Here is a 115,343-nt window from a genome sequence, read left to right as displayed (position 1 = left end):
GATGCCGAGGATTTCGAGCAGCGGGTCACCGTCCTTGCGTACCAGCTGGAGTGTGGCGTCCATCACCACGTCCACACCGAGGAGCACGAGGCTGAGCGGCATCACTTTTGTTTTCTCTCCCCTGAGCAGCGTGTCAAGTTCTCCCGACATCTCCAGCTCGTCCTTCAGGATGCCGATGCCTGCCAACTCGTCCCAGTTCACGTCCTCCGCCTTGAAAGGCGTGTTGTTTTCCTTGTTCATTTCCATGTTCTGATTCTTTAGGATTTCACATTCGTTTTACTTTTACTTTGACCGTCAGGCTATGCTCGCGCCCCTGGATTGGCGGTTTTYCTCTCCCTGTCTTTGTGCGGCGGACACCACGTTGCGCTGCGCGGCGTCGCGTCTGCGGTCGGGGTTCTCGTTGTAGAAGTCCAGCCGTCCCTGGTTGAAGTTCGCCTTGACGTACTGCGAGATGGTCTTGCCGTCATACCCCTTGATGCCCTCGACCAGTACCGCCTTGCCGCTTTGGAGGTCGGCACGCTGCTTGCGGGTAAGCTCCACGTCCCATACCTTGGCCGGTATCTTGAACTCCTCGCGCTGGTCGAAACCGTCCGGTGTGCGCGAATAGCTCAGACGGCCCGTTTCGAGGTCCGCCTTGATGAATGAGGAGAATTCCTCGCCCCTGCGGTTCACCATGCCGTTAAGGAAGATGGGCCGCCCTTCACGCAGCTCTTTCTGCTCCTCGGGAGTGACCTTCACGCCGCCTATTTCATTCGGGATGTAGATTTCCCGTGCGCCTTCAGGGGAGTCGGGATTGTAGCGGGTGTAGGACGGGCGGCCTGTCGCTTCGTCGAGCTTCACGTAGGAGGAGAACAGTTCCCCGTCCTTGCGTTTCATGCCCTCCACGAAAATGGCCTTACCCCCGTTCAAATCATCGATCTGTTTCTTGGTCAGTTCCACGCCTCCCAGATACTGCCGGTTGAAGAGCTTGTCGTTCTCGAAGATGAACTCCACGCCCCTGCGCTCGGCATTGACCTGGATGTGGGCATCGAACGGATTGCCCGATCTGGCCGTCATTCCTTCGATGAATATTTTCTTTCCTTCACGCAGGTCGTTCTGTTCCTGTTCGGTCAGTTTCACCCCGCTGATTTCACGTGGTATGAAGACATTCTCGGCTTTCATCGCCACCACCTCGTTGGTCAGCTTGTCGATGCTGACGAAAGAGGGGACATACTCGCCGTTGCGGTTTTTCAGTTCCACGACACGCCCCATGTTGCCCGTCTCAAGCAGGTTCTTCTTGTCCTCGTCAGAGAAGATGTGTCCGAAGTAGGGACGGTCGAGGTCGGGTTTCTGCCGGATACCGTGGATGCCCAGTACGATGTCCCCAGCCCGGGACTGCTGGAACGAGAGCCTCGCGTCGGTACGTAATACGGCGGAGCCGAAGTTCATGCTGATGGGCACTACCTGGTTGGTCTTGTAGCCTCTGAGCATCTGGTCGAGCAGCCCCCGTTCCTGAAGTTCCTCACGGGAGAGCCCGAAGTTCTTTAGCTGTTCCCAGTTGATCATGGACTCGTTGTAGCGGTACTGGGGCTGTTGCTGCGTGCCTCCGCCTTGGTCGGCCTGCTGCTGTGTTTCATTTTCTTTTGCCATTTCTTCTTGATTTTGATGGTTGATACTTTGGTTTTCCTTGTCGCGGGGGACAATCTCGTACTGTTTGAGGAATTCTTCCACCGCGTCTGTCTTTTTTCCGGCGGCGAGGTCTTCGATGGCCTGCCTCACTTTCGGGTCGTCCAGTGCTTTCTCCTTGACGGAGAGGATGCCGAAGCGTGTCGGGTCCTTGAGCTGGCTCCAGAAATTCTTCAGGAAATTCTCGAACATACTGGCGTAGCGGTCGATTTTCAGAAAGGAGTTTGTATGCTCCTTGTCTGCCGGAACCGTCTTGTACCTGCCGTCCTTGTCAATTTGGGACACTGCCTGTAAAATCAGTTCCATCTTGTCGAGGATAAGGATGATGTCGCTCATCTGTTCGTTCTCGGCGACTTGCGGTTTAGGGGGATCGTCCCTTCCATTTTTCTTTGCCATAACTTTGTTTTTTTAGGGTTGATAACTATGATTGTCAGTGCAAATATATAGGATGATTTCTGATATATGATTGATTTACAATACGTTGTGCTATATGTTTCATCGTTTGTCATCCTGTTTCACCGCGGGAGGAAAAGCGGGAGGCGGAAAAACGGGAAAGTCAGAGGAAAAAGCAAGGAAAAGCACCGGATTAAAAAGGCGGAAAAGGGCGGGCACACACGAATGGCAAGCCCCAGGGCAAGAAAAAACGGCAGGAACGCCACGAAACCGACAAGGAGAAAACCGTATTATGCAGAGTTGCGAGCGAGCTGTCTTTAGTCCCCGCTTCCTTGTGCCGCTCTATAAGACAGGAAGAAGATTTTGTATGGGAGATGTGTTGACGGCGTAATCCATTGGGACATCAAGCACGGCAAAATACCGCCGTCAGATTGTTTTTTATCTTGTCCTATGCGTCGTAGGTCGCTTCGCTTGCTAAGTCCCGGCCGTCTCCACAACTCGGACGGCGATACCGGAACGTTTTTTCGGGTGAAAAATTACCGCAGGGAATTTTTTGCCCGAAAACCGGAGGCCTGAACGTGGAAGGTATCGTCCTCCGGGTTACCTTCTTGAAGGGACTTGACAAGCGAAGCGTGCTTATGATGGATTTTCATGGAGGAATATGGAAAAATGCACATTTAGTCTAAGAAAATTGCAATCATTTTGCGTAAGTAATCAGAAAATGATTACTCTTGCAGAACGATAATACATAAAAAATGTTTTTTGTTCGCTCATTTATGGTTGTTCATTTTTAATGAATGCGGGCAAATAATGAACAAGGATTCGCTTACACCCGCCCTCTATTGGAGAAAATTGGTATTTTTCCCATTTTTCTCCAATAGAATGGCTGCAATATTGATAATTTTCACTACTTTTGCAACATGATTATACCAAGGGATAAATATTTACAGGAGCTGAAAAGTGTGATGCACAACGGGATGATTAAGATCATTACCGGTGTACGCCGTTGTGGAAAATCGTATCTTCTATTTGAATTGTTCAAACAATCATTACTTGAAAACGGTGTGAATGAAGAGCACATTATTCAGGTTGATTTGGAAGACCGACGTAGTAAACACCTCAGAGAGCCGGACATATTATTGGATTACATCGATGGGCATATCACAGATAACGATATGTATTACATCCTATTGGATGAAATACAACTTGTTCCTGAGTTTGAAGATGTACTCAACAGCTATCTGAAAATTAAAAATGCGGACGTATACGTGACAGGAAGCAATAGCCGGATGTTGTCCAGTGATGTAAAAACTGAATTTCGTGGCCGAGGGTATGAAATCAGAGTCCATCCGCTGAGTTTTTCGGAATTTCTCAAGGCAGGACAGTACACAAATGAACTTTCTGCCCTACAGGATTATATGATTTATGGAGGAATGCCACAGGTCGTATCTTTTTCAAATAAAAAAGAAAAAGAAAATTATCTCAAATCCTTGTTCCAAGGAACTTATATACGCGATATAAAAGAGCGTTACAACATTAGGAACGATGATGATTTGAGTGAGCTTATAGATATTATCGCTTCCAATATAGGCTGCCTGACCAATCCGACAAACCTTGAAAATACATTCAAGTCCGTAAAAGGCCATAGTATTTCAGATACAACCATACAGAGTTATCTTGGAATGTTACAGGATGCTTTTATGTTGGAAAAAGCCATTCGATATGACATTAAAGGAAAGCATTACATCAACACGCCTTCAAAATACTATTTTGAAGATGTAGGACTACGTAATGCCCGTCTGAACTACCGTCAGATTGATGGTGGACATCTGATGGAAAATATCATATATAACGAGCTGCGCATCAGAGGGTATTCAGTTGATATAGGGCAAGTTGAGGTAAGAATAACAAATGATGATGGAAGGAAAATGCGAAAACTGCTGGAAGTGGATTTCATTTGCAACAGTGGGGACAAACGTGTGTACATACAGTCTGCACTTGATATGCCCACTCAAGAAAAAATCGACCAGGAAACCAATTCCCTTCGTCATATCAAAGATGGATTTCCTAAAATAGTCATTGTGGGAGGTTTGACCCCTTCTCATGTGAATGCGGATGGCATATCAATCATTAATGTAATAGATTTCCTTAAAGATACTGAAGGAAATCTATTATAAATCTAACATAATATATGGTATAATAATGCGTGAAAATGGTGCAAAAGTAATCGGATGTTGATTACCTCTGCACTTTTTTCGCGCAATCACGGATTAACTTGTGGAGTGGAATTTTTTACGTATGTATGCTCCATCCGTGGAACGGACCTCCAATCATCACGGCAAAGGACTCATCCGGTCTGCCGTGGTAGAGCAATCCACCTACGATACCGTTCCGCCCGTCCGGCGTCCTTTCCGCGAATCCGAATGAATACGGCGCAAAATCCCAATAGAACTCAATCTCATACCTGCCGTTGGAGTTTTTCTCCCATTGCTTGAGGCGTCCGATGCAATTCTGAAAGGTCGTGTCGCCAATGCTCTTGGCATATTCTGCCACCTTGTCGTAGTGTTCCTGACATCTGATTTTCATATCCGATCATTTTAAGTTGTTTGCAACAGTTCTTCGTATATCCCGAAACCGAGGCATCCGGCAACGGTAAAATCCTCCCCGCCTTTGTCCGCCAACGATTTCAAATCGTCCAAACTGTCGCAGTAAAAGAATATTTCGTCATCCTTCTCCGTATCGGAATCCATGGCCAAAGCAATCCTTGCCTCTTCCGTTTCCAGCGTGTCACGCCATCGGATGACGCAATCCGCGTAATGAGGATCGCGCCCTTGCCCGCTGTAGAATTTCAAATAATGGCATCCTATTTCCTGCCTGACCTCATCCGTTTTTTTCCATGAGCTGTCATCCACGATTTCAAACCCCATTCCTTCAACCAGCAGGCACGTGCCGTTGTCATATGCCATCATGGTACGTTTGCCGATATGTTTTTCGCGTAAATCCGCCCAATCCGGCAAGTCCCAACGTTCGACAGTCCAAATCCCGCGATAGTCTTCCGGGATGGCGTTGTATTCGCTCAACGTTATCTTTCTCATATTATTATTCTTTGGGTATTACAAAAGTGACCTTGTAGGTCTTACATGCTTTCCCGAAAGCGGGATTGGTGTCAAATTCCTTGTATGACTCCCAATCCACCGACATGGTGTAGCCGTTCGGAAAGTTTTCAGCGATGAACTTGGTTATCATTTTCTTGTCCTCATCAGACAGGAACAGTTCCTCCCGGGTGCCGTACTCCAATGCAAAAATCGCCCATTCGGGAATGTTGTCCCAAACGAGCGTCTTGCTGTTATTGCCATTCATAATCCTGCTGTTTATTGCTGTGATACCATAAGCTCTTTGATAATGTTGTCGAGCTCTGTTTCCCACTTGTCCGTTCCGTCAATCAGCGAGGGATAGGTAAGCTGTTTCCACTGCCGGTAATCGAAGAGTTTCATACGCAGCGGATAGTAGTCGAAAAGTTTCCGGCCTTCGGAAAATACTCTCAGGTGGTTTGTCCCGACTTCCATCAGCCTCAGACCATAACGTCCAATGATTTCGTGGAACCTTTTCATCGGGGTGAAGTTGCTTCTGCTCATACCTTTTTATTTTTGAGTTAAACATTTCACGGCTCGTGAGCCGGTATTTTATTTCTTGCCTGCCTCGCTGTCCCGTGCCGGATTGTGCAAGGCTTTCCGGAAAAATACCGCAAGCGGAGCGCGGAAGATTTTTGCGGAAACCCATAAGGGCTCGGCCTTGCTCAATCCTGACAGGCACGGGGCGACCTTTGCAGGCTGAAATAAAACAGCGGTATCCTATTCCTCCTTCCTGTCGCTGTCTTCTTTGGGTATCAGGTGCTGTAAATCAGGATCGGTCTTGATGCGTTGCATTTCATCTTCAATTATTTGCAGCACGTCCGCCTTGATACGTGAATAGTTACGCTCTATCTGCTGCTGCATGATGTCGTTGCCGTCCGCATCCTTGAACTCGTTGATGACGGGTATCTTCTTGTAGGCTTTCGTTTCCGCCGCTACTTTCTCGTTGTCAACTATGATACGGGCATGGAAAATCTTCTGGTCTATCTCTTCCCCGAAGTTGTCCGCCACACTGCCCACGAATGTGCCCTGCGAGAGGTTGGCTATCTTGGATGCCGGTATCAGCGAGTCCAGCTGCGTGTTGATGGAGGTGGATGTGTCCTGCCTGTTGATGGAGATGGACTGCCGTTGCTGGAGAATCTTGCCGAAACGTTCCGAAAGGCTTTTGGCCGTTTCCCCGACCACCTGCCCGGAGAAGATATTCCCGACTGTATTTTGGATCACTTTCGCCTCTTTTTCACCGTAGTCACGGGTCAGCTGGGAGAAGTCCTGGAAACCGAGACAGACAGCCACCTTGTTGCTTCGGGCGGTGGCTATCAGGTTATCGATACCACGGAAATAGATGGTCGGAAGCTCGTCTATGATGATGGAACTCTTGAGTTGCCCTTTCTTGTTTACCAGCTTTACAATGCGGCTGTTGTACAGTCCCAATGCCGCCGAATAGATGTTCTGTCTGTCCGGATTATTTCCCACGCAAAGGATTTTCGGGTGTTCGGGATTGTTCAGGTCCAATGTAAAATCATCGCCGGTCATTACCCAGTATAGCTGCGGTGAAATCATCCTTGAAAGCGGGATTTTTGCGCTCGCTATCTGGCCCTGTAACTGGTCCTGTGCGCCTCCTTGCCAGGCATCCATAAAGGGAGAGAGGTAGTTTTCGAGGGACGGGTATGAGGTCAGGATTGTAAATATATCTGCGTACGGTTTATTCAGAAACTCTATTGCGTGAGGGAAGGTACAGTATTTGCCATCCTTGTAAATCCGCAAATACCAGATAATGGCTGCGAGCAGGATAATCGGAGATTCCACAAAGAAGTCACCCTGTTTCTGAATCCAGGTCTTGTTCAGATTCAAGAGTATGGTGTAGGCCGATTCGTAAGCGTCGGATATGTCCGCCATGAATTTCGGGTTGATGGGATTACAGCGGTGGCTGCGTCTCGGGTCATCAAAATTTATCACGTAGAATTCCGGTCTGACCCTGTACTTGTCAATGTTTTTAAGCAGTTCGTTATAGGCAATGACCGAGAGGTCATCAAATTTGTAATCGTACAAATATAAAGCGAATCCCTTGGAAATCATCTGTTTGATGTAGTTGTTCACCACCGCGTAGGACTTCCCGCTGCCAGGCGTTCCAAGCACGATGGACGCACGAAAAACGTTTACAACGTTGATCCATCCGTCCCATTCCTTGCCCTGATACACGAACTTGGTCGGCAAATTTACAGAATACTCGTTTTCCATCAAGTGTGTCTCCTGCATGAAACTCTCGTTGGCGGTATTGAACACGTCCTCCATCAGGTTGTGTTTCAGCATACGGCTTATCCATACGCCCGACATCAAAAGAAGGATGTACCCGGCGGTCAGCGTTACCGTGTAAATGGCGGCGTCAACTGTCGGACTGAACGGCAGATCGAACATCCACCAGTTCATGAAGAACAATACAAGCCCCGAAAGGAAGGCGGTATATATTTTCCGCCAGGTCATCTTCTGGTTTTTCACGCCCTTCGTGCCCAAACATGACAGCGCAAGGAATATGACGGCGAACACTTTTGTCACCAGCAGGTTGCTGAAAAGCCCCGCCGTCCTCTGGAAATTCAGTAGTATCTTATCGACCACTCCGATATTGATACCCGCATCCACGAATGCCCGGTAACAGAACCAATAGACGTGGATGACAACAAACACGATGGATATGGCACGCATGAATTCCATGACCTTTGCCAGTCCTCTCAAATCATCTTCCTGTTGCATAACGATATAATTTTAATGGTGAATGAATATTGTTTTTAGGAGATGCCCCGTGAGCGGCGTTTCTTTTTCTTCTTGTGATACAGCCTGCGTGCAAGAGCCTCTTCCTGCGGGTCGGGACCGTTTGCTTCAAAGTCGAAGATCCCGAAAGCCTGTTCTATGGCACTTTCCATGTCGGAGGAGAATCCGCTTTGCAGACCGGTGTCCGGCATGGGCGCATCCAGATTCGGGATATTGCCCGGATTATTAAAGAGGCGCTCAAAGGCATTTGCCGAGAACTCCTTTCCGAGCCGCGAGCCGTTATAGACCTCCCTGTTCCTGTGGTCGATGAAGGTCGCGCCGTAAATGCGTCCTTCCCCGTTCTCCCGGAACACCACGTCTATTCCCCGGCCGTTCAAGAGGCGGATGAAATCCTCCCGGTTGCCACGGCATCCATGCATGGCGAGTGCAATATCGTTCCGTATTTTGGGCTGCCGTTTTTTGTTCTTGTATTCACGGGTATTGTAACCAATACGCTTTTCCAGTCCTTCATAACCGAAGCGTTTTCCGATAAGGGAGGACTTGATGGGCGTACATACCGGTTTGCCTGTATTGTCTGTCATGGTATAGACAATGCCGTTGTAAGGTGTCCCTTCAAATTCGCCCCTAACCTGTTTCGCCTCGATGTTGAAGCAGGACAGCAACGCGCTGTACTCTCCGAATGACTGGAAACGGTAAGTGGAGAACACGCTTTTAAGGATGTTGGAAACCTGTTGCTTTACATCGCCATTCTGATAGTCCGCTTTCTTCAGATATGGTTCCAGCAGTTCCCTGCGTTTGTCCTCCACCTGTTTCAGACCGAATTTTCTTTCCAGTTCCCGACAGGCCTTCATCGAGCGGTTCCATTCGTAGGCATCGTCAATCTTTTCCCCTTTCTCGTTCACGCAGGTGGAAACGATATGGATATGCCTGCGGCCGATGTCCTCGTGAATATATACAATGTAAGGCTGGTCGCCGTAGCCCATGCGTTGCATATACTCCCTTGCCAAATCCGCAAATTGGGAATCGGTGAGACGGTCATCCACCGAAGGATTGAGCGATATGTGTAGCACCGGCTTCTCCGTGTTCCTGTTGGCAAGCAGGTAATTTTCGAATGCCCAGAGCGTGTTCCTCATGACCTGTTCCGGATTGCCCGTGACATCGGCAATCATGCGGTTTCCCGAAATGATGCGTGCCGTTGACTCGTTCACTTTCTGCTGGTTGTAGATGACAGCCCCGTAGAGCGACGCGCCCCTGTTGATTTTTGCCACCATGTCATTCCTCCTCCCTCTGTTTTTTGATAAGGTAGGTTTCTTCAAACTCACGGGTTAGCATGATGATCCGCTTGCTCAGCACCACCAGATCTATGGTCACCTTTTCCAGATTGCGAAGCAGGGCGTATGCCCGTTTCTCCCCGAAATTGGTCTTGATTGCCTTTACCGCCTGGTTGTAGTTGTTGCCTACGGCCTGGAACTGATGGTAGAAATTGGTAAGACGGACGTAGTAGTCCATTGCTGCCTTGTCGATTCTGACCACCTTGATTTCCTTGTTCAGAAGTACCGATTTAATAAACCTCGCACGGTAAGCCATACCCGATTTCTGGAATGAGAGTTCAAATTGCGCGTTCTCCCGTGAATTGAATTTGATACCGTAGCGGTACACGGCAGGGTCGGATTTTGATTTCCGCCCTACACCTTTTCTTGCTTTTCTGTTCTTGTTTTCTTCCATACGCATTGAGTTTTTTCAGTTTCTGATCTTCCGTCATGGATTTCCGACTTTGGAGGAAATCCCTCCCGAGCCGTCAGGCGAGCGGCAAGTTGTTTTGGGTTGCCCGAAATATTTCGGGCTGCCGAAAACACAACTTGCTATTACCGCTTGGTAATGAATTTTCCTTCGTCAAATTGTGTTTTGACCTTCAGCCTCATTCTTCGGCTTCGGAAAGCCCTCGCAGCCGTATCCGTTCCGTTGTCGGTGCAAAGTTATGGCAGTTTATTCTGTTGTAAAATAGCAAGTTATATGTAACATGATGACATATGGTGACACAGGTCGTCACCTCCCTTGAAACATGGTGGAAGTATGGGAAAATACCATTTTATTTGCAGCGTGAACGGTAAAACAAACCAATAGTCAAGTAACTGTCCGTTGTATTGCCGGTTAGCGAAAGCACTTGTTGTAACAGGCGGGTAATGATTGGATGCTTGCTTTGTTAAGGCAGAGAACTATCGGTTGGTCGGTTTGCCGGTTGGTGAGCACAAAGCAACCGTATCACTAACAAACCATGTCACAAAGCAAACAACAGACAAGTAAAACAATAGTATAATAAACCATTAAAAAAGTTCAGTTATGAAGAAGAATCCGTTATTCGTTGCGGTCAGCAATCAAAAGGGTGGGGTCGGCAAAAGTACCATGTTGATAACGCTTGCCAGTCTCCTGAATTATTCGATGGGCAAGAATGTGGCCATCGTTGATTGTGACTCCACCCAGCGTAGCCTGTTCAATCTGAGGGAACGGGACATGGAGATGGTGGAGATAAACAAGAAGTACATGGTGTTGCTGGAGGAACAGAGACTCAGGGGATGTAGGATTTATCCTATCAGGCAGGCAAAACCGGAGAATGCACGCCAGGTGGCCGGAGAGTTGGCGGCAAAAGCAGATTTTGATATCGTTTTCATAGATCTGCCGGGATCTATGGACATATCCGGCGTTTTGCAGACCATTTTCAATGTGGATTATGTATTGACCCCCATTGCCGCTGACAATTTTGTCATGGACAGCAGTTTTGTCTTTGCCAAAAGCGTCATGAAGTGTGCGGAAAACCGGAATAACATTCCCTTAAAAGACGTGTTCCTGTTCTGGACCAAGGTCAAGAAAAGAAGCAACACCGAGGTGCTTGACAACTATATGGCACTGATGAAGAAACAGGGGTTGAAAATTCTGGATTCAATGATTCCCGATCTCTGCCGCTATGACAAGGAACTGTCATCCCGGACACGCACCTATTTCCGCTGTTCGCTCCTTCCACCGCCGGCAGGACAGCTTAAAGGCAGCGGATTGCAGGAACTGGCAAACGAACTGATTGTAAAATTTAACCTGTAATTGAGATATGGCAAAGAAAATTGTAAAAGTGAATGAAGAAAAAATCAGGGGGTATATGGTCGGTGACATTCCTGATGCCATCGAGAACGAGGATATCATAGTGGTTGAGGTTCCGGAAGAGGGAAACAATGAAAGGCAGGATACGGAAAAAGAAACTGCCCGGAAAAATTCCAAATCTTGCAATATGCCTAAAAGTGACAGTAACTTTCGTCAAAAGTATCTGGTGAATACCCCCATGCCCGGACGTATCCAGGTGTACCTGAACCGCAAGCTGTACGACGAGATAAAGAATTATCTCAATGTGATAGCTCCCGAAGTAAGTATTGCGAGCTATATCAGTAACATCATAGCCGAGCATATAGAACTCAACATCGAGGAAATCACCCGAATGTATAAAGACCGTTTTTCACCCCCTAAAATTCAATAGTCATGGAAACAACATTAATTTATTTTTCAGTAAAAGCCGTGTCGGCAACTTATATATTATATAAGGTATGGATGTTTATATTCAGTCCGAAAGTTTATAAATTCTGGAACAATCAGCTTCGTTATATGCGCATTGCACGTATCCGGTTATGGAAATCACGCAAAAAACGGATGGCGGAAAAAGCAAGGAAAGCCCGGTATAGGGCAAGACTGGACAAGGCTGAAGCATGGATCGCACAAGCGGAGAACGATATCCTTAAAGTCGGGCATGAAAAGAATACCGAAACGCAGCCGAATCCCCTGAACGAGTACAATGAAGTAATCGGCAAGACGAAGATAGTCTATCTTGAAGACCCGGAAGTGGCGAGAAAAACTCCCACACGTTCTGAGCCTATGAAAAAGGAACCCATAGAGGAGGATGAGGATATAAATCCGGATGACGTGATTGATGACTTTACTCCCCAAAAAGGACTGACAGAATCGGAAAAACGGGAACTTATGTCAAATGACGGGTGCGTTCCTGACCCGGATTTTTCAAGGGCATTGACTTTTGAGGAACTGGACAATGTCGCTGATGTGCTTATTTCGGGGACGGATGACAGAAAGAAAATCCGAAATGCTGCCGAAACCTTGTACCAACTTCAGGATACAGACCTGTTCAGGTTCTTTTCAACCGAATTGAGTACTCAAAGCCAATTGGAAAAACTGCTTAGGGAAAATATGCCAAATGGAAAAGAGACATCAAAACAGTCTTTGGAACAGATTGGAATTGATTGGAATAAATACATGTAAATATGGAATCGAATGAGAAAAACAAAAAAACAACAAGCAATGCCGAAGTCAGAAGCAGAATCTTTTGGCATAAAAAGAAATCCTGCAATTCGTGCCCCACGCATCTATCTATCTGAAGAAGAAGTCATCAGAATTATGCGGAAAGAAGCCGCTATCAAAAAGAAGATAGGAAATCTTATTGATAGTATGCTTTGTGATGATTCACAAATTTCAGCAATGGATAATATAAAAAATAAGACAGAGGCATTCGATATAGATGAATTCGTTTAATTGTTTCTTTTTGCTGTCATAGTTTCAGAAGGCATGTCGATGTGATATCGGTGTGCTTTCTCTATGTCAGATTCCTTTTCCGGTTCTGAGGTGTAGACAATGTATAAAACGTGTAAAATGAACAGAAGCGAAGTGTGAAAGCCGGCTTTCACACTTCGCTTTTCCATTCCAATACAGACAGCCGCTATTTCATCCTTTCATAAAGATTGAGACCGGTTTGCCGCTTTCAAACGCCTTGCTCACCGTGTAGTATGTTCCCCCTTTCGGCTAAAGATTCCCAATAGGCTATGACTGTATCCGCTTTACGCACCATGTATTCATTCCTGCGAAAGTAGCCGCGGAAACGGGGCTGCCTTTGCCGGAAGGAATGAAATTCCACTTTCTTCTTATCCCTGTTTTTCTGTTTAACATTGATGGAAAAGCCCTTTTTGAACAGCTCAAAATCTTTTTCCGATGTAACGTGATGTCATACGGTGTCACATATCGTATAGTCTGTAAATCAATAAATTAAGCATTATATATTCGCAGTCGAAATCATTTTTTGTTTCACCAATTAAAAGTTTCGACACATGAAAAAAAGATTCTTTTTGGCAGCCATGACGCTGCTGGTTTCAATGGGGGCATCCGCCCAGGGCAACGGTATCGGTGGAATTACGGAAGCTACCAATATGGTCACTTCGTATTTCGATCCCGGCACCAAGCTGATTTACGCCATCGGTGCCGTTATCGGCCTTATCGGAGGCGTGAAAGTCTATTCCAAGTTCTCGTCAGGCGACCCGGACACCTCAAAGACTGCCGCCAGCTGGTTCGGTGCGTGTATCTTCCTGATTGTCGCTGCCACCATCTTACGCTCATTCTTCCTGTAATATGGCGGAATTCAATGTCAACAAGGGGATTGGGCGCAGCCCGGAGTTCAAGGGACTCAAGAGCCAGTACCTGTTCATCTTTGCGGGAGGATTGCTCGCGTTGTTCGTAATCTTCGTCGTCATGTACATGGCAGGTATCGACCAGTGGGTCTGCATCGGTTTCGGGGTCGTTTCCGCATCGGTGCTGGTCTGGGGCACTTTCAGGATGAATTCGAAATACGGTGAATGGGGCCTTATGAAACTCCATGCGCTGCGCAGCCATCCCCGCTACATCATCAGCCGGAGAAAGTTCCTCCGGTTGTTTTCTCCAACCATTAAAAACAGAAAAGCATGAAAAACGTAATGAAAACAGCCACGCTGGAAAGCAAGTTTCCGCTGTTGGCCGTGGAGAACGGCTGCATCATCAGCAAGGATGCGGACATCACCGTGGCATACCGGGTGGAACTGCCGGAACTGTTCACGCTGACACGTGCCGAGTACGAGTCCATGCACTCCACCTGGGCAAAAGCGGTAAAGGTCTTGCCGAACTACAGCATCGTACACAAGCAGGACTTCTTCATCGAAGAGGGATATAAGCCGGATATCTGCAAGGAAGACCTGAGCTTTCTGAGCCGCAGTTTCGAACGCCATTTCAACGAGCGGCCGTATTTGCAGCATACCTGTTACCTGTTCCTTACGAAAACCACGAAGGAACACAGCCGGACAACCAGCAGTTTCAATGCACTTACAAGGGGATTCATTATCCCCAAGGAAATGCAGGACAAGGAAACCGTCACCCGGTTCATGGAGTGCTGCGGACAATTCGAACGCATCGTAAACGACAGCGGCCTGCTACGTATCATCCGCCTGACGGATGAGGAGATCATCGGGAGCAACAATTCCGCCGGCATCATCGAGAAGTATTTTTCCATGTCGCAGGAAGATGCTACCTGCTTGCAGGATCTGTCACTCGGTGCCGGAGAAATGAAGGTGGGCGACAACTACCTGTGCCTTCATACGCTTTCCGATCCGGAAGACCTGCCGTCGAACGTGTCAACCGATTGCCGGTATGAAAGGCTCTCGACAGACCGGAGCGACTGCCGGCTGTCCTTTGCCGCACCGATAGGCATCCTGCTTACCTGCAACCATGTGGTGAACCAGTATCTCTTCATTGATGATTCGGCTGAAATTCTCAGGAAATTCGAGCAGACCGCACGGAACATGCACTCGCTTTCCCGTTACAGCCGTTCCAACCAGATCAACCGCGAATGGATTGAGGAGTACCTGAACGAGGCACACAGCAAAGGGCTGGTTTCCATCCGTGCGCACTGCAATGTCATGGCATGGAGCGATGACCGGGAAAAGTTGAAGCGCATCAAGAACGATGTGGGCAGCCAGCTGGCGTTGATGGAAGCCAAACCGCGCCACAACACGGTGGATGTGCCGACCCTCTTCTGGGCGGCAATACCCGGCAATGCCGGAGATTTCCCGTCCGAGGAGAGTTTCCACACCTTTATCGAGCAGGCCCTGTGCCTGTTCATCGGGGAAACCTCCTACAAGGACTCGCTCTCCCCGTTTGGCATCCGTATGGTGGACCGCCTGACCGGAAAACCCGTCCATCTGGATATTTCCGACCTGCCGATGAAGAACGGCACAATCACGAACCGGAACAAATTCATCCTCGGACCTTCGGGCAGCGGGAAATCTTTTTTCACCAACCACATGGTACGCCAGTATTACGAGCAGGGTGCGCATGTGCTGTTGGTGGATACCGGAAACTCCTATCAGGGACTGTGCAGCCTTATCCATGCCAGGACACACGGCGAGGACGGGATTTATTTTACTTATGAAGAAAAAGATCCGATAGCTTTCAATCCTTTTTACGTGGAAGACGGGATTTTCGATATCGAGAAGAAAGAATCCGTCAAGACGCTTATCCTTACCCTGTGGAAGCGTGACGACGAGCCGCCGACACGTGCCGAGGAGGTGGCGCTATCCAATGCGGTCAATCTCTTTCTGGAGAAAATCCGCAGGGACAGCAGCATAAAACCCTCCTTCAATACCTTCTATGAGTTTATCCGTGACGAGTATCAGGATATCCTAAAAGAGAAGCGAACCCGTGAGAAGGATTTTGACGTATGGGGATTCCTCAATGTATTGGAGCCTTACTACAAAGGTGGCGAGTATGACTACCTGCTTAACTCTGACAAACAGCTTGATTTACAGAGTAAACGCTTCATAGTTTTTGAATTGGACAATATCAAGGACAATAAAGTACTCTTCCCGATAGTCACCATTATCATCATGGAAACCTTCATCAACAAAATGAGAAAGTTGAAAGGAATCCGCAAGATGATATTATTGGAAGAAGCCTGGAAAGCCATTAGCAAGGAGGGTATGGCGGAATATCTTCGGTACCTCTTCAAGACCGTCAGAAAGTTTTTCGGTGAGGCCGTGGTCGTGACCCAGGAAGTGGAGGACATCATTTCTTCCCCGATTGTCAAGGGTACCATCATTAATAATAGTGACTGTAAGATTCTCCTTGACCAGCGCAAGTATATGAACAAGTTCGATGAGATCCAAGCGTTGCTCGGTCTGACCGACAAGGAGCGGGCGCAGATACTTTCCATCAACATGGCAAACAATCCTTCCCGAAAGTACAAGGAAGTGTGGATTGGTCTTGGAGGCTCACAGTCAGCAGTCTATGCCACCGAGGTGTCGCTTGAAGAATATATGTGCTACACCACTGAAGAAACGGAAAAACTGGAACTCATGCGCCTTACGGACAAACTCGGCGGCAACATAGAGCTTGCAATAAGGCAGCTCGCAGAGAGCAAACGTAACAGTAAGTAACATTCAAAAATCAAGAAAGACATGAAATTTACCGAATGGATAAGACATCGGATTGTCGGTCGCTTCCGGGAACCGGACCACCGGGAATTGCAGGAGATTGCTCAAAAAGCCAAACGTCTTGCCGGTGTGTACAATCACGGGGAACTTGCAAAGCTTATCCGGGAGTACAGTCATTCGGAAAAAGCTATTGAACAGATCGCCCTGCTGATAGCGAAATCCGAACCCTTCGATTCTCCCATATCAACGATGAACAAGGAATCCGTAGATATGATGGATGTATTGACGGATACTCCATTTATGGCGAAACACGGCTCTCAACTGACGGATATCCCACCATGGGAAGCCACATCAGTGCATGGTTTGTTCGCAATGTACACCATTATGCGTGATTGGGGATGTACGAAATATCCGATGAATAGAATTGAACGCCCGCCACATAGTGAAGTAATATCCGCAATAAGAATATTGGACTTCCAGAGAAAGAGCCGGGATGTATCTGAACTATGCGAACTCGCCTCATACAGCATGGTGCCATCGACCTACGTCAAGCTGCGCTATGGCATTGAGGACAAATGCAGTACCTATGAATGGCTCGAAAGCTATCTGATGGACAGGGATGACTGCTGCATTGAGCCTGATGTCAGGATGAACATTCCCCGTATAGAAGCCGAGATGTGCGCGGCGGCTGAAAAGGCGGTCGAGAATATCCCCGGAGTCCGTCTGCCGGACTTCTATCTTGAGGGACTTGACCGGGAGCTTGACAAATTGGGGCGTATCGCCGTGTCACCGGATGCTTCAAACGACCTTATCAATGTGCAACCGGATTTTCTGGTCAAATACGGTATTGACAAGACCGCAGCCCCGGAAGAACAATCCCGTCAGGCACAGAAAGCCTACAAAGAACTGGATAACAGATTAGTCCGGGTTACCAGCCGCAGACCTTATGCTGACGAATTCTTCGCATCCCTCAGACACGGGAAAGAAAAAGTGGCAGAGGTAGACCGTCCGAGACCGGTGCACAAGCCTATCCTCCGTAATCCGCCGTCCAAAGGGCGAAAAATGGGACTTTGACTTTCAACAGATTTTTATTCACCATTAAAACAGAAACATCATGAAAAAGAAAATTCTCATGCTGTGCATGGGCTGCTTCCTTGCCAGCCTCACAGCAAAAGCACAATGGGTCGTGAGCGACCCGGGCAATCTAGCACAGGGCATCATCAATGCCGCCAAGAACATTGTTCACACGTCCTCCACAGCCACTAATATGGCGAATAATTTTCAGGAGACTGTAAAAATCTACAAGCAGGGCAAGGAGTATTACGACGGATTGCGCAAGGTCAAGAACCTTGTCCGGGATGCCCGCAAAGTCCAGCAGACCGTCCTGATGGTGGGAGATATCACGGACATCTATGTCACCAACTTCGAGCGTATGCTCAGCGATCCGTATTTTACACCGGAAGAACTGAGTGCCATTGCCCTTGGGTACACCAAACTGCTGGAAGAAAGTGCCCACCTGCTGAACGACCTGAAGACGGTGGTCAACGAGAACGGCCTTTCGATGAACGACAAGGAACGTATGGACATTATCGACCGCTGCTACAACGACATGCTGCAAAACCGTAGCCTGGTGCAGTATTACACCAACAAGAACATCGGGGTGTCCTACCTGCGCGCCAAGAAACGGAACGACCTGGACCGCGTGATGGCACTCTACGGCTCACCGAACGAACGTTATTGGTAATTATTCCTAATCCGCTTTCATTATGTTATTGTTGGCTATAGATTTTGACAACCTGCATCAGATTTTACAGAATCTGTATGTGGAAATGATGCCGCTCTGCTCAAAGATGACCGGTGTGGCAAGAGGCCTTGCCGGTTTGGGAGCGCTTTTCTATGTGGCGTATCGTGTATGGCAGGCTCTGGCCCGTGCCGAGCCTGTGGATGTCTTTCCACTTTTGCGTCCGTTCGCCTTGGGGCTTTGTATCATGTTCTTTCCGACACTCGTTCTGGGTACGCTGAACAGCATCCTCTCGCCCGTCGTGAAAGGGACCCATACCATATTGGAGTCGCAGACCTTTGACATGAACGAGTACAGGGCGCAGAAGGACAAGCTGGAGACTGAGGCGATGAAACGGAATCCCGAGACAGCCTATCTGGTCGACAAGGAGACTTTTGACAACAGGCTGGACGAGCTGGGCGCGTTTGACGCTATAGAAGCTTGCGGAATGTATGTGGACCGTGCCATGTACAACATGAAAAGAGCCGTGCAGAATTTCTTCCGCGAACTGCTGGAACTCCTGTTCAATGCGGCGGCGCTGGTCATCGACACGCTGAGGACATTCTTCCTGATCGTGCTTTCGATACTCGGTCCCGTTTCCTTTGCCATCTCCTGCTGGGACGGTTTCCAGGCTTCTCTCAGCCAGTGGTTCGTCCGCTACATCAGTATCTACCTGTGGCTTCCCGTAAGCGACCTGTTCAGCAGCGTGCTGGCGAGAATCCAGGTATTGATGCTGCAGAGGGACATCGAACAGCTTTCCGACCCGGATTTCATCCCCGACAGCTCAAACGGGGTTTACATCACTTTCCTCATTATCGGCATCATCGGGTATTTCACCATCCCGACCGTATCGAACTGGATTGTGCAGGCCGGAGGCGGTGCGGGCAATTATGGAAAGAACGTGAACCAGGCGGCATCCAAGACAGGCTCCGTGGTGGCCGGGACTGCCGGAGCGGCGGTGGGAAACATTGCCGGCAGGCTTATCAAGTAATAACAGTATAAAACATTTACAGAATGGAATTCAAATCATTGAAAAATATCGAGACCAGCTTCCGACACCTGCGTCTGTTCGGAATCGTCTATCTGTGTGTATGCACCCTGCTTGTGGGATTTTCCGTATGGAAGGCTTACAGCTTCGCGGAAGCGCAACGGGAGAAGATCTATGTGCTGGATGAAGGCAAGTCACTGATGCTGGCCCTTTCACAAGACCTGGAGCAGAACCGCCCGGTAGAGGCAAGGGAGCATGTCAGACGGTTCCACGAACTGTTCTTTACGCTCTCGCCTGACAAGAATGCGATTGAAGGCAATATCCGGAGGGCCATGTTCCTCAGTGACCGTTCCGCCTATGCCCATTATGTGGATCTGGCAGAGCAGGGATATTACAACCGGATAATTTCCGGTAACGTGAACCAGCGTGTAGGGATTGACAGCGTCAAGTGCGATTTCCATACCTATCCGTATGAGGTCGTGACCTACGCGAAGCTTTCCATTATCAGGGAGAAGAGCGTGACCGAGCGCAGCCTCGTCACGCGGGGCAGGCTGCTGAACTCCACCCGTAGCGACAATAATCCGCACGGCTTCATCCTCGAAGCCTTCCGTGTGGTGGAGAACAGGGATATAAGAGTGTATGACCGTTAAAATTCAGAATGTATGAAAAAGATGTTTGTAAAAATCAAGGAATCCGTGGAAGAAAAGCTGCGGAAGCTGTGTTCCGGGCTTAGCCCGGAAAAGAGAGTGCCGGCAATTGTCGTGCTGGCTGCCCTGTTTGCCATCGGAAATTTCTATATGATTTTCCGTGCCATCCATGACATCGGACGGGAGGATGTACGGCCGGAAATCATAGAGATACCCCCGATGGAAATTCCGGATATCGTTCCTGCCGATACACTCCCGGATAAAAGGGTGCAGGAAATGGAAGAGTTTTTTAACCGATTCAATCAGAAAGAAAATGGGTAATGATGTCAATAAATTGAAACAGAGGCTGGAAATCAGGAAATACCTGGTTTTTGCCGGGATGTTCCTCCTGTTCCTCGGGGCGATGTGGCTCATTTTCGCACCGTCCGAAGAGGAAAAAAGGAAAGAGGAAAAAAATGCGGGATTCAACACCGAGCTTCCCGATCCGAGGGGAGCGGGCATAGAAGGGGACAAGATTGCCGCCTATGAGCAGGCTGACATGAAACGCAAACAGACGGAAAAACTGCGTACGCTGGAGGATTTCTCCGAGATGGCAGATGGGAACTCCGGGACTGTCGTGGAATTGTCACCGGATGCGGATGCCAAGGATGGCAGTTCACGTGAAGGTGACAGAAGGAATGAAGCCTGTTCTTCATCCGTCTCCGCCTACAATGACATCAACAGGACGCTCGGCAACTTTTACGAGTCGCCTCAGGAAGATCCGGAGAAGGAGGCTTTGAAAGCCGAGGTGGAACAACTCAAGCAGGCGGTCGCCACACAGAACGCGCAGCCGGGTTACGAGGAGCAGGTGGCTCTCTTGGAAAAATCCTATGAGCTTGCGGCCAGGTATATGCCGGGCAATGGCGGTGTGAATACGGACAGCCGTTCCGATAATGAAAGTCCCGGGCGGAACGGAAAGGCGAAAGCCGTTCCCGTGGGACTGGTTTCCACACCGGTGGTATCATCGTTGCCGCAACCGGTCAGTGATTCTATACAGCTTACGGGAATGGCACAACCGGAAAGATTCCACACGCCAATCGGTAATAAAGAAGAGAGAAACGTGAGGAATACCATCCGGGCCTGCATCCACGGGGACCAGACCGTCATCAGCGGTCAGGGAGTGAGGATGAGACTGCTGGAGCCGATGCGTGTAGGGAAGCATATCCTGCCCAAAAACTCCCTGCTTACCGGAGAAGGGCGCATACAGGGTGAAAGGCTTCACGTCAATATCCTTCAGGTGGAATATGGCGGTATCATCATCCCCGTGGAACTTGCCGTGTATGACAATGACGGGCAGGGCGGCATATTCATTCCGGGGTCAATGGAGGCTAACGCTGTCAGGGAGGTTGCCGCCAATCTGGGGCAGAATCTCGGCACGAGCATCTCCATCACCAACCAGTCGGCAGGCGACCAGCTGCTTTCCGAACTCGGAAAGGGTGCCATACAAGGTGTCTCGCAGTATATATCCCGGAAGATGCGTGAGGAGAAGGTGCATCTCAAGTCAGGCTATACCCTGATGCTTTATCAAGACAACGATCAATAACAATCCATTAAAATTCAATCGACATGAAAAAGTTTTTTGTAATGCTTGCCCTTGCATGGGGCACTGTGGGTGCTTTCGCCCAAAATGAAGCCGACAGCGTAGCGGCGGTAAACAATGCCATCACACTGGCCAAGGATGTGTATCCTCAAAAAGAGGAGGACGGAGACCTCTATCACGGTCTGACCCGTAAACTCACCTTTGACAGGATGATACCTCCATACGGGCTGGAAGTGACCTATGGAAAGACCACGCACATCATTTTCCCGTCATCGGTGCGTTATGTGGACCTCGGTTCTCCGAACCTCATTGCAGGCAAGGCGGACGGTGCGGAGAATGTCATCCGTGTAAAGGCCACCGTGAAGGACTTCCGTGAGGAGACCAACATGTCCGTGATTACCGAAAGCGGAAGTTTTTACACCTTCAATGTGAAGTATGCGGAAGAGCCGCTGCTGCTGAATATCGAGATGAAGGATTTCATTCATGACGGAAGTGAGGTGAACCGCCCCAACAACGCCCTTGACATCTACCTGAAGGAATTGGGCTGCGAATCGCCTAAATTGGTACACCTTATCTCGAAGTCCATCCACAAGGACAACAGACGGCACATCAAGCATATCGGGTGCAAGGCGTTCGGCATCCAGTACCTGCTCCGCGGACTCTATACGCACAACGGCCTGCTTTATTTTCATACACAGATAAAGAACCGCTCCAACGTGCCTTATGAGGTGGATTTCGTGACTTTTAAAATTGTGGACAAGAAGCTGATGAAACGTACCGCCATCCAGGAACAGGTGATATTCCCACTGCGTGCTTACGACTATGTAACGTCCGTCGCGGGAAAAAAGGACGGGCGCACCGTTTTTGTCTTCGACAAATTCACCATCCCCTCGGACAAGGTACTGGTGGTGGAGATGCACGAGAAAGGCGGTGGCAGACACCAGACCTTCACCGTGGAAAGTGAGGACATCGTGAGAGCCGGGGTTATCAACGAACTTAAAGTGAAGTAGCCATGAAGAAGTATCTGTTCCTTTTTGTTACAGTCGTGTCGCTTGCCCTGTTTTCAGGGCGGGCGCACGCCCAGCGGTACCTGCCCGGGATGAAGGGCGTGGAACTGCGCGGAGGATTTGCGAACGGCTCAAAGTCCCCCTTGAATTATTATACCGGATTTGCCGTTTCCGGATACACCCCAAAAGCCAACCGCTGGGTCATAGGCGCCGAGTATCTGATGAAGAACTACGGGTATCGGAATGCGAGCGTACCCCGTGCGCAGTTCACGGCAGAAGGCGGCTATTACCTGAAATTCCTGTCTGATCCGACAAAGACGGTCTTCCTCTCGGTCGGCGGTTCCGCACTGGCCGGCTATGAAACCGTGAATTGGGGAGACAGGATGCTGTTTGACGGTTCAACGCTGCTCGCCAAGGATGCGTTTGTCTATGGCGGCGCGATAACCCTGGAGCTTGAGGCATACCTGACAGACCGCATCGTCCTTCTTGCCGGTATCCGGGAACGTGTATTGTGGGGAAGCTCGCTGGACCTGTTCACGACACAGTTCGGTCTGGGCGTAAAATTCATAATCCATTAAAACCGTACCGCTTATGACTATAGAAGAGATAAGAGACATTCCTATCGCCGTTTTTCTGGCACGGATGGGATATGAACCGGCAAGAAGACGGGGGGATGAATATTGGTATCTGGCCCCGTATCGGGAGGAGCGCACCGCCTCGTTCCAGCTGAATGTCCGTAAAGATATATGGCATGACTTCGGTACCGGACAGGGAGGCGACATATTCACCCTTGCCGGGGAGTTTATCGGCAGCGGGGATTTCAAGGCGCAGGCCAGGTTCATAACAGAGATATGGGGCGGTCTTGCTCCCGAACACAAGACCGTTTTCCGCTCCGGGGAAAATGACAGGGAGGATTCCCATAGGCAGGAAAGTTTCACGAAGGTACAGTCCGGACCGCTGCACAACAGAGTCCTGCTCCGTTATCTGGCGGAACGTGGCATTAGCGGTGATGTGGCTATGCCGAACTGCAAGGAGATCAGGTATACCTTGCACGGGAAGCGGTATTTCGCCATCGGTTTCAGGAATGTCAGCGGTGGATACGAGGTGCGCAACCGCTTTTTTAAGGCCAGTCTCTCCCCGAAAGACATTTCGCTGATGGACAACGGTTCGGATACTTGCAATCTCTTCGAGGGGTTTATCGACTGCCTCTCGTGGATGCAACTCGAATTGGGATGTGGCGACGACTATCTCGTACTGAACTCGGTGGCATTGCTGGAACGCTCGTTCCCCGTTCTTGACAGGTATGAGAGAGTCAACTGTTACCTGGACCGGGACGAAGCCGGACGGCGCACGCTGGAGGCTCTCCGCAAACGCTACGCGGATAAAATAGTGGACTGTTCCTCTTTGTACAAAGGATACAAGGATCTGAACGAATACCTGCAAAACAAGTTTCTGTAAAAATAGAATTAAGTATAACGTTTTAAAATCTGATTGAATATGAATGCATTGAATAAAAAAAGAGGATTGGTCGGAATGACGGCAATCCTGTTCCTGGGTCTGGTGGCTTGTCTGTTGTCCGCCTGCAATGATGAAGTGGATGTACAGCAGTCCTATCCGTTCAAGGTGGAGACCCTGCCTGTCCCCACACGTATTGTGAAAGGCGAGACGGTGGAAATACGGTGTGAACTCAAACGTGAGGGACGGTTTTCCGATGCCCGCTACACCATCCGATATTTCCAGCCGGACGGCAAGGGTACGCTCCGTATGGATGACGGGATGGTGCTGCTGCCCAATGACCGCTATCCCCTTGACAGGGAGGTGTTCAGGCTATACTACACTTCTGAAAGCGAGGACCAGCAGACGATAGACATCTATTTCGAGGACAATAGCGAACCGGCACAGCTTTGCCAATTGACTTTTGACTTCAACAACGAGACGGAGGACGAGGATTCCGTCGTGACTGCGGATAGTAAGGAATTGCCGGTCACAACAGTCAGACACTAAGCCGGTCCTGCCTATGATGAAGTTAAAAGCAATATGGTTTGCGGTGCTTTCCGCTGCGGTCTTTTTTTCAGGTATGCCTTCAAGGGCGGAGAATCCGGTAAAGGCAAGTCCGGACAAGTTCAGTCTTGCGGTCGAGTGTGTCAAGCGATTCGAGGGTTGGCATGGAGAGAAAAAGCATTGGCCTTATGTCGGGTGGGGTCACAAAGTTCTTCCCGGGGAGAGGTTTACCAACGGTATTACAAAAGCACAGGGCGATTCCATTCTGAGAGCAGACCTCCGTAAGTTGTGCCGCATGTTCAGTTATCTGGGACGTGATTCTTTGTTGGCAGCAGTCCTTTCATATAATGTGGGACCCTACAGATTAAAAGGATATGGGAAAAGACCGAAGAGCCGGCTGTTGAAGAAACTGGAGTCGGGCGACCGTAATATTTACAAGGAATATGTCTCTTTCAGGTGCTATAAAGGGAAAGTGGTTCCGAGCATCGAACGGAGAAGGAAGGTGGAATTCATGCTGCTTTTTGAAGAGTAATTGAAAAAGGGAGAACCTTTCAGTTGTTATCACTGTCAGGTTCTCCCTTATTTCTTTGGTTTGAGAAGCTTGCATGTCAGTTTACCTGAACGGCATCCTGTACTTCCAGCTCTTCCGGCAGACGGGAAAGCAGGAGTTCCGCCATGGCTCCGTTCTGTGGAATAAGGGCCGGGAAGTCTGTCTTTCCGGGCTTGTATATCTCTGTGGCTATATTGTATAATTCCCAAGCGGTAATCTGTCCTTTGCTCATGGCCAGTTTAAGCACCTCTTCCGCGAAGATGGAAATCTGTCCCTGGTTCAGTGGATAGGTTTCCACGGAGGATGAGAGGTCCCTGTCCGAACTGTCGTGGGAGACACGCAACGCGGTCAGCAGACCTATGTACATATAGATTTCCTCCATAGATATAATCCGGCGTTTCAACCGTTGTATGCGTTCGATGTCCTCGTTCATGTTCACCTCGAAATTGGCCAGCCAACCATCCACGGTTTCGAACACCTCTTCCGTCGAGACTTTCTTCTTGCCGTAATTGCAGACGCTTCGCTCGGATGAAAGGATACACTGGTTATGACAGATTAGCACGCAGGGGCCTATGGCTGCCTGTATGCCGTCCTGGTGGTAGGCGATGACCAATGTCGTGGTCAGTTCGTCCGTCTCCCAATCCTTGATCCGGATGGTAGCGAAAATACGGCGCAGGATATGGGCTTCCACGGCTTTTTCGCCATGTGTCTGTTCAACCTGCGGGAGGATGCTCACTCCCGGCTGTGTCTTGTTCCTGTTCTGGGCAGCGAAGATTTCTTCCACCTCATAGTCGAGATTGTATTTCTCGCAGATGTCCATCATGCGCCGGATGACCTGGTAATGGTAGATGCCCTGCACCGGATTGTTGTAGATGTCATTCTCTTTATAGGTGCGTTGAAGTGTCTCGAAGTTCATCACTTCAATTCCGTTTTTCTGGAAGTCAAACTGCTGTTGTCTTTCCATTACTGCCAATGTCGTTTCCATATTGAATTGAATTTTATAAAGTTAATATTGTCGTTTGCCTCTCATCAGGTGTGTATCTGCCATCCATGGAACGGCTGTAGTGTCACGGCGAAAGAACGGTCCGGTATTCCGTGATAGAGCAGACCGCCCACGATGCCTGTCCTTCCGTCGGGATAGCGTTGGGTGAAGCCGAACGAGTACGGGGCATGGTCATAGTAGAGTGAGATTTCGCTGGGACAGTCAGGATTTTCTTCCCAGCTCTTCAACCGTTCCAGGCATTTCTGGAGTGAGATGTCACCGATGGATTCGGCATAACGCTTTACATTCTCGAAATGTTCTTCATTCAGGATTTTCATGATTCATTGTATTTTATCTGTTAAACACGTCCGGCTCCGGGAGCCGGTATTTTTATTTCTCGCCTGCTTGACTGTCCCGTGGCAGTACCCGCAAGGTTTGGCGAAAGAAAATACCGCAGCCGTCAGGCGAGGATGATTTTCTTTCAGCCAACCCCGCAAGGGGCCTGACCTTGACAGGGTACACCGGACACGGGACTACCTTTGCAGGGTGGGAAATAAAATACACGGTAGTGTGCTTTGCATGGTCTGTGGCGATTCTCTTCCTGATTTGTTCGCCATTGCCGGACAAATGGTGTATTTTTGTAATTTCTAATTTCAGGCTTATGGAAAACTATATAAAGAAAGCGGCGGATGCTTTCCTTGTGGAGCGTCCGTACGGTATGCGTGTGGATTACAGGAAGAAAGGATTCGTGCTGTTTAACCGTAACCTCAATGTGTTGGGAAATGCGGAACAGACCCGTCTGGAAGAACTGCCTCTGGAGCGGTTCAATGTGGAGGAGATTCCGTTGGAGGGTGAAGTCGTGGAGGAACACGCAGGATTTACCGATGTATTCTTCTATACCGATCTGACCAATCCCTATGCCGGATATGTACTGAATTTGCAAAAGCTTAAAGCCTATAACCGGTTTATGTTTCCGCTGGCAATGGCGCTGAACCGTGAGTTGTGAGGCCGGAAGATGGCAGCGGTAACAGTTGCATGAAGCAGGCCGTTACCGCCAGCATTTATTGTTTGCCCTCTTTTTCTGTTATGAACGCAAGATAGGCGGACACGGCCTTATGGCATCCGGTAAAGTCCGGAGTCCGGTGACCTTTGATTTTCCGGTAACTGATGCTTCCTTCCTTATTTATGCCCATAACATGCCTGTTGAATGTCCCTTTGGTTCTGATATGGATGTCAAAACCGTCCCTTCCGGTGATTTCAAGGAACATTCCTCCCGTGATCCGTTCCCCGTCCAGGAATTTCTGTTTCTGTTCATCGAGCAGCCGCTGATGTTGCTCTTCCCGCGCTCTGCGCTCTTCCGCCTCTTTCTCCTCCCACTCCCTGCGTTTCTGTTCCTGCTTCCTTTTGTACGCCTCACGGGCTTGCACCAAGGGGGTGGCGTCAAGTCCGAGAGCCTCGAACACGCGGACGGAGATCAACCTGACGAAGGTTCCTCTTTCCGCATCCTGAAGCGTATCCGCGATCCAGTTCCTGCAATAGGTGGCGGCTTCCTCTCTGCAACCTTCTCCCTTGAGAAACCGGCGTGAATACTGCCCGCTGGAAAAATAAACGTTTTCAATCCGGCAGACCACATGGAAACAGTCATCGTCTTCATTCCCGTCTTCGTTCTTTCTCGACAGGGAGAGATATACATTCTCCGCATACGGCTCCAGTTCCATATAAGGAGCCACGACGGTATTCCCGTCAGACTTGTACTTGAACACTTTTGCTTTCATATTATCGTTCAGTTTGTCGGTTGTTGAATATTTCATCTATAATCTCTTTCCCGCTTCTTTCACCCTTCAGGAAGGCAAGGAAGCGCCTCAAAAAGAGCCGGGCACAGTCAGTGCCCAGTTGGGAGCTTTCACCGTCTTTGGTTGCGCATACCGCAAAACGCCCCAGTCCGAAACTGTCCTGTTGCGGTATGATGTGGTAAGACAAGTCCTCGCTTGCGTTGATGTGCAACCCACGACGGAAAACATAGAAAGTTTTCGGGATTCTTCTGTCGGTATCGATTTCCATACGCTTGTAACCGTGGTGTTCCAATAACCGGACCAGTTCCCTGTTTGTCGGAATTGTATGTCCGATCCAGTCCGGCCAGCTTATATTTTCTATTATGTGTCCGTAATTGTCATATAATATGTTGAACTGTTCCTGGTATTCATCGTAAAATTCCCCGTTCCCGTTGCACATTTCCTCCAACGCGATGCCGTTTTTACGGACAAGGGCAAGGTCGCCCAGTCCACACGCGATTTCATTGAGCAGCGTGCGTTCCTCATCCCTGTCTTTTGCCGTTCCGTAAATTCTAAGCAGGGAATACCGGTGTAGCGCCGAACGGGATGGCATATCCAGTTTTTCCCATATCCCATCGTCTCCTATAGCCTGTCTGGTGTTTTCCGGAAGTCCGTACCACCACTTGTCCAAATTGTTTGTATCCATAATTCCTGAATCAGATTGTTTTCAAATTCTGTTTTGAGTACCATGCCTGATACGCGGCGGCATACTCCTGACGTTCCCGTTCCAGGGAATCTCTCATCTCAGGGGTGTACCCGAGCAGGCGGATGTATCCTCCGTTATAGCCGGTGAGTTCGCACCTTATTCCGGCTTCCTCCAGTTTGTCGATGCGTTTTTGGGCCATTTTTGCGCTTGAATATTCCTTCGGCCAAAAATAGAGTTCGCCCCGTGAGCCGAAACAGTCTTCCCCCAGAATTATTTCCCCGGCATACTTCCGGCTTTCGATGAAGCCGAAACGCGCTTTGCCCAATGCCCGGCGCATTGCCTTGTGTGCCGGACCTTCCGGATGCTTGAATACCTCCGGCTTGTCTTTGCTGCCGAGTCTGGGCGGTTCCACCTTGTACGGCTGTTTGTAACTTCCGATTCCGAGCGTCAGGTAAAAGTTGGTATGGAAATAGTCCGTCATGGGGTCGCTGTCATCGAAATTGTACGACATGATGAAATCGCAGATATTCATCATTACTTCTTTTGCCCTGTCCGTCAAGGATTTGTCTGAATGGATATGATGGTGGTTGACATCGCCTTGAACTTTTCCAGACTCTTTGGTGAACGCCTCGAAATCCGCTTTCATCAACCGGATATGGATGGAGTGGCAATTCTCCCGTCTGACGGAGAACTTGTATCCCGGATAGGTCTCCTTGAGCCATGCCCGTACCAGTTCCACGATTTCCGGCGCGTGCTGTCCCTTGTAATTGCGGCCTTTCCAGCGGTATTCGTTATACACGTACTCGGTGTATTCCTTTGCCGTGGCTCCCGGATAGTCATGTTCATATCCGGTTGAAGCCGCTGAAACATCCGGTTTGTCTTTCCATATCCCGTACAGTTTTTCAAACTCGGTGTTCACCCGTTGCATGATTGCAGTGTCACCACCCTTGTCCGGATGGTGCTGCAATGCCAGGCAGCGGTATTCCTTCTTCAGATCCGCCATGCTGTGTATGTTCTGAAAATAAGCCATAGCCATAAGTCTTTATGCCCCTGCGAGGCGGTTGATAAAATATTCCTGATAATCAAGGTCAAGCCCGAGGTTGCTGCACGCCATCCCGATGTCGTCTCCCCTCAAGTCATCCGCTTCCTGCAATTCACGCAGGTATCTGATTTCGGAATCCAGGTATTCCTGCGCTTCCGTCTGACTGCAACCGCATGAGTTACTTATCAGTTCAATGATGTTTGTCTGCATATCATTCGTTGTTTGAGGTATGTTTATTATAGATTTCCCGTTTATATTCGTAGTCCCGGCTGTTCCACCACCGGCCTGCCGCATCGACAAATGTCTGCGGACTTTCGGCAGGCGGACAGTCACAGACTTTCAACCCTGTGATTTGTTCTTTTGACTCAAGACCACATGACTCCCACCAGGACTGCATCTTTTGTGTGAATTCCGCTTTGGTACAGAAAAAGGTCTGGTCAACGCATTCTTCACACCATTTGCCGTCACACCAGTGCCCGTCATTGTCATCATACACATAGCTGATACGTTCATCCGTGTTGGCGTTTATCCATACTTGAATTTCCAACTGCCGTGAGCCGCATTCTTTGCATACAAGGATGTCGGAATCGTCCGGTTCTTTTCGGAAAGCCCTGCCGTCATAAAGCGTAACGGCACGTTCAACAAGTAACTTCTGATAGTTCTCCGACAATCCGGCAAAGAACCGTTCCGCGGCACCGAAAATGGCATTGTCTGCCGACACGGACCATTTATCCCAAAAGTGCCGGTACATATCTCCAAATACTACCTTGCATTCTTCCTTGCTCCAGGCGTTCCACATGTAGTAGAAGAAACTGGAGACTGCATTTTCCGCCTGATATTTCATGGTTCTTCCGTTTTGGGTTCAACATCTTTTGTCTCTTCCAATTGCCGCCATGCAGCATCGTACATTTCATGGAGCCAGTCTATATTCCTTGCGCCGAGTTCAAACGGGCCGTAGCATTCCACCTCATCACCGCTTTCTTTCTCTTCGGCAATGACGGTCAGGCTGCCCTCCATTATCCGGACACCCGTTACCCGGCATTCATACGGGTCTCCGTTTTTCCCGAACCAGATTATCCATACCGGGTCATCTTCCCGGTTCGTAAAGGCAAGTTCCGCCAGTGAGTGCGCCTGAAGCAACTGCCGTATCGCTTCAATGATGCCATTACGTAGTTCCTCAATCCGGTCGCTGAAATTCATCGCGATGTATTTTGCCCGGGCTTTCCTGCCCGTTTCCTTGATCGAGAGTATCTGCGATTCGGGATGGATGCCGAAGTTCCAGTCCGTTACCTCGTCATCATCGCGTGTCGTGTGGATATTGCCGCCCAGTACCAGACCGCAGTCTTCCTCTACCATTCTTTTTGCTTCTTCGCGGTTCCCTGCCGCTACCATGTAAGTGCCCTCGAAGGCGTATCTTACCCTTACTTCATATTTTGCCATACTCCTATAATTGGGTTGTTGATTGTTGATGTTACATGATTGATTGTTGTCCTGATTCCTCGAAGTATGCCGGTGATATCCGGTACAGTTCGGGAAGGTTCAGTTTTACCATCGGGTATTCCACCCATCCGCTCCTGCGCCTGTAACCCGTATCTTCGGCAAGATTGTATCTTATGAGAAAGTCCATCGCTTCCGGATTGTTGTTGATGTCAACAAATGCCTTGTCGGGAATCCCGAAGGCCGGAAAGTCCTCCAGATTGACGGTCAGTACCGTATAAGCTTCCCCGGTCTTCGGTACTTCCAGGCTCAAGGCAAGCCAGCCATTCGGATAAAACCTAGGGACAAGTTTCAATTTTCTTTTATGGTATGGATATGTCTTGCCATGCCGGTTCTGACCGGAATCCATGATTTCGAAATCTTCTTCGCCTTCAGTAAATGACCGCATCGGGCAGGATACATCATAATAGCAGCCGTCTTCGTGACAGCACAGGTATTCCTTTCCTTCGGAGAGGATGATGACATATTTCTTTTCCATGACTTTATGATTTTAATGGTGGATACTTGATTTTATGAGGCGACAAGGCTTATCCTCTCACCGAAAAAGGAGTCATCCACCCCGTACACATGCCGGATGGAGCATTCATATTTGGAACGTTCGTCATCCAGCCGGAAACGGAAACCGTGATAGTCTTTCACTTCCAATTTCAGCCTTACGTCTTTCTTCAGTTCCATTTCAAGCAGGCTTCCGCCGCCATATGTTGAACTGAAAAGTCCGCAACAGTTGCCTTTGGGGATAACGACCTCTTCCAATGAAAAGCCGGCTTCATACAGTTCTTTCAGGTTCACCCTGCCTATATAGGTCAGCAGGTTTGCCCCGCAGCAGGAATTGATAAGTTCCTCATAGAACTGTTCGTATGAGACCTGCTCCCTGCCGTTCCGGTTTTTACGGTTCGGGAAACGCCCGTAGGCCTTGTAGCCGTGCTTTGTCAGGATTTTCTTTACTCTCGCCGGATTGAGGTTCAGGCTGTCCACCATGTCCCCGAAATAGGACTCCTCGTACCTGTAACCGCCCTGCGATTCAAACCAGTGGGAGTTGATGCAGTCATAGTTGGAAAGCATCTCCACCCGGATGGGGATGTCGTCCGTATGCATTATCAGCTCCTTTATCACATCCGAATCATTTCGGCTGTAAATCTCGTCACGGATTTCATCTTCGTGCTCATCGAAGAAGTCATCCACATCCTCTTCGTCAAAGTCATTAAAGACGGTACATTCCTCTTTCAGTTTCGCGATGATTCCACGGACAGCCTCCCATTCGGCATCGCTGTACCACACGTCTGCCTCTTCCCACAAATGCTCACGGCTCTTGCTGTCAAGGCATTTTTGAATCAGGCCGCGGTGGTTGTCAAGATTGTCATCATAGTCCGTCCATACCAGCGTATAGGCCGGTTCCATCAGGGATTTGATGAAATCCAATGTCAATGTTTTCTGTTCATCCATTTCTGTTACCTGTGTACGGCAGGGTTCCTTTTCCCGTACATACCGTTATAAATGACAGAAGCGGCCTTCAAGCCGCCTCCGTGTGTTTCCTAACCATATAGTTCCTTCACGATCTTGTCGTATATTTCCTTTGCCATTTCCGTATTCCGGTTGAAGTGGAAATAAGCCGTGTATCTGTATCCTGTTCTTGGCACTCCTCCGCACTGCTGTATCGCCCTGTCTATCTCCCAGTCGATATCACCTATGCCGAGGGATATACTTGTGCCATGCAGCATACATCGGGCAAGTTTCAGCGCGGAATCCTTCCTGTCGTCCTTGCGGAGCCTGTCGAAAGCCATCAGCGCGATTTCCCTGTTGCTTATCGTTATGGTGTCCATATCCTGTTCAGTTTAGTGTCAGACTGTCTTTATTCCGTTCCCTGTTGCGGCTTGCCAGTATCCCGAAATGGATGCTGAATATGCGCCGGCTGAAGCAGACAGGGGAATTGTATTCCATACGTTGCCACAGCGTGAAGTGGTTGCCGGAGAACGACCACCTGAAATATCCTGACAGCGAGCCGAATTGCGGATTGGTATTCCTGTTTATCAGGAACCTGTTCACATCCACGATGTGCCTTGCCGTCAGGAGAATGTTCAGGATCTCCACGAACGCCATTTGCGAGTAGGGGTCAACCGGCATTACCGGTCCTTTGAAGTTGATTTCCATCCTGTATATGTTTTAATCGTAATTGTCATCGAATACCTCGAAGTGGGGAATGCCCGTGTCGAAGTAATTGCTTGATATGCCCGGGTAGTACGGCAGGCTGTCATCCCCGCTGTCCGGGCATGGCTCATCACCGGTATAGGCCGTGTTCCCGAAAAGTTCGATGTAATGCGCCACCAGCAGGTGTGCATCTTCCGTGCTTATGTCATGCCCGTAGCGGTCACACCAGTCGAAGAAACAATCCTTGTCGGGTTCTTCCAGCTGTTCCATCGCTTCCCGTATCTCAAAAAAGTTGGGGCACAGCCATTCCATGTTGATGAGTGAGTCCGGAATGTCCTCCCATTTCATGTACCTGTATTCCGGTGTCTCCTCTTCGGCGAACAGTTCGGAACAGGTGCACAGGAATTCCCCCATGTCGCCGAAGTCAGACATCTGCAACCAGTTGTCCTTCTCCTGCCTTGTGTCTATGAGATGCTGCGTGGTCACTGCCACTTCCGCTTGATTCAAGTCCATAATTCTTCATTTATCAGTTAATGATTGGAACCGGGGATTTCATTCCACAGGCTCCAAAAGGTCCGCACCCCGGCAGCGCAGGGTTTTTCGGGGAAATACCGGAGCCCCCGGCGAGGATGATTTCCCCGAAAACCGCCTGCGGCCTGACCTTGCCCTGCCGGTAAGGGGGTGGGCTACCTTTGCCTGTGGAATGGAATCTGCGGTTTCCCATTAGTTTTCCCTTTTTTCAATTCATTATGCGCTGGCTTCCCCAGCTGATGTGTATCCTGCCTTCGCTGTCGCACTCCCTTACCAGCAGGCTCTCGATGACGGACATGGTGACGTCGAACTCCTCGAAGATCTCGGACTGTTCCTTGACCTCACCCGTCTTGATGAACTCGTTCAGCCGTTCCTTCGTAAGTACCAGCGCCATTAGGTTCTGCTCCACGGAATCCTTATAGGTGACATAATGCACGTCCTTCTGCTCTTTGGAGTCAAGACGGATAAATCGGAAATAGAACTGTTCCATCTTCGGGATGTTCCATTGCAGGGATTCCAGTATCACGTCGTTGCAGGTGGGTATGTTCACCGAACTGCTCAGGCTCTGCTGCGTGCAGACCAGTATGCCGTTGACGGTGGAATCGAACTCCGTCACAACGCTTTGTCGTTTCTTGAACGCCACGTCTCCCTTGACCACGAATACAGGACGCTCCGGGAAACATTCGCGGAGACGCTTCTCGTAAAGGTCGAATGCGGCTATGGACGTGCAACCGACAGCCACCTTGCCGGGTATCTTCCGCACCAGCCTTTCGATATACTTTGTCTTGTTCGGAATTCCGTCGCCGGAATAGCCCTCTATCAGGTGGGGGACGGAACAGGCCTTGATGAGCAGCTTGATCTGGCGCATAAGCCGGAGACCGGCATCCTTCTTCGTGTCACCCGTGCTGTTGTAATACAGCTCGCAGATGCGGCAGAACTCCTCGATGATGACACGGTAAACCTCACGCTCGCCGTCGGACGGGCTGACGGTATGTGTCCGTATCCTGTATTTCTCGCCCGCGAAATCCCTGAACTTGCGGGTGATGACGGTCTTGCCGATAAGCTCTGCCAGTTCCTCCTTGTTATAGACATCCTGGTTCTGTTTCTCAATGCCGAAGACGGTGGATTTTCCCGGACAATGGCAGGCACGGAAAAGCACATGCCCCCTGAAAGCCGAGAACGGTTCGCCGTAATGGGGATTTGTGTCTTCCTCTATCTCCTTGTCCTTGTTATCGTGGTACACCCGGCCGCTCCAACAAATCATATTGACGGAGTTGTTATAGAGCAGTTCGAACTGGCTGTACAGTTCCGCGATATTGTTGCGGGTGGTCGTGCCGGTGTCGAGTATCTTGTACCTGAGACGGCGGAAGAGGCAGAGGATATGCCTTGTCCGCTGTGACGACGGGTTGGTTATCTCGTCCGACTCGTCGAAAACGAGGCACAGTTTTCTTGAGGTGCGCTTGACAAACCTTGCCAGCCCCCGTTTCAGCTTGCTGAGCATGGAGGTGGAGAGGATGAGGAACACGCCTTCCGGCACCGTTTCCAGGTCGGCATTGCACCTTGCCACACGGAACTGTTCCCTGTTCATTGAGAGGAAGGGTATCCATGTCATGTTGGTGGCGATGGCGGGAGCCAGTATGACGGCATTCCGTACCTTGCGGTATTTGAGCAGGTACTTAGCGCGGTGGTACACGGCGGCCGTCTTGCCCGAGCCTTGCTGCCAGTTCAGCAGCGCATAGCGTTTCTGCAGGACAAGGTTAAGGTCGTGTTTCTGGAGCGTGGTGAACTCACATACGTCACCGTCCTTGTTGATGAAGGTCGTGCGGTCAAGGTATTCTTTCAGCCTGTCATCTTCCTCCATCTCCGGGAACTGCCGGTCCTGCATTTCATACTCTCTCCGCTTGCGCCGTATCAGTTTCTCCGCCGCACGGATTTGGCGCATGTTCTTTTCTGTCGGCACTTCCGGCATGGGCAGTTCGGCACGCTCCAGCACGAGGTCGTTGATACTTGCCGCCTTGTGCGGAACTTTGTCCAACAGACGCGGCGCATATTGTTTCAGTTTGAATCCGTATGAGGTCTTCACCAACGCCACTTCCTTGCGAGGTACAGTATTTTGCGAGGTGATGTACCTGCGGATGACAGCAAGCACTTTCTTCGGGGTCAGCTTGTTCTTCTCCCATTGGTTCACCTGTTCCCGTGTGGCGTTCCCGGGCGGTTTCTGGTTGCGGAATTTCGTGACCAAAGCCTCCGTCTTGCCGATATACCTGTTCAACTTGGCGTGTACCTTCAACTCGTACATGTACTTGGCAAGTCTGTACTCGAACAGTTCAAGCTCTTCCTTGTCGATCCTGTTGGTCTCGCGCATCAGGTCGAAACGCAACCGGTGTTTCATAGCCCTTGCCCCGCCGATGCGTTTTTTCAATTCTTCCACCGTTATGAATTCCTCCGCGCTGTAAGCCCGCATCCCGATGTGGACCGATTTACGGAGAAATACCATAATCTTCGTATTGAAATCATGGACTCCGGTTGCAGCAAAGGCTGACGGGGCCAGCTTCGTCTGACCGACAAAGGAGAAATTACTGTTTATGCCGGCTATCCGTGTCTTTTCCCAGAATCCGCTCTGCATGAAAGAGCCAGGCACGATTATCATCAGGATTCCTGCCGGATTAAGCACATCATAAGCCTTGTCCATATAGTATTCCTGCGACAGTTTGTAGTCGAACTTCTGGTTGAAAGGAGGATTGCCGATGACAATATCGAAGCGTTGTTCCGGATAGTATTGCCGGAGGTCGCATTTCTCGATATGCGCGTCAGGATAGAGGTATCGTGCCACGGAAACGGCCTTGCCGTCTATGTCGAAGCCGTAGGCGTTATGCAGGTTGGGCAGGTGGTTGAAGAAATTGCCCATGCCGCAGCACATGTCAAGTATCATTTCCGAGGAGGTGGGAGAAAGCATATCCGCCATGTCCCGGCATACTTCATGCGGGGTGAAGAACTGTCCCATCTCGGATTCCTTCTTCGCTTCGGCGTACTCGTGGTAATTGGCAAAATCGGACTGCTTGAGGTTGTGCAGTCCTCCGATGCCGGTGTAGCAGTTGTAGATGCTCTCCGCCGGAATGAGGTCCTTGCCGGAGTCTATGGCGAAAAGTATCTTTTCGTTGACCTCGGCACGCATACCTTGCGGGATCTGTTGGGGGATGATGGCATACATGGCTTTATCTGTTTATCGTTGAAAATGAAAACACCCCGCAAGGATCGGCTTACGGGGTGTTGTGGGATTCTTCTCATGGTCAGTTCTCTCTTTGAGTGATTTCATCCAGCCGGAGACGTTTGAAGCAGTTCCCAGCTGCCGCGCTGTCCTTGAACCGGACATCGATGCGTCCGTTCTTGTAGAACCGGATCTGCTCGGCATTGGTGGTCGTGAGGTCGTACCAGTCAGTGACGGAAACATCGTTGTCATCGAAACGGATGATCATCTTTGAATTCCCGTTCAGTATGTCGTCCGCACCGTAGGCGATGCCGGCGCACAGGKTTTCCAAATCCCCGCCATAGTTGTAACTGATTTTGCACCTGTTGTTGTATTGTATGTAATAATCGTCGAAACGGATGATTTCGGGAAATACAATCCTGTCCTTCTTCAGCTCCGTCTTGACTTTACTCCAGCAGGAAGGTTTGACGACTCTGGCAACCCTGGCAAGAAGTTCCTCCACCGCCGTTTCCCGGAAACTCTTGCCACCCAGGTGTTCGATAACCACATCTACATATGTCCCATAGACAGGACGGGAGCCCATCTGAAGGGTCTTTTCGTCTATTTTATATTCAGGGACCGACACGTTGTAAGTCCTGTTGAAATAAGAAATGATGCGGCCCGCAAAGTTCGCGTTGGCGTTGCGGTTCTTATCCACCAGGTCATTGATCAGGTCGAACGGCTTGAACTCGTTGTGAGAATAGTCGTCCCTGTTGTTATGGTAAGTATAGAAATCCCGCATGGACACCTTGCCGTTCTCCTCGTAATGGAACTTGCGCTCGGCTTGATACTGTTCTGCCTCCTCCTTGAAGACGGCGTACCAACGGTCAATCTGGTCGAGTGTCTTGTAAAGCAGTTCTTGCTGCATCTGGCAATAGAGCCGGTCTTGTTCCGTAATCTTGTCCTCGTTTCTCACTTGTACGCTCAGGATACCGGAAAGCAGGTCGGGAGCGTTACCGGCCTTGGTCACTGTCGTTTGCATATCTGTTGGATTTTAAGTGTTAGAAATTATCTGGTTTGATTCGGTAGAAGTACGTGATGTGCTTTTCCATGTCCTTGACTATCTTGACCTGTTCGGGGTGGAAGTTGAGCCTCCGTTCTTCGGCAGGGGCATCAACCGTTTTCCACTCGGCGGAAGGTAGAAACACATATTCCCGACGGAAACACCATAACACGATTTGATTTTCCCAATTTCCCTTGAACACCGTTCCTTCGTAGTCCTTCAGGAACTGCCAGAACTCGGCTTCATCCCGGAAAGCGATGTCAAAGCCTTGATAGAGGTTGCCGCTTTCCGATTCATCCCTTTTGTTCAGGTAAAACTTCCGGTAGGTCTCTGTCGTGAAATCTCCATACCTGGAATTGGGTTCGGCATAGAACCATAAAGGCACTTTGGCAATGAACGTCACTGAACCGTTGGCGCATGCACCGCAGTGTCCCCAGTCCTTGAACGCTCCTTCCGTCCATTTCAGGAATTTCATGTCCTTCGGATTTACGGAGTGGAACGCTCCGCCGCTGACACTCAGACGGATGCTCCCGCCTTCTTCCCACACGAAAGGAACATAGGGCTGTTCGCATATGGATAGGTATCCTTCCTTTGTACTTTTGCCATCAATAAGAGCGTTCCCGTAATAATCCCCATGTTCGGTTACATATACCAGCCTGTCGCCGATTTGCGGTGTGACTTCAGAGCGTGTCCGCTCGATAAGCTGCACATGATTGTTGGCCATATCCACATCTTTCTGTGTCAGTCCATGTTCATGGTCGTATGAAACATTCCGTTCTTTGAGTGTCTCGATACCGTACTTTTCCTTTGTTGCCTGTTGTAGCATGACAATTATATTTTTTTGTTAGTCCGGCTTTTCGGGGCCGGAGTTCCCGTAACTACAGGCTATGAAAGGCCGTGTCCCGTACATGCAAGGTTGGCGGGAAAAATACCGCAAGCCCTCCGGGCGAGGATGATTTTTCCACGACACCCGGAGGGCTTGACCTTGCTTGTACGAGCAGGACACGGGGTACCTTTGCCTGTGAGTTAGGGGAACTCGGCTTCGGTATGACTGTCATGTCCGATACAGGTTATTTCATTGGTTCATCATGAATTTGTACCCGGAAAACTCCGGTATTCTCAGAAAAAATGCTATCTTTGCATCGAAACAAAGAGTTATTTGAAAGCATGAGGAATATAGTGATTCTGAACAGTCCGGCATTTTCTTATCCGTTGCCCGTTCTCATGCGAGTTGAATGTAATTCGTTGATAGTCAAATAAAATACTTCATACTATCACAAATATAGCGAAAGGTGAGAGTAATGGCAAAATAAAAAAGCGTCGTTTTTTTTATTTTTCCATTGCCGAGCCGCCTCCTGTCTTATGAAAAGATAGTGAAAGGTGAGTGCAATATCAAAATAAAAAACAGTGTTGTCATATATAATGAGCCCCTGCAAACAAAGCAGGAGCTCATTGGTTTTGTTATTATTTTATATACGTTTCACAGCCTTGCCATCAGAGATGTAAATGTTTATTCCGCGTGTGGGACCGTTGAGTTTTCTGCCATGGATGTCATAGTATTGTCCTGAACCTTTTGCAGAGGAGGCGTTTACAGTATTTATGCCGGTTTCGATTTTGTCTTTGAGACGCACTAACTGCCAGTTGCGCGTGTCTGCACCCACACTGTTGCCATACTCCTCAAGACCTACCACTGTACCGGCTGTGAGTCCGGACCTTTCGAGATCGAAGGCATTGCCAGAAGCATTGATTATCTTGTAGAAGAAATCCTCTACCGGTTCTATGGCAAACGTCTGTCCTTCGACAGCATTGCCGACGGTCTGTAAGGCATAGCTGCCGCTGTCCGTTATGGTCTGACCCTCTGCGTTTGTCAATGTGTATTCGTCGCCGTGCTTCTTTAATGTCCATTGCTGGAACGGGTCTTCCATGTCGGCAGGCTCTATGGTCACATTGCCGTCGTGTGCCGAGAGAGCCATGTTGCAGTTGCTTTGTGGAACTATCAGATAAGTGCCATTGTCCTCAGCGTCCTGGCTCTGAGTCTCCATAGTGTAGGGAATTATAAGTGTTATTATGCTCTGTGCAGGCAGACTGACTTTTACCAGCCCATCCTCGTTGGGAGAAGAGTTGTTGCTTATTTCATGCATGTATGAGTTTTCCATTGTGCGGTATGCCTTGATTTCTCCGTTCACATGAACATCGGGGAGCTTTATCTGATGGCGTACCCTGTCGTCGGTATTGTTGAGTGTCACAATGATAAGGGTGTCTTTTTCCGGATTTACAGCAGCCAATGCCTTGTTGGAAAGCGCAGTAACCATTGTGTAGCCCTGACGTATGAACTTCGTTACATGTTGGCGCACGTAGTAATTGGACACGCGTTTTGCGCTGTTCTCGTTGCTGAAGCTTGCCTGCACCGTGCACCACTGGTCGTTGTCTTCCTCTATATACTGCCAGTCGAGCCATGCCGAGGGCAGAATATAGTGCATGTCGTCGAAGAACTTCTGGCATAGTTTAAGGTTGCCTGCCAATCCGGAACTTCCGTCACCTACTTCGCTCATCCATACCGGCTTGCCTGCGGCACGGGCAAGTGAGCCTGTCTGACTGCGCGTGTGGTCGTTGGCTTGATAGGTGTGTGTATTCCATTGTCCTACCATATCCATGGCATTATTATTAATGTAGTATTTGAGTGTCGTTACGCTTTGGGACGTCCACGACTCGTCTGCACTTGATATGACGGTGTTGAGTCCGCTCTCTTTCAAAATGGGGGAAAGCACTTTCAGGAAGTTTACCTGTGATGCGGTGCTGAAGTAGCACCCCTCCTGCTCGCCATTCGCCCTCCATGTGTTCAAAGCCGGTTCGTTGAATGGTTCCAATGTCTTGAACTCTATACCTACCAGCAGAGGCTTACTACCCATCCTTCAATCTTCTGACGTGTGGCTAGGGGGTGGATGGAGTACGAGAAGGTGTTTTCATCTGCCGAAGCGTGTGTACACGCTATCATACCGATAGTTAATAGTAAATGAAGTGGTTTCATAGATGTTATGTTTTTAAAGCGTTGAAGTGTTATTTTAATGTTGGTTTAACGAATTATAAATGTCTGTAAATTTGGCGGTTAGCGAGAATGTTTTTACCTTTATGGAAAATTATTACAAACAATAATCGTTATGCTTACTGAAAGCAAATTTATATAATTATTTCGTGTTGCAGACGATTTTGCTTCACTTATTACCAATTTTTAAGCGTTCCGGTTTTGGTGCTGTGATGGAGAAATATACTCTGAAATATGATAAAAAACGTTATTGTCTGCGCGGTTCGACAATGCCAGAGACAATCAATACTTGTATGAAATCGGCGTAATGATTAATTTTGTGCTCAGACATTTAATAAAAAACGATATATGAAGAAATATAAAATAGGAATACTGGGAGCGGGATCCATTGCCCGCGCGATGGCGTGGACGGCAGGGCAGATGGAGAATACAGTGGCGTATGCCGTGGCGTCGAGGTCTTTGGAGAAGGCGCGCGCGTTTGCCGAAAATCATAATGTGGAGCGGGCATACGGTTCGTACGAGGAAATGCTGGACGACCCGGAGGTGGATCTGGTGTATATCGCCACGCCTCATTCCCACCACTATGAGCATGCACGCATGTGCATAGAGCGCGGCAAGCCTGTGCTGTGTGAGAAAGCCTTCACAGCCAACCTGCGACAGGCAGAGGCTTTGCTGAGGCTGGCACACGAGCGTAAGGTATTCATCACCGAAGCCATATGGACCCGTTACATGCCATTCACAAAAACGATTAACGCTATGGTGAACGACGGCACGATAGGCACACCGATGACGCTGACCGCACATCTGAGTTATCCCATTACACATAAGGAGCGCATACGCAGACCGGAACTGGCTGGCGGGGCGCTGCTTGACATAGGTCTGTATAACATAAACTTCGCCCTCATGGCGTTCGGCACGGACATAAGTGAGATTTCCTCAGCGGTGATAAAGTCGGATGAGGGCATGGACTTTCAGGACAGCATAACGTTCAAGTATGCCGACGGCAAGATGGCGGCACTTCAGTGCAACGTGTTCTGCGCGGGCGACCGGCAGGGCATTGTGTGCGGAGACAAGGGCTATTTCATTGTCGACAACATAAACAATCCACAGCGCGCCGACATCTATTCTGCCGACCACAAGCTGGTGCGCACCGTAAGCTGTCCGCCTCAGATAACCGGTTATGAATATGAAGTACAGGCATGCATCGACGCGCTTGAGCACGGCAGACTTGAGTGTGAGGACATGCCACACTCCGAGACTCTTCGCGTGATGGGGCTGCTTGACTCGCTGCGCATGGAGTGGGGCGTGCGCTATCCTATGGATGACGCGGAAGTGTGATGTCATCGTAAATATTGCAGAAAGACGACAACGGACGGACGCCATTACGGGTGTCCGTCCGTTGATGTTTATAAACAGACATATTCTATACGTAGAAAATTAGGACAAGAATCCGGCTTTATTGTTATTATTTGTGTATGAGTGATAAATAAACGGAAAAATAAGTCTGTGTCTTAGTGACGTGTTGCGTCGGAAAAACATTTATCGTATATTTGTCATACCTTAACTAAGCTGATGTATCACTTTAAACCTTTCGATTCTTATGGATAAACGCAATCTTATGCTGCCGGTGGTAATTGCATGCGGCATGCCGGGTTTTTCGCAGGAAAAGCCCAATATCATAATTGTGAATGTAGACGATATGGGTTATTCAGATCCGTCGTGTTATGGAGGCGACTATGTTGAGACGCCTAACATCGACCGAATGGCGGCGGAAGGCATAAGGTTCACGCAGTTTTATACGTCGTGTCCTATAAGTTCGCCGTCGCGCACGGGCTTGACCACGGGAATGTATCCCACACGTTGGGGCATCACCACATTCCTTCAGGACAGGGCAGGAAATGCGGCAAACGAACAGAACGATTTTCTTGACCCTTCAGCCCCTTCTATGGCAAGGGCGCTGAAAGCCGGAGGTTATGCCACCGGACATTTCGGCAAATGGCACATGGGAGGAGGCAGGGATGTGAAAAACGCTCCGTCAATAACCCGTTATGGCTTCGACGAATACTCATCCACATGGGAAAGTCCAGACCCAGACCCTAAGCTGACTTCGTCCAACTGGATATGGGCTCCTACTGACGAGGTGAAACGATGGAACCGCACGGCATACTTTGTTGACAAGACACTCGATTTCCTGTCGCGGAACAAGGGAAAACCATGCTTTGTCAACCTTTGGCCGGACGATGTGCACACGCCTTGGGTTTATGAAAACGATGAGGCAAGCCAGAGGGAATCAGCCGAGTCGTTCTCCATTGTGCTTAAAGAGCTTGACAATCAGATAGGACGTCTGATGCAGGGACTTAAAGATTTGGGCATCGACGACAACACCATCGTTATATTCACAAGTGACAACGGACCGGCACCAGCGTTTGACGGACACCGCACAAACTCACTCCGCGGACAGAAGGGCACGCTCTATGAGGGTGGAATAAGGATGCCTTTCATCATCCGGTGGCCGGGAGTCATAGAGCCGGGACAGGTGAACGGGCAATCGGTATTGTGCGCGGTGGATCTCTTCCCGTCGCTGTGCGCAATCGTCGGAGCAGATTTGCCGTCGGAATATAGGCTTGACGGAGTTGACATGAGCACTACGCTGCTCGGCAAGGAGCAGGCGGTGCGTGAGTCACCTTTGTTCTGGGAGTTCGGAAAAACGAAGAAGGACAGAGTCAGCCCGCACATCGCTGTAAGAGAAGGCGACTGGAAACTGCTCGTGAATGCAGACGGAAGCAGCGTGGAACTCTACGACATGAAGAATGACTTCAACGAAACTGTAAATCTCGCAACATCAAACCCGGAGACCGCCGGGAGACTCAAGCAAAAAGCCATAGAATGGTTTGGCGAGGCTTACCGCCAGTATGCCGACCATATCATACGTGTTTCCGCCGACGGTGACCCGACCTGTGCCGGAGACGCATGGGAGAATGCCACCACATTGCAGCATGCCGTGGAGACAGCTTCTCAGTTTCCGTCGGCACAGATATGGATGAAGCAAGGGACATATGATGTGGAGGCTTCTGTCAATATAGACGATGTAGCAATATACGGAGGGTTCGACGGAACTGAAAGACTGTTGTCAGAACGCGACTGGAAGGCTAACCCTACGGTAATAGACGGTGGAGGAACAGTGTCACCGTTGCGCAACTTCGGACTGGACAGGACAGTGCGCACAGTGCTCGACGGCATCATTGTGCAGAACGGCATAAGCGGTTCAGCCGATAACGGCAGCGGCAACGGAGGAGGAGCGATACTTGCCAATGGGGCGAAAGTGAGAAACTGCATATTCAGAAACAACCGTACGGCAGACGGGAAAAACGGTGCTGCTCTGCACTGCCACATGGGAACAGTGACGATAGAAAACAGTCTTTTTGTGAACAACTCGTCTACCGGCAACGGCGGAGCTGTGCAGGTGGGCGGCGGTGTGACGGCAAAGATAATAAACTGTACGTTGGTCAACAATACGTCGTCCGGTCCGGGAGGTGCGTTCGGCACGGGCAATGACGCTTCCAACATCAATATATACAACACCCTTGCATGGCACAACACCGGTGGGGACGGCAGTCCAAGCAGTTACGGACAGAACACAAACAAGGACGGAGGAGGAAAAATCGTGTCGATGAATTCTGCGATAGAGAGCGACAGCAGAAAGTTCGCGGACGGAGATGACGTCAACCATATCATGCTGTCAGACAACAATACACCGGACTTGCAGAATCCTTCTCCGGTAACCGGATACGCCGGTGCGGACATGACATACGGAGAATGGGGCGCATACTCTTATGCTCTTTCGGAGCAATCCTTATGTGTTGACGCAGGAAACGCGGCTCTCACGTCAGGTCTGGAATACGATCTGGACATGTGGAGACGTCTGTCCGGAAGGCAGATAGACATCGGATGTTATGAGTATGACAACGGAGAGCCTTCTGTGACATCGCCTGTGATACGCGTCGCTGTTGACGGTGACAATGCCTGTGACGGGGCGTCATGGGATAGAGCCACTACCATTGAGCGTGCGGGAGAGCTTGCCGGGATGTATGCTACAGCTGTCGATGTGTGGATGAAAGAAGGGACATATGTCCTTGACCAAACCCTAAATGTGGACAAGCTGCGCATATACGGAGGTTTTGACGGAACGGAAACGGCATTGGAAGAGCGCGACTGGAATGAGCACCAGACCGTGATTGACGGTGGAAGAAAGATATCGCCGTTGAGGAACTCAGCCCTTGAGTCTGAGGTGAATACCGTTCTTGACGGACTTATAATACAGAATGGTGTCAATCATGATAATGCCAACGGCAACGGCAACGGTGGCGGCGCGATACTCACCAACGGTGCGAGAGTGAGCAAATGTATATTCAGAAACAACCGTACAAAGAACGGAAAGAACGGCGGGGCTTTGCATTGCCACGTTGGAAAGATACACGTGGACAACTCCCTTTTTATAAACAACACCTCATCCGGTAACGGGGGAGCTGTACAGACAGGAGGCGGAGCGACGGCAGAGCTTGTCAACTGCACGTTCTCAAACAATAAGGCGGCTTCTTACGGCGGTGCGTTGGGGACAGGCAACAGCACATCTGCCGTCAACTTGTATAACTGTATTGCATGGAACAACATGGGACATGGCACATATGAAAGTTACGGGCAAAATGCTGATATTGACGGAGGCGGAAGCGTGAAGTCGGTCAATTCGGCGGTGGAAAGCGACAGCCGTAAGTTCGGCGACGGTGACGACAGTGGTCATGTTGTGCTCAACCGTGACGTGACACCTGCCTTTGAGGCATGTTCTTCAATGTCGGGCTGTTCATATGATGAGGCTTTATGGAGTGACATAACCGGCTCGTCATACATGTTGACGGAAGGTTCCATATGTGTGGACAACGGCAATGACTCTTTCGTTGAGGAAAGGTATGATCTTCGCGGAAACCTGCGCATAAGCGGAGAGTGTGTAGATATGGGAGCTTATGAGTTTTTCCCGTCTACGGCTGTGGATAAGCCGGAATACAGAAAGGCCAGTGTCGTGTATAAGAACGGTAGGCTTGTCTTTACCGGAACTGATGTTGGAGACAGCTTCGCTATATATTCGCCTGACGGCATCGAACTGCGAAGGGGAAAGATAACGTCAGACCATTTTCATATGAAATATGATGGAAGAGGTCTTATTCTTGTGAATCTGAACGGAAATGTGTCCAAACTGTATGTATATTAGCAGGAATGATAAACCCAGACACGGTCATCGGACGTCACACCTGAGTGAAGTTTGTGTTATAGAAGAAGTTCGGTATGTGTCCTGATGACCGGTCTGGAATTTATAGGTATGTGAGAAAACCGCACGGTTAAATAACGAGTTTCATTGTCTCTACCGCAGATCCGTGCATCACTTTCACTATGTATATGCCACCAGACTTGAGCGGCAGCCTTATCTCATTCGCATTGCCGTTTTGCGAGACGACTTTTGTGCCGTCTGTCCTGTAAACCTCTATTCTGTCTATCCTGTCTGTTGTGGTCAGGTGCAGAATGCCGTCGGCATAGCTGTATGAAGGCTTTTCCGCGTCGGCATGACTTATGGATGACATTTGCAGGATGTGTTTCAGTCCGGCAAGAGCGTCAATCTTTCCTTGTCCGAAGATGCCGTCGGGCACGTCGCCGGTGAATCTGTCATGCATGGACGTTTCCTTTATGGTATTCATCACGTCCTCATAGGTGAGCGAAGGGTCTGCCTCCAGCCATAAGGCTATGATGCCCGTCAGCACAGGTGTCGCCATTGACGTGCCGCTTGCCGTGCCCCATGTGTAGGTACGGTTGTAGAGCGGGTCTTTCACGGTCGCCACCTTGTCGGCGTCTTTCACATAGTAGCCGCTTGCGTATGAGTTGAACGACGACACGACGGCGGCTCCCGGTGCTGTGACGTCGGGCTTTATGCGTCCGTCGAAGGTCGGACCTTTGCCCGACAGAGGATATATGTCACCCTGTGTCCATGGTTTCTCGTGGGTGTTTCCTGATAAGTCGTTATATGACGTTTTGGACACATATGCCCCTACTGCCACGGAGTTGAACCCGGTGGCTGTGGCGGCTATGGTGCATGCGTTTGTGCCTTCGGTATATCCTTCACGCCCGGATGAGCCGAATTCGCCGTGGTCGCTGTTTATCATGTATCTTCCGTTCTCAGACTTGAGGACAATCTCCCATGTCTCGTTCTCCGGCATGCCATATACCATGTTCACGCTGAAATATGGATTGCCGTTGGCTGGATTCGCCGACACATATACGCTCATGCTCCCGTTGTCGGTGCTCTGCGTGCCGAAGTCGTCAATGCGGTAGGATTGCCGTTTGCCGCTTTCGAATGTCTTGGTGAAATAAGTCTCGTCCGTGTTCTTGTCTTTCAGCGACAGCGTGAGAGTATATTCCGAACCTGCCACACCCTCTACGAACAGGTTGTCACGGTTGTATGAGGGCAGAATCCAGAAGCTTTTCATCACCTGGTTGTCCTTGTCCAGTGTCCCTTTAAGGGTGGAACGCCTGTGTCCTTCGTTGCCGGCGGCGATGGAGAGAATCTTTCCTTTCTGTCCCTTCATGAGGTTGTCTGTCAGAACAGTGAACGCATCCGTGCCGTCCTTGAAGCCAAGCACGGTGCCTATGCTCAGATTGATGGAGATTGGCTTCTGCGCCTTCTCCGCATATTTCAGCAGCCAGTCCAGTCCGTCAATTATTCCCTGCTCGGTCTTGTTGGTGGACACGAGCACGATGTCTGCCTCAGGCGCCACTCCGAGATAGGGTCCGTCGTAGCTGCCTGTGGCTATTCCTGCCACATGGGTTCCGTGAGTGTCGCCGGTGAGTTCCATGTCTCTCGACACAGAAGCCAGTTCTTCGCCAGTGAGATATTCCTTGCCGTAGCCGTAGCTGCTGTTGGTCTGCATGAAGTTATTCTGGTCCCATACAGCCCGTATGCGGCTTTTTCCGTTGCTGTCTCTGAAGTTTGGATGTCTGAAGTCAAACCCCGCGTCGATTATTCCGACCAGAACACCGTTGCCTTTATACGCTGTGTCAATGCCTGTGGCGGAGTGCACGGCGTCCACATTGGTTAGTGTCCGCACATTGTCCATCATGGTGCGCACCTCCTGTCCGGCGTCAATCTCCTCGACGTCGTTGTCGTCAGCCAGAGCCACTATTCTACTGACAGGAACTACAGCCGTGTAGACATCTCCGCAGCCCACGTTGAACCTCACACCGTAGACCCTGCTCAGGCGTTCCTTGTCGGCGTTCTCGCGTAGCCTTATGAAGAGGTTTGCCACAGCATCCGCCGCGACACCGTCCTGCGTGCCGCGTTTCTCTGTAAGCCTCAGTGTGGAGGCTGACAGCTTCGGACTATATGTCCTGACTCTTGTCTGCGCGCCTGCGCCCAGCAGACACAGTGACAGTGCCAGTGTTAACAGTGTTTTCCTCATATCTGTGTTAATAAAGTCCACGATGCGCGCTGTCACAGCGTCACCGTGGACTGAAGTTGAAACCTAATCTATATTACTTAACTATGATTTTATGGCTCTGCCTTGAATTGCCTGAATAAACGGTAACAATGTAGAGTCCTTCTGCCGGAACATACACGCTGCCTCCGTTCACAACGCTGTCGGCAACGGTCTTTCCGTCAATTGTGCTTACTGTGATGCGGCACGGCTTGTCATACTTTGCCGAAACGTAATGTCCGTTCACAGCTATGCCGTTTTCGCCTGCGGCTGTTACGCCTGATATGGAAGTAGCCTCGCTGTTCTGCCATTTCAGAACCGGATAGCCGCCGTTGATGTTCTTTGTGTCGGCAGTCCATATGTCCTGACCGTTGTCAAGCTGGGCGATAAATTCCGCGCTCTTCATCTCGTCGGCTGTCTTGGCTGTTACGCCCGGAGTCTCATCAAACGCCGCGTCTGCCATTTTGAGATAGAAGCAGTCAGAAACCTGCACACCGTCGTCATATGACCCTATCACCGCGCCTGAGTAGTAAGCGTCTGCGGACACCTTTCCAACATTGTAGCAACCGGTCACTGTTCCTTGAGGCAGATAGCCCACAATGCCTCCGGCGAACATTCCCTTGCAAGCAATGGAGCCTGTGTTGTAACAGTTTGTCACTTTGCCGTCCAGATCTACATATCCTGCTATGCCGCCGATATTCATCTGTGCGTCTATTGTGCCATGATTGACGCACTGTGATACTTCTCCTCCAAATACGTTTCCTACTATTCCTGCCTGTCCCATTCCGCCTGATATGTCCATAGAAGCATAGCTGACGCAGTTTGTCAACTTGCCTCCTTTCATCGCTCCCACAAATGTGCCGGTGACATCGAGACCTTCAACTTTGGATTTTGCGCCCACGGTGAGGTTCTTCACTTCAGCGTTTCCTGATATGCATGCAAAGAGTCCTGTGCCTCCTACAGAATTGTTCGGATTCGGATCGACGTAATATATGTGGATGTTGTCAATAGTCTTGCCGTTGCCGTCGAACACACCGAGGAAATACTTCGATGCGTCTACCAGCTGATTGCCGTTCTCTTGGTCAACATACTCGTCGAAGAATCCTATAGGGTCGAATTTAAGCCCCTTGTCGGCTCCCATGTCGAGGTTGTCGGTCAGTTTGAAGTACTTGCCTTCATATGTCTCCCCGGCTTTCACCTGTTTAGACAAGTGTGCGAGCTGTGAGGCGTTCTCTATAAGGTATGGGTCGTTCTGCGTTCCGCTGCCCGCTGTCCACGGGCTGTCCGTGCCGTCCCATACCTGTGCGCCTGCTGTGGCTGCAAGTATTATTCCTAACAAGAGTAAAAATGTTTTCTTCATAATAGTAAGTGTTTAATGTGTTGTGTATATAATAATGTGAATGTATGATGGTCTTGTCTTTCTGCGGACTTCGCGCTAGTCGTTTGAGGGTGTTGCGCCGCATTGTGAGACATGCGAATGCCGTAATGCCATGTGCGTGCGTTCTTCTGTCATGTGGCTTTAGCTGTTCCGGCTTATGCGTGTTCCGGCAGGCTGTGCCACGCTGTGTGTCCTGTCGTTTTGCCGTAAGTTCCGCCGTTTGTGCGCCACAAGCGTGATATCTCATTCACACATCCTTTCCGCCGGAGGCGGCTGGCATAAATGCCATTGTGCCGGTTGCCGGTTGCCGACATGTTTTCCCAATGATGTGATGTCTCTGCTTTTCTGTGTGGAAAATATACTGTTGGCGCGATGTCTGTGTTTGTCTTGTTTTATGAGAATGATGTTTATGAAAATATGTCTGAATCATCACCGGAGGTGATTTCCACAATAGTGTGATACATGTGTGGAATTCGCAAATTTATGTATAATTATTTCTGTATCAAAATTTTTACAGAATTTTACCAATAATAGCGTATTTCAGTTGAATAAAAATCGCGTAACAAGCCTGACAGTCTGCATTTACGAGATTTTACGAATCATGAGAACGATGCACGATGTCGTGGGTCATACACACCACCTCCGCATCCGGAGAGGTCGTTCCGGTGCGGAGGTCGGGAGGTTGATGGCACGTCAGCCGTCATGCTTCCGGTGCCATTGTGTTTGTGACTTTCCGTGGTTTGCGTCCGGATGCGTCGTCATCCGTTTTCAGCCACTCTGCGTTCTGTCTCCAATGCTCTCGGGAATATGATGTTGTTCTCGATGTGTATGTGCTCATGAAGTGCGTCGCGGAATGCGCGCAGGCGGCTCATGAGGAGTCTGTAGCTGTCGCATGCGTCGTCGGGAGCGGTGAAGTCTGAGGTCAGTCCGGCTATTGTCACGAACCGTTCGCCTTCCGCGCTGTGCTCGCTTTCCATCACCCCGATGGGGTAAAGGATTGTCCCGCAGTGGAACGACTCCGCCTCACGGTGTTCCGCCTCCGCCTGACACAGCTCATAGATGTATGGAAACAGCACCTGCTCTTCCTTGCCCAGATGGTTCTCGAGGTCGGCAAGCGACTGGCGGAAGAGATGTCTTATCTCTGCCAGTTCGGGATGGTGGGCTCCATGGACAGATGTCACCTTGTCGAGAAGCTTCTCTATCTGAGGACCTACGGTCCTGATGTTGCGGTGATGTATCTTCAGGACATAGTCCACGAGCAGGTCCAATGGCCATGAGGCAAAATCCTTCACGGCGGCGGGAGCGTCGTCAGCCGCGTTGTCAAGCTCATGCGCCACAGCCTCGGGGTCGAGTCCGCGGGCGCGGCATGCCTCAGTGAACGGTGTGCTGCCGTGGCAGCAGAAGTCTATGCCATGACGCTGGAAGACAGATGCCGCCGCGAAGTTGGCAGCCACGATGCCGCCTGTTGTCTGGTTGTCATAGTTCTTATTTGTCATGATGAAAGTGATTTTCAGTTTGAAAGTCCGAATTTGTCAAGGTCTTCCTCCACAGTGCCGATTCCGGCTATGCCGAAGTTCTCGACAAGCACTTTGGCTACGTTGGGCGAGAGGAATGCCGGAAGTGTCGGACCAAGGTGTATGTTCTTCACTCCGAGACTCAGCAGCGCGAGCAGCACGATGACGGCTTTCTGCTCATACCATGCTATGTTGTAGACGATGGGCAGGCTGTTGACGTCGTCGAGCCCGAACACTTCCTTCAGCTTCAGTGCTATGACCGCCAGTGAGTAACTGTCGTTGCACTGTCCTGCGTCGAGCACGCGCGGTATGCCCTGGATGTCGCCCAGCGGCAGTTTGTTGTATCTGTATTTGGCGCATCCTGCGGTGAGTATGACCGTGTCTTTGGGAAGACGCTCCGCGAAGTCGGTGTAATAGTTGCGGCTGTTCATGCGTCCGTCGCATCCAGCCATGACCACAAACTTGCGTATTGCTCCGCTCTTGACAGCCTCTACAATCTTGTCGGCGAGCTGGATGACCTGATTGTGAGCGAATCCGCCGGTTATCTGTCCGTGCTCTATTTCCTTCGGCGCCGCGCATTTCTTTGCCAGTTCTATTATCTCGGAGAAATCCTTATGTCCGTTTTCGTCTGTTTCGATGTGGCGGCAACCGGGGAATCCTGTCGAGTTTGTGGTGAACATGCGGTTCTTGTAGTCGGCGTTGGGCAGCGGCGGAACGATGCAGTTGGTTGTGAAAAGTATCGGACCGTTGAACGATGCGAACTCCTCGCGCTGCTTCCACCATGCATTGCCGTAGTTGCCTGCGAAGTGTGCGTATTTCTTGAATGCCGGATAATAGTGTGCCGGGAGCATCTCTCCGTGTGTGTAGACGTCGACGCCGGTGCCTTCAGTCTGCTCGAGCAGCATCTCAAGGTCTTTGAGGTCGTGTCCGCTGATGAGTATTCCGGGACGATTGCGCACGCCTATGTCTACAGTCGTAGCCTCGGGATGCCCGTAGGACGATGTGTTGGCGGTGTCGAGCAGAGCCATTGCGTGCACTCCCACCTCGCCTGTCTTGAGTGCAAGCTCCGTGAGCTCGGCTACGGACATGCGGTTGTATGCGGTCTCGGCAAGCGCGCTTTGCATGAAGTGATGTATTGCCGTGTCGTTGTGACCCAGACGCATGGCATGCTCCACATATGCCGCCATGCCTTTCAGTCCGTAGACAATGAGTTCCTTGAGCGAGCGTTTGTCCTCGTCGGTCTCGTGCAGCACGCCCACCTCGCGGGCTTTAGCGTCGTAGTCGTCGCGTGTGCCGCTCCACGTCACCTCGTCTACATGAGGCAGTTCTATACCGTGTGCCGCAGCCGTGTCTTTCAGAGAGTCGCGCAGAGAAAGGGCTTTGTCCACGCGGCGGCGTATGCTCTCGATGTCGAAGTTGGCATTTGTGATGGTGCTGAAGAGAGCGTCGACGACAAACCTGTCGACCTTTGCGTCGACGTCAATCTCGTTCTTCCTGAGTGTCTCGGCTACCGCAGAGATGCCTCTTGTCACGAACAGCAGCAGGTCCATGCTGCATGCCGTGGCGGCGTCCTTGCCGCACACGCCTTTCATTATACACCCTGTGCCTCTGGCTGTTTCCTGACATTGGAAACAAAACATCTTATTTTCCATATCTGTCACTGTTTGTTTGGTTTTGTTATTGTATGTTTTCTTTTGTATGAATGTTTTTTATTATTTTTGTATAAGCTAAGCTTCGGCTCGGCAGTGTCAAGTCTGGTAAAACAGTGTTTTCCCGTCTTGCCGTTGCACTCGCCTTGCATTATCTTTGTCCGGCAGCATGCTACGGTCCGGCAGTGAGGCTCTGTTCCCACCTGCCTCTTACGCAGCGGATTTTTTGTAAAGATGATGCAAATGAGCGGAATGAGAGCTTGCTCTCAAAATCCCAGATGCAGCTTTTCTTATGCAAAGGTAAACCTGCGAAAACGCTCAAACTGTATCAAATGTTACAGTGGATGTAAAAAATAATTAAAACTGACGATATTATGGAACTGACACCCCTTCTTAAGATTATGCCGTTTCGCGGAATGAGTGAGACGGAGCTTGCCTCGCTGCTCTTTGGCGGGCATGGTAGTGTGCGACGGTTTGCCTCAGGAGACTTCATCGCGTTTCAAGGCAGCCTGTGCCGCGGACTATATGTGCTTGTGAGCGGCAGGGTGAGGGCTGCTATGGTGAACGCGGACGGCAAGGAGGTGACCATCGAGGAGATTGAGGCACCGGCTCTGCTTGCCTCCGCTTTTGTCTTTGCCACGGAGAACAGGTTCCCCGTGCAGATATCGGCAATAAAGCCTTGCGAGGTGTGTGTCGTAGGTAAGGACCGCCTGACGGAGGCTATGAGCCGTATTCCGTCGCTCATGTCGGGATTCCTGACGGACATCAGCGACCGCAGCGCATTCCTCGGCAGGAAATTGAATGAGTTCGCACTGCTCGACCTGAAGAAACGTATTCTTGAATATCTGAAGACAAATCCGGTGATACGCAACCAGCGCGAGGTGGCTCAGCGTCTGGGTGTGACAAGACCGTCACTGGCGAGAGCCTTGTCTGAACTGGCGAAAGAGGGGAGACTGCCTGCGAGTAAGGGAGCGTCGGAATGACATGACGGCGAGTCTGCCACCGTATGCTTCCCGGTTTGCGCGGTCATGCGGGATAAGCTTATGCCTCATTTTCACGGTCTGCCGCTTATGCTCTCTTGTGCATGCTCCAGCCACCGTATGCCGTGCCATCGTAAAAGCGACGGAGTGAGACAGTAGATTCACACGCGGTGTGAAATTACCTGGTAAGAGCGAAATATGGTATAACAAAAGCGATGATGAGGATAACGTCAAGTCAACGAGAATCGTGCGGAAGCGAGCAGACTGATGTCTGACGGTGTGTGCGCGAATTTTAAAGGTGTGGATATAATGTGTTGTAAATAAGCGTGTTGCGTGTTTTGTTCTTGAAAACAAATCATGTGGCACGGTGAAAAAGCCTTTTCCATCATACAGAAAAGCCTTTATGGGCAGGCGAAAGAGGCTATATCGGAACGTGACACAGCCTCTCCGGGAACGGTACATTGAACGGTGAGCCGACGGAAAGAATGCGTGCGGTTCGTAAAAAGGACAGATTCTGCGTTTTTCAGATGAAAAAAATGACGCATTATATGGCTTCCGTCGAAATCAAGGAAATAAAAAACCGGTGGAAGAGAGTGTCTGAGCAGATACTCAATATCTGTTTGGCGAAAAATATTTGTCAATATTTTTTACTTCACACAGTGCCTCGTTCCACCGGTGTCTGACGCACAAAGAATGCGGCAGCGTGTACGCCATAGCGTAACGTTGCCGCATTGCAGGTATTATCGTAAGTTATTCATACTTCTAAATGTTGTCCAGGCTCCATATCTCTTTTGCCGCGCGGACAATTTTGTTGAAACGTTTTTCTATGCACGACTTGTCCCAGACAGGATGCTCTCTGTCCACGACAAACTCCATTATCTCTTTTTGCTGGTTGAGCAGATTGTCCCGACCATACACCCGGAGCTTGTCTGCAAACGGACGGTTGCCCAAAGAACTGTTCTGCCTTCCAGCCATAAGCATGAGGTTTCCGACACTGTTCATCCATTCTCCGGAAACGATGCCCTCCTTCGGATTTTCCTTGTCCGCATAAACACCGTATCCGTTTTCCAAAGGAGAGTCTTGCGTCTGAGGAGCTATGTGCTCAATGCTTTTGTCGGAGATGACATCCTCATACGTAATCTTAGGTATAGGATAGTTGTCGTTACACAGATATTGTTCGTATCTCCACAGCAGGTAGTTGTCCACAGGATTGCGGTAAAACCATCCGCTCTTGATGTGGCTTATCATCTCGGCATCGCTCCAATATCCCCACCACATGTCGTTGTTGAGCTTCTGTTTCACATCGTCTATTTGCCTGTCAAAGCTTTCCGTGTCGTAAGCATTCTGAATGACGTTATGCAGTCTGCCCTTTATGTCAGCCCTTCCGCCTCTGACCAGTATGCGGAACGTCAGATTCTCCATCAGCCTGATAAGCCGCATGTACACTTCGTCGCTGACATCAGACAGTCTGGCTTTTATGAGCATGGGATATGAGTAAGCCATGTTGTTCATGCATTTCAGGTTGGCGGTATAGAAAGAATTGTCCTGCTCTATTTGCCTGACAATTGAAAAAGCTCTGGAGAGTCCGTTCACAAAACGTTTTATTTGTATTGTCAGCTTGTCTTGGGGAATGGATTTAAGCCAATCTTTAACCTCACTCACGACTTTATCACTATAATATCCGTTAGGTCCGGTAGCCTTCCAGTAATAATTGAGCACATTGTCCTCATCCAAGGTAATGAGAACAATGTTGCGGTATATCTCCTCAAAAGCATTTTCTATATAGGCTGTTCCGTCACTGTCGTTCCCCTGTCTGAAAAGCTGTAACATGAAATATGCCTTGAGGACTTCCAGATTGGTGAGTTTCTTTCCTCTGTCGTTCTGGTAGGCGAAAATCTGTGCCGCCTGAAGCTTGTCCTTGACAATGAATGTGGTGAGGGATGCGTTCTCAAGCGTGTCTGCCCATGGCAGCATCTGCGGTACGGACACTTTGCTCATTTCATCCTCAAAGTAGGCGCGCGCATTGCGCATTGCAATCCTTGACTTGGAAGTGAGTTCCTCTTCATGGACAGACTCTTTATATTCTATGATGGCATCGATAAAGAAATTGTTGTCATAAGAAACGGTCGTGAATTTAAGTCTGTTGGATGTGTTGTCTTTCAGATAGCGGTCTGTTATGTTATTCAACAAGCCGGTTATGTCATACGCGTTTCCTGCATTGATCCATTCATCTTGCCTGTGCCTTATGGCATTAATAAGTACACTGAAGAAGATGACGCATGTGGTAAGACGCTGTTGCCCGTCGATTATATATAATGTATTCTCGCTTTTTTCAAACAGGAAATGTCCCAGAAAATAATTCTTTCCACATTCCATCAGATCCTCAACAAACTGTGATAACTGCCGTTCTCCCCACGTGTAGGCACGCTGGTATTCAGGTATGACGAACCGTATGTCGGGTTTCGCGAATAAATCTTTTAGTGTTGTAGACTTCATAACGCTGTAAGTTTAAATAAATGTCTTGATGGCTGAAGGCGAGAAGGCTCCGGCGTCTGCCAACGCAAGACGTGATATTACGAGCCATATCAATTGCAACGGGCGGAAGTGTTCAGTTGGCGGTCCGGGCGTCTGCCGGCGTAAATCATAGCCAAAGCCCTGCATGTGCGGTGTCATCTGTCATTCAACCGTTCATCTTCTCTATCCAGAATCTTACTCTCTCAGAAACCGTACCGGCGTCAGTGGACGGCACTTTCTCCAAGACCACATATCCGTCATCGTTGATATCCCTGTCCTGACATCCCATTCTCTTCAGTGCGTTCTTCAGCATATCCAAGTCTCCGTTTCTGTTGGCGAAATGTATGAGGACATTTCCGCTGTTCCCGTCTTCAAAGATATCCATGTAGAGAGTCCTTTCTCCGTCCGAATACATCTGGCAAGCCAGCATGTCCCAATACCATATGAATGTTTCCCAATGCTCATGTGAGCCTACGGCTTTCTTCCATGAGGCGGTACGGTGATGGCGTTTTATTATGTCCTTCAGCTGATTCACATTGTCTATGATATATTGCTGCATATCCCTGTCAGACTTGAACGCCTCTGAAAAATGACCTTCAGCTATACTGCAATAAGGCTCTGCCAGATACTGCCACCATTGACCATGGCTTCTGCGTCCTCCCTTTTCCCATTTCAATGGCTTTGAAAAATCGGGGTCGCTCTCATACGTTGCTTGAATATAATATTTCCCTTGCCAGAATCCTACGCCAATGACTCCGGGGTTACCGTTATTGTCCGTCATCCTGAAACCGTCATATTGGTCGGTCATTCCTTCGACGCGCCATCTTTCTTCTTCCCATTCAGACAATGCGTTATCCCATAAGGCGGTGTCTTCAGGGAGAGAGGCTGTGTCTTGCCTCATGCCGTCTTCCGCATCAGGCTTTGTTTCCGGGATGGTGTTTATGCACGCATCTGCAATTGAGTTGGAAAGCACGTTCAAATCGACAGTTATGCGCTGTCGCTCTTGTTTCGTTTCGCTGTCATCGCTTTTTGCATGTCGATAGGCGTCGGAAAAGTTTTCGAGCGTGCTTTGCTTGTGAGTGTCGTCAAACTTAACGTCATCTCCATACAGATCTTTGCGGAACGCATTCACAATGGAAAAAAGACAGTCTAACAACTGGTCGGGTGAGTTGCTCCTGTTCTTACGGATGACATTCTGTTTTTCATCATCAGGACAACAATGCTCGATGAGTTCTTTAACCGAGCTGCTTACAACGGCTATGTATTTCGAGTCGCAGTGCATCGCAACATAGGATGTCTGGAATTCAAGGCGTATCTTTTCCTCATCCGAAAGCTTGTGGTCCTTTATCACGTCATACAATGTATGAAGATAGTCTTTATAAATTCTGAGTTTCTCTTCAAAGACCTTGGCGGCTCTCTCACGTTCAACGTCATTGTCGCTCTGACCACGGAGCAGAATCATTGTTATGATAGCGGTTATCACCACTCCGAGAACAGCTGCAAACATCTCATACCATAGCTCTTTCTCTGTAAACAGACGCAGGTATATGGCAAAGAAACATGCCAGAGCAATAAGTATGGCTGTTATTGTTATGATTTTATATTGAGTGAATTTGTTCATGTAAAGTATATTATAAGTTTTATGTACAGAAACTTGCATATAGCAGCCATATCGGGACATTTTGATGACATGTCCCGATATGGCTGATGGGTGTCAGCGTGCGGGGCGGCTGTTTATCTTCTTTCCAAACATGTCATAGGTATCAAGCCATGACCCTTTTCTCACTACGAATGTGTCGCCCGTTATGCTCACAAACATGCCGACAGACTCCGGAATGCTTTTGATTTTCCTGCCGAACTCATTGTACAGATCATACCATGAGCCTTTGTGTACAATGAAGAACTGTGAACCCCATCCCAGCATCATTCCGATGCTCTCAGGAACGGTCTTCTGTTTTTTCCCACGGTCGTCGTAAATTTCGTACCAGCTGCCGTGACGCTCAATAATAGAAATGGCCATAATTGTTATCAGGTGGTCGTACAGTCCCTTTTGACCTTTAAATAAAACACTGAAGCGTGGAACTGCAATGCTACCACGTCTTAAGTCGGAGGTCGTAGGAAAACCTTTATTCAGGATATGGTAATAGCAGCCCACGCTATAGCGCGAGAACCACTATGCTCTCTCTCTGAATAAGTCTTGAATTTCCTACGTTCCCGACTTTGAGATAAGCATAACGCTTCTTTCTGATATGTCTTGGGTAGAGTATTCTCTATCCGGTTACAAATATATGGATTTTTTTGTAAAGTTGGTCTATATAGCGATGTTTTAATTTGCATATTATTTATTAAATCCGGTTTTACTTTAGAACTCCCGGGCTGATATCTACTTTTTGCCGGTTTTTTCCTGCGATTATCCGAACTGCTGATATAACATTATTTCCCGTTTATTATCGCTTCAAACAGCCTTGTTCTTGGCAATGACAGATGCCGATATGTCTGGCAATAGCAGCTCTGAAGAGGAGCCAAAATACTATGGTTAAGAAATAATACAGTTTTTGCGGTATGATGGAATTTTGATTGGAGGTGGCTTTATGTTTGCCTGTTACTTTCGAATCAGGTGTTTAAGGATTTATGGCATAATATATTAATGTATTATATGATAAACCTATGGAGATGAAGAAAAGTTGGCATGAATGGATAAAAAATAAATGGGAAAAGTTGTCGGGTTCAAAAATAAAGTGTAATTTTGCACCGCATTTTGTGGCGGAAGCCCGAAAAACAAAAAATATATCATAAATAATTAAAAACAAAAATAGCATGATAATTGTACCAGTTAAAGATGGTGAGAATATCGAAAGAGCTCTCAAGAAGTTTAAGAGAAAATTTGAAAAGACAGGCGTTATGAAGGAACTGCGCAAGCGTCAGCAGTATAACAAACCGTCTGTACTGAAGAGGCTCAAGATGGAGCATGCCATCTATGTACAGAAATTACGCGCAGCAGAGGATTGAAAAAATACCTCTGAAAATTTGGTAGTTTGAATTTTATTCTGTATATTCGTTGCCGAAATATATTGTGATTTGAGCAACGGATTGATGATGATAAAGGAATTTTTGAACTATCTGCAGTACGAACGTAACCGTTCTGCGCTGACAGTGAAGAGTTACGGTGAGGATGCGAGAGCATTTGAATCGTATTTCAAAAATTTGGATACTCATCTCTCTTGGGAATCTGTCGATTCTGATATTATCCGTGACTGGATGGAGAGCATGATGGATAAAGGAAACACCGCAGCTTCAATTAACAGACGATTGAGCGCAGTGCGTTCCCTTTATCGTTTTGCGTTATCCAGAGGTTTTGTGGAACATGATCCTTCGCGTGGGGTTTTCGGTCCGAAGAAGAACTTGTCGCTCCCTTATTTCCTTAGAGAAGAGGAGATGGACAGGTTGCTTGACCCGGGAAGATGGTCGGACGCTTATGGTGATGTGTGTCTGCGCACCATGCTTATGGTATTCTATGAGACGGGTGTGAGACTCTCGGAACTGACGGGACTTGATAACGCATCGGTGGATTTGGCGAACAGTGAGCTTAAGGTTACCGGAAAGAGAAACAAACAACGTGTTATTCCGTTCGGTGACGAGCTTCGCGAAACATTGTGCACATATATATATAAGCGTGATGCGGAGGTGTCTGGCGTCGATGGGGTGGAGGATGCTTTTTTCCTTACTTCAAAAGGACGAAGATTCAGTAATGCTGCGGTAAGACAAAAGGTCAAGGCCGCGCTCGCGACTGTCTGTACTCTTAAAAAACGTTCGCCGCACGTACTGCGGCATTCGTTCGCCACAGCAATGCTCAATCATGATGCAGGACTGGAAAGTGTGCGGAAGTTGCTCGGACATGAAAGTCTTTCCACAACGGAGATTTATACGCATACGACTTTCGAGCAATTGAAGCGTGTATATTCAAATGCCCACCCAAGGGCTTAACCTAAATTAAAAGGAGGTACTATGGAAGTAAAAGTTCAGTCGATACATTTCGACGCTACCGAGAAACTGCAGGCGTTCATTGAAAAGAAGACAGCCAAGTTGGAAAAATCATTTGAGGACATCCAGAAAGTAGAGGTGCAACTGAAAGTAGTAAAGCCCGCCACTGCACTAAATAAGGAAACAAGCATGACCGTGTCGGTTCCGGGGAACACTTTGTTCGTTGAAAAAACATGTGATACTTTTGAAGAAGGAATAGACCTTTGCATCGATGCTATGAGGGTTCAACTGGCTAAATTTAAGGAAAAACTGCGCGAAAGATAAAAAAAACTCGCAAAAGTTTTGGAGATTAAAAAATAATGCCTATCTTTGCAGCCGTTTTAGAACAAGTCCTAAATGATAAGCCTTACGGCTGCAAGGATTTGCCTCTTTAGCTCAGTTGGCCAGAGCACGTGATTTGTAATCTCGGGGTCGTTGGTTCGAATCCGACAAGAGGCTCAAAAGAAAGAGAAGAAGATGCTGTCGAGAGACGAAGTTCTTTACTCTGAGAATTTATTGGACAAGCAACGGGTGGTTACCAGAGTGGTCAAATGGGGCAGACTGTAAATCTGCTGGCGATGCCTTCGGTGGTTCGAATCCATCACCACCCACTTCAGTTGAAGTTTTGCGGAAATAGCTCAGTTGATAGAGCACTAGCCTTCCAAGCTGGGGGTCGCGGGTTTGAGTCCCGTTTTCCGCTCTAACTTGCTGTAATAGCTCAGTGGTAGAGCACTTCCTTGGTAAGGAAGAGGTCCTGAGTTCAACTCTCAGTTACAGCTCTACTTCTGTTCTTTATTTGTTTAAGGAGTCAGAAGAAAAACAGATAAATCATTTATATAAATAAAATAAAAGAAAAGCTATGGCTAAAGAGAATTTTGTGCGCACGAAACCGCACGTAAACATTGGTACGATAGGTCACGTTGACCATGGTAAGACCACTTTGACCGCTGCCATCACTACAGTTTTGGCTAAGCAGGGTCTTTCTGAGGTTAAGTCTTTTGACCAGATTGATAACGCACCTGAAGAGAAGGAACGCGGTATCACTATCAATACTGCCCACGTAGAATATGAAACAGCAAAACGTCACTATGCACACGTTGACTGCCCGGGGCACGCTGACTATGTAAAGAACATGGTAACAGGTGCTGCTCAGATGGACGGTGCTATCCTTGTTGTTGCTGCAACTGACGGTCCTATGCCTCAGACACGTGAGCACGTGCTTCTCGCTCGTCAGGTAAACGTTCCGCGTATGGTTGTGTTCCTGAACAAGTGCGATATGGTTGAGGATGAGGAGATGCTCGAACTCGTTGAGATGGAGGTTAGAGAAATCCTTGATCAGTATGAATTCGAGGATGATACTCCTATAATTCGTGGTTCTGCACTCGGCGCACTTAATGGCGTAGCAAAATGGGAAGAGAAGGTTATGGAGCTCATGAACGCTGTTGATGAGTGGATTCAGGAGCCTCCGCGCGACCTCGACAAACCTTTCCTTATGCCTGTTGAGGACGTGTTCTCTATCACTGGTCGTGGAACTGTTGCTACCGGACGTATCGAGACTGGTCGTGTTAAGGTCGGTGACGAAGTAGAACTTCTCGGTCTTGGCGAAGATAAGAAGAGTGTGGTAACAGGTGTTGAAATGTTCCGCAAGATTCTTGATGAAGGTGAAGCTGGTGATAACGTAGGTCTGCTCCTCCGTGGTATAGACAAGAACGAAATCAAGCGCGGTATGGTTCTCTGCCATCCGGGTCAGATTAAGCCGTTCAAGAAATTCAAGGCTTCTATCTACGTTCTGAAGAAAGAAGAGGGTGGTCGTCATACTCCGTTCGGAAACAAGTATCGTCCGCAGTTCTATCTCCGTACAATGGACTGTACAGGTGAGATATCTCTTCCGGAGGGCGTAGAAATGGTAATGCCTGGAGACAACGTGGAAATCACAGTTGAGCTGATTTACGCTGTTGCTCTTAACAAGGGTCTGCGCTTCGCTATCCGTGAGGGTGGACGCACAGTAGGCTCTGGTCAGATTACTGAAGTATTTGAAGACTAAATTTCAAAATCAGGGTTCCAATATCCCTGTCTCTTGAAATAAGATAATAAATGTTCCCGCATGAGCGGCATGCGGGAATTTTTTACGGGATTAGCTCAGTTGGTAGAGCACTGGTCTCCAAAACCAGGTGTCGGGAGTTCGAGCCTCTCATCCCGTGCTAAATAAAGATAATATGTTCAAGAAATTTGTGAATTATTGCAAAGTTTGTTACAACGAACTTGCGCATAAGACTACATGGCCTACAGGTGCCGAACTCACGCACAGTGCTATGATTGTATTATCTGCTTCCCTTGTCATAGCTTGTGTCGTATTCGCAATGGATCAGCTCTTTGAGTGGATCATGAGTATGGTTTATCCAGGTTAATTTATCGGAAAATGGCTGAAACAGGAAAGAATTGGTATGTCTTGCGTGCTGTAAGTGGCAAAGAGGCTAAGGTGAAGGAATACATTGAGGCTGAAATGAAACACAACACGTTATTATCGACACATGTTTCTCAGGTTATCATACCTATGGAGAAGCATGCTTCTTTGCGTAATGGCAAGAGAGTCATCAAAGAGAAGATTTCTCTTCCCGGCTATGTTTTCGTTGAGGCCTCTCTCGTTGGAGATGTTGCGCATACCTTGCGTTTCATGCCCAATGTCCTTGGCTTTCTTGGTGGACTAGACAATCCTTCTCCAGTTCCGCAGGCAGACATAAATCGTATGCTTGGTACTGCAGAAGAAACAGAGCTTGTAGACGATGTTAATATTCCGTATGTTGTCGATGAAACTGTGAAGGTTATTGATGGTCCTTTCAGCGGCTTTAGCGGTGTGATTGAAGAAGTCAACAGTGAAAAGCGTAAGTTGAAGGTGATGGTCAAGATTTTCGGAAGAAAGACTCCATTGGAATTAGGTTTTATGCAAGTTGAAAAAGAAGGCTGATGCATTGTTACGGGTGTATCGCATCTTTTTATACTAATCATTTAACATATAAACAAAAATGGCTAAAGAAGTTGCTGGATTAATCAAGTTACAGATTAAAGGTGGCGCAGCGAATCCCTCTCCTCCTGTAGGACCGGCTTTGGGTTCGAAGGGTATTAATATTATGGGATTCTGCAAGGAGTTCAACGCCAGAACCCAGGATAAGGCAGGTAAGATTATTCCTGTCGTTATCACCTACTACACCGACAAGTCATTCAGCTTCGAGCTTAAGACTCCGCCTGCAGCTGTTCAGCTTAAAGAGGCAGCCAAGGTTAAGAGTGGCTCAGCACAGCCTAATCGTCAGAAAGTTGCCAGCGTGACTTGGGATCAGGTTAGAGCAATAGCAGAGGACAAGATGAAAGATCTTAACTGCTTCACTGTGGAGGCAGCGATGAAGCTTGTTGCCGGTACTGCAAGAAGTATGGGTATAACTGTAAAAGGGGATTTCCCTGGTAAATAATTTATAACTTCAATTAGAAAAATGAGTAAACTGACAAAAAATCAAAAATCAGTAGCTGATAAGGTTGAAGCAGGGAAAGCATACTCTTTGATGGAGGCATCAGAGCTTGTTAAGGAAATAACTACGACTAAGTTTGATGCTTCTGTAGATATAGATGTACGCTTAGGCGTTGACCCGCGTAAGGCAAACCAGATGGTCCGTGGCGTAGTTTCGCTTCCGAATGGCACTGGTAAGGTTACACGCGTGCTCTGTCTTTGTACACCGGATGCTGAAGCTGCTGCCAAAGAGGCTGGTGCAGACTATGTCGGTCTTGATGAATACATCGAAAAGATTAAAGGCGGATGGACTGATGTGGATGTTATCATAACAATGCCGTCATGCATGGGTAAGATAGGTCCTTTGGGACGTGTTCTCGGACCGCGTGGACTTATGCCTAACCCAAAGAGCGGCACAGTGACAATGGATGTTGCTAAGGCAGTAAAAGAGGTTAAGCAAGGTAAGATAGACTTTAAAGTTGACAAGGCTGGTATTATTCACACATCTATCGGCAAGGTCAGCTTTACAGCAGAGCAGATTATGCAGAATGCAAAGGAGTTTATCGCTACTGTTATAAAGCTTAAACCTTCTGCTGCTAAAGGTACATATATTAAGAGTATCTTTATTTCTAGCACTATGAGTAAGGGTATCAAGGTTGATCCTAAATCAGTTGAGTAACTCTAAAAGTTTTGTAAAATGAGAAAAGAAGTAAAAGATACTATTATAAATGAACTAGGTCAGAAACTGAAGGAATATCCTCATTTCTATCTGGTTGATGTTACAGGTCTGAATGCGGAGGCTACAAGTAACTTGCGCCGCAAGTGTTTTAAGAGCGAAATCAAGATGGTTGTTGTGAAGAACACTCTTCTTCACAAGGCTTTCGAGGCTTCAGACGTGGATTTTGAACCTTTGTATTGTACTCTGAAAGGTACGACAGCCGTATTGTTTACACATACAGCAAATGTTCCTGCAAAGCTTTTGAAAGAGTATACTAAGGAAGGTATCCCCGCACTTAAAGGTGCATATGCAGAAGAATGCGTATATGTAGGTGCAGACAAGCTCTCTGAACTTGCTTCACTGAAGAGCAAGAACGAAGTTATTGCTGAAATTGTCGCATTGCTGCAGTCTCCCGCCAAGAATGTTGTTTCTGCACTTCAGTCTGGTGCGAACACGATTCATGGTGTCCTGAAAACTTTGGGTGAGCGCCCGGAGTAACAAAAAACAATTATTAATATAAAAAACAATTAAAATTTTAAATAAAATGGCAGATATCAAAGCTATTGCTGAAGAGTTAGTAAATCTTACAGTAAAAGAAGTAAATGAGTTGGCAACAGTCCTGAAGGACGAGTATGGAATCGAGCCCGCTGCTGCAGCCGTAGCTGTAGCTGCTGGACCTGCAGCCGGTGGTGCAGCTGGTGAGGCAGAGGAGAAGACTTCTTTTGACGTTGTTCTCGCTGAAGTAGGTGGTGCAAAACTTCAGGTTGTTAAGGCAGTTAAGGAAGCTTGCGGTCTTGGCTTGAAAGAGGCTAAGGATCTTGTAGACGGCGCTCCTGCTACAATCAAGGAAGGTCTTTCTAAAGAAGAGGCTGAGAACTTGAAGAAGGCTATCGAAGAGGCTGGTGCCAAGGTAGAACTCAAGTAATAATAAATCTTATAAATTCGCGGCAAGACAATGATTTTGTCTATGCAGTGTGAATCTTTTTAAAATACGGTTAGAATCTTCCAGGTAGGTAGGTTCTAACCTTTTTGTGTCTTTTCATTTATTATAAATATTAATATCTTCTGATGGCTTCAAAAATTGTTGATAACAGAGTTAATTTTGCCAGCATCCACAATCCGATGCCATATCCGGATTTTCTTGATGTGCAGCTTAAGTCGTTTAAGGACTTCCTTCAGATGGACACTCCCCCCGAAGAACGCAAGAACGATGGTCTCTATAAGGTTTTCTCAGAGAATTTCCCTATTACGGATACCAGAAACAACTTTGTTCTTGAGTTCCTCGATTATTATATAGACCCGCCTCGCTACACAATTGAAGAATGTCTTGAGCGCGGGCTTACATACAGTGTGCCTTTGAAGGCAAAGATGAAATTGTATTGTACTGATCCGGATCATGAGGATTTCGGTACATTCATACAGGATGTTTTCCTGGGCACAATTCCTTACATGACGAGCAACGGCACATTCATCATTAATGGTGCCGAGCGTGTTGTCGTTTCACAGTTGCACCGCTCTCCGGGCGTGTTCTTCGGACAAGGTGTGCATGCAAACGGCACAGTGCTTTATTCTGCGCGAATCATACCTTTCAAAGGCTCGTGGATAGAGTTTGCCACAGATATCAACAATGTGATGTATGCTTATATCGACCGTAAGAAGAAATTGCCTGTAACGACTCTTCTTCGTGCCATTGGATATGAGCAGGACAAGGATATCCTTCAGATTTTTGATCTTGCAGAAGAAGTCAAGGTCAACAAGAAGAATATGAAGGCAGCCATCGGACGTAAGCTTGCCGCACGTGTTCTGAAAAGCTGGAATGAGGATTTCGTAGACGAGGATACCGGTGAGGTTGTTTCCATCGAGCGTAACGAAGTCATCATGGAGCGTGAGACTGAACTCACAGAGGATAACATCGTCGACATAATAGAGAGCGGCACCCCTTCTGTGTTGCTTCATAAGGATGCGGAGGCAGCAAACAAATATTCGATAATCTTCAACACACTCGCAAAAGATCCGAGCAACTCTGAGAAAGAGGCAGTGCTGTATATATACAGACAGCTCCGTAATGCCGATCCTGCAGATGACGCGAGTGCCCGTGAAGTGTTCCAGAATCTGTTCTTCTCCGACAAGCGTTATGACTTGGGAGAAGTGGGACGTTATCGTATAAACAAGAAACTTGGTCTTGACACGGAGTCAGACATTCGAGTGCTGACAAAGGACGATATAATCGAAATCATAAAGTATCTTATTCAGCTTATCAACTCTAACGCAACGGTGGACGATATCGACCACTTGTCCAACCGTCGTGTGCGTACCGTCGGAGAGCAGTTGAGCAATCAGTTCTCCATCGGTCTTGCCCGTATGAGCCGTACGATACGCGAGCGCATGAATGTGCGTGACAATGAAGTGTTCCAGCCTACAGATCTGATTAACGCAAAGACAATCTCAAGCGTAATCAATTCTTTCTTCGGTACAAACCCGTTGTCACAGTTTATGGACCAGACCAATCCGTTGGCAGAGGTAACACACAAACGCCGTCTGTCTGCTCTTGGTCCCGGCGGACTTTCACGTGAGCGTGCCGGATTCGAGGTGCGTGACGTTCATTACACACATTACGGACGTCTTTGTCCTATCGAGAGTCCTGAAGGTCCTAACATCGGACTTATATCGTCGCTTTGCGTTTATGCTACCATCAACGAGCTTGGATTTATTGAGACTCCCTACCGCAAGGTTACTGACGGTAACGTCAATCTTAATAATGATGATGTTGTATACCTCACTGCCGAGGAAGAGCAGGATCACATCATCGGACAGGGAAATGCACCTCTTCGTGAGGATGGTTCGTTCATACGCGACTATGTGAAATGCCGTCAGGACGCCGACTTCCCTGTAGTAGCACCCGACCAGGTCGATCTTATGGACGTGTCTCCGCAACAGATTGCGTCTGTTTCCGCCGGACTCATTCCGTTCCTCGAGCATGACGACGGTCACCGTGCGCTGATGGGATGTAACATGATGCGCCAGGCTGTTCCTCTTCTTCACAACGACGCGCCTATTGTCGGTACAGGACTCGAGAAGCAGGTGTGTGAGGATTCACGCACTATGATTACGGCTGAAGGCGACGGAGTAATCGAATACGTCGACGCTACGACAATACGTATATTGTACGACCGCACGGAGGACGAGGAGTTCGTCAGCTTCGAACCTGCGTCTAAGGAATACCGCATTCCTAAGTTCCGCCGTACGAACCAGAATATGACAATCGACCTGCGTCCTATCTGTAACAAGGGTCAGCGCGTAAAGGCAGGCGACATCCTTACTGAGGGATATGCCACAGAGAACGGAGAGCTCGCCCTTGGACGCAACCTGCTTGTGGCTTACATGCCTTGGAAAGGTTACAACTATGAGGACGCCATCGTGCTGAGCGAGCGTATGGTGCGCGACGATGTCCTTACGTCAGTGCATGTGGATGAGTACTCGCTTGACGTGCGTGAGACAAAGCGCGGTATGGAGGAGTTCACGAGCGACATACCAAATGTCAGCGAGGAAGCCACCAAAGACCTTGACGACAATGGAGTCATCCGTATTGGTGCGCGTGTCGAGCCGGGCGACATCCTCATCGGTAAGATTTCGCCTAAAGGTGAGAGCGACCCGTCGCCAGAGGAGAAACTTCTCCGCGCCATCTTCGGTGACAAGGCTGGAGACGTAAAGGATTCTTCTTTGAAAGCCAATCCATCACTCAGTGGTGTGGTGATTGACAAGAAGATGTTCTCCCGTGCTGTCAAGACACGCGAGTCGAAGAAACAGGACAAGGTGCTGCTCGCTAAGATAGACGAGGAATATGAGGCAAAGAACAACGATCTTAAGGATATACTTGTAGAGAAACTGCTTATTCTCACTGAGGATAAGGTTTCGCAGGGTGTGAAGGATTATTCCGGTGCGGAGATTATCACAAAGGGCAGCAAGTTTACTGCTCCTATACTCAAGAACCTCGAGTATGACGGCATCCAGTCTAACGGATGGACAGACGACGCGCACACCAATGAGCTCATCCAGAAGCTCATAATGAACTATATACGCAAGTATAAGCTTCTTGATGCCGAACTGAAGCGCAGAAAGTTCGCCATTACCATAGGTGACGAGCTTCCTTCCGGCATTCTTCAGATGGCAAAGGTTTATATTGCGAAGAAACGTAAGATAGGAGTCGGCGACAAGCTTGCCGGACGTCACGGAAACAAGGGTATCGTGTCGCGTATCGTGCGCATGGAAGACATGCCGTTCCTTGAGGACGGACGTCCTGTGGATATCGTGTTGAACCCTCTGGGCGTGCCTTCACGTATGAACCTCGGTCAGATATTCGAGGCAATTCTCGGTGCTGCAGGAAAGAAACTCGGCGTTAAGTTCGCCACACCTATCTTCGACGGTGCAAAGCTCGACGACCTTTCTGAATGGACAGACAAGGCGGGACTTCCGCACCTGTGCTCAACCCATCTTTACGACGGTGAGACAGGCGAGCGTTTCGACCAGCCGGCGACCGTCGGTATAACCTACTTCTTGAAACTCGGTCATATGGTAGAGGATAAGATGCACGCACGTTCCATCGGTCCGTACTCGCTCATCACACAGCAGCCTCTTGGAGGTAAGGCACAGTTCGGTGGCCAGCGTTTCGGTGAGATGGAGGTTTGGGCACTCGAGGCATTCGGTGCCAGCCATGTGCTTCAGGAGATTCTTACAATCAAGTCCGACGACACTGTCGGCCGTTCAAAGGCTTATGAGGCAATTGTCAAGGGCGACCCGATGCCTACCCCGGGAATACCGGAGTCGCTCAACGTGCTTCTGCACGAGCTCCGTGGTCTTGGTTTAAGTGTCAAACTCGATTAATCCCGAACACCCTAAATTATAAAAGATATGGCTTTTAAGAAAGATACAAAAATAAAGAACAATTTCACGAAGATCACCGTCGGTCTTGCTTCGCCTGAAGAGATTCTCGAGAACTCTTATGGTGAGGTCACCAAACCAGAGACAATTAATTACAGGACTTACAAGCCTGAGCGTGACGGACTGTTCTGCGAGCGCATTTTCGGTCCTACACGCGACTATGAGTGTGCGTGCGGAAAGTATAAGCGCATACGCTATAAGGGCATTGTCTGCGACCGGTGCGGTGTCGAAGTCACTGAGAAGAAGGTACGCCGTGAGCGCAGCGGACACATAGAGCTTGTTGTCCCTGTAGCGCACATATGGTATTTCCGCTCTCTGCCCAACAAGATAGGCTATCTGCTCGGTATGCCTACAAAGCGTCTTGATTCGGTGATATATTACGAGAAATATGTCGTTGTGCAGCCGGGTGCTCTTGAAGGACGCAAGGATGCCGAGGGCATCGAGATAAACGGCTCACACAAGATGGACTTCCTTTCGGAGGAGGAATATATCGACATCATCGAGAACAAGCTCGATCCGCATAACGAATATCTCGACGATTCAGACCCCAACAAGTTCATTGCCAAAATGGGTGCTGAGGCGATTTACGACCTTTTGTCCACAATCGATCTCGACGCATTGTCTTACGAACTGCGCGATCGTGCCAACAACGACTCTTCGCAGCAGCGCAAGACCGAGGCGCTCAAACGCCTGCAGGTAGTGGAGGCGTTCCGTTCGAGCCGTGGTGTAAACCGTCCTGAGTGGATGATAATGAAGATTATTCCTGTCATTCCGCCGGAGCTCCGTCCGCTCGTTCCGCTTGATGGCGGTCGTTTCGCCACATCCGACCTCAACGACCTCTACCGTCGTGTCATCATACGTAACAACCGTCTGAAGCGTCTTGTAGAGATAAAGGCCCCCGAGGTCATCCTCCGAAACGAGAAGCGTATGCTTCAGGAAGCTGTCGACAGTCTTTTCGACAACTCGCGCAAGAGTTCTGCCGTCAAGAGCGACAGCAACCGTCCGCTGAAGTCATTGTCCGATTCGCTCAAAGGAAAACAGGGACGTTTCCGTCAGAACCTTCTCGGTAAGCGTGTCGACTATTCCGCACGTTCGGTCATCGTTGTAGGTCCGGAGCTTAAAATGGGCGAGTGCGGTCTGCCTAAACTCATGGCAGCCGAGCTTTACAAGCCGTTCATCATACGCAAGCTCATCGAGCGCGGCATCGTGAAAACGGTCAAGAGCGCAAAGAAGATTGTCGACCGTCGCGAGCCCGTCATCTGGGATATTCTCGAGAATGTGATGAAGGGTCATCCCGTGCTGCTCAACCGTGCGCCGACACTTCACCGTCTCGGTATACAGGCATTCCAGCCGAAGCTCATAGAGGGTAAGGCCATCCAGCTCCATCCGCTGGCATGTACGGCGTTCAACGCCGACTTCGACGGCGACCAGATGGCTGTCCACCTCCCTCTGAGTAATGAGGCTATCCTTGAGGCACAGATACTGATGCTCCAGAGCCACAACATCCTCAACCCGGCAAACGGTGCTCCTATCACTGTGCCGTCACAGGACATGGTTCTCGGACTCTACTATATCACAAAGATACGTCCGGGCGCAAAGGGCGAGGGACTCGTGTTCTATGGTCCGGAGGAAGCGCTCATCGCACACAACGAGGGCAAGTGCGACCTTCACGCACCTGTGAAGGTTGTTGTAAACGACCTTGTCGACGGTGTGATGCAGAAACGCATGGTCGACACTTCAGTAGGACGTGTCATTGTCAATCAGATTATTCCAGAGGAGGTAGGCTATTTCAACGACATCATCTCCAAGAAGACACTGCGCGGCATCATTGCCGATGTCATCAAGTCGGTTGGTATGGCGCGTGCGTGCGAGTTCCTCGACGGTATCAAGAACCTCGGCTACCGCATGGCTTATGTGGCAGGTCTTTCGTTCAACCTCGACGACATCATCATCCCGAAGGAGAAGGAAGCCATCGTTGAGAAAGGTAATGAGGAGGTTCGTCAGATTACTGAGAACTACAACATGGGATTCATCACCGACAACGAGCGTTACAATCAGGTCATCGATACGTGGACCCATGTCAACAACGACCTTGCCAATGTCCTCATGAAGGAAATGACCGAGGCTGACCAGGGATTCAACGCCGTGTTCATGATGCTCGACTCCGGAGCCCGTGGTTCAAAGGACCAGATCAAGCAGCTTTCCGGTATGCGTGGACTTATGGCAAAGCCTCAGAAGGCGGGTGCCGAGGGAGCGCAGATCATCGAGAACCCTATCCTCTCAAACTTCAAGGAAGGTATGTCCGTGCTCGAGTACTTCATCGCGTCACACGGTGCCCGTAAGGGTCTTGCCGACACCGCCATGAAGACAGCCGACGCCGGTTACCTCACACGCCGTCTTGTCGATGTGTCACACGACGTCATCATCACCGAGGAGGACTGCGGCACACTGCGCGGACTTGTATGTACGGCTCTTAAAAACGGAGACGAGGTCATCTCCACTCTCTATGAGCGCATCCTCGGACGTGTGTCAGTCCACGACATCATACATCCTACCACAGGCGAGCTCATAGTAGCTGCCGGTGAGGAGATAACGGAGTCTGTTGCCAAGGCGATAGAAGAGTCGCCCATCGAAAGCGTAGAGATACGTTCGGTGCTCACATGCGAGAGCAAGCACGGCGTCTGCATGAAGTGTTACGGACGCAACCTTGCCACAAGCCGCATGGTGCAGATAGGCGAGGCTGTCGGTGTGATTGCCGCACAGGCAATCGGTGAGCCGGGAACACAGCTTACCCTGCGTACGTTCCACGCCGGTGGTGTGGCTGCCAATGCCGCCGCCAACGCGTCTATCGTGGCAAAGAACGACTCGCGCATAGAGTTCGACGAGCTGCGCGTGGTTCCGTTTGTGGAGAACGACGGCGAGAAGGACGTCAACTGCGACATGGTGGTAAGCCGTCTGTCTGAGGTGCGCTTCATCGATCCGCATACCGACATCGTGCTCTCCACACTCAACGTTCCTTACGGTTCAACTCTCTACTTCAAGAACGGAGCACTCGTGAAGAAAGGCGACCTCATCGCCAGATGGGACCCGTTCAATGCGGTCATCGTCACCGAATACGGCGGTACGCTTAAATTCAACGATGTGATAGAGGGCATCACCTATCGTGCCGAGACCGACGAGGCTACCGGACTGACCGAGAAAATCATCACCGACTCTAAGGACAAGTCCAAGGTTCCTACCTGCGACATCATCGGTAAGGACGGTGAGGTGATAGGCACATACAACTTCCCGGTGGGCGGACACGTCGTTGTGGAGGACGGACAGACCGTCAGGACAGGTGCCACACTCGTAAAGATTCCGCGTGCCGTGGGCAAGGCTGGTGACATCACCGGAGGTCTCCCGCGTGTGACAGAGCTTTTCGAGGCTCGCAACCCGAGCAACCCCGCTGTGGTTTCTGAGATCGACGGTGAGGTGACAATGGGTAAGGTGAAACGCGGCAACCGCGAGATTATCGTCACAAGCAAGACCGGCGACCAGAAGAAATATCTCGTCAGCCTCTCCAAACAGATTCTTGTTCAGGAGCACGATGCCGTTCGTGCCGGTACTCCGCTTTCCGATGGTATCATCACTCCGGGCGACATCCTCGCCATCAAAGGTCCCACTGCGGTTCAGGAATACATCGTCAACGAGGTTCAGGACGTATACCGTCTGCAGGGTGTGAAGATTAACGACAAGCACTTCGAGATTATCGTGCGCCAGATGATGCGCAAGGTTCAGATAGACGAGCCTGGCGATACCACGTTCCTTGAGCAGGAGATGGTGGACAAGCTCGACTTCGCCGAGGAGAACGACCGCATATGGGGCAAGAAATATGTGACCGATGCGGGCGACTCCGAAACACTGAAGGTGGGTCAGATCATCTCCGCACGCAAGCTGCGCGACGAGAACTCGAGTCTCAAGCGTCGTGACCTGCGTCTGGTTCAGGTGCGTGACACCATCCCCGCAACATCCACACAGATACTCCAGGGTATCACTCGTGCGGCGTTGCAGACCAAGAGTTTCATCTCTGCCGCATCGTTCCAGGAGACAACAAAGGTGCTCAACGAGGCTGCCATACGTGGTAAGGTAGACCGTCTGGAAGGTATGAAGGAGAACGTGATAACCGGTCACCTCATTCCTGCCGGTACAGGACTCCGCCAGTGGGAGAAACTCATCGTCGGCTCAAAGGAAGAGTACGACCGCATCCTTGCTAACCGCAAGACCGTGCTCGACTTTGCCGGTGAGAATGAGTCTGCAGAATAATGCATAATGTTCCTGTGCCTTCTAAGAGGCAGAGGAAAAGATAATTCAAAAGGAGACTGCGTCTGACGCAGTCTCCTTTTTCTGTTTATCGCCTGTTCTTCAGTGCTGTGTATTTTCTCGTACCACGGAATAAGTCATTATACTTCATTCGTATTTCGTGTTGTTGTCAGTCAGATTGGTTTATGATTTTTCCCGGTGTAGCCCTCTACATCTTTGATAAGGCTGGACACAATCCGGCTGACAACAACACGAAATACGAACGGAAGTATGATGACCGATTTGGGTTAATCCATTAGGGGCTGAGATTATGAGTGGTTACTCACCCACACAAACCAACATGTTCCCAAATAATCATCTACGTTGGATATCAACCTTTGCCTTGTCATTGTCGCTCTCAATCCGATTCTTTGTTTTCTCTTTCCTCACTGATCGCCTTTATTTCGTCAGCAAGGATTTTCTGTAGTTTCTCCTTAGGTACTGTCGGCTGATAATCCGCCACCCGCAATGTGTTTTCCCGTATCTTCGGGTGTACAACGGCTTCAACCCTAATCTACCTTTTTGGGCAGTTTGTTTGAAGTCTTTTCTATTTTCTTTTCATTGCTTGCCACTCTGCGTTCCACCTTCTTTATATCCTCTGCAGGTGGAAGGTTCTCGGGTTTTATGCCTCGTTGTCCCAGCATCTGCCTTACGCTGACATTGTTCTGAATATGTTCAGTCGTTATGCTCTGCTCACCATGAAGATCTTTTTGCTCCACGTTGTAGTTTGTCATTTCGGTGGCGAGGTTCTTGGCGGCAATGGTAAGCGTAGGAAGAAAATCAGCCAACGGTCGTGTCGACTTGATGCCAAGGCGGCGTTTCATGTCCTCGGTGGTATGTCCGCCAAACAAAGCCGTGTCGCCTTTTGAACGTATGCGCCCGAATCCCCGCTCGTCAACGCCGCGTTCGTATATGTTACGCGACAGTTGTTTCTCCGAAGCGCGCAGTCGGTCACGTGTGTCCAGACGTGACACTTGCTGCAAATGCTCGGCTATAAGTTCAGCCCGCCTTGTCTGCAATGCGAAGTAGCCTTGAGCAAAAGCTATCTCCTCTTTCTTAGGGTCACCGTTCTGGGCAATGAGATAACAGGCAAAGCGCGTAAGCATGTAGTCCTTGACTTCACGCTTGGAACCGCTACCCAAAGTGACCATTTTCGTGACCTCACGAAAATGGTCATCTACGTTGATATTCTGTGACTTGCATGATTCAACAGCCCGCCCTATAGCAACAATGAAGTTCTCCCAGCGGGCATAGCCAAGAACCGACTGAAGCTCACGGGCAAACCACACTTCAACCTTTTCCTTGCCATTGTCGCTCTCAATGTAGTGTGTTATCTCGTTGAAAGCCGATGTGTGCTGGTTTATTCTTTGAATGTCCATATTATAAGTCCCTTTGTTTCTTATCCCATCTCTCCTCACCAATCGCCTTCATCTCGCCCTCAGTCATTTTCTGTAAATTCTCTTTCGGTACGGTCAGCCGATAATCCGCTACCCGCGATGTGCTTTCTCATATATGTGGCGTGGCGGCATTACCCGGTCTGTTGTCCGGCGTCGTGATGTCGTGCGGATGCGGAGCGTATCAATCACACATCATATTGATATATGATTCTGACCACAAATATAACTATAAAAACGCAACAATCAGGCATAAGTAGGTCCGGAATAATGCTTGTCCGTCAGGTGGGCGTACATAAAGATAGCTGTAAGCTAATTGTGAAATGAAGACACATGGAGTGAAGACACGTAAAAACAGCAGAGCGGGGCGCGTCAGTTTCGTATGTGGCAACCGGCTTTTTTCTTGTATTTTTGTTTTTTTATGAAGTGAGACCTTGTCCTGTGGATTGATATTCCTATCTTTGTGACACGTCTTCCGGAACGCTGTCCGGATATGTGTTTTCCTATTCCGAATATCTGAAAGTTATGAGACATCTGTATATCTTTTTGTCGTTGGTGCTGTGCGCATGTGCTTCCGGCTGTATGTCGGGGCTCTCCGGCAAGTGGAAGGTGCTGGCACACAGCTCCGGTTCTGAGGCTGACACCGTCCATCCCGACAGTCTGACACCGTCGCGACAGCCGTATGAGGGCTTTGTGTGGGACGAGGTGAGGGGTGCCGGACTGCGCTTGCTTGCCCAGCGAAACGGCAGCATGCGCGTCATGGCAGACCCGTCGTTGCCGGGCATGGTGCTTGTGAGGGACGGCAGTGCGAGTCCTGTGCGGCTCATACAGGTGTTCGACATAGGCGTCGGAGGCATCAGCGTCTTGACAGACACGCTCCGTGCGCGTGGGGAGTTGCCTGCCGGCGAGACGTGCCGGTTCCGTAAGATAGACTCAGACAGGGCTGGCGTGAGCAGGTATATTCTCGTGCCTCATGGTGACTATGCCGCACATGTCGATTCCGTCTCGGCTCACGGACCGGTGCCGTCGACCTGCGGAGGATGGGGCGTGGGCAACAGCGGCATGCGCTATTTCGAGATACACGACAGCAGTCCGTCAAAGGCGGTTTTCGTGGAGATAGGGCAGGAGATGCCGCTCTTTGACGAAAAAAGCATAACGCTTGCCGACACAGAGTCTGACGCCATGTCAAGAGACGTGTTGTATACTCTTGAGGGTGTTCTGAGAATGGGACACGAGGTGAGGTCGTTTGTGCCTTCGGGCAGCGATAAGGAATATTGGGTGGTCGACAAGACGGGAAAGCTTGGCGGCATGTACGACCGTGTTACCGGTGGAAAGAAAAACGGCAGTCCGGTGAGGGCGGTTCTCAAGTTGGAGTATGGCGGCAGACGCGGTGACGGCTTTGCCGAACAGTATGACGGGGTGTGGCTTGTGCGTGAGGTGGTGCGCGTCGCTTCCGTCTGACGCCTCGCCTTCTTCTTCCGGTCCGTCCCGGCATGGTCGGAACGGGGTGTTTTCGTACCCGTAAAACACAATGATATATATCGGTTTGCGAAAGAGGCTCTTTGAGGCTGCGGAAAAGGCTTTTCGGGACGATGAAAGAGCCTCTTTCGCAGCCTCAGAGAGCCTCTTTTGTAATGCGCTGTGCGCCAGTTGGTTGCGCGGTTGTTTTTCTTCGTTTCTGTGCATGTGCCTTTTGTGTCATTAGCCTTTGTCTTAATGCGGTATGTCTCGCGTGTTTTCGTGAGTCCGGAGGGGTGTCCGCTGTCTTGCTTTCATGATTATGGTGTGACGTCAACGGTAGTGTATCTGCATGGAAGCGGTTCATTTTTTGATTCATATTTTTGGGAATGTAAGTCGGATATGTTATCTTTGCATAAGATAAGCTTCGGCTCGGCAATAGCAAGTCTTATAAAACTACGTTTTCAAAACTTGCTGCTGCACTCGCCTTGCATTATCTTTGCAAAAGACAGGCTGCACTCGGGAAGCCGGAATAAAAAAACTTTCCGTCTGTTCGCGGCATCTTTAGGGAATATACTCAGTGCGCTGTGTTCCATATGGCATCAGCTTTATGATATGGCGCAATTTATTTTTTTATATCTAAAACTAAAAAATTATCATGGACGAAAACAACAATCAGAAACAGGGCTTTCCCATTGAGCTCAATGCGGAGACAGCCCTCGGCGAATACGCCAACCTTGCTTTGATAAGCCATTCAAGTTCCGACTTCGTTATCGACTTCGCACGCATGCTCCCCGGCATGCCCAAACCGCAGGTGCGCAGCAGGGTTGTTCTTGCTCCGGAACATGCGAAACGTCTCCTCCAGGCGTTGCAGGAAAACATATACAAATACGAGCAGTCGTTCGGTAAGATTCAGATTCCCAACCAGCAGGGACGCACCATCGCTCCGTTCAACAGTGGTACAGGTGAGGCGTGAGCTGACTTGTTTTTCTGAAAGAGACATGGCAGGGATGCGTTTGATCATCCCTGCCTTTTTTATTCGTTTAACCTTTTCCACTTTCCGTTTTTTATTTTTGTCATTTCATACTGTTGCAAGCCGGTATGCGCGTTACGCTTCTTTGACATACCGTAATGCGTTTGTAGCCTCGCCAGTCAGTCAGAATCTGTGATTGTTTTTCGTTGCGGCTAAGTTTCAGTAACCTGATATTGTATGTCCGTCCCGCTTGTCCGACGTGGCTGTATGCATTTTCTGATGTAGTAATATGTGCAAATGTATATAGTCGTTTCTCATGTATAACAATATTTAAAAATATCTACACCTCTAATGCAGAGGTGTATACATATTGCGATATATATTATTCTAAACATCAGCAAAATTAAGATTAAAGTATGACTTAGCAAAATATACGGCATTATAATTAACATAAATACATATATATTAACTAACGTGAGTGCCAGTATTGGTTGAATATAAGAGATAAATACAATAATCAAACATCTCCATTTCCTCTATTTTGTGAAAACATATACACCTCTGCATTAGAGGTGTAAGGTTCTCAAAGCATATGCGGCATGTTTTTTAAGTCTGTATGACTGAAAAAGGCACCGTGATGCGGAATCTCTCATAAGCGTCGTTTCGCGACAAAAGCTGCGTTTATTTACATTAAGTTTTATCCATAAACAGACAATAAATTCTATTACAACGAGGCATGCCGGACTATCTTGAATTCCGRAAAGCCACACCGCCACATCCTGACGGCAACGGTGAGAAATGAATGTATAAAACCAACGAAAATAAAAAAGGAAATGAAGAAAATGTATGAAAAACCATCCGTCGATGTAATTGCGATGGAAACGGAACAGTCGATGGCGACCTTGTCATCGTACAACACTACCGGCGATGAGACGAATCCGGGATTTGACATCAATGAGGGCAATCCGCCGTCTGACGGCACAGACCTTAGAGGCAATGCCCCGTACGGTTCTACTGATAACTGGGCAAAACCGCACAATGTGTGGGAATGAGAGTGAATGACTGAAGAAAAGAAGAACAACAACAAGAAGAAAAAGAAAGGAAAAACGAGTTATTATGAAACATTTTAGTACATTTGTATCGATGTTCCTGCTGCTGCTCATGGGTGGCGTGCAGACTGCGACGGCGCAGGACGACAGCGACTGGGAGAGATATGCGAGAGACCCTCAGAATTTAGTCGGACAATACGTATATCTTTACAACGTCACCCAGCATGCGTTCCTTAATGCCGGAGGCAACTACGGAATGAATAGTATAATGAACGAAAGAGGTATAAGGCTTACGCTGGAGCGCGACGGTGAGGGAGACTACAATTTAAGAGGTCCGATAATAAACACTGCGCAGGGTGCCTATCTCGGCTTTGTTGAGGAAAATGGAGTTTATCCTGTTTATGTGGACAGGGCAAACGCGGATACTGAGAGCGACAAGAGTAATGACTTTGCGAAAATTGATTTCGTGTTAGCAGGAAATAATACATATTATATTCGCAACCAGAAGTCGCAAAAATACGTGGAAAATTGGTGGGGAACAGGACACTGGGAGACAGTCACAAGGTACTGGAATTACGATGGAAACAGGCACGCGGTTTATGCGGAAGAAACTTATCAGAACAATTCTGACGTGTGGTGTCTTATTTCGATAGATGATTACCGTGAGCTTATTAAGAATATCGCACAGGTTGGCAACTACAATGTGAGCGGTCTGTTGTACAATACCCGCTTCATCCGTAACGTGAGCGATGAGGATAACCTTTTCTGGAAAACAACCGGACTCGATCATCTTTCGAGCGATTACTGCACAGCCATAAACCCGAAACTCGGAACTAATGAAAGCGGTAAAAACAATACATATGCACAACTTTATGGTTCATACGGCTGCTTGGAGATTGGTCGTGCCACCGGAACTTTCTATCAGGAGGTGAAAGATTTGAGACCGGGTCTGTATAAAGTTTCTGCCCAGGCGTTCTTCGATTTGTATGATGATGCTCCTTATACAGACGGTGCGTACGACGAAGATAATACTGCAACCGCAACCAACGCATACCTCTTCGCCAACGGCAATAAAGAGCCGATACCTGCGCTCACTGATGATCAGTATGATGAATTCATGGCTATTGTGAATGATCATTACGGGCAGCTTAAAGAAGAAGGTGAGTCATCAGACGGTACTCCTAACAGAAAACTGTTCCGCCGTAACGTTCCTGCATCAGTATTCATGACCGGTAACAATACGTTCGCACCTGATGAAAGCAAATTTGTGGTAGAGGTGTTCGTGATGGTTGGAGATGACAAGACACTCAGACTCGGTGTAGGTAAGGATAAAGAAGGTGGTCGTGTGTACATGGACAACATGACTCTGACATATATGGGTAACCCACAGGAGAATTCTTACGGCTTCGGCGTTGATGCTTATGGTGACTATGATGCTGTGGATCCGTATACATACAGCAAGGATGGATATGTATTCTATCTCAGCCGCAAGTTTGTAGGAAGCGATGAAGGTAATGGATGGAACTCTCTCACACTGCCTGTAGATCTCTCTTCGTCGCAGTTGCGCGGAGCTTTCGATGCAGCATATTTACATCACTGATTATCAGTGACTGTTCATTTTAATCGGTACAACCTCTGTTTTGACAAATACACAGAATGTGGGGACAAATGCAAATCGGTGTATTTCATAGCTTTGCATATATGTGTTGTACCGCTTTCTTTTAGCCTTTTTTGCGAATGTCCGCTATCAGATACAAGGTGTTGAATGATAGGGCATTTCCGCAGGTATGTTACAGAACACTTGTTGAATACAAAGGTAGTGGTTTTCTTGGAATTTCTGTGGTTTGCGGTGTGTTTTTTATTTTCCAGAAGGTGTTGGATGATAGAATCGGTCATAAAACCTGAAAACTTTTGTAAGGTTTACGTTTGATTCGCTTGAAAAAGTGTAGAGCAATGTGCAATGGGTGATATACGTTGGGAAAAGTGTAATAAGGTTGAATTATTCGCATAAAAAATGTATGCGCGTATTACATACCTCTAAAAGATACAAACAAATTATACCCATACTGGTATATTGTTGATGTTTTGTCTTAATTTTGTATCCGAAAGGGTATAACATTAAAGGTATTATGCTATGGATATATTAAGTCTCACCAAAGTAACATCATTGTTCATCCTAACTTTAATAGAAAGAGACGATGGACAAAAGAAATAAATTGTGGAGACGCCAACAAATGGCTCGTGTGTTTAAGACTCGTATGATTCTGTATGCCGCTTATGGTCATTGCATCATTCGTGAGGATGGAAGCTATTATGAACATCCTCATTGGTTTGAGTTGGCAAAAGACAAATGGGCACAAGTTTACAAAACTACAGGAACTCCGTGTAGTTGCTGGATGTGCAGAGGATTTGAATATGACCGCAAAGAGTATAAGAAAGAAACTTTGCGTATTATTCGGGAATCAATGGAGTAGTTTAAAGGGACAGGATAGGAACTAAATCTGTGCCATTATGCGCACAGGTTCAGTTCCTTACTTTTTTGTGTAGGGCAAGGCTTTATCAAAGATTAAAAACACTACCGATATTCAGAATAAATATCTTGTAATGTATCATAAAATCCCCAACCACAATCCGATACGCTATCAATAAGCTTTTCAATCCGTTCGTAATAACAGGCTAACAATCCGTTGAGAAAGATAAAGCGCATAGCTTTGTCGAAATTTCCCTCCAGTGTTGTATAGAACTGTTCCCACATATCGCCAAATTCAAGTGTGTATTCGCATCCTTGTTCGATATAGAACAACATTAAATCGGCAACAGTGGTCGGCTCCGGTTTTAGCTTTTGAAAATCGGAAATGACTTTTCGACATTTGGCAAATGACGGCTTTTCGGAAAATCCACGAGTTGGGAAGAACTCGTTTCTGATAGCTTTCTTGCTCTTTTCTAATTCAGCGTTGCAATCTGGGGCAAGATAAAACTCCAGATAATCTTTTGCCTCTTTACGTGCATCGTATAGTTCAAGAACAATGTCGGTTATCTGTTCTTTTGTAAGTGACAACAAGTGTTTTTTTAGCTTTGCTTTTGACATAGATTGATTTTCAATTGATTGTGTATTTTACATTCCTGCTAATTTCCAAACAATCCTTTTTCTTCCATATATGCTTCCAATTGATATGTTATTAATCCAGCTGTTTTCTATAAACTGAATCCAATGTGTTTCCATCTTTGTCTTTCCATATCAACCAGCCATTATTACTGCTACCAATACAGAAATCTGCGGCAGTACTGGGACTTGAAAAAGTTTTATCTGATGTCAATACCAATATTCCGTTCTCAGTAGAAGTGTAATCTTGAAGCATTTTTTCTCGTTTTTCTTTCCAGTTGAAAGACGGAACCATTGTTTTGGCAACAGTACTTCCTTTTAGGACTGTAAAGCCATCGGAACTATAGAAGCCCTTTGCATTGCATCCTCTACCTTTGGTGTAGAATAGATGTTCTTCTTTGGGTTGTGATACATCAAAAATATTGCAACCGATAAATGATGCCAGAAACTTCACATCTTCGAAAAATTCATCCATTGAGTCCTGTTGATGCTCTGGTAGATTCGGTGCTTTAGGGATTTGTTTATTATCGCTTAAAACAAAAGCGTTTGCTTTCTTGGCTTCGGCTATCGCTTTATGTTCTAGGTATTGCACATCAACTTTAGTCATATCGGCATCTTTCGATACGAATATGAGTGCTTTTTGCCAAAACGCTTTTTTGCTGTCGTGGTCTTTTACACGTTCTTTGAAATTTTCCGTTTCACCTATATATGCCTGCGGTTTTGTTGATTCATCTTCCCCCAGTAATATATAGAATGCAGGTTTTTGTAATTTCTCTTGTGTATTCAAATAGGAGAGATTAGAACGTGGTACGACAAACATTTGGCAAATTTTGTTGCTAATGAATGCATATTGAGTTCCTTTAGGATCTCCGTCGATTAAATATGTTGTTACAGTCTTTCCCATTGTTATTCAACTTCAGTGATTTTGAGGATAGTTGTACTTACTGTTATATTCGTAATCGAAGATTTTGCATAAATATGTCTAATTTCAACTGTTTTGAGGTATAACTTATTTAAGTATAGCCTTTTCTTAATGCAAATATACACCATTATCGAATATAATTCGCTATATTTGCACTATAAAATCGCATTAAACAATGAAGCTAAATAAAATAAAGACTGTTTTGTCGGATAAAGGCATCTCCCAGACATGGTTAGCCAAGCAACTTGATAAAAGTTTTAGCATGGTCAATGCTTATGCGTGCAATAGAATTCAGCCGAATTTGGAAACACTTCAGCGGATTGCTGAGATTTTACAGGTGGATTTAAAGGATTTGATAACAGATAAAGAGGAAAGGTAAAATGCAATGAAAAACTTTACGGAGAATACAAGAGTACAAGTCCCGGCTGCATTGCATCTTTGCAAGCTCGGTTATACATATTTGGATGATTTAACATCATACAATCCCCAAACGAATATTTTGACGGATATTTTTATCCGTTCAGTAAAACGTCTGAATCCTGCTTTGACGGACTTGGAATGCAGCCAGTTACTGGATAAAATTGTCGGAATCTTGAATAATGATGATTTGGGCAAGGAATTCTATACTATGCTTTCTTCCAACAGTGGTGTGAAGTTGATAGATTTCGCTGATGCGAATAATAATGAATGGCACGTTACGACAGAGTTTACATGCGAAAATGTCGAATCCGGTGATAGCTTCCGTCCGGATATTACGTGCTTTATAAACGGCTTGCCTTTAGCTTTTATCGAAGTCAAGAAGCCTAATAATCACGATGGAATTTTAGCAGAGCGGGATAGGATTAATAAACGGATGCGGAGCAAGAGTTTTCGTCGCTTTATCAATCTTACCCAATTGATGATTTTTTCCAATAATCAGGAATACGATAATGAAAACAGAGTTCCGATACAAGGTGCATTTTATTGTTGTGCAGCAAAAGAGAGAGCTTTCTTTAATGTGTTTAGAGAGGCTGATGCTACTTTCGTGTCGAAATATCCATATTTAGCGTTGACGGAAGATTCAGAAAAACAGGTTCTCAAACATAGGAACTGTATCGTTATTAAAAACTTGCCCGATTATGAAACCAATAAGAAGGTAGATACTCCAACGAATCGTGTTTTGACATCAATGCTTTGCCGGGAGAGGTTTTTGTTTCTGTTAAGATATGGCTTTGCGTATGTTAATCGAACTATAGAGCTGGAAGATGGCAGTAAAATCACAACTCTTGAAAAACATGTGATGCGCTATCAGCAATTGTTTGCATCATTGGCTATTCGCAAAAAACTATCTAAAGGTGTCAAGAGTGGAATAATATGGCATACACAAGGCAGTGGCAAGACAGCATTGGCGTATTATTCAGTTCGTAGTTTGACCGATTATTATGCAAAACGCGAGACGGCTGTTAAATTCTACTTTATAGTGGACCGTATTGCGCTGATGGAGCAGGCGAGTGATGAGTTTGTTGCACGTGGCTTAGTCGTAAGGAATGTCAATAGTCGGGATGATTTAATGAAAGATATCCGCGATACCACCCCTGTAGTGAACAGTGAGGGTAAAGCGGAAATAATGGTTGTAAACATACAGAAATTTAAGGAGGATTCCACTAAAATACAGATAGAGTCAGGCTATAATACTAATCTTCAGCGTGTATTCTTTATAGACGAAGCACACAGAGGATATAGTCCACAGGGTAGTTTTCTTGCAAATCTTCTGGAAGCTGATAAGGATGCTGTAAAAATCGCATTGACAGGAACTCCTTTGTTGCGAGAAGAAAAAGAATCTTGGCGTGTCTTTGGTGATTACATTGACACCTACTATTATGATAAGTCGATAGCGGATGGTTATACGCTAAAACTGATGCGTGAACCGATAGAAACCATTTATAAAGAGCGTATTGAGAGCATTCTTGATAAATTGGCTGGAAACGTAGAGGTCAAGAAAAGTGATATAGACAAAAATAAAATAATTGAGCATGAAAGTTACCTGAATGCTTTGCTTGATTATATCATTTCTGATTTGCGAAGATTCAGAAAAGAACAAGCTGATGATTCTATCGGGGCAATGATCGTGTGCAAAACAAATCCACAGGCTCGTGAAATGTTTCGTTTATGGCAGCAGCGTTTTAGATTTGCGCAGCGCATTGAAGATAAATGGGAAGAACAGTTGGGAATGGTAGCAGAGCCAATGGTTGCGTATGGTCATGCCAAACCATTACGTGCCTCTCTGATATTGCATGATGAAGGAGACAAATTAGAAAGAAAGGCATATATTGAAGAATATAAGAAGCAGCAGACAGTAGATGTACTGATTGTCAATCAAATGTTGCTTACCGGATTTGATGCTCCCAGGTTGAAGAAACTATATTTGGGACGTAGTCTTGACGGTCATGATTTGTTACAGGCTCTTACGCGTGTAAATCGTCCGTATAAAGATTTTAAATATGGCTATGTGGTTGACTTTGTAGATATAAAGGAAAACTTTGATTCTACAAATGACCGCTATCTGAGAGAATTAAACCGTACAGCGGATATTAAGGAGATCCAACAGGACGAGCCTGTTGGTAATGCTATTATCGAAGATAAGGAAGAGATAATAGCGAAAATGAAAGAAATCAAGAGTATTCTCTTTAATTTCACTTGCGATAATCCGGAAGAGTTCAGACAGGAAATTGATGAAATTGAGGATAAAGACAGGCTCTATGAACTACGGTCAGTATTGAATGATGCTAAAGCTATTTTGAATCAAGTCAGAGCCTTTGGTGATGATGAATTGAAAGAAAAAATAGAGTCTTTGGCTTTTGGTGGTATTCCTACTTTGGTTACAGAGGTTACGCATCGCATAGAGAGGATGAATCTGTTTGAAAGTACAGAGCATAAAGCAGATGTTGCCGGAATAATCAATGTCGCTCTGTCAGAATTGGAATTTGAGTTCAAAAAGGGAATATCTGAGGAACTGAGAATTGTTGTCAATGATATTCGTGAGCGTTGCGAAAAGGTACAAACTGAATTTGATGCCAATTTTGATAGGAATGAAGAAAAATATGTCATCCTTGCAGATGAGTTCCGAGCATATTTCCGTAAAAAAGGTTTTGTTCCGCAAAATACTCAAGATGCAAAAGACAGCATTGATTACATGGATAATGTAATGAAAAAGATTCGGGAAATAAACAGACGGAATAATATCTTGAAGAAAAAATATAAGGGTGATGAGCGTTTTGTTCGTATTCACAAGCGGATTGAGGAGGAAAATCAAAAACGTGAACAGCCTATTATATCTGCACACGAATATGAAATAGCCGAGAATCTGTCACAGATGAAGTCTCAAATAGACAATATGTTATTCTTGAATATCAATGTTTTGGATAATGAAGATGCCTTTAAGCGTGATGTATTGGCTATTATTGGTCGTAAATTAATAGACCTTGGAATTAAGGCAAATTTGACAGACCGTAAATATATCAACAATCTTATCACAACAGAATATTTCCAACAACGTAATTTTGCATATTGATTATGAGCGATATAAATATAACAGAATCAACGATTGCCCTGATTGATTCTTTGAAAAGTACAACAGGTGCATTTGGTTTGGCAGGAACAGGAAGCGAATATAAAATTGTCACAGAAATGTTTCTGTACAAGTTCTTTAATGATAAGTTCGGCTATGAAGCCAAGCGAGATAAAATGTACGGAGAACGGCTAAGCAAAGCAGAAAAGTGGGATGCCGAATATGATACATTTACAGAGGAAGAGGTAGAAGACCTTTTCAGTTATTTGCCTGCTTCTGTGCCGAGACTTAAACCTGAACATACACTCTCTCATCTATATAATTTCACAGGAAAGGGAGATTTCTCTACATTGTTGGATGCTACATTAATAGATATAGCCAATATCAATGCAGATACCTTTTCTGTAACAACTTCCGGAAAAAGTAAGGTAAATATCTTCAGTGCCATAACAACATTTGTAACTGACCAACAAAAGCGTGATGAATTTGCAAAATCGCTGATGCGTAATGTTGCTTCATTCAATTTTGAACATGTATTTATTGAGAAGTATGACTTCTTTTCAAGAATATTCGAGCATTTGCTGAAGGGATTTAATAATGCCGGAGGTGGTAAATATGCCGAATATTATACTCCACGTGCCATAGCCCAAGTTATGGCGAGATTATTGGTCGGGGACAATGCAGATTTACGAGGCGTGACTTGTTACGACCCATCGGCTGGAACAGGTACATTGCTTATGGCTCTTGCTCATCAGATAGGAGAAGATAGATGCTCGATTTATAGTCAGGATATATCAGAAAAGTCGAGTGAAATGTTGCGTCTAAACCTTATTCTGAATAGTTTGTCTGCTTCTCTGCCAAATGTTGTACAGGGCAATACATTGACAGAACCATCACATACAGAATTAAGTGGCGCATTGAAGAAATTTGATTTTATCGTTTCAAATCCTCCATTTAAACTTGATTTTCCAGAGTATCGTGATACATTAGCTGCTGATACGATTCGGTTTTGGGCTGGAGTTCCGAATAAGGTTAAAAAAATCAATCCCGAAAAGCCTCAGATGGGAATATATTTGTGTTTCTTACAGCATGTAATAAACTCTTTAAAGGATACAGGGAAGTCAGCTGTCGTAGTCCCAACTGGTTTTATTACATCAAAAAAACGTAACAATGTTGTTGCCTATAATATTCTTCAAAAAATTGTAGATGAACATATAGTATGTGGATGTATATCAATGCCTACTAATGTATTTGCTACTACCGGAACGAATGTGTCCGTTATATTCTTTGATAAGTCGGCAACAGCAGATAAAGTAATTTTGATTGATGCAAGCAAATTAGGTGAAGAATATAAAGAAGGCAATAACCAGAAACGACGTTTGCTTGATAATGAGATAGATTTAATAGTCAATACGTTCCGCAACAAAGAAGTTGTAGAGGATTTTTCCGTAGCTGTTTCTTACGATGAGATAAAGGAAAAGGGCTATTCTCTTTCTGCTGGACAATATTTCGACATCAAGATAGATTATGTAGATATAACGGAAGAAGAGTTTAACAACCGTATGGCAAATTATAAACAAATACTCTCCGAGCAATTTAAAGAAAGCCATCGGTTGGAAGAGGAAATTATGAAGCAGTTGGATGCTTTGCAGTTCAACGAAAATGTAGGAAACAATGAGTAACGAAATACAGTTTTTGTTATACAATCTTCCCGATAAAGAGGGAAGAGTACAGGTGGTTATAAAAGACGAAACCATTTGGTGTACGCAAAAGGCTATGGCAGAGCTTTTCGGTATTGATAAATCAGGTATTAGCCGCCACATAGCCAATATATTTAGAGAGGAAGAATTACAGCAAGACACGACGGTTGCAAAAATTGCAACCGTCGTAAATCGAGGCATAAGAGGCGAGGTTGAAGAGTTGGTTGATTTCTATAATCTTGATATGATTATTGCTGTTGGCTATCGTGTATCTTCTCCAAAAGCTACCAAGTTCCGTCAGTGGGCTACCAAGATTCTGAATGAGTATATCAAGAAAGGCTTTGTGCTTGACGATGAACGCTTAAAACAGGGAACGGCAGTATTCGGAAAAGACTATTTCCGTGAATTGTTGGAAAGGGTACGTTCCATCCGTGCCAGTGAACGGCGTATTTGGCAACAGATTACCGATATATATGCAGAGTGCAGTATTGACTATGACAAGAACTCGCCTACCACACACGATTTCTATGCCATGATACAGAACCGTTTTCACTATGCCATTACCGGGCAAACAGCAGCAGAAATCATCTACACTAAGGCTGACCATACCCAAGAACACATGGGGCTGACTACATGGAAGAATGCTCCCGATGGGCGTATCTTGAAATCGGATGTGTCAATAGCCAAGAACTATTTGCAGGAAAATGAAATCCGTCGGTTGGAACGTGTAGTAACAGGATATTTCGACTATATAGAAGACCTTATAGAGCGTGAAAACACGTTCAATATGGAGCAATTTGCAGCCAGTGTCAATGAGTTTCTGACTTTCCGCAAATATCAGATATTGCCCGACAAAGGGCGAATCTCTGCGGCACAAGCCAAGACAAAGGCAGAAAGCGAATACGATATTTTTAATAAAACCCAACGGATTGATTCTGACTTCGATAAAGAAGTTAGGGGAATGTTGGGTGAATAATATAGATATAGTATGACAGAAGACGAAAAACTTATCCAAGAAGTACAGGATCAATGCGAGTATTTTGCAAAAGGCATCATAAACAGTCTTTGTAAGCGAGCCATTCGTAAAATAAACTCCTGGAACATTCACATAGGTACAGATGATTATCCTTCTTCGTTTAACTTTTTTAATATTCTCTCAATAGAGTACCAAAGCAAGTGTTACGATGAAATATCACCCTGCTTAGAGGACGCCATAGAGGGGGTATTGGACAATGAGTACGAGAAACTATTGCCGCAAGAGCGGTTCTTTGTGGATTATAGCCAATGCTATTATGATAACGAATTTGACTCTGAGTCTATTAAAAGAAAGATATATGACCGCTTCTACGAAATTCTCAACGAGCATTGGGAGTCAAAGAAAATAGCTAATTTTGAAGAAAAAAGAAACTGGTAATAAAACTACAAAAGTAAATATATACGATTAGATATAATGACTGAAATTAAAGAATTTCTTAAAAGTGAAACCAAAATATCAAAAGATTGCCGAGTGAAATATTGGCTATTCTGTAAAATCTTGGATTATTTACTTGCCAATCAATTTTATATTGGTAAGGACTATGTATCATATAAGGACATCCATACGTATCTTGACAAACAATGCACATTTGACTATATTGACTCTATTCATGCACAAACTGAACTTTGGGTCCATGAAATGTTATGGTTGGGTCTCATCAATTTTGATGAAAACTCACAGCAAATGTCTCTCACACCAGAAGGCTATAAAGCTTGTCAAGAGCAAAGATACCATAGTATTCTTGCATCATTGTATGAAGCAAAATACTCTCGTTTAATTGCAAAGTGGGCATTGATAGTTGCGCTCATATCTGTCATCCTTTCAATAAGTATTAACGCTATCTGATTTCTTAATAATGAAACTAATAGAAACCATAGAGACTTTTATATCAGGTGATTGGGGCAATGAATCACATACGGAAGACACTCCTTGCGAAGTCTTCTGTGTACGTGGTGCAGATATTGAGCCCATCAAAAACCAAGATTATAATCATATACCCAAAAGGTATATTTCAAAACGTAGTTATGAAAATAAGCTGCTACAAGTAGGTGATATAATTGTAGAAAAATCAGGAGGCAGCCCCACACAATCGACAGGAAGAGTTTGCCTTATAACGCCTAACCTTATAGAAAAGTTGCAATCGGTTGATTGTTCAAACTTTTGCGCAGCATTCCGTGTGAAAAAAGAGTGGGATGCGGAATACATTTATCTCTACATTCAGCACTTTTATAACATGGGAGCTTTCTTCAATTTTGAGGGCAAAACTTCAGGAATTAAGAACCTACAACTAGAGCAGGCATACCAAGCCATTGAAATAAAGCCAATTTCTATTGCTGAGCAAAAGAAACTGGCCAAAACTATTCGTACTATCGATGGGAAAACGGCTATAAACCGTTCGATAAATCAGAATTTANAAAAAAGAGTGGGATGCGGAATACATTTATCTCTACATTCAGCACTTTTATAACATGGGAGCTTTCTTCAATTTTGAGGGCAAAACTTCAGGAATTAAGAACCTACAACTAGAGCAGGCATACCAAGCCATTGAAATAAAGCCAATTTCTATTGCTGAGCAAAAGAAACTGGCCAAAACTATTCGTACTATCGATGGGAAAACGGCTATAAACCGTTCGATAAATCAGAATTTACCGATACTTGACCGTTCATCAAAAGTGGGAGAAGTTCGTCTCGTTGCTTAGTAAGGAATTCGTTTTCTTTTTGAATTACAAACTGTTTGTTATTAAGAGCTGACACTTGCTTTTCCCATAAATCCAAGATTGCATCACTTGGCTTTAGAATTGGAAATTTCAGCACGTCTTCACGAGACACCTCTTTGAATGTTGTTCCAGTGCCTAGTTGTTCTATCTGCTTGATGTGAATGTTTAGATAATAATACAGGTAAGTTGATATGTTTTCCGCTTTGGGAACAAAGCTCTTAAATCCTTGATTGGTACACAACTCAGTCTTAGCAATAGATAACAGACCTATTGGCGCACGGCTTGACATCAATATTGTATTTGGAGGCAATAAATGAGTACTGCAAGAATTATATCCTGCTTGCGAAATATTGCGTTCTCCTTGATATACAAACTTTTGCTTCTGGTCAGATAAATCTTTCGGAGTAATCCAAACAATATCTCCTCCATAATTTTGTTCATTAATAGTAGAAGGGGTTGCACCATTGTAAACATCAGCAATATCCTCTATATTTTTGTTTTCCCAAGATGCAGGAATCTTACGTTTCAACTTCTCATTCCAAACCATTTCACCGCCACTTGACTTATATGGTCTTCCATTCTCATCTGGAAAGTCAAATTGCACAAACCAGTAATCGTAAAGCTGCTTTGCCATTGCTTCTAAATTCTGATTTATCTGCTCATTGAGTCTGATTTTTTGGTCAAGATTCAAGAAAAATGTGCCAATGCTTTCCTCCGAACAAGAAAGTGTTGGCATTTCATATCTTAGAATTTGCTCTTTATCTCCACGAGGCATTTTACTTCCTTTGGCTCCTTGCATTACATAGTCAAAAAAAGAATCTTGAAGTAGTACGGCATAAAGAAAACTTGGCGAATGTCCCTCTTTAGCTCTAAAAACCAACACGTCAGAAGAGGCTCCACCGTCTATATCTGCAAACCAAACCTTTTTGAGATATGGTCTGATATTTGCTATTAATACATCGCCATGTTGATAGCGAGTGAGACAACAAGACTGTGGCGGAAGATTGGTTGCAATTTCCCGTCCTTTTTTGTTTTGTAATATGCAGTCTGTAGTAACATATTCGCGTAAGGCAATATCGTTGCTACTGATTTTGTCGGTTACATAATCTGCGATTGATGATAACTTAGTCATATACATCCTGTTTTGGATGCAAAGTTACATAATTTTAGGCAGATTCTTGTGGTTCAGTTATCCCAAATATTTCTTATGCGCCAACTTTACATTGTTTTGATTCACAATGGCATAGTGCAGTGTTGTGTCAATGCGTACATGACCAAGTAGTCGCTGCACCTGTTCGATGGGCATACCTTTGTCGATAGCCATTGTTGCAAGGGTACGACGGAACTTGTGAGGATGAACTTTTGGCATAGAAAGTGCTTGCCCCATTTTTCTGATTCTAACTTCCACACCGCTAATAGTCAGTCGTGAGTGTGGCGAATTGAGGGAAACGAATAAGGCTGGATTGCTGTCTGTTCGCTCATTAAGATATTGTTGCAAATGTAGTTTGGTACGGGCGTTGAAGTAAACAACACGTTCTTTGTTACCTTTTCCGAACACCACGCACTGCCGTTCGTGGAAATCAATATCTTCACGGCTCAGTTTGACCAACTCACCCACACGAATACCCGTGGATGAAAGAAAGTCTATAATAGCAAGATCTCGTTTGGTCGTGCAACTATCTCGAAGTTGCTCCAATTGTTCGTCAGAAAGCACCTCTTTTACAAGTGAATCTGTCTTAACCTTGTGAATGCGTCTTACCGGGCTTTTGGCGATATAATCTTCATCTTCCAACCATGCAAAGAAGCTGGAAAAGATTCGTCGCATATTGTCAATGGTCACTTTGCTCGATTGGTGTTCTTCTTGATAATCGGATAGATAAGTACGAATATCTGTTGTCGTAATGTGACAAATTGCCAATGAAAGCGTGACTAACAACCGTTCAATGGTATTACGGTAGTAAGTTAATGTCTTTTCTGAACATCCCTCTATCTTTTTGGCTGATATAAAAGAGTTAAGAAGATGTTCATTCTCCTGCGTTTGCTGTGTGGCACAATCGCTCTTTTCAATGATTTCTACATTATGCAGTTCTGATGTAAGCACAGCTTTAAGCCGTGCCATTTGTCGGCAATCTAAGTCACGCTGCATTTCCGCAACTATCGCCTGAATGATGTTTTCTTTCATAATTCTAATAATTTTGTTCTTATATATAATATTAATTCTCCGGTAGCAATGAGAGACTTGACCAACAATTCGTTCATTGTGTCAGCTGTATTGAAGTCATATGATTTACCTGAGTCTGGAGATGAATACGTTATGTTGTCTGTAGTCAGTTCTTTTATGGCGCGAAGAATCGTGTCTGCGCTGCAGGTTTTAAGTTTGGGATGCAGGGAAAGATGGGGCATGAGATGAGTGGATATGTCTTCAATGCACGAGCCGCCACAGAAGAATACGCACATGAGAGAACGGATGATTTCACTGTATTGGTAACCATAGGTTCTGCTACGCAGTCCTATATGTGGAGTCGATTACGTCCGATAAAAGAGCATCAAATTGCTCCATGATTGAAAATATTCCGCCAAAAGGTGTGATTGAATCGAATTTTATTTGTACTTTAGCCATGTCTGCTGAAGATTGGTTTGATTTTTATTGCAACACGAAGTTAAGTGAATCTTCTGACATGACAAAGCACTGGGTAATACATTACTACTCAGTGCTTTAAATTATTCTTGTACAAAAGTGTTGCGGAAATTAGGTATATCAACAATTGAGGAAGCGTTATGCTTGTTTTGTTGTGACTCCACTCAAAATGCGGTGTTCCGGTTTCACGCTTCCATGTATTATCAGGTTCTTCCAAGAAACCTGGAAGGCGTAAAATAATCCACATTTATGAAGCAGTATTGGTCTTTTTTCAAATCAGGCAAGTTTGCTTTTCTTGCCTTGTTCTTCGTATCACTTACGGTAATATCTTGTGACAACGATGACGATAACAATGTTTCTCCCGATCCGCCTATTGAGAAAGGCGAAATTGAGCTTGCAGAAAATGCCCAAGCTCTCAACTATTTTGATTTTATCAATCCGAACGATGTGGAGATCTTAAATGCTGACACAACACAGATTCGTGTGAGCCAGGCATACCTGGATAAGATAAAGACAAAGGTAAACAAGAACGATGTGTTGTCTATATGGCGCAGCATTGACACGCCACCTTTCATTCGGAAGGTATCAAATGTATCGGCAAACGGAAAGGATGCTATTCTGACGACAACCCAAGGTACATTGGCAGACCTGATAGAGCATGGCGACTTCAAGCTGAGCACGGAATTGTATGTTAACTACGGCGAGAAAGGCTTGAAGAACCGTTATTCCAAAGACGGCGTTTATCATCCCAGCGTGGTTATCTTCAGCGGTACAGAAGACAATGGCAAAAAGTATGCAACAGCCGAAGAGCTGCTGGCCCAAGAAGCTACATGGCACATTTTCAACAAGGATGGAATAACCAATTATTCATACGAAGAAAAAGGCTTACGCATTGGACTGAAGGATGTACAGACCCACACAGCATTAGACCTTGAAATCGGCATCAACATTTCCTGGTTCAAATTACGTAACTTTGATTGCTACTTCACAGGTGAGTACAAACTGGATGGTCCTCTGTTCGTTGAATGGGATGTGAAGGATAAATCAAGCGGCGGTGAAGTCCCATTAGTCTATTATCCTCCTATTGTAGTTGTATTCCCGATAGCAGGTCCCATTCACATTTCGGTCATGGTTATACCCACTTTAACTATGGACTGTAATGCACATGCAAAAGGCACGATAGGCATAACTCTGCCCATGACTTTTGATTCTTCCTTTAAGCTGGGTCCTTCCTATGCAAGAGACAGAGGCTGGGTCTTTTATAAAGAATACAACCATTCGTTTAACTGCTATGTAGATCGAACCAACATCACTTACTCTGGTGAAGTGGCTGCAAGCCTGGGTGTATATTTCAAGACGGAAGTCAATATAGCCTATTGCGGAGGTCCTTTCGTTAAAGTAGGTCCTTCTGTTTCAACAGATCTGTCTGCAAGTGTAGTAACGGGTTCCGACTATCAGTTCAAGGTCAACACCAGCGGCAAGTTTAAGCTGGCCGGTAAGACAGGAGCCGAATTGCATATAGTGGGATATTCGTTAGGCAAGTGGGAAACGGAATATGTTTTAGCGGAGAAAGATGCCTGGAATAAAGAATTTATAGTAGATATGTGGCCTAAGTAGGGCTTTTAGCGGATAAACCTCAATCAGTCATTAGAACGAGAAAAGTAAAGCGACTGACTATTTTTATTCGTTCTAACGACCGAATTGGGTTAAAAGAGACAAAATGGGCGAGGAAGACCACTGAGCTTTCAGCCTATTTTGTGACTTTCACTTATAGTCTTAACAGTCCGTTAAAAATTCAACATATCGGCTAAGCGGCTTCTGCCACTATGCCAAATAGTTCTTGGATAAGTTTAGTATTAAAAGTTCTGTTCGGTTTCAGACCGGACTTGCTAAAAAATCTTTTGAACATATAAATATTACTCAGATAGGCCTTTAGCAATCCGATGGAAAGCGACGGATAGTATTGTTTCCGCATGACCTTTGCGATGTTTACCGAGGCCAGTGAAGCATTGAAAGCGAAGTCGAGTTTCTTCAAGTCTCTTGCTTGGCAATCATTGAGTCCGGTAAACTGCTTTGAATCCCGAAAGCAAAACTCAATCTGGAATCGTGTACGGTAGTATTCGATGATGTCTTTGGCCGGCATGTCAAGATCGGTGGAGAAATAGATTTTATGTCCTCCTGATTCCGGATAATGAACCACTACTTTGATGTTGCGTTTCATTGCTTTTGAATATGCCTTGACTGAGTAAGCCCTTCCTCCTTCAATGTCTAGAATCTCGCAATGCTGAAGGTCGAGTCTCTCAAAATCAATCTTCTCTCCTTTGATACGCGGTCGTCCCCGTTTGCCTGTGCGGACACCGTTATGTGAATACCACAAGGCGGCATCATCACGTAGGCGGCTGATGACATGAAATCCCAGCAGACAGGCTTCACCCACGAACTTAGCCTTTGAGAACCAAGCATCCGCAACGATATAACGTGTTATGCCGAGCAACTTGTCCCTGTATTTGCGGAGTACGTCAAGATACCAGTCCACAAGGTTGTAATCTTCGCCTTGCTTTTCCATATACGCCTTGTCCGGTGTCTGTTCCGCACGTAGCATCATACAGTCCCGACTATCAATGTCGATAATGCCAATGCCGAGAATCTCCAATCCTCGTTTCATTGCAGAAGCGCATCCCGACCAGAACTTGCCGATATAAGGGAGTCTTCTTTCCCGACTTTGAAATGTAGCTTGCGTCTATGGCAATGGCTTTCCTGGCGCTTTCACCAAACCGCTGCCGCATAAGGAAGAGATTGAACTGCATCCAGTCAAACCCACGTTCAAACAACTGTCGGAAGCGTTGTTCCGAGCTATCTGAGTAACGCCCCATTTGTGTGAAATTTATCTTTCTTGGTAGTACCATATACAAAATCATGAGTTGGATGAATGCTGTTTCAAAACTTTTGCGTAACTTCGCCGAACAACTTTTCAAAGCATCGGTTACGATTTCCTCATATTGGTCAAGTGCTGTCTTATTCATACCTTTAATGTGTGGTAGGATACCATTAAAGATAATGATAATCAGCCACTTGACCTATTTTATTTTGCTAAACTTTGTCAATTAACTTGTTTGTTCTCAACGGATTAGGTATAAATTTAACGAAGTATTGTAATATAAGAGACTGCTAAATCAGAATTTACCGATACTTGACCATTCATCAAAAGCGGCAATAGTTCGTCACGCTGCATAGCCAATGAATCTATTTGTTGATAGTTATTTACAATCATTTGGTAGATACTTCCAATCTTCTCATCAAATAGTTTCAGAATATTTCTTGTTGGTATGGGCAATAAGATATTCTTGATTGTATTTTGAGAAATATTATCCCTTGCGGAACCCNATTGTAATATAAGAGACTGCTAAATCAGAATTTACCGATACTTGACCATTCATCAAAAGCGGCAATAGTTCGTCACGCTGCATAGCCAATGAATCTATTTGTTGATAGTTATTTACAATCATTTGGTAGATACTTCCAATCTTCTCATCAAATAGTTTCAGAATATTTCTTGTTGGTATGGGCAATAAGATATTCTTGATTGTATTTTGAGAAATATTATCCCTTGCGGAACCCGTACTGAGTGTAATAAAATGGCTATATAACGATGATATATGGAAGTACACATAGTATAACATATTTTCTATTGTAGGGATAATGCCACAAACGGCTTGATTAGAACAAGCTTCGAATGTTAGCAAGCTAACTTTACCTGCTGTTGCGCCATACATTGCGACCAATATACTGTTGCTTGGATATAACTTTGCACTTGAATTTTCTAATCCACATTTTGTAATATAATTGGTAGTCTTAGTGATTATAGGACTATTCAGTTCCCCACTGTTTATCCAAGCTATTTCTCCGTTGTTGTAGTATTCTATATTTGTTGATTTGGGTGTACCTCCTGAATATGTGGTAGCAAAATCTTTTATTAAAGATATATTCCATCCTTTTGGAATCTCTCGCTTCAACTTTTTATTCCAAACCATTTCCCCACCACTTGATTTATAAGGCTTCCCTTCTTCATTCGGAAAATCAAATTGCACAAACCAATAGTCGTAAAGTTGTTTCGCCATTGCCGTTAAATTCTGATTTATCGGTATATAAGAAAAGGAGAGGAAAAGTCCCCTCCTCAATTTTAAACGATGTGTCAGACATTTAAGTCTTTAATCGGCAATCCATAATTGTTTTGATCAAAGATTCCTCGATAGATGAGCTTTAAACCGAGTGTTTGATAATACTTGTAGTTATCACCTTCGGTACAAAGGTATTTGTAACCGTAGCGTGGCATGTACTCCTTGAAGAAGCGAGCCAAATCTTTCAGGCTTTCTTCTTGGTTCTTCTTGAAGTTACTGCGCACAATGATGATAGACCAGTCGGGGAAATTGCCTCTTCCACAACTATACTCCCAGAAGCGGATGTAGCAGTCTAGATCACGTTCACTGATGTTCACACAAAAGCCATTGGCATTTTGCATCACGCTACAACTGTTTCTGTAGCCGAACTTCTCACACAAGTAGAGATTGAAATCTAGAATCAAATCTTCCATAAATAATTGATTTAAAGTGTTAATAAAAAGTGGATTATAAATGAAAGCCTCGCTTGCGCTTAGCCTTTTTCTTTTTCATCAGCCGATTGAACTCGGCTTCTTCTGCGGCAGTGGCATCGTAGGACGAGTTGCCGTTTAGCAAGCCGAGACTGATGCTTGAGCCATCATCGGAATGGGAAACGCTTTGTTGTACATTATCTTCCTTATGTCTGGATTCCTGTTTGGGTGATTCAAACAAGGATGCACAAGCATTCTCTTCCAGTCGGTTGTCGATATTCAAGTAGCTGAACTCTCGGCTAATCTTAGAGCCGGAGAAAGAAAAACCGTTGTACTCAAATTTTACACCCTGTATTTCCCGTGTAGTTCGGCTGACCTTGAATTTCATATCAATGTCTCGGTCGGCAAGTGCATCCTTTAAGTCAGCCCAATTTTGTACTTGGGACAGTTCCTCTTTCAACGCTTTGTATATCTCATGCTTTGCTCGGTCATAAGGGCGCAATCGTTCCTCCTTGATATGGTCTTTACCATTGGCAAAATGCAAGCGATATTTGGCGGTCAACATTTTGCAAACTTTCTCATTCCTGCGAAAGTCATTCTTGTCGCTAATCGTTTTGCCGTCATTGTCCACTCGATTAAAGACGATGTGGCAATGCGGATGTTCACGGTCGATGTGCCGGGCAATGATGTACTGCGTGTTTTCGATTCCCATCAGTTTCATGTAGTCGTGGGCAATTTGCAACATCAGTTCATCATCATATTTCAAGCGTTCGCTATCTTCCGGTGAGAAGTTGAGCGAAGTATGTCCGACAATATTCTTTACCTTATCATTGAGCAGCGATTGTAACTCAAATTGCTCCGCCATCTGTTCGGGTGTACCTTCTACTCCAACTGCTTCCAGCAATTTGGATTTCTCCTCTTTGAGAACATAGCTAACACAGCCACCGAACGATGTCCCTTTAGTCTGTTTACCTATCATCTTTCAAACGTTTTATAAGTAGGTTAATGTGCTGAGCCATTTCCTTGCATCTGTCCGCTACGGCGAAGAAACCGTAGGTGTTTGCCTGTCTTGCCAACTGGTTAAGATTGGTACTTTCGCCAATCAGTTGACGGATGATGTGAATATGCTCTTGCGTGATTCGTTCACGTACCGAACCGTTTTCGATGAGCGAACGGATCACTTCGCTTTGAGTCTGCTTGCTCCGTCTGCAAAGCGCACCAAGCCATGCGTATTGCTGATATGACAGACGGAGTGTTACTGTATATTTCTTTTCCATTTGAATCTGTTTTTAGTGAATAATGTGTGACCATCGGGAGCCGCCTCCTCAGACTTTTTGAGGAGCAAGTGGTCGGGGAATGTAATACACCGACATTAACTTGCTACAGTAAAAAAGTCTCGATTCCTCTCCCTGAGTTCAAAGTCTGAATCCTCGCTTCTTGGGTGGTAAAACCTTCGGTTGTGGAGTGCCTTGTTGTACGCTGATGAGCTTTAAATCGAATGTCTCTATCAGTGTTTTCAAGACAGGATTCTTCCTTATCATTTGTTGAAGAATGGCTTCGTCAGGCTTCACTTTGAGTAGATAATCAGCTATGTCGTAGCCCTCTTTGCGTTCGTCTTCGGTAGCGTTGGCTTCCAGATAATCGAACATTTGTACTTCAATTCCGCAGCTTTTCATCAGGCTGATTTTGCTCTGCCAATAGTCGGTTGCACCTAAATCAGGGAATAATACAACGCTTCTTCCTGCTAAAACGGATAGGCTGTTGACATTGAAGCAACCGTTCTTTCCACCTGATGCTATCCATAGGAATTGCGGCAGATAGTAAGATGCAATAATTGCCGTTTTCTCGCTTTCGACCAGCGCAACTGGACGGTTTTTGTCTTCGGAAAGCAGATGCTCACCGAAGAAGCACTGCTTCAAATTGTAATCATCTTTGTGTAATACGGAGTGCACCCACGTAACATGATTGTATGGTTCTTTTATTCGCTTACCCGTTTTGGAATTGTAAAGCATTATCTTACCAGTTCTGACTTTACTCCGATTGTCCGTTTGCCAGAATACGGTTGCACCATCCCAATACTTGGATGTACCAACCTTGTATCTCTTCATAAGATTCAATGTTTCCGTCTCTCCGAATTGGGCCGATAGAAACTGAAATAACTTGTTCGCAGAATAGCCTCGTAATGATTGGTTGACTATATCCAAATCCATGTAGGAGATGGCTATCGGTTTTACTTCTTTAATAGGTGTATAACTTCCGAAGCTATTCTCTGCAAACTTTTCTTTCTCAGATGGATTCTGCTCAAAGTAATCACGAGGCGTGAAGTGATAACCACATTTCTGCTCATGATCACAACGCCCCACGTATTCTGGGAACTTGATTTGCTTCTCTGTATCAATGTATTTGGAAAAGCATCTTTGGCGGTGACAGTTCGGACAAGTATGTCGAGTGCTGACACCTTTGTAGGGTTCTAATATGAATCTATGTGTACTCATTGTATGTTTCTTTTTTAGTGTGTCACTTTTGTCGTTATTGTCGTTTTCGTTTGGAAAGTGTCAATACCGACAAAAATGTCACGGGTTAGTCTTTGAATATTCTCCATGTTTCTCTTTGCGAAACAATGTCCCGATGTTGTCATTGAGAAAGCGTTGAAACGTGCGCTCCTTCATCCCGTTTTGCTCGGCTATCTGCATAGCTTGGGCGGTTGTAAAGGATGGAGGAAGCAGATTGACTATTGTCTGTTGTTGGCTGTTGAGCGTATTTTCATTGAGGACATTTTGAACGTTCAATGCAGACTCTTTGAAATACTCCGTCAGTTTGATTGCTCGTTCCACTGTCAACAGGTCGATACAGGTCTTATCACATTCTCCGCAAGTCCATCGTGCTAATTGGATAATCAGACAGAAACGGATGATGTATATTTCCAGCTTGCAATAGATACTTACGATGGTGTCGTTTGTTTCCCGGTCGCACAGCTCAGAAAAATGGTGCTGCCACTCGTAAAGCCGTTTCTTGGCATCCTCTGAGAAAAAAAGGATTTGTGGTTCAATCTCTCCATGTTCATTGAGGTGGCACTCTGATTGTATCAGCTTGTCAATGATGGCATTCCACTCTTGCTCTATATCTTCCGGCAGTTCTTTGTCATTCCACCGTGCTTTCTGTTGCAGATTCGGCATTACAAACAGGATGCGGTCGATAAACCCGTTGCTGGAACGTTCACCTTTAGCCAACTCATTCAAGATTTTATTTTGGATAGTCCCAATAACCGATATGTACGGACGCTTGATGAAGATGGAACTCTTGGCGTTCTTGCGGTCGGACATGGTGGTCTTTGCACTGAATACTGAGAGCCAAAACTGTTCCTCCGAACCGTTGTTATAGCGGTTGAAATTCTTGAACCAAGCGGATAATTCATCAGCCCACAAGCATAACCCACGTTTGTTTTGAGCATGAATGAGGCTCAATCCTTCGGGCGTTACATCCGAAACCAAGAAGCGTTTGCGGATAGGCTCTTGTGGAAATTGCTCACTACCGCTTTCCGCACGTTCCTTGCGGCTCATGCTCATCAGCTCATCGTACTTTGCAAGTGCCTTTTCAAATTCCTGATTCTGTCGGTAGTCATAATCAAGAAACGGCTTCATCGCAAAGCTGAGCGGATGGCTTTTGTTTGCTCCCGGTCGTCCAATTAATGCTATATATAGGATAGGGCTTTCCACCCAGCCTTGCTTGATTTGGACAAGATGCGTGTTGCCAATGCCGACTGCTAGTGCCGTAAGGATAGCTGCGGCAATGTAGTCGGTTGGGTAGTTATGGCATTCGTGTACCTCGCTGATGATACGTTGGATTCTTGTAGGGAATATGCTAACAGGGAAATCAGTACCCGTTAGTCGCATACTTAAATCAACCGCTTCGTCAATGATGGATGCCGGATTAATAGAATATGTATCCATAGCCACACCTATTAAAGTTTCACGGATGATTTGGGCTTATGACGGATGCCGCCTTGCATATTGGCAAGCATCTCTTCGTATGTTTGCTCGGAAGTTTTTCTTCGACCATTCTCAATCCATGCTAGAAGTTCGTCTTCGTAGAAATAGAGTTTTTTTCCTTTCTTATAGGCAGGAAGCAGCCCTTTGCGTACCAATGTATAAATGGTAGGCTTGGCTTTTCTGATAATACGGCAAGCATCCTCAATTTCAACCAACACGTGTTTGTCTGATGCGGGCGGTTGAAGTTCCGATACCATTCTTTTCAACTCGATGACTTGTTCGGTCAGATAACCTACCGCTTCGGGCAGCTTATCAAATGTTACTGTTTCTTTTTGCATACGCCAATCGTTTTTAATTGTTCGATGGCAAAGGAAACAGGTGTTTCAATGGTGGAATTATTCACCAAAATATAACTGATGAATAACTTTTTGATGTAGTTGGTAGAATAATTGCGAAGATTTCGCTATGTTTACAATGTATTAGTTCTTTGATAGACTGAGGAAGGCTTTGGAGACTAGATTATGCTAAAACCTAAAGCGAGCAATCGCACCAAGTCATTGGTAAAATGGGGCGGATATAGTTTTGAAGTATGGCAGAATGGAGACAAGAACATCTCATATAGTTCGTTCATTATTTCCGATTGTCGATACATGGAAGATTCGTATCTACTTCATTAATTTGTGTCCATTTTTTAGGCACGTGAAAATAGAGAGTACAATGGAAGACAATGTCTAAGCATATTTTAGTTAGGTCATATTGATTTTAGGCACGTGGCAATATTGCCCGAACTAAAATTAAATGCTTATGGCTAAAAAAAAGAAGAAGCCTTCAAAGAGAGGGAAGAAGGCTTACAAAATTTCCCTCCATTGTTCTCCAATGATTGTAACACAGGAGAAGAAGATAAAAAAATTGGCAAAATGGATTAAAGCCATTGCTGAATTTATAAAGGCATTGATTCAATTATCGAATGTAATGAAGCCTTTGATTGAATGGTGCAAATCTTTTTTTGAATTGTTATAATCAGCTCTCTAATTTCTTTTTTTGATGATAACAAACGAAAAATATTTACTATATATACTGGGTGTTAATAAGGGACAGTTGGATTACTTATTGGCACACATAGAAGATTACTATTATTCTTTTGAAAGAGTAAAATTTAATAAGTTTACTGACAAACCAAAGAAGAATAGTAATGGAGAAATTGCCACTAGACAAATAAACTCGTCTAGAGGAAAACTAAAAGAGGTTCAAACGCGCCTTTACGATTTTATGTCAAAGCAAGTTAAAATTCCTCAATATGTTTATGGTGGTATTCGGGGGAAAAATAATGTGCGTAATGCTCGTCTTCATCAAGGAAATAAATATATATTTACGACAGACTTGAAGTCATTTTTTCCATCTATTTCTCATAAGCAAGTTTTTCAAATGTTTCTTCGAGAGGGTTGTACGCCTGCTATAGCAAGAATATTAACTAAACTAACTACTCATAAATATCAAGTTCCGCAAGGTGTTCCAACCTCAACTTTAATTGCTAATTTGGTATTTAAACCCATAGGTACGGAAATTGACCAGTTAGCAAAGGAGCATCATATTAAATTTTCAATGTTTGTTGATGATATAACTTTGTCATCTAAAGTTGATTTTAAAAATCTAGTACCTCAGTTCCTTGCAATCATTAAAAAGTCAGGATTCAGAATCAGTCACAAAAAGACACATTATCAAACTAAAAATCCTATTATAACAGGTGTAATATGCCAAAATAACCGACTTCTTGCTCCTTTGGGTTATAAAAAAAAGATAGCAATACTATCCAAGCAGCTCTCAACGCACGAATTTATAAAGAATAAGCTACAAGGAATAAAAGCGTATTTGTCAATAATTGAAAAATCAAGTTCGCTTTGACTATTTATGTTGTCATTATATGTGGTGATTTTATGCAATTCTCCTATCTAATTTAATCTTGCATACGGATTCCGTATGCGACATCTTACGCTCAATGGTAGATATTTCTGAATCACGGAGGGTATGAGCAAATACCCTTTTGATAAATGTGGCTGTCTGCAAACGTGGCTTGCCAAATGCCTTACCTATATTCCAACCAAAGTGCATGATGTCAATGGTTTTTAATTGGGCATCAACCTTTATTTGCTCGACTTTGGGCATAGTATCTGATAAGTAATATTCTGTAATATATCCACATAGACGATTGAGGTCAGTTTCGCTAAGGTAGAGAACCAAGTTTTGTTTCGTATATGCGAGAACCTTATCTAATTTTTCTTGCGATGCTCGTTCCTTCTCAGCCATAGCGTTGGCACGGAATATCTCGTATTCTGATGGCTGATTGGATTCTGCGATGGGTATATTATTGATGGTAGAAGGTGTGGCTTCTTCCTTTGGAAGTTCTGTCACATCTTCATTGAGTTCAGAACACGAAGGGGTAGAAACTTCTTCTGTTGTGTCAGATTTAATTTCAATTTCAGGTTCAGAAATGATGGATTTTGAAATAATGGTACTTTCGGCAAGTTTCGAATGTTTCACTAGAGCTTCTACCACCACAGCCTTATTACGGTAGCCCTCAAATCTCAAAATGCATCTTTCTATTGTTGGGGAAAGGAGTTGTCTGAATGCCATTTGTAGATTGAGGTAGATAGCTCCTATGACAATAGAGCATACTATAAGAATAAGGTAGCTGCTGAACTCGTCCCAACCATAGTGAAGTACGGTCTGACGGGCTAAAACACTAATGATAATGATTGTACCAAAAACAATCAGATGCAATGTTATCTGTTCTATCTTTTTCTGCTCCATAGTGAGTTGTATTAATCGTTTGTGTGCAAATATATAGGATTAATTTTTGAGAAAATCCATAGTTTTGCTTGTCAATGGGCTTTTGACGATATATTTCATCACTTTTCATCATGTTACATGCTTAATAATAAGCGTATTGCAAATTTCTTGTTTTTAGATGAAAATAGTTGGTGCAACAAACTTGTGTATCTCAAAAATAAAAATTATCTGCATCATTTGGGATAAACAATGCAGATAATCAATAGGGTATAGAGGTATAGTTTATTAGCAATACAATGTATGGTTTGTACCTTTGTTGAGATATAACAGGATGTTGTAATCTTGATTATGAGTAACTTTGTTTATTAACCATCTCCTGAATGCTGCAGAATGTCCAGTGTCTATTTGATAGGATAGAGCTATAATCATGTTGAGATTATATACATCGGCACTATTCCTATTTTCCAACTTTATACATTGGCAGATGTCATACTTCTTTAAGACATTGGCTTTCAATATTGCTTTTAAACGGGAATTGATTGATCCAACTGTTGTATAGAATAAGTCGGCAATCTCCCAAACGGTCATCCATACTTCTCCATCAGAAATATGGATACCATGTCCGTTGTTTGTTATGATTCCTCGTTTCATAGCTGTAATTTATTTCAGTGAAATCTTATTGGCTGTCTCTCGTTTCTTTACATTGACCAAATCTGCGTAGATTTGAGTAGTGGAAACGTTCTTGTGGGTTAGCATCTTTGAGACAGTGTAAATATCTGTGCCTAAAGAGATTTGGATAACTGCGTAGGAGTGACGAAATCCGTGGAAGGTTATCGGCTTCGTTATTCCTGCCTTTTTGAGCCAGTTCTTCAGCGGATAATTAATCATACTTCGTTTCAACCCTTTGAATACCTTACCTGTGTCGGGCATACCGCATAGTTCATAGGCTTCGTAGCTGATGGGGAGTGTCGCTTCCGTTTGGGTTTTCTGAGTTCTGATACGCAAGCAATAGCCTTGGTCGGGAGCAATGGCAAAATCTTCCCATTGAAGATTGAGAATATCGCTGATGCGTAAACCTGTCAGACAAGCAAACAATGAGGCGGCTTTCAGAACGGGGATGTCGCAAGGAGTGGCGGCAAGTTGTTTCACTTCGTCCAGTGTCAGGTATTCTTTCTTCACATCTTGTGGTTCAATCTTGTCAAGATAGTCATTGATGTTTTCTCGAAGCCATTTGTCTCGGTAAGCAATCTTCAACAATCCTCTGAAAGTAGAGTAGTAGCCGGATGCCGAATTGAGAGATATGGGACGATTGCTGTGTTTGAGCTGCTTGGCATTCAACAGGTACTCACGGAACTTCTTACATAAATCCACATTCACTTCGCCGAAGGTACATTGCCCTTTGACGAAGTTGTAGAAATGCTGATAGACAAACATCCATTTCTGGTCTTTGCTTCGGCACATCTTTTTGAAGTAGGCGAGAAAGTCGGCTTTCTGTTTGGTCTTGTCTAAGAAACCGAACTCTTCATTGATGAGCGATTGCACTCTGATACAACGGATAGCCTCTGCCTTGTTTAGCATATCGTTGTTGAATTCCCGTTCCATTTCATTTTTAGGATGGGCATAGATGTAGATGCCGAGATATTCCCGACGGCTCATCTGCATGGTTTCGGGGTTACGAACTGCCGGATAATAATCCAGATACAAGGAGATGCGATTATTCCGAATCGCTCTCTGACGAACTGTTACTTTTGTACACGTGTGTGTCATACTGTTTAATATTTAGAGTTTTACATTTGTTTGGTGCAAAGGAATAAGGTGATTCAATGGTGAGAACATTCATCGATAAATAACTTATTCAATTTTTGGGGCTGCAAGTAGCTTATCCAATTCAGGTTTGGAGATAAGCGTGTATTTGCCCTTCTTGACCTTTGGGATATTATGATATTTCGCATAATGATAGAGTTGGTCACGGGTAAGATTGAACTTCTCCATAGCTTCGGCTACCGTATAATACTGAGGTTCTTCGGGTACTTCCACTCCTTTGGCTATATCGACATGTTTCTTGGAATAATACACCATGATACCTTCTTTCTTCTTTGGAATGGCATTCTTAGAAACGAAAGTGTAGATAGCGGATAAGGTCATGCCGAATTTTTCCTGCATTTCTTGTGTACTATACCATTCATTGATGTCTGGACTCGGGGCTTTCTTGGCAAAGTAAGTGTCCATGTGCTTCTTGCTCCAGTAGGTCTTGCCACGATTGAAAGTGCGAGGAATGTTGTTCTTCTTGGCTACCGCAAATATCCATGATTCATTTACATGATATTTCTCTTTGACTTCGGCTGTGGTGTAGAAATCGGTGATAGGAATAGTGTCCTTCGGATGTCGTTGTTCATAAGGACGAGCTTCTACCATCCGGTCAATATCTTTTTTACGGATAAAAGACAACCTGCTACTGATGCGGAATGCTTGCAGCTTTCCGGCATATACCATTTTATATACGGCTTGTTTACTCAGCCCTAATAAAGTCGCAGCTTCTTTGAACGATAGATATTCTTTATCCTTGAAATCGGATATGGGTTGTTCACTGATGATCGTTTGGACTTTGGTTTCTACTTCTTGTATTCTCTTCTGCCGTACCGTTTCTTTGTATGCAAGATTATTGCACCGATGAGAACAGAAGCGTGTTGTTAGCTTTTGGGCATAAAATGTTGTGCCACACCACTCGCATACCTTTTTGATTTTCATTTTACTTGTTGCCATATTCGTTACTTTTTAGAGGTTTATTTCTCTTGTTATTTCTCCATTTTGTTCAACTATCGTCAATCATAGTCAACCACAGTCAACTTTCTCCACGACCTTTCCGACCTAAAATCGGAGAGTAACAAGCGAGTAACAAATACGGTACAAAAATGAGCTGAAAAAGCCCTATAAACGATAACCATCGCTTATAAGGCTAAAAAGAAAGGCGCTCAAAATGAACGCCTTAATAATCATTGATGATATATGCTAATCGCTGGTAATCACTACCTACTTACCGATGCAGACATGGAACTTGTAAAGCTCGTTGGACTCAACCCGCAGAATACTCAGCAGATACTCTTCAAACCGGTTAACCTGAGTGGAGGAGAAGGTCTTGAGGCAGGAGAGTGTTATCTGGTGAAGGTGACTAATGGTCCTGTCGGTTCAGACACTGGTACAGAAGACAATCCTTTTGAATTCAACAGAATAGACGAAAGCAAGGGAGATGCCGCATACAATGATATAGAAAAGGTTACATATCATTATGGCTATGTATACAGTTTCGAGGGCGTTTCTTGTCCTGACGGAATAAGCAATGGTGCTGTCAGCAGAACAACAGATGACGGTGCGCTCAGATGGACAACACACTATTATCATCCAAGTAGTCCTGGAAATTCTTATGCTGCTCCCGCAGGCTCATACGTAATGAGCGGAGGCGACATGTATCATCTGGGTTCCGACTGGAGTAACGGTCTGATTGGTACCGCATGGTATATCGAGGAGACCACCCCGGCGTCAGAAACAAAGACCCTCGTGATAGACAACGGCAACGGAACGACTGACATCAACGGCATCGTGACAGAGACACCTGCCGAGAAGGCTGCCGAGGGTGTGTACACCATCAACGGTCAGAAGATTGCTTCAGACAAGTCGCTCAACGATCTGCCCAAGGGCATATACATCGTGAACGGTAAGAAACATATCGTAAGATAAGAAAGAAATTCATCATGCGTTAATGTTCAACCGTGAGGCTGGATGTTTGCGGCCGGTAATGTGAATGCACATTACCGGTTTTTTTATGCCCCACAACCAGTATCACCACATTATTATATTATGCGCCAGCCCCCAGCAGAGACGCAAAATCTTGCGTCTCACGAGTAAGTATGCGCAATTAACCATCCCTATTCCATTTCCGTCAAACAGCGGTATTCTTTCTCGTGAGACGCAAGATTTTGCGTCTCTACTGGCTGACGCCATTGGGATGACGGGCGGTGGAAATATGAAAAACGCTGTCAGCCGATGACTTCGGTTGGCAGCGTTGCATTTCTGACGGGTACATGCATGCACCCTGTATGTCAGCTACATACTGTCAGACATTCACATCTCAGGAGCTTTCCTTATCTTTCCAGTGAAGTTCCATTGGGTGTTTATCGACTTCCAGTCGTCCGATCCGCTATAGTTCGGGTCGTAATATATCATTTCGAGTGGTGATATTGAGACTGTGTATTTGTCTCCGTTTCTGGTTATCACGAGGTTTCCGCTGGAAGGACCTTCCTCTATGTAGTATTTGCCTTCGGGGTTGTTGATGCTGCATCCTACAGCACCAGACACCTCATACGATCCCTCCGCGAAACTCCCTTCCGGCAGTTCTGACAGTGAGCCTGCCGTATCGAACGACACAAGTACGGCTGAATAGTTGGATGGAAACGCCGACATGTCTCCGCTTGCCATCGCACTGTACATGTCGAAAGAGTAGAACTGAATCTCATAGAAGTTTGTTCCGTCACCGTTGCTTTCCGCTGTCCAGTAGACGTTGTTGAGCTTTGCGCTGACTCCGTCCAGGTTTATTGTTATCGAACTGTTGTCGCCTGAACCAGAGCCGGAGCCCGAACCGTTGTCGCCGTCGTCGTCACTGCTGCATGCAGATAACACACATAATGACGCAAAGAGAAAATACTTGAAAATTGATTTGTAGTTTGTCATAATGTTTTGGTTTGTGAATAATGCAAAAGTAACGATTGTCTGTCGTTCCCACAAACGGCATCCGGCGCATGACTGCCTGTTGTCTGCCATGCGGATTCTATCCGGCGGAAATTGATGACTATACGGTTTTATAAGATGCTCGTGATGATTACGGCAATGGCATGTCACCGGGTAAGCAATGCTATGACGCGGTATGTTATAACGAAAAAAGCCTCCTGCGATATGGGCAGGAGGCATAAAGGATTGCATGCGAGCAGATTCGCTGGGCATGTTCACTTTACGGTGTCAGACATCGACGGCGGCAGCACCCCGTTGCGCGACCATCCCGACGGTTCGGGACCCATCACAAACTCCAGCGTGCCCCCGTCTTTTATGTCGCTGTGTCGGAACCAGTTGTTGCCGAGAGGCTTCCCGTTGAGTCTTACCGACTGCACGTATATGTTCCTGTCGCTGTTGTTTCGTGCCGTGATACGGAGCGTGCGTCCGTTCTCAAGATGCAGTGTCGCTTTCCTGAACACGGGACTGGAGATGAGATAGACGTCCTGTCCGGCGTTCGGGTAAAAACCGAGCGAATGGAAAACGTACCATGCCGACATCGAGCCGGAGTCGTCGTTGCCCGGTATTCCGTCGCGTGTCGCCTTGTAGCGTTCGGCAAGTATGTACCGCACGAGACGCGCTGTCTTGTCCTGACGGTTGACGTAGTTGTAGAGCGAAGGTGCGAGGAAGCCGGGCTCGTTGGCTATCTGGTACATGCCGATGAGCCACCGCTGGTCACCGTTGTTGTGTGTGAAGAATGTGTCGAGACGCTGTGTGAACCTCTCCTGGCCTCCGCAGCGCGCTATGAGAGACTTCATGTCGTGCGGCACATACATGGACAGCTCGAACGAAAAAGTCTCGTATGTGGGGTTCTCCCAGCCGCCTCCTGTGAGTACGGTGTATTTGTCCTCAGCCAGAAAGCTGCCGTCGCGCTCTCTCGGCCATGCGAAGCCCTTGTGTCCAAGGCACTCTATGTCGTCGTTCCACGTGTTCTGCCAGTTGGACGCTTTGCGGTAGTATCTGTCTGCTATGTCGTTCTTGCCGAGACGGTTTGCCACGGTGGCTATGGCGAAGTCGCAGTTGGAGTACTCCAGTGTGCGCGTGAGGCATCGCTCGGTGGCAGCCGACACGTAGCCGAGAGTGTTGTAGTCGTTCAGTCCGCCGCGCCCTTCCTTACGCTCGTCTCCTCCCGGCGGCACCTCGGCGTTCTTAAGCATAGCCTGCAAGCCAGCCTCATAGTCAACCCCCTCCACGCCTTTCACTATGGCGTCGGCAAAGAGAATGTCGCAGTTACTGCCGCCTTGCACCCTCCCGTTGTCATTTCCGCTGCGCGCGTCAGGCATGTAGCCGTCGTTGCGCCATATGTCGATAAGCGAGCGCAGCATGTTAGCCTGTCTCGACGGAGTGAGAATGGTGAATAGCGGATGGGTGGCGCGGAAAGTGTCCCATATGGCGTAGAAGTCATCATAGTTGGGTTCTGCAGATGTCCATTTGGGGTTCTCGCCGGTCTTGTCGGTGGGTTGCAGATAGCAGTGATAGAGTGCGGTGTAGAACTTCACTTTGTCGTTCTTGTCTCCGTCAAGCTCCACCTTGTCGAGCACTCTGTTCCACTTGGCTGTCGCCTCAGCCTTCACCTTGTCGAAATCCCATGTGTCCACCTGCCTCATATTGGCTCTTGCACGTCCGCAACTGATGTAGGATATGCCCACGCGGACTCTTATTTTCTGTCCTGCCGTGGTGTTGAACGTCATGTAGGCACCAGTCTTTTGTCCGGAGTCAAACTGGCTTTCCTTGCCCGGCTCGGTCTTTCCGTCCTTCCAGGTGCCGAAACTTGCAGCCGGAGTGTTAGTTTCGGCGTGGAAGTACACAGTATATGCCTCGCCCTCGTTCCAGCCTCCCCGCACGCGGGTATAGCCCTCCAGCTCGGTAGGCGACAGTATCCTTACTTCCGAGCCGATGACCTTTTGCGTCTCGCACATCTTCAGAGCGAGGCAGCTGCCCATGTCGAACAGTATTCTGGAGTCGGTGGCTGCGGGGAAGGTATATTCGTGCAACGCAGCCCGGTCAAGAGCCGTCAGCCTTGCCGACGTGCCGTAGCGTGTGAGCTCCACACTGTATTCGCCAACTGACGCCTGCTCGTTCTCGCGTGGCGACGAATAGTCGGACAGGTCTATCACGCCCGTCATGGGCAGCATGAGAATGTTTCCATACTTGCATCCTCCGCCTGTTCCGCTCACGTGCGTATGACTGAAGCCGTGTATGTTGCCGTCGGGAGCCCATCCGGCGTTCCACTCCATGTTGCCGCAATCAGGTCCCAGCTTCACCATGCCGAACGGCACGCATGCTCCGGGGAATACGTTGCCGCCTCCCTCCGTGCCTATGAACGGGTCGACATATGACGAGTTCCCGTTTTCATTGGCACCGCAGACAGTCGCCGAAGGCAACATGGTCAAGAGTCCGCACAGCAATGCCGTCAGCGAAAACGGTCCCGCTACAGACAGCATACCATGTCCTGAGCCGCTCTTGTGCAGCAGCATTGCATTCTGCCTCCGGCTTTCACGCGTGGCGTGTCGGGTGCAGCCGGAATGGGATGGTGTGATGAATGGCAGCCAGAATGCACTGACTGCCAAGAAAAAAGAGACAAACATATATTCAAGTTTTACAAATACCGATGGTACAGTCGGGTTTAAGCGTGTCTTGAGCATTTCTTTTTATTTATATGGTTTTTGGTTATGTCCTGTCCCGTTCCTTATGCCATGTCTTCAGAATCAGTGTGTGTGGTGTCACCGTATATTCTTATGGCAGAGGAAATTCAGGTGTAAAGTTACAAAAGTCTTTCCTTATAAACGATAACGGGAGCGCTTTTTTGTCCCTCGGATTTATAGGTTTTGTTAACATAGACATTAAAAAATGTTTTCAATATAAGCTTATTTTAGGTTAATATTGGACTCTTGATGAAATAAAATAATATATATATCGCAATTTTTTAATTATTATTTACAAAATAAAGAAAATAAATATTACTTTTGCATTAATTCATAAAAAACAACCAAACAACATTATTATGTTCAGAAAAGTTTTACTTTCAGTTGCATTATGTATGACGTTCGTGTCTGCTTATGCACAGATTTTAAGCGGGAGCAGCCGCGGACCTGCCTATGCCTTCTGTACGTCTGGCATGACGGGTATCGTGGGGTTCCCGTTGGATTCGTTCGAGCCTGCCATTCTGCACAGCCAGGACGAAGGAGTGAGAGCCGCCGCATTTGTGGAGGGAAGTTACTATGCCATCAGTCAGGACCAGACCCAGCTCTTGTCCTATGACCTTGAGAACGGGACTAAGAAGACCGTGATGGAACTCAGCGGAGAGTTTCTCGACATGGCATACGACTACAGTACGGGCTCTCTGCTCATGCTCCAATACAATTATCCGAACCCGTCGTCGCTGGTAAGACTCAATCTTGAGAGCGGCGAGATAACCCAGTTGTGCTCTTTCGAATACAGCATGTGCGCCCTGACGGCGACGCCTGAAGGCAAGGTGTATGTCACCGACATGTGGGGCGAGGTGTATGAGGCTGACCCCTCCACGGGAGCAACGACGAGCATAGTCAAGACCAACCAGTATGCGTCAAGCGGCGTAATGCGTTCAATGGACTATGATGTGGAGACAGGAAAACTATATTATCTGCACAACTCATCGTATGGCGGATGCACGCTGTATGAGATTGACACGGTGCAGAAAACGTTCAAGGCAAACGGCAGCAGCAACGGAACATACGTGGGACTGTACACCGGCTACACCAGCGCAGTGCCTTCAAGTCCGGCAGCCCCCGAAGGTCTCACGCTCACACCCGCACCGGACGGCTCAAACAGTTGCGTGCTTACATGGACCTGCCCTGCGACTACTTTCAACCGCCAGACATTGGACAAGCTCGCGCATGCTACGATATACCGTGACGGCGAGGTGATAGGCACGACTGAGAATGTGGCTCCGGGTAAGGAGGCGTCGTATACTGACACTGACGCCGCAACAGGCATACATATATATAAGGTGACGCTGAGTAACGCGGACGGAGAGGAAGGAATGTTCGCCATAGCGTCCTCGTTTGTCGGAACGGACGTTCCGGCGGCACCGACCGACGTGAAAGCCACCGTTGCCGACGGCAATACGATTGTAGTGACATGGACAGCTCCCGACAAAGGACTCAACGGAGGATTCTTCAGAACGGACGACCTTAAATATAAGGTGGTGAGAAACGACGGCGTGACATTAGCCGAGGCGACAGCCGAGACTACTGTGACAGACAAGATAGAGGGTGCGTACAGAGGATACTCGTACACTGTCACCGCGCTGAACGGAGCCGGAGAGGGCGGCAGCACGGTGTCGAACACAGCCGCGACAGGAGCAATAGGAGAACTGCCTCTGTCTACTCCGTTCGACAATGAGAACGAGTTCTACACATGGACAGTGACCGACGCCGACGCCGACGGCAACACATGGCTCATGGGAAACAAATGGGGCGCCGGCAGGACAGGAGCCGAAATATACAGCACCGGAGGCGAGAAGGACGACTGGCTCATATCTCCGCCGGTGAAGCTGAAGCAGGGAGTGCCTACCCGTATATCGTTCGGAGCATACTGCACATACTACTGCACGGAGAACATAGAGGTGCGTATGGCTCCCGCGGACACCGCACCTGAGGACGCCGTCACTGTGGGGACGATAGAGATAAAAGGCTCTGACGGAGGCTATTACGGCGACGTTATAGAGAGGTGGATGGACATATCGGCAGCCGAGTCGGACGGAAACTACAGCATATACCTTCACTATCAGGGCGGATACTCCACTCAGGGAGTGCACATCAACGACTTCGCGTGGAAGGAGAACAAAACCGCAACCGTGACGGGAAAGGTGGAGAACTTCATGTTCGGCATGCAGGGAGCTACGGTGACTGTGGGCGAACAAAGCACCACAACCGACATGTACGGTAACTATACCATCAGTGAGATACCGGCAGGCGAATATGATGTGACCGCGTCATATCAGGGATACAAGACTGCGACGGAGCATGTGACACTGAAGGCAGGTGACAACGTGACCGTGAACTTCATGCTGGAAATGCTTGAGAAGCGCAATGTGAGCGGAACGGTATCAGACAAAGGCGGAAAGCCGGTAAAGGGAGCGAAGGTCTCGCTCGCCGGATATGAGAGTCAGTCGGCTGTGACCGATGCCGAAGGAAAATACACCATAAGCGCCTACGAGGCTGAGGGATACACACTGTCTGTTGTGAAAAACAACTACAAACCGCAAAGCCGTGAGATGAATCTCGACGCAGACAAGACGGACGAGAACTTCGCGCTCGATGTCGACGCGCTTCCTCCGTACAGCGTTAAGGCAACCGACAACGGTGACGGAAGTGTGTCTGTGAGCTGGAACAAGCCGCGCAGCGTCAACGAGATGGCTTATGACAACGGACAGCCGGAAGGCGGATATGGGTATGGCTCTTACTTCACCGGCTCACAGGTTGTGGGAACAATATTCCCGGGAGAGACCATCGTGAACGAGCTGAAGTGGTGGACCGTCGGCGGCGAAGGCTGCGGAGAGGACATCACTCTGATGCTGATAGACCTGAACTGGAGCGGAAAGCCGACAGGCGAGGTCCTGTATCAGGCTAATGTGAAGACCGTGGACGGACAGTGGAATACGTTCCGCCTGCCGGAGCCGCTGCATACCGAGAAAGGCTTCCTCTTCGCCATAGCGGGCAAGACAAATGTGGCAACCGACGGAGGAACCGCCGACGGCACTGTGGACCATCCGCAGACGCAGGTGTATACCACCACTTACAATGCCGAACGCTCATACAACTACT

General features: G+C 46.8%; 104 protein-coding genes, 5 tRNA genes and 2 pseudogenes (2 of these 111 only partly in view). 57 read left to right on the top strand and 54 right to left on the bottom strand.

Annotation, left to right across the window (positions count from 1 at the left end; all coding sequences use genetic code 11):
- Both BN4609_RS14900 and BN4609_RS14895 read right to left on the bottom strand, forming a co-directional pair.
- A protein-coding gene (locus tag BN4609_RS14900) for a DUF4099 domain-containing protein (RefSeq protein ID WP_004310026.1) crosses the window boundary here: on the bottom strand, window positions 1-246 show its 5' portion. 18 nt of this gene lie to the left of the window's left edge; only the first 246 of its 264 coding nucleotides appear in the window; its start codon is at window positions 244-246; its stop codon lies beyond the left edge, outside the window.
- Window positions 247-294: 48 nt separating this feature from the next.
- Window positions 295-2,061, bottom strand: coding sequence for a DUF3945 domain-containing protein (locus tag BN4609_RS14895; protein WP_068857268.1), 1,767 nt, complete (start codon window positions 2,059-2,061; stop codon window positions 295-297).
- 917 nt (window positions 2,062-2,978) lie between these two features.
- Here BN4609_RS14895 and BN4609_RS14885 point away from each other — a divergent pair.
- Window positions 2,979-4,235 (top strand): ATP-binding protein, encoded by a 1,257-nt coding sequence (locus BN4609_RS14885; protein WP_004310024.1) that lies wholly within the window; start codon window positions 2,979-2,981, stop codon window positions 4,233-4,235.
- A 115-nt stretch (window positions 4,236-4,350) separates the two neighbouring features.
- Here BN4609_RS14885 and BN4609_RS14880 read toward each other — a convergent pair whose 3' ends face one another.
- From BN4609_RS14880 to mobA, 7 genes are all read right to left on the bottom strand, one after another.
- The gene (locus tag BN4609_RS14880) at window positions 4,351-4,644 is read right to left on the bottom strand and encodes a DUF4120 family protein (protein ID WP_004310023.1); all 294 of its coding nucleotides are present in this window, start codon (window positions 4,642-4,644) and stop codon (window positions 4,351-4,353) included.
- A gap of 11 nt (window positions 4,645-4,655) precedes the next feature.
- Window positions 4,656-5,153 (bottom strand): hypothetical protein, encoded by a 498-nt coding sequence (locus tag BN4609_RS14875; RefSeq protein WP_004310022.1) that lies wholly within the window; start codon window positions 5,151-5,153, stop codon window positions 4,656-4,658.
- 4 nt (window positions 5,154-5,157) lie between these two features.
- Entirely contained in the window at window positions 5,158-5,418 is a 261-nt protein-coding gene (locus BN4609_RS14870) for a DUF6926 domain-containing protein (RefSeq protein ID WP_004310021.1), read from the bottom strand.
- A gap of 11 nt (window positions 5,419-5,429) precedes the next feature.
- Window positions 5,430-5,693: a hypothetical protein gene (locus BN4609_RS14865; RefSeq protein WP_008765489.1), complete on the bottom strand. Its 264-nt coding sequence runs from the start codon at window positions 5,691-5,693 to the stop codon at window positions 5,430-5,432.
- A gap of 216 nt (window positions 5,694-5,909) precedes the next feature.
- A complete protein-coding gene (gene mobC / locus BN4609_RS14860) occupies window positions 5,910-7,937 on the bottom strand; it encodes a conjugal transfer protein MobC (protein ID WP_008765488.1) in 2,028 nt (675 codons plus the stop codon).
- Between the two features lie 35 nt (window positions 7,938-7,972).
- Window positions 7,973-9,226, bottom strand: a complete 1,254-nt coding sequence (mobB, locus tag BN4609_RS14855; protein ID WP_008765487.1) for a conjugal transfer protein MobB — start codon at window positions 9,224-9,226, stop codon at window positions 7,973-7,975.
- Between the two features lies 1 nt (window position 9,227).
- Window positions 9,228-9,686, bottom strand: a complete 459-nt coding sequence (gene mobA, locus BN4609_RS14850; protein ID WP_004310651.1) for a conjugal transfer protein MobA — start codon at window positions 9,684-9,686, stop codon at window positions 9,228-9,230.
- Between the two features lie 609 nt (window positions 9,687-10,295).
- Here mobA and BN4609_RS14845 point away from each other — a divergent pair.
- From BN4609_RS14845 to BN4609_RS14760, 18 genes are all read left to right on the top strand, one after another.
- Window positions 10,296-11,048, top strand: coding sequence for a ParA family protein (locus BN4609_RS14845; RefSeq protein ID WP_004310649.1), 753 nt, complete (start codon window positions 10,296-10,298; stop codon window positions 11,046-11,048).
- A gap of 7 nt (window positions 11,049-11,055) precedes the next feature.
- The gene (locus BN4609_RS14840) at window positions 11,056-11,475 is read left to right on the top strand and encodes a DUF3408 domain-containing protein (RefSeq protein WP_004310648.1); all 420 of its coding nucleotides are present in this window, start codon (window positions 11,056-11,058) and stop codon (window positions 11,473-11,475) included.
- A gap of 2 nt (window positions 11,476-11,477) precedes the next feature.
- Window positions 11,478-12,266: a DUF4122 family protein gene (locus tag BN4609_RS14835; protein ID WP_004310647.1), complete on the top strand. Its 789-nt coding sequence runs from the start codon at window positions 11,478-11,480 to the stop codon at window positions 12,264-12,266.
- A 12-nt stretch (window positions 12,267-12,278) separates the two neighbouring features.
- Entirely contained in the window at window positions 12,279-12,536 is a 258-nt protein-coding gene (locus BN4609_RS14830) for a hypothetical protein (protein ID WP_005680464.1), read from the top strand.
- A 569-nt stretch (window positions 12,537-13,105) separates the two neighbouring features.
- Window positions 13,106-13,402, top strand: a complete 297-nt coding sequence (locus BN4609_RS14825) for a DUF4134 domain-containing protein (RefSeq protein ID WP_004310646.1) — start codon at window positions 13,106-13,108, stop codon at window positions 13,400-13,402.
- 1 nt (window position 13,403) lies between these two features.
- Window positions 13,404-13,736, top strand: a complete 333-nt coding sequence (locus BN4609_RS14820; RefSeq protein WP_008777481.1) for a DUF4133 domain-containing protein — start codon at window positions 13,404-13,406, stop codon at window positions 13,734-13,736.
- Complete coding sequence (locus BN4609_RS14815; protein ID WP_068857267.1) at window positions 13,733-16,234, top strand: TraG family conjugative transposon ATPase; 2,502 nt, start codon at window positions 13,733-13,735, stop codon at window positions 16,232-16,234. The genes BN4609_RS14820 and BN4609_RS14815 overlap by 4 nt, the downstream gene beginning before the upstream one ends.
- Before the next feature lie 21 nt (window positions 16,235-16,255).
- A complete protein-coding gene (locus BN4609_RS14810) occupies window positions 16,256-17,305 on the top strand; it encodes a hypothetical protein (protein WP_005680467.1) in 1,050 nt (349 codons plus the stop codon).
- A 40-nt stretch (window positions 17,306-17,345) separates the two neighbouring features.
- Window positions 17,346-17,975 carry a DUF4141 domain-containing protein gene (locus BN4609_RS14805; protein WP_005680468.1) on the top strand — a complete coding sequence of 210 codons (630 nt, stop codon included), beginning with the start codon at window positions 17,346-17,348 and terminating at the stop codon, window positions 17,973-17,975.
- A 22-nt stretch (window positions 17,976-17,997) separates the two neighbouring features.
- Window positions 17,998-19,002, top strand: coding sequence for a conjugative transposon protein TraJ (traJ, locus tag BN4609_RS14800; RefSeq protein WP_008765484.1), 1,005 nt, complete (start codon window positions 17,998-18,000; stop codon window positions 19,000-19,002).
- Window positions 19,003-19,025: 23 nt separating this feature from the next.
- The gene (traK, locus tag BN4609_RS14795; RefSeq protein ID WP_004309376.1) at window positions 19,026-19,649 is read left to right on the top strand and encodes a conjugative transposon protein TraK; all 624 of its coding nucleotides are present in this window, start codon (window positions 19,026-19,028) and stop codon (window positions 19,647-19,649) included.
- Between the two features lie 12 nt (window positions 19,650-19,661).
- Complete coding sequence (locus tag BN4609_RS14790; protein WP_004309375.1) at window positions 19,662-19,967, top strand: TraL conjugative transposon family protein; 306 nt, start codon at window positions 19,662-19,664, stop codon at window positions 19,965-19,967.
- Window positions 19,960-21,228, top strand: a complete 1,269-nt coding sequence (gene traM, locus BN4609_RS14785) for a conjugative transposon protein TraM (protein ID WP_004309374.1) — start codon at window positions 19,960-19,962, stop codon at window positions 21,226-21,228. Before BN4609_RS14790 ends, traM begins: the two co-directional genes overlap by 8 nt.
- 23 nt (window positions 21,229-21,251) lie before the next feature.
- Window positions 21,252-22,235: a conjugative transposon protein TraN gene (gene traN, locus BN4609_RS14780; protein ID WP_005680473.1), complete on the top strand. Its 984-nt coding sequence runs from the start codon at window positions 21,252-21,254 to the stop codon at window positions 22,233-22,235.
- 2 nt (window positions 22,236-22,237) lie between these two features.
- Window positions 22,238-22,810, top strand: coding sequence for a conjugal transfer protein TraO (locus BN4609_RS14775; protein ID WP_005680474.1), 573 nt, complete (start codon window positions 22,238-22,240; stop codon window positions 22,808-22,810).
- A 13-nt stretch (window positions 22,811-22,823) separates the two neighbouring features.
- Window positions 22,824-23,690, top strand: a complete 867-nt coding sequence (locus tag BN4609_RS14770; RefSeq protein WP_005680475.1) for a DUF8464 domain-containing protein — start codon at window positions 22,824-22,826, stop codon at window positions 23,688-23,690.
- 39 nt (window positions 23,691-23,729) lie between these two features.
- Window positions 23,730-24,236: a DUF3872 domain-containing protein gene (locus tag BN4609_RS14765; protein WP_005680476.1), complete on the top strand. Its 507-nt coding sequence runs from the start codon at window positions 23,730-23,732 to the stop codon at window positions 24,234-24,236.
- A 13-nt stretch (window positions 24,237-24,249) separates the two neighbouring features.
- Complete coding sequence (locus BN4609_RS14760) at window positions 24,250-24,765, top strand: glycoside hydrolase family protein (RefSeq protein WP_004309369.1); 516 nt, start codon at window positions 24,250-24,252, stop codon at window positions 24,763-24,765.
- A 76-nt stretch (window positions 24,766-24,841) separates the two neighbouring features.
- Here BN4609_RS14760 and BN4609_RS14755 read toward each other — a convergent pair whose 3' ends face one another.
- Together BN4609_RS14755 and BN4609_RS14750 are read right to left on the bottom strand one after the other, a co-directional pair.
- A complete protein-coding gene (locus BN4609_RS14755; RefSeq protein WP_008766624.1) occupies window positions 24,842-25,768 on the bottom strand; it encodes a hypothetical protein in 927 nt (308 codons plus the stop codon).
- Window positions 25,769-25,812: 44 nt separating this feature from the next.
- Entirely contained in the window at window positions 25,813-26,103 is a 291-nt protein-coding gene (locus tag BN4609_RS14750) for a DUF4120 family protein (protein ID WP_004309367.1), read from the bottom strand.
- A 323-nt stretch (window positions 26,104-26,426) separates the two neighbouring features.
- Here BN4609_RS14750 and BN4609_RS14745 point away from each other — a divergent pair, with 323 nt between their 5' ends.
- The gene (locus BN4609_RS14745; RefSeq protein ID WP_005680486.1) at window positions 26,427-26,771 is read left to right on the top strand and encodes a hypothetical protein; all 345 of its coding nucleotides are present in this window, start codon (window positions 26,427-26,429) and stop codon (window positions 26,769-26,771) included.
- Between the two features lie 55 nt (window positions 26,772-26,826).
- On the opposite strand, the gene BN4609_RS14740 is transcribed toward BN4609_RS14745, so the two are convergent.
- The 15 genes from BN4609_RS14740 to BN4609_RS14670 all read right to left on the bottom strand — a co-directional run bounded on the left by BN4609_RS14740 (window position 26,827) and on the right by BN4609_RS14670 (window position 40,617).
- On the bottom strand, window positions 26,827-27,540 hold the full coding sequence (locus BN4609_RS14740; protein ID WP_008766622.1) for a hypothetical protein: 714 nt from the start codon (window positions 27,538-27,540) through the stop codon (window positions 26,827-26,829).
- Window position 27,541: 1 nt separating this feature from the next.
- Entirely contained in the window at window positions 27,542-28,243 is a 702-nt protein-coding gene (locus BN4609_RS14735) for a hypothetical protein (RefSeq protein ID WP_004309364.1), read from the bottom strand.
- 10 nt (window positions 28,244-28,253) lie between these two features.
- Window positions 28,254-29,273: an LPD29 domain-containing protein gene (locus BN4609_RS14730; RefSeq protein WP_005680487.1), complete on the bottom strand. Its 1,020-nt coding sequence runs from the start codon at window positions 29,271-29,273 to the stop codon at window positions 28,254-28,256.
- Window positions 29,274-29,285: 12 nt separating this feature from the next.
- A complete protein-coding gene (locus BN4609_RS14725) occupies window positions 29,286-29,495 on the bottom strand; it encodes a hypothetical protein (protein ID WP_004309362.1) in 210 nt (69 codons plus the stop codon).
- A 1-nt stretch (window position 29,496) separates the two neighbouring features.
- Complete coding sequence (locus BN4609_RS14720; RefSeq protein ID WP_004309361.1) at window positions 29,497-30,129, bottom strand: hypothetical protein; 633 nt, start codon at window positions 30,127-30,129, stop codon at window positions 29,497-29,499.
- Window positions 30,126-30,725 (bottom strand): hypothetical protein, encoded by a 600-nt coding sequence (locus BN4609_RS14715; RefSeq protein WP_004309359.1) that lies wholly within the window; start codon window positions 30,723-30,725, stop codon window positions 30,126-30,128. Before BN4609_RS14715 ends, BN4609_RS14720 begins: the two co-directional genes overlap by 4 nt.
- A gap of 31 nt (window positions 30,726-30,756) precedes the next feature.
- A complete protein-coding gene (locus BN4609_RS14710) occupies window positions 30,757-31,260 on the bottom strand; it encodes a DUF4313 domain-containing protein (RefSeq protein ID WP_068857266.1) in 504 nt (167 codons plus the stop codon).
- Window positions 31,261-31,292: 32 nt separating this feature from the next.
- Window positions 31,293-32,225: a hypothetical protein gene (locus tag BN4609_RS14705; protein ID WP_005680490.1), complete on the bottom strand. Its 933-nt coding sequence runs from the start codon at window positions 32,223-32,225 to the stop codon at window positions 31,293-31,295.
- Window positions 32,226-32,314: 89 nt separating this feature from the next.
- A complete protein-coding gene (locus tag BN4609_RS14700) occupies window positions 32,315-32,602 on the bottom strand; it encodes a hypothetical protein (RefSeq protein WP_005680491.1) in 288 nt (95 codons plus the stop codon).
- Between the two features lie 7 nt (window positions 32,603-32,609).
- Window positions 32,610-32,930, bottom strand: a complete 321-nt coding sequence (locus tag BN4609_RS14695) for a DUF8466 domain-containing protein (RefSeq protein ID WP_005680492.1) — start codon at window positions 32,928-32,930, stop codon at window positions 32,610-32,612.
- 12 nt (window positions 32,931-32,942) lie between these two features.
- Window positions 32,943-33,440, bottom strand: coding sequence for a hypothetical protein (locus BN4609_RS14690; protein ID WP_005680493.1), 498 nt, complete (start codon window positions 33,438-33,440; stop codon window positions 32,943-32,945).
- Between the two features lie 226 nt (window positions 33,441-33,666).
- Window positions 33,667-36,669: an N-6 DNA methylase gene (locus BN4609_RS14685; RefSeq protein WP_068857265.1), complete on the bottom strand. Its 3,003-nt coding sequence runs from the start codon at window positions 36,667-36,669 to the stop codon at window positions 33,667-33,669.
- 79 nt (window positions 36,670-36,748) lie between these two features.
- Window positions 36,749-37,687, bottom strand: a complete 939-nt coding sequence (locus BN4609_RS14680; protein ID WP_068857264.1) for a hypothetical protein — start codon at window positions 37,685-37,687, stop codon at window positions 36,749-36,751.
- Window positions 37,688-37,706: 19 nt separating this feature from the next.
- Window positions 37,707-38,534, bottom strand: coding sequence for a DUF4121 family protein (locus BN4609_RS14675; RefSeq protein WP_005680497.1), 828 nt, complete (start codon window positions 38,532-38,534; stop codon window positions 37,707-37,709).
- A 643-nt stretch (window positions 38,535-39,177) separates the two neighbouring features.
- A complete protein-coding gene (locus BN4609_RS14670; RefSeq protein WP_068857263.1) occupies window positions 39,178-40,617 on the bottom strand; it encodes a hypothetical protein in 1,440 nt (479 codons plus the stop codon).
- Window positions 40,618-41,099: 482 nt separating this feature from the next.
- Here BN4609_RS14670 and BN4609_RS14665 point away from each other — a divergent pair, with 482 nt between their 5' ends.
- The gene (locus tag BN4609_RS14665; RefSeq protein WP_068857262.1) at window positions 41,100-42,089 is read left to right on the top strand and encodes a Gfo/Idh/MocA family protein; all 990 of its coding nucleotides are present in this window, start codon (window positions 41,100-41,102) and stop codon (window positions 42,087-42,089) included.
- Window positions 42,090-42,351: 262 nt separating this feature from the next.
- The gene (locus tag BN4609_RS14660; protein ID WP_068857261.1) at window positions 42,352-46,014 is read left to right on the top strand and encodes a sulfatase-like hydrolase/transferase; all 3,663 of its coding nucleotides are present in this window, start codon (window positions 42,352-42,354) and stop codon (window positions 46,012-46,014) included.
- Between the two features lie 127 nt (window positions 46,015-46,141).
- Here BN4609_RS14660 and BN4609_RS14655 read toward each other — a convergent pair whose 3' ends face one another.
- The 4 genes from BN4609_RS14655 to hcp all read right to left on the bottom strand — a co-directional run bounded on the left by BN4609_RS14655 (window position 46,142) and on the right by hcp (window position 52,809).
- Window positions 46,142-48,250, bottom strand: coding sequence for a S8 family peptidase (locus tag BN4609_RS14655; RefSeq protein ID WP_068857260.1), 2,109 nt, complete (start codon window positions 48,248-48,250; stop codon window positions 46,142-46,144).
- 73 nt (window positions 48,251-48,323) lie between these two features.
- Entirely contained in the window at window positions 48,324-49,625 is a 1,302-nt protein-coding gene (locus BN4609_RS14650; protein ID WP_068857259.1) for a T9SS type A sorting domain-containing protein, read from the bottom strand.
- Window positions 49,626-50,401: 776 nt separating this feature from the next.
- On the bottom strand, window positions 50,402-51,139 hold the full coding sequence (ric, locus tag BN4609_RS14645; RefSeq protein ID WP_068857258.1) for an iron-sulfur cluster repair di-iron protein: 738 nt from the start codon (window positions 51,137-51,139) through the stop codon (window positions 50,402-50,404).
- Window positions 51,140-51,153: 14 nt separating this feature from the next.
- On the bottom strand, window positions 51,154-52,809 hold the full coding sequence (gene hcp / locus BN4609_RS14640; protein ID WP_068857257.1) for a hydroxylamine reductase: 1,656 nt from the start codon (window positions 52,807-52,809) through the stop codon (window positions 51,154-51,156).
- A 371-nt stretch (window positions 52,810-53,180) separates the two neighbouring features.
- Here hcp and BN4609_RS14635 point away from each other — a divergent pair, with 371 nt between their 5' ends.
- On the top strand, window positions 53,181-53,789 hold the full coding sequence (locus BN4609_RS14635; protein WP_068857256.1) for a Crp/Fnr family transcriptional regulator: 609 nt from the start codon (window positions 53,181-53,183) through the stop codon (window positions 53,787-53,789).
- 759 nt (window positions 53,790-54,548) lie between these two features.
- Here the strand turns inward: BN4609_RS14635 and BN4609_RS14625 are convergent.
- The 3 genes from BN4609_RS14625 to BN4609_RS14615 form a co-directional block, all read right to left on the bottom strand.
- Window positions 54,549-56,282: a DUF262 domain-containing protein gene (locus BN4609_RS14625; RefSeq protein WP_068857254.1), complete on the bottom strand. Its 1,734-nt coding sequence runs from the start codon at window positions 56,280-56,282 to the stop codon at window positions 54,549-54,551.
- 184 nt (window positions 56,283-56,466) lie between these two features.
- Window positions 56,467-57,921, bottom strand: a complete 1,455-nt coding sequence (locus tag BN4609_RS14620; RefSeq protein WP_068857253.1) for a hypothetical protein — start codon at window positions 57,919-57,921, stop codon at window positions 56,467-56,469.
- Between the two features lie 93 nt (window positions 57,922-58,014).
- Window positions 58,015-58,320: a hypothetical protein gene (locus tag BN4609_RS14615; protein WP_068857252.1), complete on the bottom strand. Its 306-nt coding sequence runs from the start codon at window positions 58,318-58,320 to the stop codon at window positions 58,015-58,017.
- Window positions 58,321-59,117: 797 nt separating this feature from the next.
- Between BN4609_RS14615 and rpsU the strand changes: the two genes are divergently transcribed.
- The 17 genes from rpsU to rpoC all read left to right on the top strand — a co-directional run bounded on the left by rpsU (window position 59,118) and on the right by rpoC (window position 73,777).
- Complete coding sequence (gene rpsU, locus BN4609_RS14610) at window positions 59,118-59,309, top strand: 30S ribosomal protein S21 (RefSeq protein WP_021992065.1); 192 nt, start codon at window positions 59,118-59,120, stop codon at window positions 59,307-59,309.
- A gap of 84 nt (window positions 59,310-59,393) precedes the next feature.
- On the top strand, window positions 59,394-60,284 hold the full coding sequence (locus tag BN4609_RS14605; protein ID WP_068857251.1) for a tyrosine-type recombinase/integrase: 891 nt from the start codon (window positions 59,394-59,396) through the stop codon (window positions 60,282-60,284).
- Between the two features lie 21 nt (window positions 60,285-60,305).
- Complete coding sequence (hpf, locus tag BN4609_RS14600; protein ID WP_021992063.1) at window positions 60,306-60,605, top strand: ribosome hibernation-promoting factor, HPF/YfiA family; 300 nt, start codon at window positions 60,306-60,308, stop codon at window positions 60,603-60,605.
- Window positions 60,606-60,705: 100 nt separating this feature from the next.
- Window positions 60,706-60,779: transfer RNA gene (locus BN4609_RS14595), tRNA-Thr, on the top strand.
- 70 nt (window positions 60,780-60,849) lie between these two features.
- Window positions 60,850-60,931 (top strand) — tRNA-Tyr (locus BN4609_RS14590).
- A 16-nt stretch (window positions 60,932-60,947) separates the two neighbouring features.
- Window positions 60,948-61,020 (top strand) — tRNA-Gly (locus BN4609_RS14585).
- Between the two features lie 7 nt (window positions 61,021-61,027).
- Window positions 61,028-61,099, top strand: a tRNA-Thr gene (locus tag BN4609_RS14580).
- 80 nt (window positions 61,100-61,179) lie between these two features.
- On the top strand, window positions 61,180-62,364 hold the full coding sequence (gene tuf / locus BN4609_RS14575; RefSeq protein ID WP_021992062.1) for an elongation factor Tu: 1,185 nt from the start codon (window positions 61,180-61,182) through the stop codon (window positions 62,362-62,364).
- Window positions 62,365-62,448: 84 nt separating this feature from the next.
- Window positions 62,449-62,521 (top strand) — tRNA-Trp (locus tag BN4609_RS14570).
- Between the two features lie 15 nt (window positions 62,522-62,536).
- Entirely contained in the window at window positions 62,537-62,728 is a 192-nt protein-coding gene (gene secE, locus BN4609_RS14565) for a preprotein translocase subunit SecE (RefSeq protein ID WP_021992061.1), read from the top strand.
- Between the two features lie 11 nt (window positions 62,729-62,739).
- Window positions 62,740-63,285 (top strand): transcription termination/antitermination protein NusG, encoded by a 546-nt coding sequence (gene nusG, locus BN4609_RS14560; RefSeq protein ID WP_021992060.1) that lies wholly within the window; start codon window positions 62,740-62,742, stop codon window positions 63,283-63,285.
- A gap of 58 nt (window positions 63,286-63,343) precedes the next feature.
- Window positions 63,344-63,784: a 50S ribosomal protein L11 gene (rplK, locus tag BN4609_RS14555; RefSeq protein ID WP_021992059.1), complete on the top strand. Its 441-nt coding sequence runs from the start codon at window positions 63,344-63,346 to the stop codon at window positions 63,782-63,784.
- Between the two features lie 21 nt (window positions 63,785-63,805).
- Window positions 63,806-64,498 carry a 50S ribosomal protein L1 gene (rplA, locus tag BN4609_RS14550; RefSeq protein ID WP_021992058.1) on the top strand — a complete coding sequence of 231 codons (693 nt, stop codon included), beginning with the start codon at window positions 63,806-63,808 and terminating at the stop codon, window positions 64,496-64,498.
- 18 nt (window positions 64,499-64,516) lie between these two features.
- Window positions 64,517-65,035 carry a 50S ribosomal protein L10 gene (gene rplJ, locus BN4609_RS14545; RefSeq protein ID WP_021992057.1) on the top strand — a complete coding sequence of 173 codons (519 nt, stop codon included), beginning with the start codon at window positions 64,517-64,519 and terminating at the stop codon, window positions 65,033-65,035.
- 46 nt (window positions 65,036-65,081) lie between these two features.
- A complete protein-coding gene (rplL, locus tag BN4609_RS14540; RefSeq protein WP_021992056.1) occupies window positions 65,082-65,462 on the top strand; it encodes a 50S ribosomal protein L7/L12 in 381 nt (126 codons plus the stop codon).
- Between the two features lie 143 nt (window positions 65,463-65,605).
- Complete coding sequence (gene rpoB / locus BN4609_RS14535) at window positions 65,606-69,418, top strand: DNA-directed RNA polymerase subunit beta (protein ID WP_021992055.1); 3,813 nt, start codon at window positions 65,606-65,608, stop codon at window positions 69,416-69,418.
- Window positions 69,419-69,445: 27 nt separating this feature from the next.
- Window positions 69,446-73,777, top strand: coding sequence for a DNA-directed RNA polymerase subunit beta' (rpoC, locus tag BN4609_RS14530; protein WP_068857250.1), 4,332 nt, complete (start codon window positions 69,446-69,448; stop codon window positions 73,775-73,777).
- A 545-nt stretch (window positions 73,778-74,322) separates the two neighbouring features.
- Here rpoC and dinD read toward each other — a convergent pair.
- Window positions 74,323-75,192: a DNA damage-inducible protein D gene (dinD, locus tag BN4609_RS14525; protein ID WP_068857249.1), complete on the bottom strand. Its 870-nt coding sequence runs from the start codon at window positions 75,190-75,192 to the stop codon at window positions 74,323-74,325.
- Window positions 75,193-75,732: 540 nt separating this feature from the next.
- Between dinD and BN4609_RS14520 the strand changes: the two genes are divergently transcribed.
- The 5 genes from BN4609_RS14520 to BN4609_RS14500 all read left to right on the top strand — a co-directional run bounded on the left by BN4609_RS14520 (window position 75,733) and on the right by BN4609_RS14500 (window position 81,161).
- Window positions 75,733-76,668 carry a hypothetical protein gene (locus tag BN4609_RS14520; protein WP_068857248.1) on the top strand — a complete coding sequence of 312 codons (936 nt, stop codon included), beginning with the start codon at window positions 75,733-75,735 and terminating at the stop codon, window positions 76,666-76,668.
- A 655-nt stretch (window positions 76,669-77,323) separates the two neighbouring features.
- Window positions 77,324-77,641 (top strand): DUF3467 domain-containing protein, encoded by a 318-nt coding sequence (locus tag BN4609_RS14515; RefSeq protein ID WP_021993818.1) that lies wholly within the window; start codon window positions 77,324-77,326, stop codon window positions 77,639-77,641.
- 830 nt (window positions 77,642-78,471) lie between these two features.
- The gene (locus BN4609_RS14510) at window positions 78,472-78,690 is read left to right on the top strand and encodes a hypothetical protein (protein ID WP_164071708.1); all 219 of its coding nucleotides are present in this window, start codon (window positions 78,472-78,474) and stop codon (window positions 78,688-78,690) included.
- 64 nt (window positions 78,691-78,754) lie between these two features.
- Window positions 78,755-80,287 carry a hypothetical protein gene (locus BN4609_RS14505; protein WP_164071707.1) on the top strand — a complete coding sequence of 511 codons (1,533 nt, stop codon included), beginning with the start codon at window positions 78,755-78,757 and terminating at the stop codon, window positions 80,285-80,287.
- Window positions 80,288-80,885: 598 nt separating this feature from the next.
- Window positions 80,886-81,161, top strand: coding sequence for a hypothetical protein (locus tag BN4609_RS14500; protein ID WP_005859087.1), 276 nt, complete (start codon window positions 80,886-80,888; stop codon window positions 81,159-81,161).
- Between the two features lie 101 nt (window positions 81,162-81,262).
- On the opposite strand, the gene BN4609_RS14495 is transcribed toward BN4609_RS14500, so the two are convergent.
- Entirely contained in the window at window positions 81,263-81,775 is a 513-nt protein-coding gene (locus tag BN4609_RS14495) for a DUF6155 family protein (RefSeq protein ID WP_005859085.1), read from the bottom strand.
- Between the two features lie 91 nt (window positions 81,776-81,866).
- Window positions 81,867-82,694, bottom strand: a complete 828-nt coding sequence (locus tag BN4609_RS14490) for a GIY-YIG nuclease family protein (RefSeq protein ID WP_008779797.1) — start codon at window positions 82,692-82,694, stop codon at window positions 81,867-81,869.
- A 193-nt stretch (window positions 82,695-82,887) separates the two neighbouring features.
- On the opposite strand from BN4609_RS14490, the gene BN4609_RS14485 reads away from it, so the two are divergent.
- The 7 genes from BN4609_RS14485 to BN4609_RS14455 are packed head-to-tail and all read left to right on the top strand — an operon-like array spanning window position 82,888 to window position 90,463.
- Complete coding sequence (locus BN4609_RS14485; RefSeq protein WP_005859081.1) at window positions 82,888-83,091, top strand: helix-turn-helix domain-containing protein; 204 nt, start codon at window positions 82,888-82,890, stop codon at window positions 83,089-83,091.
- Window positions 83,092-83,097: 6 nt separating this feature from the next.
- The gene (locus tag BN4609_RS14480) at window positions 83,098-86,262 is read left to right on the top strand and encodes a type I restriction endonuclease (RefSeq protein WP_005859079.1); all 3,165 of its coding nucleotides are present in this window, start codon (window positions 83,098-83,100) and stop codon (window positions 86,260-86,262) included.
- Window positions 86,263-86,264: 2 nt separating this feature from the next.
- A complete protein-coding gene (locus BN4609_RS14475) occupies window positions 86,265-87,941 on the top strand; it encodes an HsdM family class I SAM-dependent methyltransferase (protein ID WP_005859077.1) in 1,677 nt (558 codons plus the stop codon).
- A complete protein-coding gene (locus BN4609_RS14470; protein ID WP_005859076.1) occupies window positions 87,934-88,935 on the top strand; it encodes a virulence RhuM family protein in 1,002 nt (333 codons plus the stop codon). Before BN4609_RS14475 ends, BN4609_RS14470 begins: the two co-directional genes overlap by 8 nt.
- Before the next feature lie 12 nt (window positions 88,936-88,947).
- On the top strand, window positions 88,948-89,373 hold the full coding sequence (locus BN4609_RS14465; RefSeq protein WP_005859074.1) for a hypothetical protein: 426 nt from the start codon (window positions 88,948-88,950) through the stop codon (window positions 89,371-89,373).
- 36 nt (window positions 89,374-89,409) lie between these two features.
- Window positions 89,410-89,841, top strand: coding sequence for a hypothetical protein (locus tag BN4609_RS14460; RefSeq protein WP_005859071.1), 432 nt, complete (start codon window positions 89,410-89,412; stop codon window positions 89,839-89,841).
- 10 nt (window positions 89,842-89,851) lie between these two features.
- Entirely contained in the window at window positions 89,852-90,463 is a 612-nt protein-coding gene (locus BN4609_RS14455) for a restriction endonuclease subunit S (RefSeq protein WP_068857245.1), read from the top strand.
- Window positions 90,464-90,615: 152 nt separating this feature from the next.
- Here BN4609_RS14455 and BN4609_RS17035 read toward each other — a convergent pair whose 3' ends face one another.
- From BN4609_RS17035 to BN4609_RS16280, 3 genes and pseudogenes are all read right to left on the bottom strand, one after another.
- Complete coding sequence (locus BN4609_RS17035) at window positions 90,616-91,845, bottom strand: restriction endonuclease subunit S (RefSeq protein WP_008779799.1); 1,230 nt, start codon at window positions 91,843-91,845, stop codon at window positions 90,616-90,618.
- A 57-nt stretch (window positions 91,846-91,902) separates the two neighbouring features.
- Window positions 91,903-92,895, bottom strand: coding sequence for a site-specific tyrosine recombinase/integron integrase (gene xerA / locus BN4609_RS14445; protein WP_005859054.1), 993 nt, complete (start codon window positions 92,893-92,895; stop codon window positions 91,903-91,905).
- A gap of 32 nt (window positions 92,896-92,927) precedes the next feature.
- Window positions 92,928-93,333: pseudogene (locus BN4609_RS16280) on the bottom strand (IS1380 family transposase); the annotation flags it as partial.
- A gap of 267 nt (window positions 93,334-93,600) precedes the next feature.
- Here BN4609_RS16280 and BN4609_RS14440 point away from each other — a divergent pair.
- Window positions 93,601-94,968: a hypothetical protein gene (locus tag BN4609_RS14440; RefSeq protein ID WP_005640468.1), complete on the top strand. Its 1,368-nt coding sequence runs from the start codon at window positions 93,601-93,603 to the stop codon at window positions 94,966-94,968.
- Window positions 94,969-95,158: 190 nt separating this feature from the next.
- On the opposite strand, the gene BN4609_RS14435 is transcribed toward BN4609_RS14440, so the two are convergent.
- The 9 genes and pseudogenes from BN4609_RS14435 to BN4609_RS14400 all read right to left on the bottom strand — a co-directional run bounded on the left by BN4609_RS14435 (window position 95,159) and on the right by BN4609_RS14400 (window position 102,266).
- The gene (locus BN4609_RS14435; RefSeq protein ID WP_227154503.1) at window positions 95,159-96,016 is read right to left on the bottom strand and encodes a transposase; all 858 of its coding nucleotides are present in this window, start codon (window positions 96,014-96,016) and stop codon (window positions 95,159-95,161) included.
- The gene (locus tag BN4609_RS17030; protein WP_005859047.1) at window positions 95,970-96,374 is read right to left on the bottom strand and encodes a hypothetical protein; all 405 of its coding nucleotides are present in this window, start codon (window positions 96,372-96,374) and stop codon (window positions 95,970-95,972) included. The genes BN4609_RS14435 and BN4609_RS17030 overlap by 47 nt, the downstream gene beginning before the upstream one ends.
- A 342-nt stretch (window positions 96,375-96,716) precedes the next feature.
- Window positions 96,717-97,490: pseudogene (locus tag BN4609_RS14430) on the bottom strand (restriction endonuclease subunit S); the annotation flags it as partial.
- A gap of 53 nt (window positions 97,491-97,543) precedes the next feature.
- Complete coding sequence (locus BN4609_RS14425) at window positions 97,544-97,942, bottom strand: hypothetical protein (protein ID WP_005859043.1); 399 nt, start codon at window positions 97,940-97,942, stop codon at window positions 97,544-97,546.
- Window positions 97,943-97,976: 34 nt separating this feature from the next.
- Window positions 97,977-98,918 carry a relaxase/mobilization nuclease domain-containing protein gene (locus tag BN4609_RS14420; RefSeq protein ID WP_005859041.1) on the bottom strand — a complete coding sequence of 314 codons (942 nt, stop codon included), beginning with the start codon at window positions 98,916-98,918 and terminating at the stop codon, window positions 97,977-97,979.
- Window positions 98,908-99,216: a MobC family plasmid mobilization relaxosome protein gene (locus tag BN4609_RS14415; protein WP_004316509.1), complete on the bottom strand. Its 309-nt coding sequence runs from the start codon at window positions 99,214-99,216 to the stop codon at window positions 98,908-98,910. The genes BN4609_RS14420 and BN4609_RS14415 overlap by 11 nt, the downstream gene beginning before the upstream one ends.
- 138 nt (window positions 99,217-99,354) lie before the next feature.
- Window positions 99,355-100,434 (bottom strand): DUF6371 domain-containing protein, encoded by a 1,080-nt coding sequence (locus BN4609_RS14410; RefSeq protein ID WP_005859039.1) that lies wholly within the window; start codon window positions 100,432-100,434, stop codon window positions 99,355-99,357.
- A gap of 78 nt (window positions 100,435-100,512) precedes the next feature.
- Window positions 100,513-101,889 carry a DUF3987 domain-containing protein gene (locus BN4609_RS14405; protein WP_005859037.1) on the bottom strand — a complete coding sequence of 459 codons (1,377 nt, stop codon included), beginning with the start codon at window positions 101,887-101,889 and terminating at the stop codon, window positions 100,513-100,515.
- A gap of 11 nt (window positions 101,890-101,900) precedes the next feature.
- Window positions 101,901-102,266, bottom strand: a complete 366-nt coding sequence (locus BN4609_RS14400) for a helix-turn-helix domain-containing protein (RefSeq protein WP_005859036.1) — start codon at window positions 102,264-102,266, stop codon at window positions 101,901-101,903.
- Between the two features lie 466 nt (window positions 102,267-102,732).
- Here BN4609_RS14400 and BN4609_RS14395 point away from each other — a divergent pair, with 466 nt between their 5' ends.
- A complete protein-coding gene (locus BN4609_RS14395) occupies window positions 102,733-102,948 on the top strand; it encodes a hypothetical protein (protein ID WP_005859034.1) in 216 nt (71 codons plus the stop codon).
- 24 nt (window positions 102,949-102,972) lie between these two features.
- Entirely contained in the window at window positions 102,973-103,830 is an 858-nt protein-coding gene (locus BN4609_RS14390) for a reverse transcriptase family protein (protein ID WP_005859032.1), read from the top strand.
- Between the two features lie 30 nt (window positions 103,831-103,860).
- On the opposite strand, the gene BN4609_RS14385 is transcribed toward BN4609_RS14390, so the two are convergent.
- From BN4609_RS14385 to BN4609_RS14370, 4 genes are all read right to left on the bottom strand, one after another.
- Window positions 103,861-104,736 (bottom strand): hypothetical protein, encoded by an 876-nt coding sequence (locus tag BN4609_RS14385; RefSeq protein ID WP_005859030.1) that lies wholly within the window; start codon window positions 104,734-104,736, stop codon window positions 103,861-103,863.
- A gap of 264 nt (window positions 104,737-105,000) precedes the next feature.
- Complete coding sequence (locus BN4609_RS14380; RefSeq protein ID WP_005859029.1) at window positions 105,001-105,366, bottom strand: virulence RhuM family protein; 366 nt, start codon at window positions 105,364-105,366, stop codon at window positions 105,001-105,003.
- 9 nt (window positions 105,367-105,375) lie between these two features.
- Complete coding sequence (locus BN4609_RS14375; protein ID WP_005859027.1) at window positions 105,376-106,482, bottom strand: site-specific integrase; 1,107 nt, start codon at window positions 106,480-106,482, stop codon at window positions 105,376-105,378.
- Between the two features lie 84 nt (window positions 106,483-106,566).
- A complete protein-coding gene (locus BN4609_RS14370) occupies window positions 106,567-107,478 on the bottom strand; it encodes a helix-turn-helix domain-containing protein (RefSeq protein WP_005859021.1) in 912 nt (303 codons plus the stop codon).
- Between the two features lie 243 nt (window positions 107,479-107,721).
- Between BN4609_RS14370 and BN4609_RS14365 the strand changes: the two genes are divergently transcribed.
- Window positions 107,722-108,450: a hypothetical protein gene (locus BN4609_RS14365; RefSeq protein ID WP_164071706.1), complete on the top strand. Its 729-nt coding sequence runs from the start codon at window positions 107,722-107,724 to the stop codon at window positions 108,448-108,450.
- Between the two features lie 384 nt (window positions 108,451-108,834).
- Here BN4609_RS14365 and BN4609_RS14360 read toward each other — a convergent pair whose 3' ends face one another.
- Both BN4609_RS14360 and BN4609_RS14355 read right to left on the bottom strand, forming a co-directional pair.
- The gene (locus tag BN4609_RS14360) at window positions 108,835-109,440 is read right to left on the bottom strand and encodes a hypothetical protein (protein WP_068857243.1); all 606 of its coding nucleotides are present in this window, start codon (window positions 109,438-109,440) and stop codon (window positions 108,835-108,837) included.
- A 272-nt stretch (window positions 109,441-109,712) separates the two neighbouring features.
- Window positions 109,713-112,124, bottom strand: a complete 2,412-nt coding sequence (locus tag BN4609_RS14355) for a GH92 family glycosyl hydrolase (protein WP_241033273.1) — start codon at window positions 112,122-112,124, stop codon at window positions 109,713-109,715.
- A 416-nt stretch (window positions 112,125-112,540) separates the two neighbouring features.
- Between BN4609_RS14355 and BN4609_RS14350 the strand changes: the two genes are divergently transcribed.
- Window positions 112,541-115,343: the 5' portion of a carboxypeptidase regulatory-like domain-containing protein gene (locus BN4609_RS14350; RefSeq protein ID WP_084791675.1), read on the top strand. Its footprint extends 1,628 nt past the window's final position; only the first 2,803 of its 4,431 coding nucleotides appear in the window; its start codon is at window positions 112,541-112,543; its stop codon lies beyond the right edge, outside the window.

Source organism: Leyella lascolaii, from assembly GCF_900079775.1.
In the GTDB taxonomy this organism is placed as follows: domain Bacteria; phylum Bacteroidota; class Bacteroidia; order Bacteroidales; family Bacteroidaceae; genus Prevotella; species Prevotella lascolaii.
This window is presented reverse-complemented; position numbering and strand designations above follow the sequence as displayed.

Excerpts from the sequence above, each read along its gene's own strand:
- BN4609_RS14415 (WP_004316509.1), bottom strand. The coding sequence starts at position 99,216 with ATGGAAAAGAAATATACAGTAACACTCCGTCTGTCATATCAGCAATAC.
- BN4609_RS14505 (WP_164071707.1), top strand. The coding sequence starts at position 78,755 with ATGAAACATTTTAGTACATTTGTATCGATGTTCCTGCTGCTGCTCATG.
- BN4609_RS14495 (WP_005859085.1), bottom strand. The coding sequence starts at position 81,775 with ATGTCAAAAGCAAAGCTAAAAAAACACTTGTTGTCACTTACAAAAGAA.
- traJ (WP_008765484.1), top strand. The coding sequence starts at position 17,998 with ATGTTATTGTTGGCTATAGATTTTGACAACCTGCATCAGATTTTACAG.
- BN4609_RS14660 (WP_068857261.1), top strand. The coding sequence starts at position 42,352 with ATGGATAAACGCAATCTTATGCTGCCGGTGGTAATTGCATGCGGCATG.
- BN4609_RS14475 (WP_005859077.1), top strand. The coding sequence starts at position 86,265 with ATGAGCGATATAAATATAACAGAATCAACGATTGCCCTGATTGATTCT.
- BN4609_RS14465 (WP_005859074.1), top strand. The coding sequence starts at position 88,948 with ATGACAGAAGACGAAAAACTTATCCAAGAAGTACAGGATCAATGCGAG.
- rpsU (WP_021992065.1), top strand. The coding sequence starts at position 59,118 with ATGATAATTGTACCAGTTAAAGATGGTGAGAATATCGAAAGAGCTCTC.
- BN4609_RS14880 (WP_004310023.1), bottom strand. The coding sequence starts at position 4,644 with ATGAAAATCAGATGTCAGGAACACTACGACAAGGTGGCAGAATATGCC.
- BN4609_RS14715 (WP_004309359.1), bottom strand. The coding sequence starts at position 30,725 with ATGGCAAAATATGAAGTAAGGGTAAGATACGCCTTCGAGGGCACTTAC.
- BN4609_RS14635 (WP_068857256.1), top strand. The coding sequence starts at position 53,181 with ATGGAACTGACACCCCTTCTTAAGATTATGCCGTTTCGCGGAATGAGT.
- BN4609_RS14665 (WP_068857262.1), top strand. The coding sequence starts at position 41,100 with ATGAAGAAATATAAAATAGGAATACTGGGAGCGGGATCCATTGCCCGC.
- BN4609_RS14770 (WP_005680475.1), top strand. The coding sequence starts at position 22,824 with ATGACTATAGAAGAGATAAGAGACATTCCTATCGCCGTTTTTCTGGCA.
- BN4609_RS14365 (WP_164071706.1), top strand. The coding sequence starts at position 107,722 with ATGCTAATCGCTGGTAATCACTACCTACTTACCGATGCAGACATGGAA.
- BN4609_RS14865 (WP_008765489.1), bottom strand. The coding sequence starts at position 5,693 with ATGAGCAGAAGCAACTTCACCCCGATGAAAAGGTTCCACGAAATCATT.
- BN4609_RS14655 (WP_068857260.1), bottom strand. The coding sequence starts at position 48,250 with ATGAGGAAAACACTGTTAACACTGGCACTGTCACTGTGTCTGCTGGGC.
- BN4609_RS14810 (WP_005680467.1), top strand. The coding sequence starts at position 16,256 with ATGAAATTTACCGAATGGATAAGACATCGGATTGTCGGTCGCTTCCGG.
- rplK (WP_021992059.1), top strand. The coding sequence starts at position 63,344 with ATGGCTAAAGAAGTTGCTGGATTAATCAAGTTACAGATTAAAGGTGGC.
- secE (WP_021992061.1), top strand. The coding sequence starts at position 62,537 with ATGTTCAAGAAATTTGTGAATTATTGCAAAGTTTGTTACAACGAACTT.
- BN4609_RS14460 (WP_005859071.1), top strand. The coding sequence starts at position 89,410 with ATGACTGAAATTAAAGAATTTCTTAAAAGTGAAACCAAAATATCAAAA.
- BN4609_RS14410 (WP_005859039.1), bottom strand. The coding sequence starts at position 100,434 with ATGAGTACACATAGATTCATATTAGAACCCTACAAAGGTGTCAGCACT.
- BN4609_RS14520 (WP_068857248.1), top strand. The coding sequence starts at position 75,733 with ATGAGACATCTGTATATCTTTTTGTCGTTGGTGCTGTGCGCATGTGCT.
- BN4609_RS14690 (WP_005680493.1), bottom strand. The coding sequence starts at position 33,440 with ATGGACTTGAATCAAGCGGAAGTGGCAGTGACCACGCAGCATCTCATA.
- BN4609_RS14870 (WP_004310021.1), bottom strand. The coding sequence starts at position 5,418 with ATGAATGGCAATAACAGCAAGACGCTCGTTTGGGACAACATTCCCGAA.
- BN4609_RS14385 (WP_005859030.1), bottom strand. The coding sequence starts at position 104,736 with ATGGAGCAGAAAAAGATAGAACAGATAACATTGCATCTGATTGTTTTT.
- BN4609_RS14745 (WP_005680486.1), top strand. The coding sequence starts at position 26,427 with ATGGAAAACTATATAAAGAAAGCGGCGGATGCTTTCCTTGTGGAGCGT.
- BN4609_RS14360 (WP_068857243.1), bottom strand. The coding sequence starts at position 109,440 with ATGACAAACTACAAATCAATTTTCAAGTATTTTCTCTTTGCGTCATTA.
- BN4609_RS14510 (WP_164071708.1), top strand. The coding sequence starts at position 78,472 with ATGAAGAAAATGTATGAAAAACCATCCGTCGATGTAATTGCGATGGAA.
- BN4609_RS14440 (WP_005640468.1), top strand. The coding sequence starts at position 93,601 with ATGAAGCAGTATTGGTCTTTTTTCAAATCAGGCAAGTTTGCTTTTCTT.
- BN4609_RS14775 (WP_005680474.1), top strand. The coding sequence starts at position 22,238 with ATGAAGAAGTATCTGTTCCTTTTTGTTACAGTCGTGTCGCTTGCCCTG.
- BN4609_RS14490 (WP_008779797.1), bottom strand. The coding sequence starts at position 82,694 with ATGGGAAAGACTGTAACAACATATTTAATCGACGGAGATCCTAAAGGA.
- BN4609_RS14480 (WP_005859079.1), top strand. The coding sequence starts at position 83,098 with ATGAAAAACTTTACGGAGAATACAAGAGTACAAGTCCCGGCTGCATTG.
- BN4609_RS14675 (WP_005680497.1), bottom strand. The coding sequence starts at position 38,534 with ATGCTACAACAGGCAACAAAGGAAAAGTACGGTATCGAGACACTCAAA.
- BN4609_RS14485 (WP_005859081.1), top strand. The coding sequence starts at position 82,888 with ATGAAGCTAAATAAAATAAAGACTGTTTTGTCGGATAAAGGCATCTCC.
- BN4609_RS14750 (WP_004309367.1), bottom strand. The coding sequence starts at position 26,103 with ATGAAAATCCTGAATGAAGAACATTTCGAGAATGTAAAGCGTTATGCC.
- BN4609_RS17035 (WP_008779799.1), bottom strand. The coding sequence starts at position 91,845 with ATGACTAAGTTATCATCAATCGCAGATTATGTAACCGACAAAATCAGT.
- BN4609_RS17030 (WP_005859047.1), bottom strand. The coding sequence starts at position 96,374 with ATGAATAAGACAGCACTTGACCAATATGAGGAAATCGTAACCGATGCT.
- BN4609_RS14840 (WP_004310648.1), top strand. The coding sequence starts at position 11,056 with ATGGCAAAGAAAATTGTAAAAGTGAATGAAGAAAAAATCAGGGGGTAT.
- BN4609_RS14405 (WP_005859037.1), bottom strand. The coding sequence starts at position 101,889 with ATGGATACATATTCTATTAATCCGGCATCCATCATTGACGAAGCGGTT.
- mobB (WP_008765487.1), bottom strand. The coding sequence starts at position 9,226 with ATGGTGGCAAAAATCAACAGGGGCGCGTCGCTCTACGGGGCTGTCATC.
- BN4609_RS14685 (WP_068857265.1), bottom strand. The coding sequence starts at position 36,669 with ATGTATGCCATCATCCCCCAACAGATCCCGCAAGGTATGCGTGCCGAG.
- BN4609_RS14615 (WP_068857252.1), bottom strand. The coding sequence starts at position 58,320 with ATGGCCATTTCTATTATTGAGCGTCACGGCAGCTGGTACGAAATTTAC.
- mobA (WP_004310651.1), bottom strand. The coding sequence starts at position 9,686 with ATGCGTATGGAAGAAAACAAGAACAGAAAAGCAAGAAAAGGTGTAGGG.
- BN4609_RS14885 (WP_004310024.1), top strand. The coding sequence starts at position 2,979 with ATGATTATACCAAGGGATAAATATTTACAGGAGCTGAAAAGTGTGATG.
- BN4609_RS14835 (WP_004310647.1), top strand. The coding sequence starts at position 11,478 with ATGGAAACAACATTAATTTATTTTTCAGTAAAAGCCGTGTCGGCAACT.
- BN4609_RS14730 (WP_005680487.1), bottom strand. The coding sequence starts at position 29,273 with ATGGCTTATTTTCAGAACATACACAGCATGGCGGATCTGAAGAAGGAA.
- BN4609_RS14425 (WP_005859043.1), bottom strand. The coding sequence starts at position 97,942 with ATGGAAGATTTGATTCTAGATTTCAATCTCTACTTGTGTGAGAAGTTC.
- BN4609_RS14805 (WP_005680468.1), top strand. The coding sequence starts at position 17,346 with ATGAAAAAGAAAATTCTCATGCTGTGCATGGGCTGCTTCCTTGCCAGC.
- BN4609_RS14400 (WP_005859036.1), bottom strand. The coding sequence starts at position 102,266 with ATGCAAAAAGAAACAGTAACATTTGATAAGCTGCCCGAAGCGGTAGGT.
- BN4609_RS14845 (WP_004310649.1), top strand. The coding sequence starts at position 10,296 with ATGAAGAAGAATCCGTTATTCGTTGCGGTCAGCAATCAAAAGGGTGGG.
- BN4609_RS14355 (WP_241033273.1), bottom strand. The coding sequence starts at position 112,124 with ATGTTTGTCTCTTTTTTCTTGGCAGTCAGTGCATTCTGGCTGCCATTC.
- BN4609_RS14700 (WP_005680491.1), bottom strand. The coding sequence starts at position 32,602 with ATGGACACCATAACGATAAGCAACAGGGAAATCGCGCTGATGGCTTTC.
- BN4609_RS14755 (WP_008766624.1), bottom strand. The coding sequence starts at position 25,768 with ATGGAAACGACATTGGCAGTAATGGAAAGACAACAGCAGTTTGACTTC.
- BN4609_RS14830 (WP_005680464.1), top strand. The coding sequence starts at position 12,279 with ATGAGAAAAACAAAAAAACAACAAGCAATGCCGAAGTCAGAAGCAGAA.
- BN4609_RS14820 (WP_008777481.1), top strand. The coding sequence starts at position 13,404 with ATGGCGGAATTCAATGTCAACAAGGGGATTGGGCGCAGCCCGGAGTTC.
- BN4609_RS14815 (WP_068857267.1), top strand. The coding sequence starts at position 13,733 with ATGAAAAACGTAATGAAAACAGCCACGCTGGAAAGCAAGTTTCCGCTG.
- BN4609_RS14620 (WP_068857253.1), bottom strand. The coding sequence starts at position 57,921 with ATGAACAAATTCACTCAATATAAAATCATAACAATAACAGCCATACTT.
- BN4609_RS14625 (WP_068857254.1), bottom strand. The coding sequence starts at position 56,282 with ATGAAGTCTACAACACTAAAAGATTTATTCGCGAAACCCGACATACGG.
- BN4609_RS14650 (WP_068857259.1), bottom strand. The coding sequence starts at position 49,625 with ATGAAGAAAACATTTTTACTCTTGTTAGGAATAATACTTGCAGCCACA.
- BN4609_RS14605 (WP_068857251.1), top strand. The coding sequence starts at position 59,394 with ATGATGATAAAGGAATTTTTGAACTATCTGCAGTACGAACGTAACCGT.
- BN4609_RS14370 (WP_005859021.1), bottom strand. The coding sequence starts at position 107,478 with ATGGCAACAAGTAAAATGAAAATCAAAAAGGTATGCGAGTGGTGTGGC.
- BN4609_RS14500 (WP_005859087.1), top strand. The coding sequence starts at position 80,886 with ATGGACAAAAGAAATAAATTGTGGAGACGCCAACAAATGGCTCGTGTG.
- BN4609_RS14875 (WP_004310022.1), bottom strand. The coding sequence starts at position 5,153 with ATGAGAAAGATAACGTTGAGCGAATACAACGCCATCCCGGAAGACTAT.
- BN4609_RS14390 (WP_005859032.1), top strand. The coding sequence starts at position 102,973 with ATGATAACAAACGAAAAATATTTACTATATATACTGGGTGTTAATAAG.
- rplA (WP_021992058.1), top strand. The coding sequence starts at position 63,806 with ATGAGTAAACTGACAAAAAATCAAAAATCAGTAGCTGATAAGGTTGAA.
- nusG (WP_021992060.1), top strand. The coding sequence starts at position 62,740 with ATGGCTGAAACAGGAAAGAATTGGTATGTCTTGCGTGCTGTAAGTGGC.
- BN4609_RS14435 (WP_227154503.1), bottom strand. The coding sequence starts at position 96,016 with ATGAAACGAGGATTGGAGATTCTCGGCATTGGCATTATCGACATTGAT.
- BN4609_RS14720 (WP_004309361.1), bottom strand. The coding sequence starts at position 30,129 with ATGAAATATCAGGCGGAAAATGCAGTCTCCAGTTTCTTCTACTACATG.
- BN4609_RS14420 (WP_005859041.1), bottom strand. The coding sequence starts at position 98,918 with ATGATAGGTAAACAGACTAAAGGGACATCGTTCGGTGGCTGTGTTAGC.
- BN4609_RS14740 (WP_008766622.1), bottom strand. The coding sequence starts at position 27,540 with ATGAAAGCAAAAGTGTTCAAGTACAAGTCTGACGGGAATACCGTCGTG.
- xerA (WP_005859054.1), bottom strand. The coding sequence starts at position 92,895 with ATGAAAGAAAACATCATTCAGGCGATAGTTGCGGAAATGCAGCGTGAC.
- traM (WP_004309374.1), top strand. The coding sequence starts at position 19,960 with ATGGGTAATGATGTCAATAAATTGAAACAGAGGCTGGAAATCAGGAAA.
- BN4609_RS14765 (WP_005680476.1), top strand. The coding sequence starts at position 23,730 with ATGAATGCATTGAATAAAAAAAGAGGATTGGTCGGAATGACGGCAATC.
- BN4609_RS14395 (WP_005859034.1), top strand. The coding sequence starts at position 102,733 with ATGGCTAAAAAAAAGAAGAAGCCTTCAAAGAGAGGGAAGAAGGCTTAC.
- BN4609_RS14515 (WP_021993818.1), top strand. The coding sequence starts at position 77,324 with ATGGACGAAAACAACAATCAGAAACAGGGCTTTCCCATTGAGCTCAAT.
- BN4609_RS14825 (WP_004310646.1), top strand. The coding sequence starts at position 13,106 with ATGAAAAAAAGATTCTTTTTGGCAGCCATGACGCTGCTGGTTTCAATG.
- BN4609_RS14670 (WP_068857263.1), bottom strand. The coding sequence starts at position 40,617 with ATGGGTAGTAAGCCTCTGCTGGTAGGTATAGAGTTCAAGACATTGGAA.
- BN4609_RS14710 (WP_068857266.1), bottom strand. The coding sequence starts at position 31,260 with ATGGAAAAGAAATATGTCATCATCCTCTCCGAAGGAAAGGAATACCTG.
- BN4609_RS14380 (WP_005859029.1), bottom strand. The coding sequence starts at position 105,366 with ATGAAACGAGGAATCATAACAAACAACGGACATGGTATCCATATTTCT.
- BN4609_RS14760 (WP_004309369.1), top strand. The coding sequence starts at position 24,250 with ATGATGAAGTTAAAAGCAATATGGTTTGCGGTGCTTTCCGCTGCGGTC.
- ric (WP_068857258.1), bottom strand. The coding sequence starts at position 51,139 with ATGACAAATAAGAACTATGACAACCAGACAACAGGCGGCATCGTGGCT.
- rplL (WP_021992056.1), top strand. The coding sequence starts at position 65,082 with ATGGCAGATATCAAAGCTATTGCTGAAGAGTTAGTAAATCTTACAGTA.
- BN4609_RS14375 (WP_005859027.1), bottom strand. The coding sequence starts at position 106,482 with ATGACACACACGTGTACAAAAGTAACAGTTCGTCAGAGAGCGATTCGG.
- rpoB (WP_021992055.1), top strand. The coding sequence starts at position 65,606 with ATGGCTTCAAAAATTGTTGATAACAGAGTTAATTTTGCCAGCATCCAC.
- BN4609_RS14790 (WP_004309375.1), top strand. The coding sequence starts at position 19,662 with ATGAAAAAGATGTTTGTAAAAATCAAGGAATCCGTGGAAGAAAAGCTG.
- BN4609_RS14470 (WP_005859076.1), top strand. The coding sequence starts at position 87,934 with ATGAGTAACGAAATACAGTTTTTGTTATACAATCTTCCCGATAAAGAG.
- hcp (WP_068857257.1), bottom strand. The coding sequence starts at position 52,809 with ATGGAAAATAAGATGTTTTGTTTCCAATGTCAGGAAACAGCCAGAGGC.
- traN (WP_005680473.1), top strand. The coding sequence starts at position 21,252 with ATGAAAAAGTTTTTTGTAATGCTTGCCCTTGCATGGGGCACTGTGGGT.
- BN4609_RS14705 (WP_005680490.1), bottom strand. The coding sequence starts at position 32,225 with ATGGATGAACAGAAAACATTGACATTGGATTTCATCAAATCCCTGATG.
- hpf (WP_021992063.1), top strand. The coding sequence starts at position 60,306 with ATGGAAGTAAAAGTTCAGTCGATACATTTCGACGCTACCGAGAAACTG.
- dinD (WP_068857249.1), bottom strand. The coding sequence starts at position 75,192 with ATGGACATTCAAAGAATAAACCAGCACACATCGGCTTTCAACGAGATA.
- BN4609_RS14735 (WP_004309364.1), bottom strand. The coding sequence starts at position 28,243 with ATGGATACAAACAATTTGGACAAGTGGTGGTACGGACTTCCGGAAAAC.
- rpoC (WP_068857250.1), top strand. The coding sequence starts at position 69,446 with ATGGCTTTTAAGAAAGATACAAAAATAAAGAACAATTTCACGAAGATC.
- rplJ (WP_021992057.1), top strand. The coding sequence starts at position 64,517 with ATGAGAAAAGAAGTAAAAGATACTATTATAAATGAACTAGGTCAGAAA.
- BN4609_RS14695 (WP_005680492.1), bottom strand. The coding sequence starts at position 32,930 with ATGGAAATCAACTTCAAAGGACCGGTAATGCCGGTTGACCCCTACTCG.
- tuf (WP_021992062.1), top strand. The coding sequence starts at position 61,180 with ATGGCTAAAGAGAATTTTGTGCGCACGAAACCGCACGTAAACATTGGT.
- traK (WP_004309376.1), top strand. The coding sequence starts at position 19,026 with ATGGAATTCAAATCATTGAAAAATATCGAGACCAGCTTCCGACACCTG.
- BN4609_RS14725 (WP_004309362.1), bottom strand. The coding sequence starts at position 29,495 with ATGCAGACAAACATCATTGAACTGATAAGTAACTCATGCGGTTGCAGT.
- mobC (WP_008765488.1), bottom strand. The coding sequence starts at position 7,937 with ATGCAACAGGAAGATGATTTGAGAGGACTGGCAAAGGTCATGGAATTC.